Annotated in this window: 84 protein-coding genes and 1 pseudogene (2 of these 85 only partly in view); 42 read left to right on the plus strand and 43 right to left on the minus strand. The window is 41.7% G+C overall.

Features of this window, described 5'->3' with window-relative positions:
• The 6 genes from WA1_RS20795 to WA1_RS20820 form a co-directional block, all read right to left on the minus strand.
• On the minus strand, nt 1-311 hold the start of the coding sequence (locus WA1_RS20795; RefSeq protein WP_017747555.1) for a Coq4 family protein. It extends 352 nt beyond the left edge of the window; 311 of the gene's 663 nt are visible here — the first part of the coding sequence; its start codon is at nt 309-311; the stop codon falls past the left edge of the window.
• A 511-nt stretch (nt 312-822) separates the two neighbouring features.
• Nucleotides 823-5,553 (minus strand): non-ribosomal peptide synthetase, encoded by a 4,731-nt coding sequence (locus WA1_RS20800; protein WP_051077115.1) that lies wholly within the window; start codon nt 5,551-5,553, stop codon nt 823-825.
• Between the two features lie 136 nt (nt 5,554-5,689).
• Nucleotides 5,690-6,526 carry a class I SAM-dependent methyltransferase gene (locus WA1_RS20805; RefSeq protein ID WP_017747557.1) on the minus strand — a complete coding sequence of 279 codons (837 nt, stop codon included), beginning with the start codon at nt 6,524-6,526 and terminating at the stop codon, nt 5,690-5,692.
• 133 nt (nt 6,527-6,659) lie between these two features.
• Entirely contained in the window at nt 6,660-9,932 is a 3,273-nt protein-coding gene (locus WA1_RS20810) for a non-ribosomal peptide synthetase (protein ID WP_017747558.1), read from the minus strand.
• A gap of 86 nt (nt 9,933-10,018) precedes the next feature.
• Nucleotides 10,019-14,173 (minus strand): non-ribosomal peptide synthetase, encoded by a 4,155-nt coding sequence (locus tag WA1_RS20815; RefSeq protein WP_017747559.1) that lies wholly within the window; start codon nt 14,171-14,173, stop codon nt 10,019-10,021.
• 198 nt (nt 14,174-14,371) lie between these two features.
• Nucleotides 14,372-15,799 (minus strand): RNA-guided endonuclease InsQ/TnpB family protein, encoded by a 1,428-nt coding sequence (locus tag WA1_RS20820; protein ID WP_017747560.1) that lies wholly within the window; start codon nt 15,797-15,799, stop codon nt 14,372-14,374.
• Between the two features lie 68 nt (nt 15,800-15,867).
• Between WA1_RS20820 and WA1_RS20825 the strand changes: the two genes are divergently transcribed.
• A complete protein-coding gene (locus tag WA1_RS20825; protein ID WP_017747561.1) occupies nt 15,868-16,053 on the plus strand; it encodes a hypothetical protein in 186 nt (61 codons plus the stop codon).
• 231 nt (nt 16,054-16,284) lie between these two features.
• Here the strand turns inward: WA1_RS20825 and WA1_RS20830 are convergent, their stop codons facing one another.
• From WA1_RS20830 to crtH, 4 genes are all read right to left on the minus strand, one after another.
• A complete protein-coding gene (locus WA1_RS20830) occupies nt 16,285-18,867 on the minus strand; it encodes a CHAT domain-containing protein (RefSeq protein WP_148662732.1) in 2,583 nt (860 codons plus the stop codon).
• A gap of 198 nt (nt 18,868-19,065) precedes the next feature.
• On the minus strand, nt 19,066-19,452 hold the full coding sequence (locus WA1_RS20835) for a response regulator (protein WP_017747563.1): 387 nt from the start codon (nt 19,450-19,452) through the stop codon (nt 19,066-19,068).
• Between the two features lie 130 nt (nt 19,453-19,582).
• Nucleotides 19,583-20,311 carry a Crp/Fnr family transcriptional regulator gene (locus WA1_RS20840; protein ID WP_017747564.1) on the minus strand — a complete coding sequence of 243 codons (729 nt, stop codon included), beginning with the start codon at nt 20,309-20,311 and terminating at the stop codon, nt 19,583-19,585.
• Between the two features lie 703 nt (nt 20,312-21,014).
• Nucleotides 21,015-22,505 (minus strand): carotenoid isomerase, encoded by a 1,491-nt coding sequence (gene crtH / locus WA1_RS20845; RefSeq protein WP_017747565.1) that lies wholly within the window; start codon nt 22,503-22,505, stop codon nt 21,015-21,017.
• A 561-nt stretch (nt 22,506-23,066) separates the two neighbouring features.
• On the opposite strand from crtH, the gene upp reads away from it, so the two are divergent.
• The 4 genes from upp (at nt 23,067) to WA1_RS20865 (ending at nt 25,277) form a co-directional block, all read left to right on the plus strand.
• Nucleotides 23,067-23,717: a uracil phosphoribosyltransferase gene (gene upp, locus WA1_RS20850; RefSeq protein WP_017747566.1), complete on the plus strand. Its 651-nt coding sequence runs from the start codon at nt 23,067-23,069 to the stop codon at nt 23,715-23,717.
• Between the two features lie 223 nt (nt 23,718-23,940).
• Complete coding sequence (locus WA1_RS20855) at nt 23,941-24,465, plus strand: hypothetical protein (RefSeq protein ID WP_017747567.1); 525 nt, start codon at nt 23,941-23,943, stop codon at nt 24,463-24,465.
• A 49-nt stretch (nt 24,466-24,514) separates the two neighbouring features.
• Entirely contained in the window at nt 24,515-24,868 is a 354-nt protein-coding gene (locus tag WA1_RS20860; protein WP_017747568.1) for a ssl2009 family thylakoid membrane protein, read from the plus strand.
• Between the two features lie 136 nt (nt 24,869-25,004).
• On the plus strand, nt 25,005-25,277 hold the full coding sequence (locus WA1_RS20865; protein ID WP_017747569.1) for a YggT family protein: 273 nt from the start codon (nt 25,005-25,007) through the stop codon (nt 25,275-25,277).
• Nucleotides 25,278-25,505: 228 nt separating this feature from the next.
• On the opposite strand, the gene WA1_RS20870 is transcribed toward WA1_RS20865, so the two are convergent.
• On the minus strand, nt 25,506-25,940 hold the full coding sequence (locus WA1_RS20870) for a hypothetical protein (protein ID WP_017747570.1): 435 nt from the start codon (nt 25,938-25,940) through the stop codon (nt 25,506-25,508).
• Between the two features lie 167 nt (nt 25,941-26,107).
• Here WA1_RS20870 and WA1_RS20875 point away from each other — a divergent pair, with 167 nt between their 5' ends.
• A complete protein-coding gene (locus WA1_RS20875; protein ID WP_017747571.1) occupies nt 26,108-26,713 on the plus strand; it encodes a hypothetical protein in 606 nt (201 codons plus the stop codon).
• Between the two features lie 70 nt (nt 26,714-26,783).
• Here WA1_RS20875 and WA1_RS20880 read toward each other — a convergent pair whose 3' ends face one another.
• On the minus strand, nt 26,784-28,673 hold the full coding sequence (locus WA1_RS20880) for a DUF1565 domain-containing protein (protein ID WP_148662733.1): 1,890 nt from the start codon (nt 28,671-28,673) through the stop codon (nt 26,784-26,786).
• Nucleotides 28,674-28,928: 255 nt separating this feature from the next.
• Between WA1_RS20880 and WA1_RS20885 the strand changes: the two genes are divergently transcribed.
• Both WA1_RS20885 and thiS read left to right on the plus strand, forming a co-directional pair.
• On the plus strand, nt 28,929-30,050 hold the full coding sequence (locus WA1_RS20885; protein ID WP_017747573.1) for a thiamine phosphate synthase: 1,122 nt from the start codon (nt 28,929-28,931) through the stop codon (nt 30,048-30,050).
• A complete protein-coding gene (thiS, locus tag WA1_RS20890) occupies nt 30,043-30,255 on the plus strand; it encodes a sulfur carrier protein ThiS (RefSeq protein ID WP_026135121.1) in 213 nt (70 codons plus the stop codon). Before WA1_RS20885 ends, thiS begins: the two co-directional genes overlap by 8 nt.
• Before the next feature lie 24 nt (nt 30,256-30,279).
• Here thiS and WA1_RS20895 read toward each other — a convergent pair whose 3' ends face one another.
• On the minus strand, nt 30,280-31,494 hold the full coding sequence (locus WA1_RS20895; protein ID WP_017747575.1) for a glycosyltransferase family 4 protein: 1,215 nt from the start codon (nt 31,492-31,494) through the stop codon (nt 30,280-30,282).
• Nucleotides 31,495-32,274: 780 nt separating this feature from the next.
• Here WA1_RS20895 and WA1_RS20900 point away from each other — a divergent pair.
• The 4 genes from WA1_RS20900 (at nt 32,275) to WA1_RS20915 (ending at nt 37,197) form a co-directional block, all read left to right on the plus strand.
• A complete protein-coding gene (locus WA1_RS20900) occupies nt 32,275-33,243 on the plus strand; it encodes a DUF1517 domain-containing protein (RefSeq protein WP_017747576.1) in 969 nt (322 codons plus the stop codon).
• 197 nt (nt 33,244-33,440) lie between these two features.
• Nucleotides 33,441-34,649, plus strand: coding sequence for a lipase family protein (locus WA1_RS20905; RefSeq protein ID WP_017747577.1), 1,209 nt, complete (start codon nt 33,441-33,443; stop codon nt 34,647-34,649).
• On the plus strand, nt 34,646-35,848 hold the full coding sequence (locus WA1_RS20910; protein ID WP_017747578.1) for a caspase family protein: 1,203 nt from the start codon (nt 34,646-34,648) through the stop codon (nt 35,846-35,848). Before WA1_RS20905 ends, WA1_RS20910 begins: the two co-directional genes overlap by 4 nt.
• On the plus strand, nt 35,845-37,197 hold the full coding sequence (locus WA1_RS20915; RefSeq protein ID WP_017747579.1) for a hypothetical protein: 1,353 nt from the start codon (nt 35,845-35,847) through the stop codon (nt 37,195-37,197). Before WA1_RS20910 ends, WA1_RS20915 begins: the two co-directional genes overlap by 4 nt.
• A gap of 103 nt (nt 37,198-37,300) precedes the next feature.
• Here WA1_RS20915 and WA1_RS20920 read toward each other — a convergent pair whose 3' ends face one another.
• From WA1_RS20920 to WA1_RS20930, 3 genes are all read right to left on the minus strand, one after another.
• On the minus strand, nt 37,301-37,534 hold the full coding sequence (locus tag WA1_RS20920) for a hypothetical protein (protein ID WP_017747580.1): 234 nt from the start codon (nt 37,532-37,534) through the stop codon (nt 37,301-37,303).
• Between the two features lie 476 nt (nt 37,535-38,010).
• Nucleotides 38,011-39,141 carry a glycosyltransferase gene (locus tag WA1_RS60060; RefSeq protein WP_017747581.1) on the minus strand — a complete coding sequence of 377 codons (1,131 nt, stop codon included), beginning with the start codon at nt 39,139-39,141 and terminating at the stop codon, nt 38,011-38,013.
• A gap of 78 nt (nt 39,142-39,219) precedes the next feature.
• Complete coding sequence (locus WA1_RS20930) at nt 39,220-39,501, minus strand: hypothetical protein (protein ID WP_017747582.1); 282 nt, start codon at nt 39,499-39,501, stop codon at nt 39,220-39,222.
• A gap of 278 nt (nt 39,502-39,779) precedes the next feature.
• Between WA1_RS20930 and WA1_RS20935 the strand changes: the two genes are divergently transcribed.
• Complete coding sequence (locus WA1_RS20935; RefSeq protein ID WP_017747583.1) at nt 39,780-42,209, plus strand: tetratricopeptide repeat protein; 2,430 nt, start codon at nt 39,780-39,782, stop codon at nt 42,207-42,209.
• Nucleotides 42,210-42,225: 16 nt separating this feature from the next.
• On the opposite strand, the gene WA1_RS20940 is transcribed toward WA1_RS20935, so the two are convergent.
• From WA1_RS20940 to WA1_RS57120, 4 genes are all read right to left on the minus strand, one after another.
• Nucleotides 42,226-43,995, minus strand: a complete 1,770-nt coding sequence (locus tag WA1_RS20940) for a bifunctional serine/threonine-protein kinase/formylglycine-generating enzyme family protein (RefSeq protein WP_026135123.1) — start codon at nt 43,993-43,995, stop codon at nt 42,226-42,228.
• Between the two features lie 42 nt (nt 43,996-44,037).
• Nucleotides 44,038-44,193 (minus strand): hypothetical protein, encoded by a 156-nt coding sequence (locus WA1_RS57115; RefSeq protein WP_158516669.1) that lies wholly within the window; start codon nt 44,191-44,193, stop codon nt 44,038-44,040.
• Between the two features lie 10 nt (nt 44,194-44,203).
• Entirely contained in the window at nt 44,204-45,466 is a 1,263-nt protein-coding gene (locus WA1_RS20945) for a glycoside hydrolase family 10-like protein (RefSeq protein ID WP_272819437.1), read from the minus strand.
• A 93-nt stretch (nt 45,467-45,559) separates the two neighbouring features.
• Complete coding sequence (locus WA1_RS57120; RefSeq protein ID WP_158516670.1) at nt 45,560-45,724, minus strand: hypothetical protein; 165 nt, start codon at nt 45,722-45,724, stop codon at nt 45,560-45,562.
• Between the two features lie 79 nt (nt 45,725-45,803).
• On the opposite strand from WA1_RS57120, the gene WA1_RS20950 reads away from it, so the two are divergent.
• From WA1_RS20950 to WA1_RS20975, 7 genes are all read left to right on the plus strand, one after another.
• A complete protein-coding gene (locus WA1_RS20950) occupies nt 45,804-46,778 on the plus strand; it encodes an aldo/keto reductase (protein WP_017747586.1) in 975 nt (324 codons plus the stop codon).
• 210 nt (nt 46,779-46,988) lie between these two features.
• Nucleotides 46,989-47,303 (plus strand): RNA recognition motif domain-containing protein, encoded by a 315-nt coding sequence (locus WA1_RS20955; protein WP_017747587.1) that lies wholly within the window; start codon nt 46,989-46,991, stop codon nt 47,301-47,303.
• Nucleotides 47,304-47,415: 112 nt separating this feature from the next.
• Nucleotides 47,416-47,607 (plus strand): 30S ribosomal protein S21, encoded by a 192-nt coding sequence (rpsU, locus tag WA1_RS20960; protein ID WP_017747588.1) that lies wholly within the window; start codon nt 47,416-47,418, stop codon nt 47,605-47,607.
• 62 nt (nt 47,608-47,669) lie between these two features.
• Nucleotides 47,670-47,792: a hypothetical protein gene (locus WA1_RS60065; RefSeq protein ID WP_272819191.1), complete on the plus strand. Its 123-nt coding sequence runs from the start codon at nt 47,670-47,672 to the stop codon at nt 47,790-47,792.
• Between the two features lie 299 nt (nt 47,793-48,091).
• Entirely contained in the window at nt 48,092-49,621 is a 1,530-nt protein-coding gene (locus tag WA1_RS20965) for a phytoene desaturase family protein (protein ID WP_017747589.1), read from the plus strand.
• A gap of 83 nt (nt 49,622-49,704) precedes the next feature.
• The gene (locus tag WA1_RS20970) at nt 49,705-50,919 is read left to right on the plus strand and encodes an FAD-dependent oxidoreductase (protein WP_017747590.1); all 1,215 of its coding nucleotides are present in this window, start codon (nt 49,705-49,707) and stop codon (nt 50,917-50,919) included.
• 448 nt (nt 50,920-51,367) lie between these two features.
• Nucleotides 51,368-52,192 carry a M90 family metallopeptidase gene (locus WA1_RS20975; protein WP_017747591.1) on the plus strand — a complete coding sequence of 275 codons (825 nt, stop codon included), beginning with the start codon at nt 51,368-51,370 and terminating at the stop codon, nt 52,190-52,192.
• Here WA1_RS20975 and WA1_RS20980 read toward each other — a convergent pair.
• The 3 genes from WA1_RS20980 to WA1_RS20990 all read right to left on the minus strand — a co-directional run bounded on the left by WA1_RS20980 (nt 52,189) and on the right by WA1_RS20990 (nt 54,847).
• On the minus strand, nt 52,189-53,232 hold the full coding sequence (locus WA1_RS20980) for an alpha/beta hydrolase (protein ID WP_017747592.1): 1,044 nt from the start codon (nt 53,230-53,232) through the stop codon (nt 52,189-52,191). The two genes, WA1_RS20975 and WA1_RS20980, sit on opposite strands and share 4 nt — an antisense overlap.
• 128 nt (nt 53,233-53,360) lie before the next feature.
• Nucleotides 53,361-54,257, minus strand: a complete 897-nt coding sequence (locus tag WA1_RS20985; RefSeq protein WP_017747593.1) for a helix-turn-helix transcriptional regulator — start codon at nt 54,255-54,257, stop codon at nt 53,361-53,363.
• Between the two features lie 77 nt (nt 54,258-54,334).
• Nucleotides 54,335-54,847 carry a hypothetical protein gene (locus WA1_RS20990; protein ID WP_017747594.1) on the minus strand — a complete coding sequence of 171 codons (513 nt, stop codon included), beginning with the start codon at nt 54,845-54,847 and terminating at the stop codon, nt 54,335-54,337.
• A 151-nt stretch (nt 54,848-54,998) separates the two neighbouring features.
• Between WA1_RS20990 and WA1_RS20995 the strand changes: the two genes are divergently transcribed.
• Complete coding sequence (locus WA1_RS20995) at nt 54,999-56,708, plus strand: IS200/IS605 family accessory protein TnpB-related protein (RefSeq protein ID WP_017747595.1); 1,710 nt, start codon at nt 54,999-55,001, stop codon at nt 56,706-56,708.
• 138 nt (nt 56,709-56,846) lie between these two features.
• Here WA1_RS20995 and WA1_RS21000 read toward each other — a convergent pair whose 3' ends face one another.
• Together WA1_RS21000 and WA1_RS55165 are read right to left on the minus strand one after the other, a co-directional pair.
• Nucleotides 56,847-57,239 carry a lysozyme inhibitor LprI family protein gene (locus WA1_RS21000; RefSeq protein WP_017747596.1) on the minus strand — a complete coding sequence of 131 codons (393 nt, stop codon included), beginning with the start codon at nt 57,237-57,239 and terminating at the stop codon, nt 56,847-56,849.
• A gap of 83 nt (nt 57,240-57,322) precedes the next feature.
• Complete coding sequence (locus tag WA1_RS55165) at nt 57,323-57,568, minus strand: hypothetical protein (RefSeq protein ID WP_017747597.1); 246 nt, start codon at nt 57,566-57,568, stop codon at nt 57,323-57,325.
• Nucleotides 57,569-57,581: 13 nt separating this feature from the next.
• Here WA1_RS55165 and WA1_RS21005 point away from each other — a divergent pair, with 13 nt between their 5' ends.
• From WA1_RS21005 to WA1_RS21015, 3 genes are all read left to right on the plus strand, one after another.
• Nucleotides 57,582-58,007, plus strand: coding sequence for an element excision factor XisH family protein (locus WA1_RS21005; RefSeq protein ID WP_017747598.1), 426 nt, complete (start codon nt 57,582-57,584; stop codon nt 58,005-58,007).
• On the plus strand, nt 57,980-58,375 hold the full coding sequence (locus WA1_RS21010) for an element excision factor XisI family protein (RefSeq protein WP_017747599.1): 396 nt from the start codon (nt 57,980-57,982) through the stop codon (nt 58,373-58,375). Before WA1_RS21005 ends, WA1_RS21010 begins: the two co-directional genes overlap by 28 nt.
• Before the next feature lie 685 nt (nt 58,376-59,060).
• Nucleotides 59,061-59,597 (plus strand): hypothetical protein, encoded by a 537-nt coding sequence (locus WA1_RS21015; RefSeq protein WP_017747600.1) that lies wholly within the window; start codon nt 59,061-59,063, stop codon nt 59,595-59,597.
• Between the two features lie 41 nt (nt 59,598-59,638).
• Here WA1_RS21015 and WA1_RS61350 read toward each other — a convergent pair whose 3' ends face one another.
• The gene (locus tag WA1_RS61350) at nt 59,639-59,821 is read right to left on the minus strand and encodes a hypothetical protein (RefSeq protein WP_017747601.1); all 183 of its coding nucleotides are present in this window, start codon (nt 59,819-59,821) and stop codon (nt 59,639-59,641) included.
• A gap of 382 nt (nt 59,822-60,203) precedes the next feature.
• On the opposite strand from WA1_RS61350, the gene WA1_RS57125 reads away from it, so the two are divergent.
• Together WA1_RS57125 and WA1_RS21025 are read left to right on the plus strand one after the other, a co-directional pair.
• Nucleotides 60,204-60,350 (plus strand): hypothetical protein, encoded by a 147-nt coding sequence (locus WA1_RS57125; RefSeq protein ID WP_158516671.1) that lies wholly within the window; start codon nt 60,204-60,206, stop codon nt 60,348-60,350.
• Nucleotides 60,351-60,388: 38 nt separating this feature from the next.
• The gene (locus tag WA1_RS21025; protein WP_017747602.1) at nt 60,389-62,758 is read left to right on the plus strand and encodes an nSTAND1 domain-containing NTPase; all 2,370 of its coding nucleotides are present in this window, start codon (nt 60,389-60,391) and stop codon (nt 62,756-62,758) included.
• Here WA1_RS21025 and WA1_RS57130 read toward each other — a convergent pair.
• From WA1_RS57130 to WA1_RS21035, 3 genes are all read right to left on the minus strand, one after another.
• Nucleotides 62,703-62,918: a hypothetical protein gene (locus WA1_RS57130; RefSeq protein WP_158516672.1), complete on the minus strand. Its 216-nt coding sequence runs from the start codon at nt 62,916-62,918 to the stop codon at nt 62,703-62,705. The genes WA1_RS21025 and WA1_RS57130 overlap by 56 nt on opposite strands.
• 203 nt (nt 62,919-63,121) lie before the next feature.
• Entirely contained in the window at nt 63,122-63,976 is an 855-nt protein-coding gene (locus WA1_RS21030; protein WP_017747603.1) for a hypothetical protein, read from the minus strand.
• A gap of 154 nt (nt 63,977-64,130) precedes the next feature.
• Nucleotides 64,131-64,319: a hypothetical protein gene (locus tag WA1_RS21035; protein ID WP_017747604.1), complete on the minus strand. Its 189-nt coding sequence runs from the start codon at nt 64,317-64,319 to the stop codon at nt 64,131-64,133.
• A gap of 528 nt (nt 64,320-64,847) precedes the next feature.
• On the opposite strand from WA1_RS21035, the gene WA1_RS21040 reads away from it, so the two are divergent.
• Entirely contained in the window at nt 64,848-68,528 is a 3,681-nt protein-coding gene (locus WA1_RS21040; RefSeq protein ID WP_066612948.1) for a WD40 domain-containing protein, read from the plus strand.
• 264 nt (nt 68,529-68,792) lie between these two features.
• Here WA1_RS21040 and WA1_RS52995 read toward each other — a convergent pair whose 3' ends face one another.
• From WA1_RS52995 to WA1_RS21050, 3 genes are read right to left on the minus strand one after another with little or no spacing between them, the layout of a single operon-like run.
• The gene (locus WA1_RS52995; protein WP_081402912.1) at nt 68,793-69,089 is read right to left on the minus strand and encodes a DUF1016 N-terminal domain-containing protein; all 297 of its coding nucleotides are present in this window, start codon (nt 69,087-69,089) and stop codon (nt 68,793-68,795) included.
• 1 nt (nt 69,090) lies between these two features.
• Entirely contained in the window at nt 69,091-70,212 is a 1,122-nt protein-coding gene (locus WA1_RS21045) for a 3-oxoacyl-ACP synthase III family protein (protein ID WP_017747607.1), read from the minus strand.
• A 35-nt stretch (nt 70,213-70,247) separates the two neighbouring features.
• Entirely contained in the window at nt 70,248-72,113 is a 1,866-nt protein-coding gene (locus WA1_RS21050; RefSeq protein ID WP_017747608.1) for a ScyA-related TPP-binding enzyme, read from the minus strand.
• 834 nt (nt 72,114-72,947) lie between these two features.
• Here WA1_RS21050 and WA1_RS21055 point away from each other — a divergent pair.
• Together WA1_RS21055 and WA1_RS21060 are read left to right on the plus strand one after the other, a co-directional pair.
• Nucleotides 72,948-73,220, plus strand: coding sequence for a hypothetical protein (locus WA1_RS21055; protein WP_017747610.1), 273 nt, complete (start codon nt 72,948-72,950; stop codon nt 73,218-73,220).
• A gap of 164 nt (nt 73,221-73,384) precedes the next feature.
• On the plus strand, nt 73,385-74,137 hold the full coding sequence (locus WA1_RS21060) for a hypothetical protein (RefSeq protein ID WP_272819192.1): 753 nt from the start codon (nt 73,385-73,387) through the stop codon (nt 74,135-74,137).
• Nucleotides 74,138-74,252: 115 nt separating this feature from the next.
• Here WA1_RS21060 and WA1_RS21065 read toward each other — a convergent pair whose 3' ends face one another.
• A complete protein-coding gene (locus WA1_RS21065) occupies nt 74,253-78,920 on the minus strand; it encodes an nSTAND1 domain-containing NTPase (RefSeq protein WP_017747612.1) in 4,668 nt (1,555 codons plus the stop codon).
• Between the two features lie 314 nt (nt 78,921-79,234).
• Between WA1_RS21065 and WA1_RS21070 the strand changes: the two genes are divergently transcribed.
• Entirely contained in the window at nt 79,235-80,722 is a 1,488-nt protein-coding gene (locus tag WA1_RS21070; RefSeq protein ID WP_026135126.1) for a hypothetical protein, read from the plus strand.
• A gap of 68 nt (nt 80,723-80,790) precedes the next feature.
• Nucleotides 80,791-81,915, plus strand: a complete 1,125-nt coding sequence (locus WA1_RS21075; protein WP_017747614.1) for a DUF1822 family protein — start codon at nt 80,791-80,793, stop codon at nt 81,913-81,915.
• A 203-nt stretch (nt 81,916-82,118) separates the two neighbouring features.
• Here WA1_RS21075 and WA1_RS60070 read toward each other — a convergent pair.
• Nucleotides 82,119-82,226 (minus strand): annotated as a pseudogene (locus WA1_RS60070) (DUF2278 family protein); the annotation flags it as partial.
• 616 nt (nt 82,227-82,842) lie between these two features.
• On the opposite strand from WA1_RS60070, the gene WA1_RS21080 reads away from it, so the two are divergent.
• Nucleotides 82,843-83,472, plus strand: a complete 630-nt coding sequence (locus WA1_RS21080) for a zinc ribbon domain-containing protein (RefSeq protein WP_017747615.1) — start codon at nt 82,843-82,845, stop codon at nt 83,470-83,472.
• Nucleotides 83,473-83,523: 51 nt separating this feature from the next.
• Here the strand turns inward: WA1_RS21080 and WA1_RS21085 are convergent, their stop codons facing one another.
• A complete protein-coding gene (locus WA1_RS21085; protein ID WP_017747616.1) occupies nt 83,524-84,513 on the minus strand; it encodes a DUF2278 family protein in 990 nt (329 codons plus the stop codon).
• 277 nt (nt 84,514-84,790) lie between these two features.
• Between WA1_RS21085 and WA1_RS60075 the strand changes: the two genes are divergently transcribed.
• Complete coding sequence (locus WA1_RS60075) at nt 84,791-84,916, plus strand: hypothetical protein (protein WP_272819193.1); 126 nt, start codon at nt 84,791-84,793, stop codon at nt 84,914-84,916.
• A 63-nt stretch (nt 84,917-84,979) separates the two neighbouring features.
• Nucleotides 84,980-88,261 carry a DUF4114 domain-containing protein gene (locus WA1_RS21090; RefSeq protein WP_066612949.1) on the plus strand — a complete coding sequence of 1,094 codons (3,282 nt, stop codon included), beginning with the start codon at nt 84,980-84,982 and terminating at the stop codon, nt 88,259-88,261.
• Here the strand turns inward: WA1_RS21090 and WA1_RS21095 are convergent.
• The 5 genes from WA1_RS21095 to WA1_RS21115 form a co-directional block, all read right to left on the minus strand.
• Entirely contained in the window at nt 88,258-89,130 is an 873-nt protein-coding gene (locus tag WA1_RS21095; protein WP_017747618.1) for a DUF928 domain-containing protein, read from the minus strand. The two genes, WA1_RS21090 and WA1_RS21095, sit on opposite strands and share 4 nt — an antisense overlap.
• Before the next feature lie 434 nt (nt 89,131-89,564).
• A complete protein-coding gene (locus WA1_RS21100; protein WP_017747619.1) occupies nt 89,565-91,889 on the minus strand; it encodes a CHASE2 domain-containing protein in 2,325 nt (774 codons plus the stop codon).
• 20 nt (nt 91,890-91,909) lie between these two features.
• A complete protein-coding gene (locus tag WA1_RS21105; RefSeq protein WP_017747620.1) occupies nt 91,910-93,355 on the minus strand; it encodes a DUF1822 family protein in 1,446 nt (481 codons plus the stop codon).
• Nucleotides 93,356-93,364: 9 nt separating this feature from the next.
• Nucleotides 93,365-95,140, minus strand: a complete 1,776-nt coding sequence (locus tag WA1_RS21110; protein ID WP_017747621.1) for a helix-turn-helix domain-containing protein — start codon at nt 95,138-95,140, stop codon at nt 93,365-93,367.
• Nucleotides 95,141-95,301: 161 nt separating this feature from the next.
• Entirely contained in the window at nt 95,302-95,853 is a 552-nt protein-coding gene (locus WA1_RS21115; RefSeq protein WP_017747622.1) for a hypothetical protein, read from the minus strand.
• 805 nt (nt 95,854-96,658) lie between these two features.
• On the opposite strand from WA1_RS21115, the gene WA1_RS53000 reads away from it, so the two are divergent.
• The 8 genes from WA1_RS53000 (at nt 96,659) to WA1_RS21155 (ending at nt 112,062) form a co-directional block, all read left to right on the plus strand.
• Entirely contained in the window at nt 96,659-96,919 is a 261-nt protein-coding gene (locus tag WA1_RS53000) for a mersacidin/lichenicidin family type 2 lantibiotic (protein ID WP_017747623.1), read from the plus strand.
• Nucleotides 96,920-97,031: 112 nt separating this feature from the next.
• Complete coding sequence (locus tag WA1_RS21125) at nt 97,032-100,352, plus strand: type 2 lanthipeptide synthetase LanM family protein (RefSeq protein ID WP_017747624.1); 3,321 nt, start codon at nt 97,032-97,034, stop codon at nt 100,350-100,352.
• Nucleotides 100,353-100,387: 35 nt separating this feature from the next.
• Nucleotides 100,388-101,329 (plus strand): MsnO8 family LLM class oxidoreductase, encoded by a 942-nt coding sequence (locus WA1_RS21130; protein WP_017747625.1) that lies wholly within the window; start codon nt 100,388-100,390, stop codon nt 101,327-101,329.
• 27 nt (nt 101,330-101,356) lie between these two features.
• Nucleotides 101,357-103,582 carry a peptidase domain-containing ABC transporter gene (locus tag WA1_RS21135; RefSeq protein WP_017747626.1) on the plus strand — a complete coding sequence of 742 codons (2,226 nt, stop codon included), beginning with the start codon at nt 101,357-101,359 and terminating at the stop codon, nt 103,580-103,582.
• A 20-nt stretch (nt 103,583-103,602) separates the two neighbouring features.
• Entirely contained in the window at nt 103,603-105,111 is a 1,509-nt protein-coding gene (locus WA1_RS21140) for a beta-barrel domain-containing protein (RefSeq protein ID WP_026135127.1), read from the plus strand.
• Nucleotides 105,112-105,365: 254 nt separating this feature from the next.
• Complete coding sequence (locus WA1_RS21145) at nt 105,366-105,608, plus strand: hypothetical protein (protein WP_017747628.1); 243 nt, start codon at nt 105,366-105,368, stop codon at nt 105,606-105,608.
• A gap of 81 nt (nt 105,609-105,689) precedes the next feature.
• Nucleotides 105,690-109,403: a two-partner secretion domain-containing protein gene (locus WA1_RS21150; RefSeq protein ID WP_148662736.1), complete on the plus strand. Its 3,714-nt coding sequence runs from the start codon at nt 105,690-105,692 to the stop codon at nt 109,401-109,403.
• A 4-nt stretch (nt 109,404-109,407) separates the two neighbouring features.
• Nucleotides 109,408-112,062 carry a CHAT domain-containing protein gene (locus WA1_RS21155; RefSeq protein ID WP_017747630.1) on the plus strand — a complete coding sequence of 885 codons (2,655 nt, stop codon included), beginning with the start codon at nt 109,408-109,410 and terminating at the stop codon, nt 112,060-112,062.
• Nucleotides 112,063-112,296: 234 nt separating this feature from the next.
• Here the strand turns inward: WA1_RS21155 and speB are convergent, their stop codons facing one another.
• The 3 genes from speB to WA1_RS21170 all read right to left on the minus strand — a co-directional run.
• Nucleotides 112,297-113,337, minus strand: coding sequence for an agmatinase SpeB (gene speB / locus WA1_RS21160; RefSeq protein ID WP_017747631.1), 1,041 nt, complete (start codon nt 113,335-113,337; stop codon nt 112,297-112,299).
• 376 nt (nt 113,338-113,713) lie between these two features.
• Entirely contained in the window at nt 113,714-114,331 is a 618-nt protein-coding gene (locus WA1_RS21165) for a Uma2 family endonuclease (protein WP_026135128.1), read from the minus strand.
• A 76-nt stretch (nt 114,332-114,407) separates the two neighbouring features.
• Nucleotides 114,408-115,343, minus strand: partial view of a translocation/assembly module TamB domain-containing protein gene (locus WA1_RS21170; protein WP_017747633.1) — the 3' portion only. Its footprint extends 5,190 nt past the window's final position; the window shows 936 of its 6,126 coding nt (coding positions 5,191-6,126); the start codon falls outside the window, past its right edge; the stop codon is at nt 114,408-114,410.

Raw genomic sequence — 115,343 nt, forward strand, 5'->3', positions numbered from 1 at the left:
CCTGTAGATAAAGGTTTCAAATTGTTTTGGAGCATATGACTAGCATATGCATAACCTAATGTATCAGTTGGTAAACAATAAAGTTTTTGTAGATTAACATCACCCAATCTAGGACGCTCTTGAAATGCTTGTCGCCCTTGCGGTGTACTCTTGAGAAGTTCGACCATTTTTTGTAAGCTTTGCGGATCGTTAACGGCTTCTGCAAGTTGACCAATACGCTCAAAGTCACCATCAGGTGATCTTACTATATTTACAATGCTCTCAAGCGCTTTATTTTGCCATATTTGCTCTAGTTGGCTTGTAGAATACATTCTTAAAAACCTCTGTCAAATCATTATCTTTTAGTTTGACACGTTACAAAATGTTTGGCTAAACACAATCAAAGAACAGTGTGAATAAATTTTATCTTGAATTCCCAGAAAAAATCAATGTGCTGATAATAGAGAAGCGTATTTTCTTTTTATGTATGGAGTTATTATCTAAGATGACGCTGAGTTTATTAAAACCTTGCTTAACACAGTAAGACAGCTAAGTCAGCAAAGTAACTTGAGACATCTTCAGATGCGCGATTTTTCTTTCAATTTTAAATAAAGTTGATAATGTTTTATAACTACATTCATAGAACTTAAAATTCTTGGAAATTGTGATTCAATTCCTCATCTTGTTTCTCTGCGCTCTCTGTGCCTCTGCGGTTAAAAAATAATTTATTTAACCACTCCAGACGCAGAGTACACAGAGGTAAGAAGTGAGGGCAGTTATTAATTTCTTGAAGGATGGCTTGAGGTGGCTAATAGGCGTTGGATACGATTCTAACACGTGTTTTCATAAATCATTTGGGTTCTTCATTACTTGTAAGGAAGATAACTTAATCCGCCGACTTTCACGCGATAGTGGTACTAAAACTGGGGCTTGACTTTGAGCATTGCTTTCTTTAAAGCTTTCCACCACCTTCGATAATTCTGCAATTGTCGATGCTTCAAATACGCTACGCAAAGGTAACTCCACACATAAGGCGTCGCGCACTCTAGAGACAAGCTGAGTTGCCAGTAAGGAATGACCACCTAATTCAAAGAAATTGTCATAAATTCCCACGCGCTTAAGTCCCAAAACCTCAGCAAAAATTTTCACCAGCACTTGTTCAACAGGAGTCCGAGGGGCGATGTAATTTTCAAGTAATTGGGGCTTGATTCCATCATGAAATGCTCTTAAGGCGCGGCGATTGACTTTACCATTAGCTGTTAGAGGTAAAGACTCCAATACTACAAAAGCTAATGGCATCATGTACTCAGGCAGTTTTTGTGCTAGGTAAGTTTGTAACTGTGGCACTAATTTACGCGCTGCTTTGGCTTGCAAAGGATTATTGGCGTAAGATTGCCAGGGACGAGAGGGAGTTGTACTATGTGGAAAAATAGTTCTCTTACTTACTCCATCTTGCCGTATAAAAACCACATCATAATGTCCTTTAGTACTTGAATGTGACCAGGTAATATCAACCCTATAAGGTACATTCAGCGCATACAAATCTTCTGGATCTACTCCGAAATTTTCGAGTTCTTGCAAAGCTTTACGTATTTGACCTACAGTTTTAAAACTTTCTACGTCTGATAGCCATTCTGCTGTTTTCACTGCTGACATTACCCGCGCATTAGGTACATTGATAATGCTTAATATTTCTGGTTGATTCTCAATTAATAACTGACGCACTGCTGAGAATGTTAGTTTATCTTCAGACCAGTTCAGCACGGAAGAATTTCCAGTATTATTAACAGTTTCGGCACTAATATGAAGAATCACATTGTAACGAAACGCAGTTAGCTCATTATGATGTTTACCCCGCATCAATTGAATTTGTACATGATTAATCTGCGGAAAGCGTTGCTTTATTGCAGTAAAAAAAGCTGGGTCGATAACTAACTCTGTTTCTTGAAATATTTGCATTTGTACCCGTTGCTGCAACTCGAATCGGGTAAGAGAAGGTTCAGCTTGATACAATTGCACTGACGCATGGAAAGCTTGCAAGAGTGGCAAACTACGCACATCTCCTATGAAGATAAAGCCACCCGGAGCAGTTGACTCCACAGCACCTTCTAATACACGAATCAGATAATCAATAGTAGGAAAATATTGTACAACCGAGTTCAGAATGACTGCATCAAAAGCTGCTGTTTCTACTTTGTCGAAGTCAGTAGCCATTTGCTGATACAGCGTTACCTGCGGCATTTCTTGCTTTTGTAACTGCTGCTGAATGTAGTTAAGTGAAACTGGGGAAAAGTCTGTTCCCCAATATTTAGTGCAGTGAGGTGCAATTCTAAACAGAATTAAACCTGTTCCACAACCAATTTCTAACACTCGTTTGGGTTGCAAAGCCAAAATCTGCTCGACTTGGTTATCCACCCACTCATACATCTGCTCTGCTGGAATAGGCTGATTTGTGTAACTACTATTCCAGCCTACAATATTCAATTTTGGATCTGAATCAGCAGGTTGATTATAAGTTTCGTTATAGAGCATCTGCCATTGCAAAACTTGCTCATTCTGCAATTGTATATTCTCCTGCTCGCTGCTGTATTCGGTTTTTGGTACTACATAAGCTAATAGACGCTTTTCCCCTTTATCCTCACGAATTATGACTACAGTTTGCTGCACTGATGGATGCTGACTCAGTACCGCTTCAATTTCTCCCAACTCAATGCGGTAGCCGCGAATTTTTACCTGCTCGTCTAGGCGACCTAAAAATTCAATGTTGCCATCTACTTGATAGCGAACTAAATCACCTGTTTTATAAAGTCGCGCTTTTAGCTTATTAGTCAAAGAATGATAAATGAAGCATTCAGGAGTTAAGTCAGGACGGTTTAAATAACCTCGCGCTAATCCATCACCACTGATGTATAACTCTCCCGAAACGCCAATAGGTACTGGTTGTAAATGTTTATCTAATATGTAAACTTGTGTATTGGCGATCGCACGACCAATTGCGGGGGCTAAATTCTCTTTATTCTTAACAGAAATATGACCAGAAGTTGTAACAACCGTGTTCTCAGTTGGTCCGTAATTGTTAACTAATTGGAAAGGATGGTCAGCTAAAGGATATTGATTTAGTTTGTCTCCACCTGTGAGTAATATTCGTAAAGCTGCATTCTTAGGGAAATCTAATAAGAGAATTTTCTCTACTAAAGGAGTTGGTAGAAAGGAGATTGTTATCGCTTTTAATATTAGCCAATCTCGTAGCTGTTCAGGCATTTGCCTGATTTCATCATCTACAAAATAAATGCTTGCTCCAGCACTAAGATAAGGCCAAATTTCCCAACCGCAAGCGTCAAAGCCAACTCCTGAAATCTGGGTTGCTCGGTCAAGGGGTGAAACTGCAAATGCTTTTTGATGCCAAAAGACTAAATTTAACAATCCTCTATGTTCAATTTTAACCCCTTTAGGTTTTCCAGTTGAGCCAGAGGTATAAATCACATAAGCCAGGGTATCCACTTTAACTTGGCTGGGAAGATTATCTTCAAGCTCTTGAGTAATAATTTCCCAATCCTTATCTAAACAGATGACCTGTAAATTCTGGTTCTCCAGACCTTTCATCCATTTATCTTGAGTTAATAAAATTGAGACTTGAGCATCTTCAAGCATAAAGTTTAAACGTTCAGACGGGTAGCTTGGATCTAAAGGTAAATAAGCTCCGCCTGCTTTCATAATGCCCAACATCCCGATTACCATCTTAAAAGAGCGTTCTACACAAAGTCCTACTAAAACTTCGGTTTTAACTCCTAATTTTTTTAAATAATTTGCCAGTTTATTGCTACGTATATTTAACTCTTTGTAGCTGAGTTGCTCATCGCCAACTACTAACGCGTTCGCGGAGCGTGCGTTTAGCGCAGTCGCATCAGGATTCTGCTCTGCAACGCTCTCAAATAACTGATGGATACACTTATCTTGAGGATAATCTAACTGAGTATTGTTCCATCCAACTAATAAATCATGTAGCTCAGATTCGCTTAAAAGTGGTAATTGTGCAATTCGGTGTTCTGGATTTACAACTATACCTTCCAGTAATGTTTGGAAGTGTCCTAGCATCCTGGCGATCGTAGAATCATCAAATAAATCAGTGCTATAAATTACAAAACCACTAATTCCTTCTGAGCTATCTGCCCATAACCCATTTTGAGTATTTGGTTCCCACAAGTGGAACTCCAAATCAAAGCGCGTTGTCTCCGTTTCAAATGGTAGCGGACTTAAAGTTAAACTAGGTAACTCTAACGCAGTCATAGGCGCATTTTGAAGCGCAAAAACAACTTGAAAGAGCGGATTTTGATTCAAATTACGCTCTGGATGCAGTTCTTCTACCAGCTTTTCAAAAGGTAAATCTTGGTGAGCATAAGCTCCTAAAGCTACCTCTTTGACTCGACTCAATAATTCCCGAAAAGTTGGATTTCCACTGAGTTGGGTACGCAATACTAAGCTATTAACAAAAAAACCAATTAATCCCTCAATCTCACTCCGGTTGCGATTGGCAATAGGTGAACCAATAGCAATATCTTCTTGTTGTGTGTAGCGGTAAAGTAAAACTTGGAATGCTGCTAGTAGGGTTATAAACAAAGTTACCCCTTCTTGCTGTCCGAGAGCTAAAAGTGCTTTGCTCAAACTTTTTGATAATTGCAGAGGTTGCCTTGCACCTTGGTAACTTTGAGCAGCGAGTCTTGGTCTGTCGGTTGGTAGATTTAGCATAGAAATGCCGTCTAATTGCTTTTGCCAGTAACCGACTTGCTTTTCTAATACTTCCCCTTGCAACCATTGGCGTTGCCAGTATGCAAAGTCTGCATATTGGATTGCAAGTTTCGCAAGAGGAGAAGGTTGATTGCTGGCAAAGGCTGTGTAGAGTGTTGCTATCTCTTGAATCAGCACCCCAATAGACCAACCATCGGACACAATGTGGTGCATAGTCAGTAGCAGGATGTATTGTGTCTCATCCAACCACAGCAGTTTTACTTGCAGCAATAAATCAGTTGATAAATTGAAAGGACGTTGAGCTTCTTGGGTAGTGAGTCGTCGTGCTTGTATTTCTCGTTCGGCTTGTGGCAGTTGCCGTAAATCTATGACTGGTAAGGGTATTGTTAGCGTAGGATTAATTACCTGAACTGGTTGCCCTGACTGCACCACAACATTAGTACGTAAAGCTTCGTGTCGTTGCACAATTTCGTTAAAAGTTTTCTCTAGCGCGGCTTGATTGAGCGAACCTGTTAAATTTAGTGCTAGTGGAATGTTATAGAAAGGATTATTAGGGATTAATTGGTCAAGAAACCACAGCCGTTGTTGAGCAAAAGAGAGGGGAAGATTTCCTGACCGCGAAATAGGTACCAGAGGTCTAAAGCTGTGCTTACTAGCATGATGAGTTGCTTCTAAAAATTCAATAATTTCTGTTTTACGCTCTTGAATTTCTGCACGTAATTCTGCTGTAAGAGTTCCTTCAGGCGCGTTACAGCGAAACTTTTTATCAGAAATAAAAACTTGAATATCTAAGCTGCGAAGATAAGATAAAAACTCAACTGTATTCAAAATTACACCCCTTGGAGGTATTGACAAAAAGTACAAAGTTTTCACCTATCACTGATGAGCTAGGATGCAGATAGAATCAGCTTCATAGCCATTTGGAGTACCGGGTTGTTGTGCCGCGTTATCCGACCTCAACAGTTTAGCTGTCTTTGCGGGCAACATGAACAGCAGAAAGAAACTCCAGTTGTACGCTATCTCCAATTTTTTCTAGCTTCTCCCGCAAGGAGCTGCAAAGTAACTCTTTCGCTTGTGGCTCTAGTCTCCCAAAGGTACTCAAAAGCTTGAGGTAGTCATCAATGCTATAGGTGACTTCACACGCAGTTTGCTCGACAACCAACTCTTTAAAACAATTGGAGTCTAAAATCTCTTGTCCAAACCCCCTCAAAATCTCCGCTTGAATCTTTGCACCTTCATATCGAATAAGGGAGGGCGCATAAGCTTGATACACTTCCTCAATCACTTGGTAAACTTCGTATTTCGGTTCTGGGGTCAGATTCCATAGCAGGATAAGAAAACCGTTATTGCACATTGCCGCTGCTGCCTTGGTATATCTAATCTCTGGCGGTATCCAGTGAAAGGCATTGGCTCCTAGAACGGCATTGAACTGTTTTGCTTCTAGTTCCCACTCCTCAAATGAAGTATTGCAAATTGTAACTTTTGGATATTGATCGCAGTTGTGTTGTGCCAAATAACAAAAATCCTGGTTTGGCTCAAGACACGTCATTGAAAAACCAAATTGAGCAAAAGTCACCGTCGCATTTCCTGGACCACAACCAACCTCAAGAATCGATGCATCTGAGGAAAGTTGGGCTAAAGCGACAGACCGATCAATTAGTTCCTTTGGATAGTGCGGTCTTGCGTTGTAATAAACATCAGCAACGGGGGAATACCAAGTCTTTCGCAGTTCCAAATCTATAGAAGCTCTAGCATTTATTTCTTGTCTTCTGGCATTTATTTCTTGTCTAGAGTCTTGCATAAGCTAGTTTTGTCAGCGATGAAGTCCAATTTCATTTTAGAACCAGGAAGGGATCTGTCAAAATTTTTATTGATAATGATAATTAAGCAAAGAGCGACGCTTCAGATATAGCAACTAAACCTGTTGCAAGCCCTTAAAATTCCACGTCTTCTCGCTCCTGACTCGTAGTTCCAACTTTATCCACACCTTTTGCTGTCCAATACATTGTGTCAATACACCTAGCAAGTTGTTCTACAGTCGGTGCTTCAAACAAATTGCGTACAGGCAAATCTATTTGGAAGGTGTCACGGATACGGGAAGTTAGCTGAGTCGCTAGTAGAGAATGACCGCCCAATTCAAAGAAATTGTCGTGGACGCCTACTTGCTCTTTTCCCAAGACTTTAGCCCAAATTTCTGCAAGTAATTCTTCAACTTGCGATCGCGGTGCCACATAATCGTGATTATTGAAGGTAATTGTATCAGGCGTGGGTAAAGCACGGCGATCCACTTTGCCATTAGGTGTTAGAGGTAGAGATTCCAGGACTACGTAGGCTCTTGGCACCATGTATTCTGGTAACTTTTCTTTCAGAAATTGACGAAGTAAGGATGCAAAGCCTTGCACGTCTTGCGTCGGTATTTGTTCCTGGTTGGGAACAATATAAGCCACCAAGTACTTATCATCAGGTACGTCCTCAGCAACAATGACAACAGTTGCTGTGACTGCTAGATGTTGACTCAACACCGCTTCAATCTCTGACAACTCAATGCGGAAGCCGCGAATCTTGACTTGATTGTCAATACGACCTAAAAATTCAATATTGCCATCTGGTAAATAGCGAGCTAAATCACCCGTTTTATAAAGACGTGTTTTTGGCTTATTACTAAAAGGATGAGTAATAAAGTGTTCAGCAGTTAGTTCAGGGCGATTGAGATATTCTCGCGCCAGCCCCTCCCCACCCATATATAATTCGCCAGTAACACCAATAGGCATAGGTTGTAAATGGGTATCTAATATATAAATCTGGGTGTTTGTAATGGGGCGACCAATAGGAAAATATGTGGCTGATGGTAATTCTTCTACGCAGTAATAAGAAGAAAATGTGGTATTTTCCGTAGGGCCATAAACATGAATTAAATGCTTTGGCGCACCATATTGGAGAATCTTTGTAATCCATCTCGTATCAACAGTTTCGCCACCAAACAGTAAATATTTCAAGGTCGCAAAAGCTTGCGGAACATTTCTAGCAAACTGTTGAAACAAGGCGGTAGTCAAAAACAGAACGTTGATACTTTTTTCTCGTAGTTGTAATGCAAATTCGCGAGACGAAAGGGTTACATATTTACTAATTCCCACAAGTTGAGCACCGTTAAGTAGCGCTCCCCAAATCTCGAATGTCGCTGCATCAAAGGATGTGTTTGAGGCTTGGGCGACTTTATCAGATGGTTCTAATTTTATATAGTTAGTATTGCACACTAAACGATTGACAGCTTTATGAGGTACAGCTACTCCCTTGGGTTTTCCTGTAGAACCAGAGGTGTAAATAACATAGGCTAAATTATCAGTATTTAAATCGCTTTTGAGATTGTCTTCCTGTTCTTGGGTAATAATTTCCCAGTCTTTATCTATAGAAATAATTGGATTTGAGAAACCTTCAAAATGCTTGAGCAAGTTTTCTTGTGTCAGCAATAATGAAACTTGTGCATCTTCAAGCATAAAATTTAGGCGCTCTTGAGGATAGCTGGGGTCTAATGGAACATACGCTCCTCCTGCTTTAAGAATACCCAACAACCCGATTATCATTTCTATAGACTGTGAAATACAAATGCCGACTAAAACTTCTGAACATACTCCGATTTTTTGTAAGTGGTGTGCTAGTTTATTGCTGCGAGTATTCAACTCTTGATAAGTGAGTTGCTCGTTAGCAAAGCTTACTGCTATAGAATTAGGATACTGCTGTACCTTTTCCTCAAACAATTGATGGATACACTTATCTTGAGGATAATCTGCTTGGGTGTTATTCCATTCCACCAATACCTGATGTAGCTCCACTTCACTTAATAACGGTAAATTTGCAATTCGTTGTTCTGGATTTGCAACAATACCTGACAACAGAGTTTTAAAATGTTTCAGCATCCTGCTAATGGTAGCTCGCTCAAACAAATCTGTGTTGTAAACCATTACGCCACGCAGACCTTCAGAATACTCCCAATTTCCACCCCATAAGCTCCTAAAATCCTCAGAACACTTCCACAGATGCAGTTCCAAATCAAAACGCGTTTTTTTCAAGTCAATATTCATAAAGCTAGGTACTAATTCAGGCAGTTCTAGCGCTGACATTGGCGCATTCTGGAAACCAAACACCACTTGAAACAAAGGATGGTGGCTCAAGTTTCGCTCTGGATGCAGTTCTTCAACTAACTTTTCAAACGGCAAATCTTGGTGACTGTATGCTCCTAACGTTACCTCCCGTACTCTGCCTAGTAGTTCCCGAAAAGTGGGGTTTCCAGATAAGTTGCTACGCAGCACCAAACTATTGACAAAAAAACCAATTATTCCTTCTATTTCACTGCGGTTACGGTTAGCAATTGCTGAACCTAGCGCGATATCTTCTTGGTGTGTGTAGCGGTAAAGTAACGTTTGAAATGCTGCCACCAGTGTCATAAATAAGGTGACACCTTCTTGCTGTGACAGCTTTTCTAGTCCATCAATTAGCTTTTTCGGTAACTCTAGAAATTGTGTTGCTCCTTGATAGCTTTGTATAGCTGGTCTTAGTTTGTCAGTAGGCAGATGCAGTATGGAAATACCGTTTAATTGCTCCCGCCAGTAAGCTAAGTGGGTTTGGAGTACTTCTCCTTGCAGCCAGTCGCGCTGCCAGTGAGCAAAATCGGCGTACTGAAGAGGCAGTTCTAATAGGGGAGAAGGCTGGTTCTGTGCAAAAGCTGCGTACAGCGTTCCCAGTTCCCGAATCAGTAGCCCCATAGACCAATCATCGCAGATAATGTGGTGCATATTCAATAATAGAATATGTTCTGTCTCGGAAAGGACGAGGAGTATGACTCGCAGCAATGGCCCAGAGGATAAATCGAAGGGATGTTCTATTTCTGCGGTAACAATGCACTTTGCTTTAACCTCTTGTCGATCGGTTGGTAATTGCTGGAGGTTTAATACAGAAATAGGTATTGTTAAGCTGGGTGCTATCGTCTGTAGGGGTTGCCCATCCAATACTATAAAAGTGGTGCGTAAGGTTTCGTGGCGACGCACGATTTCGTTAAAAGTCTGTTCTAGTGCGGCTAACTTAAGCGAACCTGTCAAGCGAATTACTGTCAGCACATTGTAGATAGCATTGCCGGGGATCAACTGGTCGAGGAACCATAGTCGCTGTTGAGCAAAAGATGCGGGAAAGACGAAAACTTCTTTAGAAGACATAGTTGATCCTTATCTTACAGCCATTTTCAGGTAATAGACCATAGCCGTAGGGGCGCAAGGCATTGCGCCCCTACCAACGATGTGGTTCATTTAGGTGAAAACTGCTGTAAATTTTGTGCTTTCTCAATACAAGCTCTTAGCTGTACGGCGAGAACTTGGATATGGGGTTTTCTTAGCATAGTTAGGTGATTGCCAGGAATATGGTAAATTTCCGTTCCTCCCACAATTAGCCGATCCCAACCCATACTCGGATCTTCCTTGGCAATGCTAGACTGAACCTTTGTTCTAAAAAGATTAATTCGTTTAGGATAAGCTTGCGGAACGTAGTTGAGAACTGCTTGGCTATTGGCATAGAAAACTCGAAGCATTGGACGAATTGCTAACTCCCTTAAAAGTCTTAACTTGGATTCTTCAGGTATAACGTTAACTGTGGCATCCTCTTTGAGGATGAGGTGAGAGAAGAGATTTGTTGGGAGCCGCATAATTTTAATAAAATTAGTCAATCGAGAAGTTAAAGTGTTAATTCGATTCTTGACGATCGCGATAATTAGATAAAAATAATCGAAGAAAAAAGGCCATATATATCGCGCCACTGTAGTCAGCATAAACTTAAAATTGTTACCCAAAGAAGGTATATTGCCTGGAATTGGTGCTAAAGTGTCAAGCACAGCAAGTAGAGCCACTTCTTCCCCAGATCTTTGGAGTTGTTGAGCCATTTCAAAAGCAACCCAACTTCCAAAAGACCAACCTCCTAAAAAATAAGGACCTTTAGGCTGCACTCTACGCAATGCTTCAATGTAGTGGGTAGCCATATCCTCAATGTTAGTTAGGGGAGAAGTTTTTCCGTCAAGTCCAATGGGTTGTAGCCCATAAAATGGTTGATTGTTTCCCAAATGATGAGCTAATTCATAATAAGGAAAGACAACACCAAAAATTGGATGGACGCAGAAGAAAGCTGGACTTGAACCAGCAGGTTGAATTGGAACTAAGGGTGACCACGGGAGAGAATCTGCTTTTGAGGATAGAGAAGTTGATAAACTTTCAATTGTTGGATTTAAAAATAAGCTAGATAGCGGCAATTCGCGCTCAAACTGCTTATGTATTTGCTTCAGGAGGCTTACAGTTAACAGCGAATCTCCTCCCAAGTCGAAGAAGTTATCATGAATACCCACACGCTCAACATTAAGGACTTCAGCCCAAATTTTTGCCAAGATTGACTCGGTTGGAGTCCGAGGAGCGATAAATGCTTTATCTGTTGAGCGGCTAGCCGGACTGTCGAGTTCTCTTAGCGCCAAACGATCCACTTTACCACTAGCTGTTAGCGGCAGAGAATCCAGCACTATAAAAGCTTTTGGGAGCATATATTCTGGTAATTTTTCTTTTAAGAATTTACGGAGTAGAGACGCGAAATTTTGCGTCTTTACATTGGTAACAATATAAGCCACCAAGGACTTATCGCCAGATACATTTTCTTCAACAATTACTACTGCTTTTTGCACACTTTGATGCTGACTCAGCACTGTTTCAATTTCTGACAACTCAATGCGAAATCCACGAATTTTTACTTGATTATCGATGCGACCTAAAAATTCAATATTACCGTCCGCTCGATACCGAGCTAAATCACCCGTCTTGTAAAGTCGCGCTCCTTTTTTATCATGAAAAGGATTGGAAATAAATTTTTCAATCTTTAATTCTGGACGGTTAATATAGCCTTGTGCCAATCCGTCACCACCTATATATAATTCTCCAGAAATTCCAATTGGTAAAGGTTGTAAATGCTTATCTAATATATAAATTTGAGTATTAGCAATAGGGCGACCAATGGGCGGTTTTTCACTTATATGACTAATCTCTGCAACAGTTGACCAAACGGTTGTTTCAGTAGTCCCGTAAGCATTAAAAAACCGACGCTGAGAGTTCCACCAACGTTTTACAATATCATCAGTACAAGATTCACCTGCACAAATAATAGTTTGCAATACCGGAAGTGATTCTGTAGGTAGGATTGCTAACACTGCTGGCGGAAGGGTAACGTGAGTAATAGCTTTTTCGCGCAGTATTTGAAGCAAAGGTTGTCCGGGTAGAAGGGATTCTTTGTTTGCTAAATAAAGAGTTGCTCCTGTCTGCAGTGCCATGACAATCTCAAAAATTGAGGCATCGAAACTTAATGATGCGAATTGCAGAATGCGGTTACTCGGTTGCAAGTTGAAAACCTCAATCTGATCTGACGCTAAGTTGGACAATCCTCGATGCTGGAGCAAAACGCCTTTAGGCTTTCCTGTTGAGCCAGAAGTGTAGATAACATAAGCTAGGTTGTCAAGTGTGACGCCGCTGGTTGGGTTTTCTTGGCTGTGTTGTGTAATAGTTGCCCAATCTTCATCTATACAAATAATTGGAGTCGATAAGTCCTCAAAATGCTCGAGCAACTTTTCTTGTATCAGCAATACTGAAACTTGTGCATCTTCTAGCATGAACTTAAGACGCTCTTGAGGTAAGCTCGGATCTAAAGGCAGGTATGCTCCACCTGCTTTGAGAATGCCTAATAGTGCGACGATCATCTCTAGCGATCGCTCTACGGAAATGCCTACTAAAACGTCAGGGACTACCCCCCATTTTTGCAGGTGATGTGCAAGTTGGTTAGCGCGGATATTTAGTTCGCGATAGGTTAACTGCTGCTTATCAAAGACTACTGCGTTCGCATCGGGAGTTTCCTGCACCTGCGCTTCAAATAACTGATGAAAACACTTGTTTTGTGGGTAGTCTTTTTTAGTGTCATTCCAATCAATTAATAACTCAAGTCGTTCTTCTTCAGTCAGCAAAGATAAATCTGAAAGACGCTGTTCTGGATTGGCAACAATGCTTTCTAACAGCGTTTGGAAATGTCCCAGCATCCGGGTAATGGTCGTGTCATCAAATAAATCTGTGCTATAAATTATTTGTCCTTTCAAACTATCCAAGTCCTGCCACAGATGGAACTCTAAATCAAGCTTTGCAGTTTTGCTGTCGAACTCAAATAGCGAAAGCCTTAACCCAGGTAACTCTAGCGCTTCGATGGGAGTGTTTTGCAGGCTAAATACAACCTGAAAAAAAGGATGATAGCTCAAATCTCGCTCTGGATGCAGTTCCTCCACCAGCTTTTCAAAGGGCAAATCCTGATGAGCATAGGCTCCTAAAGTTACCTCTCGCACTCGATTCCACAATTCTCGAAACGTCGGGTTACCTGAGAAATCTATACGTAGCACCAAGCTATTGACAAAAAAACCAATTAATCCTTCTAGTTCGCTACGATTGCGATTGGCAATAGGTGAACCTACTGTAATATCCTCTTGCTGCGTGTAGCGATAAAGCAAGGTTTGAAATACTGCCAGCAGAATCATGAACAAGGTAACGCCTTCTTGGTAGCTCAGTGCCTCTAGCGCTTGAGTTAAGGAGTGTGGTAGCTCTAAAAATTGTTTTGCACCCCTGTAGGTAGGAACTGCTGATCTTAGTCTGTCGGTGGGGAGATTCAGCACCGAAATCCCGTCTAATTGCTTTTGCCAATAAGCTAACTGAGTTTGTAGGGGCGAGGTGCCGTTTGCTCCCACTCTTTGCAGCCACTCCCGTTGCCATTCTGCGAAATCTGCATATTGAATGGGTAATTCTGCTAGGGGGGTAGACATGGAGTCGCTTGTCGTCAGACATCGCTTATCCTCTGCGAAAGCTTTGTATAATACCCCCAGTTCTCTAATTAGCACTCCAATTGACCAGCCATCGGCAACAATGTGATGTAGATTTAGCAGCAGCAGATATTCTGCTTCATCCAGTTGTAGCAGCTTTACTCGCAGCAATGGTCCGGTGATGAGATTGAAAGGACGTTGAGCCTCTTGGGTTACGATTTGCTGCACTTGTGTGTCGCATTCTTGTCTCTGGAAATTGCGTAGGTCTATTAGGGGAAGAGGTATGGTTAAGCTGGGTGCTATCGCCTGCACTAGTTGCTGCTCTAGCAGAACAAACGTAGTGCGTAAGGTTTCGTGGCGACGTACAATTTCGTTGAATGTCTGCTTTAAGGCAGTGAAGTTGAGGGAACCTGTCAGGCGAAGTGCTGTTGACACGTTGTAAAATGGATTACCCGGTGCTAACTGGTCGAGAAACCACAATCGCTGCTGGGCGAAAGAAGTAGGAAAAACGAAAACCTCTGCTTCTTCAGAAAAATTAAGTTCTTCATCATCTGTGAGACTACTGAAAATATACTGGCTCATAAGTGAATGGCAAACAGTTATGTGTATTTTTCTCTATTCAGAGTCATAAAAGAGCGTTAATGTTAATGAGGCCTGACGGCGTTATTTCGTGCGCGAAGGTTTATTTACAGAGTGGGAGAGCGCTTACTAACATAGCAGATCATTTTCAAGTGTTCTCAGTATGAACCACCCCACCGCATGGCGGATGGGGTTTCTAGTTTACCGAGTCGGTTCAGTGACTCCTATAGTCGTGCAACAAGACAAGCTTGCTGCCGTACCTTTACATGATAGGAATTTTTTACCTATCCAAATATTGATTCTTTTGAGAATTTGACACACTCGAAAAGTAATTTTTGAAGTGTCAATTTTTGCCTTTCTTAGGATATTGCAAGCACCCTGAGCATCGGCGTTGACGACTGTTCCGCTTGCTGTTTTGTATTCACCACGCTTTGTTCTTCTACCGGAAGGCTTCTGTTCCTTCTGGGATTCGGTTTCTTTTCCGAATACGGGTAGCTCATCCCCATCAAAAAATGACATTTTTGAAGTGTATGATTCTTCTACAATTACGAATTCTATTCCAGATCTTTCACATAAATACTTGAGCGTATCACGTAATGCGGTAAACGGCACTTGTACAAAATTTTGATTATTAACACGCCCATTGTCTATTCCATTCTTTATCCCTTCATTCCAACCAAATACTATTTTGCCTATTCCTGATTCTAAACATTTATTGATTATTGTACGTGCAGATTTCTTGATAAAATCGCGGACTTGGTTATTCCTAGATTGAGTTGCTCTAGCTAAACTCCCACTCCAGAAATTCTCATCCTTACCCTTTTTTAGCTTAGATACAGTTTTATTATAAAACTGATTTATTGCTTTTAATGGTCGCCCATTTATGATAAATCCTTCTTTACCTGTGTTCGGAATACAAGTAATAAAGTTGTTTAACCCGATGTCAATTCCTAAAACACTTGACTTATCTAATTCAGTAATAATTTCTTTTTTCTTTCTACATACCCAATGTAGATAAATCTCTCTATGCTTTGATGTAATTACTAGCTCAACAAGGCGTTTGGGGTCAACGTCATCAGGAATCCTGAATTTCAATCTTTCATTTAAACTTGTTTCCATGACATCTTCTTTGTGCTGCTTCTTGAACAGAATGCCAGTAGAAACAGTAGCAAATATAATGCCATGCTCTTGTGATATATTTACTGATTGACTGGGATATGTCACTTCAAACATACCACCTTTTTGACGATAACCTGGTAATTTAGGCTTCTTTGTTCCCTCGCTAAAATACTTGTCCAAAAGCTGTTTGAATGATTTGAAATTCTCAGCCACCTTATGACACACAGACTGGGCTGCTTGAGAATGCAGCATTTTGTAATGGTAGTTTTCTTTGAAGTCGGTTTGTAAATCAATGGTCAAAGATTGAAAATTCAGAGTTTTGTGTACAAAAAATCCTTGTCTCAAATTGAAAGTCAAGGTGTTATATAAACTGTTGGCGTGTGACAATATGTCAGATACTACAGCAGATCCAAGACTTGATAGTTTTAAATGCTGTACAACCGTCGAGATATACGTATCTTTATTTTTATCCTGATCTAGCGCTTTTTGCTCTTTACTTTTGAATGACATATTTTCTTGCCTCCTTGTCTTTTATTGTATATCATATAGATAGACAATGCAAGTAGAAAATAAAGAAAATGTCAAATAAACATATGCTGACTTTTCGAGTTACCGAGCAAGAAAAGAAAATTCTAAATACGTACTGTGACTTGACAGGTAGAACTCAGGTTGATGTGTTTCGCGAGTTTGTTCGTTCGTTAGAAGACAAATTACAAAAACTAGAGGCAAACTCCTTCGGAGACGCTACGCGAACGAACCTCTAGTTTTTGTGCGCTATCCATCCCCACCGCATGGCGGATGGGGAATTCCGCGAATATGTTAAATATGTTTTAATATTCTCAATTCTATGGTTTTTATCTTTTTGACGAACCAACATCACCCACCGTAGGGGCGCAAGGCCTTGCGCCCCTACAAGTATGAAACGACCATTATTCGTTGATTCACATGATGGTCAATTTGGACAGTGCGTTATACAGTTGAAGTGTCTTCTAAAACTATAACCAATTGCCTACAAGTACAAAAGATCCCCAGAAGAAGGGATTTTTATCCTTAGCAAAAACTGCAAGTTGAGCACGTTGGAGTGCTTCTGCTTTATTCACCCCAGTTTTTAACTCTCGGTAAAACTCACTCATCAAATCAGCTGTTGATTCATCATTAACCGCCCACAATGTTGCTAGGGTACTGCGAGTACCCGCCCGGACTGCAACTCCAGCCAATCCTAGTGCTGCTTGCTTGTCTCCTTCAGCAGTTTTACAGGCACTAAGAACGAGTAACTCAATGGCATTTGACCGTTTGCGATCGCTAACTCTTAATAACTTATCAAATTCCTTGACCTGAAGTAACTTATCCCACATCAGAATAAAAGTCTTTTCTGGATCGGAACTAAACTCACCGTGAGTTGCTAGGTGAACTATTGTGTAAGGGTCGGTTTGCAGTTGATTTTGCAGATTATTTTCGGTAAATTGCTGATTGAGTAATTTCTCGCTCTTAGGAATCTCCAATTGAATTTCTTTTAACTCTCGTGGTACATTTTTAAGTTGGGGAAATTTGCGGTTTTCAATGGAATGTGCTTGCGTCACTCCTGCAGTTAAAGCATTCAACTTTACCTTTTGTAAGGGTTGGGGAGCAAGAAGTTGCAAACCAGGTGTTACGGCGAGCGCATACTTCTCTACCAAATATTTTTGCTGTTCTTGGTCGAAGAGAACTGCCATAGGAACGTTTCGCAACTCACCATCCAATACAAACACCAAAGTTTTAATACCATTCTTGCTTAATTCTGCTTCCGCTGGTCGAATTAACCAGTTATATACCTGTTGTGAGAGTCGTTTAACTTGAGCAGTTTGGGTAACATCTTGCAAATTTTTCCTAAGATTTTCTATAATATCATTGACTTTATCTCGATCAATAAAAGTGTTATAGTAGTGCAAGTCTTGATTGGGTAATTTCAGAATGACCTCTAAGCTATTGGGCAAAATAATTGGATAGATAACAGCTGCTTGTCGATCTTTTTGATCGACCACAGGGTCAAGTTCTTGCTTGGGTTCCAAACAAGCTGAGCGAAAGAAGTTGTCTAGTTCTGCAAGTTGTAAAGACTCCATCGCAAAACGCGCTTGTCGCAAATTATCCTGAGATGGGTTCCCCTGTCCCCTATTCCCTGTTTGCAGTAACAAAGTAACAAACTCCCGATAAACTGGTTCCACACTTTCCCGGAATGAAAACTGAATATCTGGATTGATAGCCACCAGATCGCGCCGCAAGGATTGAAGGGTTTTGAATGCTTGAGAATAAAATGCAATTGCTCCTGTAAGATCTCCTTGCTGTTTGCGTAGACGCCCCATTTGCCATTGCCACTGGTAAGCAATATCCCCTACATTTAGATCTTGAGCAATCAACAAAGCTTTCTCTGTCAGTTTTTGGGCATATAAAAACTGCTGATTTTGTTCGTATAACTCCCCAAAAGTCCCAAGAGCATAGGATTCAGAACGCCGATCTTGCAAGCTTTGTGCTTGTTGGACTGCTTCTGTTAAAACGCGGGCTGCTGTTTGGAAGACAGAGGAAGAAGACGCGGAGAGTTTTCCATTCGCCGTATCTCCATGTCCCCTCATCCCCGTGTCCTCTCCTCTACTCCCCAGTTTTATCAAATTTTGGGCAAAGTTAATTTTCACCTCAACAGCCCTTCGGCTTGTAGGTAAGTCAGCGATCGCAGATTGAATTTGAGATAACAATATGAGATGATTGAAAGATTGCTTAGTTGCGATCGATAAATTCAGTTGATTGAGATAAGCTTGAATGCGGGTAAGCGATTGAGAAGACAGACTTGCAGCTTGTTGGTAGTCGTTGAATGCTTTTTGAAATTTTTTCTGAGCACGAGCTGTGTTACCCAAACTGAATAAAATTTCACTCTCCATTTGAGTCAATTGTGACGCTTTTGCAAGTGCTAAACTTTGCTCCAACACCTGCTGAGATTCTTTCAAATCACCTACAACTTGTAGAACATTACCAAGACTCAATAATTGTGCAACTTTCACGGGGGAATTTGGTTGATTTTTAAGAGTTTGTGATACCTCAGTTAATAGTTTATTTGCCTGACGGTAATTTCCTAAAGCTTGTAAAGCTTGAGCGGAATTGATACGGTTGCGGGTGAATGCTGTGCTTTCTCCTATTTTCTGATAAATATGAGCAGCGTCTTGCCAAGTCATAAGTGCAGACTCTGTTTTGCCCTGTGCTAACTGCAACTGCCCTCGTACATCTAGAGTTTGTGCGAGAATTCTAGAATATTCTTGTGAATTTTGTAAATCTTGTAACAAATTTAAACTTTGTGCGATCGCGTCCTCTGCTTGATTCCACAAACTCAGTTGCTGATAAGCCAAGGAAAGATTACTTAACGTCATAGCCGCCTGCAAACTATCCCCATTAGCTTCAAAAACTGTAGAAGCTTCTTTCAAGACATCAGCTGCATGAGAAAACTCTCCGGCTTCGTAAAGTCTTTTACCCTGTTCCACTAAAGCCTGTGTCTTATCTTGGCTTTTTGTTACGTGCGGTGAATCAGCGATCGCCGCAGAAGTACTTTTCAACATTGGTGGTGCTATTACGCAAAAATAAGCAACTATTAGTGCTAGTAATAATCGAAACCAGTTTCTTTTCACCACGTTTTTGTATTTTTAAATACTAATTAAGATCCAAACAATAAATATTTTAATTTATAAAATATTTTAATTGACAAATTTCCATTGAGAAACTTGTCAATTATTTTCTCATAACCAGGTATATTTGTTTTATAGACTGGGGTGTAGAATAGCTTCCACTTGAGCGATTACTAGATCGATGTCAATAGGCTTTCGGATCAATCCATCAACCTTTACATCGCGATAGTTTTGAGAATAATCTTCACTAATACCTGTGACTAACAAAATAGGAAGAGATTGAAACTTATCTGATTGTCTGATACGTTGAGCAATTTCGTATCCATCCATTTCAGGCATCATCACATCTAGTATCAGCAGGTCAGTCGAGTCAGAGTCAGTTTCAATCTTAGTTAACACTGCCGCACCAGAATCAGCAATCTCAATCTCGCGCTCCTCTGCTTCTAGAATTGCTTGGAGAAGAAAAGAGTTATCAGCATTATCATCACATATCAATATCCGCTTAATAATCCTATCCATTAGTCCTATATAAACAGAATACTTTTCTGTCTCAGATTTACTAAATTTTCTTAGTAGTATAAACAAACTGAGTATAGGCGTCTGTACGGTTTCCGACACAAACAACTACTGAGAAAGAATTCATCTGAAATCACGCCCGCAACCCATTACCTAGCAACCGCTCGCACTCGGCTTTAACGAGATGATAACATTCACAGGAAGTCGCTTCCAAGTCTGACCGATTCAGGATAGTAATTCTGCCACGACTATAGTGGATTATTCCCGCCTTGCTGAGGGTGCCTGCAGCCACTGTGACGCCAGAGCGCCGTGTACCAAGCATTTGGGCGATAAATTCCTGAGTGAGAGCAAACGTGTTTGACGGCATACGGTCAGAGACTATCAACAGCCACCGGGCGAGTCGTTCTTCTATTGTATGGAGACGGTTGCAAACAGCTGTTTGCGAGACCTGGGTGAACAGTACTTGCGTATAACGTAACAGCAGACTTTGAAGTGAAGCACCTCGGTTGAACTCGGTTTTGAGATGTTCTGTCTCCATCCTCATGGCAGTGTTTGCAATCTGCACAAACGCGGTGGTAGTTGTGGTGTTACCGCCCCAAATTACGGGAAGACCCACCATGCCTTCATTGCCTACCACACCGACTTCGACCGTCGAGCCGTCTGACTGGGTGGAGACCAAAGAAACTATTGCCTGATGGGGAAAATAGACGTGTTTAATTGGTTCGCCAGACTCGTAGAGCACTTGCTTGAGTGAGAGCGTAACGAAATCCAGGTGAGGAATAAGGCGTTGGTATTCTGAAGCAGGTAGAGCGGCGAGTAGCCGATTTTCTATCGGCAAATTGAGATGGTTAGACACCAACATTGGGAGCCTCCTTGGCTTAACAGTGCTTAGAAAAGCAACTAATGGCACAAGGAGAGGAGGCAATAACTCAATCTCAATATGTCATCTAGTAAATCTTTTGGCAAAAAACGAGACTTTTAGTAGCTTATGTAGTATGTACAAAGGCTTGTAATGAACTTTATCTCTTGTTGTGTAAAATTTTTCGCAATACTCTTGCTGATTAACTTTCCTTTATTACAACTGTAAACCCTGTGATATCACCCAAAGCTATTGCGACCCTGACTAATAACAAAGGTTAAACTAAGAAAACCCCTGCAATAGTACACGGCAAGAGAGCAGGTGCAGGGGGATGGCTACTATTAACATTGGTTCCTTTATCTTTTCAGTTTCGCTTAGTGACAGTTGGTATTGTAAGACCTATAGGCAGATCTAACTATTAAGCTTTTGTGTGAGCATCGACACACTGCTAAGTGTTTATAGTCAATCAAAGTTCTCACAACCAATTCAACAATTGAAAGCTTACAGCAAATTTCAACTTGGTGAGGTACAAAAATTACCCCCCTCTGTCCCCCCGATGCCTTGGGGGGATGAAAGGGGGGTGTACCTCATTAGACTGAGAAAGGCTATAATGTCACATTCTCATTTCTCCCAACATCGTAGGTCGCATTGTCACTATTTTGTGACACCCGTCACCACTCACTGGTTACTGGTCACTGGTCACTGGTCACTGATTCAGCCCCAAATCAACAGCGATACGATGAGCACAAGCAAACCCAGAAAATGCCACTGCGTTTAAACCCTGACCGGGAAACGTACTATCTCCCACACAATAAAGCCCTGAAATTGATGTTCTGTTGAAAGGCATTCCCAACAACCCTCGCAACTTCTGTCGGGGGATTGGTCCATAAGTACCATCATCACGACCTAAAAAGCGACGATGGGTTTTAGGAGTCCCCACCTCTAAATAATCCAAACCTGCATTTAACCCTGGAAAAATCTTTTCCAAACGATTAATTATTCTCCAAGCCGCCTGTTCTTTGTTTGCGTCATACTCACTTGCTGATAAACCCAGCCAGTCATCAATCCAGGAAGGTGTAAAAGAGTGAATGATGTGATATCCAGAAGGTGCTAACTCTGGGTCAAGCAACGTTGGAATCGACACAAATACAGTTCCTTCTGTCGCTGTCATCTTTTCCCAGTTTTCTAGCAAAATGTGATGGCACTCTGTCCCTGAAGGCAAAACTTCCGCTTTTACTCCCATATGCAAATTTAGAAAACTAGGTGACTTCTGATAGCGTTGCTGCCATCTTTTTTCATTAGAAGGAATTTCTTGTTGATTTAGTAATTTCTCAAAGGTATCCCATCGTGTAGCGTTTGAGACAATTCGTTTAGCACGATACACTTGACCGTTAGTGAGTTGTACACCCACAGCTTGTTTATTTTCTATGAGAATTTTCGAGACCTTGGCTTGATATTGAATTTGTCCTCCTGCTTTAATCAACCCTTCTGCTAATTTTTGAGCAATTTGTCCTACCCCACCTTTAGGATAATTGACACCTCCGTAGTGTCTATCTGAAAAAACCATTCCAGCATTAATCATGGGTGTCATCTGAGCAGGTACTACTGACCAGCAATAGCACTCTATATCAAGAAATCTTAACAATTGGGGGTCTTTAATATAACGCTTTGCCACATCCCCAACATTTTGAGGTAGATATTTTGCTAAACCAAGACACGCCAAAGGCTTCTGAAAAAAACTGCGAAGTAAATACCGGGGTTCCTCCAATGACAGCAACTCCATACTATTGAGACAATGAAAGACTCGCCAACATTCATCATAAAATTGACGAATTCCTTTGCTCTCATGTGGAAAGTACGCAGTTAGATTTTGCAAAAATTCTTCATAAATGCGGTCAACTTTAATATCCAAACCTTCTGGTAAATGATAGTGAATTTGAACCGGATCGGGAATCACCTCTAAGTTAACATTGACAGATTGTAAGGCACGTGCAAGCAAGTTAGTCGTTCCTTTTTGCCCGAATCCAAATATCATAGATGCCCCAACATCAAATCGATAGCCCTCCCTCTCAAAATAACCAGCGCTACCCCCAGGGATTAAATATTGTTCCAGTAACAGCACTCTAGCACCCTTAACTGCTAATTGAGTTGCTGTTACTAAACCGCCTATTCCAGATCCAATAACTATGACATCCATATAATTGTTAGTGGTTAGTGGTTAGTGGTTAGTGGTAACTACTAACTAAATAACAAAAAAGAGGGACAAGCCAGACGAACCCTGACCAATCCCGTTTGCCGATCCTTAAAGAGAGGAGAACACTGAACAACAATATAACCTTGATTGAGAATTGCTGTCAACTACTAATGCAAAAATTTATCAACAAAAAACAAAGTAGTTGTCATAGTAGAAACCCTTCGTGCCACGCTATGTGCAAGGCACAGGCGTTCGCGTTCGCCATCAGGGCTGGACTCACTAGGTGAAAGCTTAAAGGCTGGAGTGCGATTTGGTTGTCAAATATGCTAAAATATTCATATCAGTACAAGATTTAAAAACCTACCCCCGGACTGGGGGAAAGTCTACGCCCGAAACAACCTTGAGGAGACATCAGCACCCCCTTGTGGGAAAAGTGTTGAGCCTGGGAACCTGAGCAATCAGGATATTAAGATAGCGATGTCTTAAGAATCTCTCAGCCTTGAGGCTGGAGATCGTCAAGATGTTTCGGTCGTTACTTATTAGAAAAAGCGGCTATTTCCGGCTATGACGCTACAATTGCGCGTATACGTTCCCCCTCATCCTCTGATAAAGCACTGGTTGGCAGTTGCTCGTGATGCTGGAACCCCCTCGGTGCTGTTTCGCAGTGCGATGACGGAGTTAGGACGGTGGCTGACTTATGAAGCAGCTCGAGAATGGTTGCCAACTCAAGAAACAACAGTGCAGTCTCCCTTAGATTCCTGTCCGGCAACTCTGATAGATCCAACAGTACCTGTGGCAGTAGTACCAATTCTACGAGCCGGACTGGGGTTACTGGAAGGGGCGCAAACAGTTCTGCCCCTAGCATCAATTTATCATTTAGGATTGGTGCGAGATGAAGAAACTTTACAACCTCTGTGTTACTTAAATAAGTTGCCAAAAAAATTTCAATCGCAAACGCGAGTGTTGGTTACCGATCCAATGCTCGCAACGGGTGGATCTATCATGGCGGCTATGGCAGAATTAACACAACGCGGTGTCGATCCAACTCAGGTTCGGATTATTAGCGTAGTTGCAGCTCCACCAGCTTTGCAAAAATTGAATGATGCTTATCCTGGCTTAATTGTTTACACGGCCACCATCGATCAAATGGTCAACGATCGCGGTTTCATTGTACCAGGTTTGGGAGATGCAGGCGATCGCATCTTTGGAACATAAGCTAGTATGCACGTAGGGGCAGTGACAAGTAACCAGTGACCAGTGCATAATAACTGTTTTGATGAAATCGTAATTATCTGCCAATACCTGTTAATATATCCTAATACTAACAGGTATGGGAGATGAATAAGGTATACAATCCGAGACTTGTTAACATACCTGTTAAAAGCAGTTAGTATCTTAAATATAAACAGATTTCAATTTAAGGAGGTGATACAACCTGGTGAAAAAGAAAAAACCTTTAATAGCAAGACTAACTACTATTAGTAAATCAAAAGTCAAGTCGGGTAAACCGGATTTTCAGCGCCGGGTTGGAATCGAAGCGAAATTACCTCAAATCTCAGAAGCTCTGCTGCTTGAAGACATGAGTTATTATTACGGCTCATATCAAAGAACAGCTTTAAATCTACTTCAATCCGGGAAGTCTGATTCAGAGGTCGAGAAGATTCTTCAATCACGTTTTGGGATTGCTTGGGCATGGGCTGATAGTATAGCAACATTAGCTAAGTCAACTTATGACCAGTTGCAAACAGCAAAGCAAAATCGAATTGAATTGTTGTCATCCGATCTTAAATCTGGCTGGAAGTATTTTCAAGAAGAAATAGAGAAACTCGAACAAAGTATTACTAAGTTTAACGGCAAGCCTCAACAGTACAAGCGGATCAATAAAAAGTTGTTAGGCTTGAAGTCTAAGGCTCTGAGGCTGAAACGCAAACAGAAAGAGTTAGATGCTCTTGGTAGCTATTGACAGGTTATTTGAAGGTGATAACTGTAAAGGAGAGTAAGGTGGTAAGGATATGAGTCAGCAAGATGGTTTTGCAAGTGGTTTTCTAACCGGAGCAATTGTTGGTAGCGTAGTAGGTGGGCTTGTGGGTGCGCTTGTTGCTTACAAACGAGAACCTGAAGAATTACCAGAAGAAGAGCGTCAGTTAAACTCTAGCGCAACAGAAGTTAAAAAAGCAGCGAAAAAGCGTCCTATCAAAGCTTCTGAAGAAGACAGCATGGAGATGGAGATGGCACGGCGATCTCTAGAAGATAAAATTGCTCAGCTCAATGCCACGATTGATGAAGTGCGTCAGCAATTGGGAAATGTGAATGGCAATGCCAATCAACCCATTAACGACCGTTCCCCTCAATACAGTGACCAGTGACCAGTGACCAGTGACCATGACAAATAAGATCTGGAAACTGAACGCGGATAATTGTAATTGCACGCGCTGAAATAAAAGATAAATTAGAATCAAGGATAACACCGCTTTTAACACTCAACAGGAAACTGACCCATCCATGAATCTACTGATCAGCACACTCTATCAATTCGTACAGATTTATAGTATCTTACTGATTATCAGAGTCCTCTTGTCATGGTTCCCTAACATCAGTTGGGGTAGCCAGCCATTTGCAGCCCTCAGCCAAATCACAGACCCTTACCTCAATCTCTTCCGTTCCATAATTCCCCCCTTGGGTGGAATGGACTTTTCTCCACTATTGGCTTTTCTACTGCTTAACGTTTTGAGTTCTTTGCTTATGTCTCTAACACGCTTTTCCATTGTCGGTTAAGTTTGGCAACTGCTTCCAGAGACATCTCAAAAAGCAATGTAGAGACTAGCCATGCTTAGTCTCTATTAAGAATTGTATACAATGCACAATTAATTTCTGGAGATGTTTATTTAGAGACGATTGCCAAAAAACCGTCTCTACTTTTTTGTAATTGGTCACTGGTCACTGGTCACTGGTCACTGGTCACTGGTCACTGGTCACTGGTCACTGGTCACTGGTCACTCCTCCCTACTTCCGAATTTGAGCGCTGAACCCTGCTGCCTTAAATTGCTTGAGCTTTAAAGGTAAGGGCTGATTCGCGGCTACAGAAATTCGCAATTCAAAATTACTGACACCAGGTGGAATTTCATCAATAGACCCAAGGCGCGTGCGGTTTTGCATTACTGGATCGTTGTTAACATCATAAATACGACCAAAAATATCCGCATCGTAGACGGTCTTGTTTGTGTCATTTCGAGCTTTGCCTGTGACAATAAAGCAGTTTGCTGCCATTGTCGTTCCACCACTTGTCACAGATCCTTGTGCTAGTTCTCCTGGACACTGTTGGTAGGAGAGATCGTATAGCTTAACCTGTGTCAGTGCTTCAGCGAAAGGGGTAAATGTCCATGACAGTACTGAAATGATACAAAAAACAAGAATAACTGTGAGCGATCGCAACAGCATAAAAGACACCGTGGATAAGGTAGAATCATAGGCTACATCTATCTCAGCTTACAAGAATTTCGCTCTAGAGGTATTGAAGACTTCTTTTTTAATTTTGTAATAATTATTAAATAAGTTCTCAGCAACTCGCTGAGGGTTCAATCAAGTCATCCATTACTGTACCACCTATGAGTCCAGATGAGATTCAAGTAGCCTTGCAAGCAGCGTTTTATCGTTGCGATGCAGCTAGCTGTCCTCTCACCGACACACAGAAGGAGATCCTACTACAAGTAGTAGAGAAAGTTAAGGGAAACTCTCAACTAGATGTGTCAGATGTGTTAAATCCGTTAGACGAACTTACACAAGAGGAGATACACGCACTGTTAGAATTTGTTAAGTCTCAAGAAGAACAAAACCTTTCGTGGAAAGCACAGCTACTGAACGATTGGCTGCTTGAAAATGACTCAGGTGCAGTACAGTTTATTCGCGATCGCTATGGCTTACAGTGGTTAAATCGCGTCGAAGATTGTCACTTTCAAAAGTATGTTTATGAGGATGCGCCAAAGCTAAGAGTTGGCGATCGCATTGAAGTGTGTAATGCTCTGTGGGAGTGGGTACAAGACGATGGCCCTTGCAGTCGTCAATGGTATAAGTGTACTATTATTCGGATTGATGAAACGAATGATAGTAGTGGTTCGTCAACAAATTGCATTATTCGCTTCAACACTGGAGAAGAATACGAAATTCAAGGAATCTATGAATGGAATCGTTATTATTGGCGGATTGGGGAATAGGGAATGGGGAGAGGGGAATAGGGAATAGATGGTATTTTCCTCCTACTCCCTACTCCCTACTCCCTTCCCCCTAATTTATCGGCTCAATAGCCGCTCTTAAACCATTGTTGTTAAATATTTTCACCATACTATCGGCGTTGTAACGAGTGCTGAAAATGCCCGCTTGCATAACATCACGACCTCGCCAGAGAGTCCGAAAAGCACCAGGTGCGAGAAACTTTACTAATTCTTGGTCTTTACCATTCTCTATCTCAACGATCACCCGGTAACGTAAATTGATTTGACCTTCTTGGGCTGGTGATGACGCAGCTGCGTTGTAAACTGTTGCTGAGGAGTTTCGAGCGGGTGCTTTTCGCCTACCGCGACTGTTGCCTATGGGAATATTGGTATTGGGAACTGGCAAAAGTGCTGACTCACCTACAGGGGATGCGTCTAAACCGGGCATTGACGTTGCTTGAGACCTTGCTCTTTGCACTGGTGCAGGTGCAAGTACGGTATTTGACACTTGGTAATCTGCTTGGGGTGCAGCAAACTCGATAGTATTGGGAGAAATTCGTGTATAATTTGATGGTGATGTCTCTGAAGAATTATTGACTGGTAGTTGAGTGGTTCTGCTTGGGAAAGATGCTGGTTGATGTATAATTGTTCTGGGTAAAGGTTGCCCTCGATATCCTGTCTTGAAAGGGGTTAGGGAGTAGGGGGTAGGGGGTAGAGAAGAGGGATTTTCATACTTGGTTGTGGGCGATTGCCGCCCATTGATGGCTGTCTGTACATTAGGCGCGAGTATCTCGGTACTTCTAGGTAAGGGTTGACGATTTACGGGAATTGTCGAAAGTGGGTAATTCCCCAAAGATCCTGCTCCCCTGCTTCCCTGCTCCTCTGTATAATTGGCTTCTCCTCCAAGCCCCCGCGTGCCTGCATCTGCGATCGCTACATTACCTGTAAAATCAACTTTACCAGCAATGCGGGTTTGATTTATTTTGTTACCAAAAGCTGGAAAAATTTCTTTGGCGGCACTAGCATTGATGTCGTAGCGAGTGTTGTTGCGAAACTCGTTACCTCCAGGTTCGGAGTTGCTTCCCAAGTTGGGGACTGCTAGAGCAAGAGCGACCAACCCGTCTTCTTTGCTACCCTGGATGAGATTATTTCGCAATACAGGGCGAGCCTTAGCTTGTACGACAACACCAACTCTATTGTACTGAACCTGGTTACCTACTATAACTGGCTGAGAGTTTTGAGCAATGTTAATGCCAAAACCCGTTTGTTGAAAAACGTTTTCTCGTACCTGGGGGCGGGAGGAACCAGAAATTGTGATTCCATTTGCTCCATTTTCATAAAAGAAATTATTCCGAATAACAGGCGCACTGTTGCCTGTGACAATAATCCCATCTTGGGTACTGCCAGTAAAAGTATTTTCTGCAATTAACGGATTACTATATTCAATCCACAAACCATAACCGCGTGGATTGGTATTGGTGAGTGTCACGCCAGTCAAGCCGGCTTGGTTTGCACCCACAATAGTGACGTTTTGTCCTCCAAAGGTACGGCTGAGGTAATTACCGCCTCCGGTAATTACAATACCACGACCTTTGTTGCGATTGTCCCCTTGAATTGACACATTTGGTTTGAGAACTAAAGGAAACTTTTCTCCTGTCTCAGCACTGTAGGTTCCTTTTGAGAGCATAATAACTGTATTGGAACCAGCAACTTGTAGTGCTTGAGTAATTGTTTTGAAAGGAGCGTTTTCACCCCCGTTTCCTACTTTGTCATCTCCGATACTTGGGTTGACAAAGAGTACATTTACCTGCGACATTGTTTGGACACCGAGTTGCCCTCCATTTCTAATTTCGGTGGGGGGGATCTGAGCCAGAGCAGCTTTTCGGGTTGCATCTAGCAACCCCATAAATGCTACTCCCATGCTAACGGTACACAATAAAATTGAAGAACGAAGCACTGACATTATTGATACATGAATGGAAGAATGTGGCTTGTGGCTCTTAGTGATTGACTTTGCTGGTAGGGCGTATGTCCAAAAAGGCTTGTTGATAATGTGGGGGCAATTCACTTTTACAAACTCCTTTGACTAACTAGCACTTTCTATACTTCTTTAGACGTAGTTATGACCATAATGTTACTCGTATGTTGACCAAATGGGGATTTTTGATACAAAGTAATTTAAGAAAGAACTTATTGAAATACAAAGAATATTACGAATATGAAAGAGGTTGGCTGTTACGATGAAAACACGAATGGGGTTGTTGTAATGGTCAAAGCCCACAACCAAAAAGAACATATTCAGCAGGTTGTTTACCGGATACTGGATGCCAATTTGGATCGAGCTCGCGAGGGCTTGCGTATCATTGAGGAATGGTGTCGCTTTGGCTTGAATAGCGCCCAACTGGTTGGGGAATGTAAAAAAGAGCGACAAGAATTGGCAAGTTGGCACACTGCTGAATTGCGGGCGGCGCGAAACACTCCTGACGACCCCGGAACGGCTCTGACTCACCCTCAAGAGGAAGAACGCACGGACATTAAGTCGTTGTTACAAGCAAATTTTTGCCGGGTGCAAGAAGCTTTGAGGGTCATAGAAGAGTACTCTAAGCTTTATAACCCCAATATGGGGAAAGCTTTTAAGCAGATGCGCTATCGTATTTATACCCTAGAAAGTGGTCTGATGGGATATCAGAGGCAGCAACTTTTATTGCGATCGCATCTGTATCTAGTCACCTCCCCAAGTGAAAAGTTATTGGAAACTGTGGAAGCTGCTCTCAAAGGAGGATTAACTCTAGTGCAGTACCGCGATAAAGTAGCCGATGATACTAAGCGTCTGGAGCAAGCTCAGAAATTGCGGCAGCTATGCAACTCCTACGGTGCTATTTTTATTATCAATGACCGAGTGGATTTGGCTTTGGCAGTCGATGCAGATGGAGTGCATCTCGGACAACAAGATTTACCTGTTGCTGTTGCTCGTCAATTACTCGGCCCTCACCGCTTGATAGGTCGTTCTACCACAAATTTACAAGAAATGCAAGCAGCTATTGCTGATAGTGCAGATTACATCGGTGTCGGACCAGTTTATGAAACTCCTACAAAGGAAGGCAAGCCAGCTGCTGGGTTAGAATATGTCAGCTATGCTGCTAAAAATTGTCCTATACCCTGGTTTGCTATAGGTGGGATCGATACAAGCAACATCAATGACGTTATCAATGCTGGAGCAAATCGTGTAGCTGTGGTACGCAGCCTCATAGAAGCGGAACAACCCACCTTGGTGACACAATTTTTTATCTCTCAGTTGACCAATCGTGTGAGACCAGAAAATGGTAAGCCCTATATCTGACTCAATTACACTTCAGGTGAATGGCGAAAACCGCAATTGCCTGTCTCAAACTGCTTTACCGGATTTACTCCAACAATTGGGGTTTAATCCTCGTTTGGTTGCAGTAGAATACAACGGTGAAATTTTACACCGCCAATTTTGGTCTGAGACGAGAATGAAAGAGGGAGATCGCATTGAGGTAGTTACCATAGTTGGTGGTGGCTAAGTTCACAAACTCGAGTAGTGAGACTCACCGAATGTAGAGCGATCGATGAAGGGTTTTCCGACCAGCCAATTGTTTCCCTTTGCGTCCCATTGCTTCGCGCAAGTTCCGATCCTGACAAAGACGCTTAAACCCTTGGAAAACTTCGTACCCGGAGTTGGGATCGACGAGAATGCCATTGTTCTCATGGTAAACGATATCTGACACGCTCCCCAAACGAGAGGCGATCGCGGGCTTACCAAAGTAAGCTGCTTCCAAGCAAGCCATGCTGCCACCACCAAAAGAGGATAACTTATTATTATCGCATAAACTCAGCATTGCGAATATATCGCAAGCTGCATAATAACTTGTTAATTCCCGGTCTGAGACATACCCAGCAAAATGAACCCGCCTCTGTACCCGCAAACGATGTGCCAAAGATTTCAGTTCAGACTCATAAGAACCTCGCCCGCACAAGATGTAGTAAACGTCAATCCCACAAGTTAACAAGAGTGTTAAGTTTTCAATAACGCGGTCAAAGCCTTTACGCTTCGTCAACTGTCCTACTGAAAGAATGACCACTGCTGTCTCTGGAATTTTATATCCAGACCGGAGGTGGGCGCGTAAATCTTCAACGCTATCTAGAGTTGTAACACCAAATTTTTCTCCTCTTACCGCAGGCTTGATGGCGTGGGTAGGTGTATGAAAATGGAAATGAGTCGTCAAGAAATCTTGCGTACAAGAACTACTACATACAATCCCTTGCACTCGGTTTAATGTAAGTTCAAACAGAGGGCGTAATATAGGGTGACGTGATAGACCAAGAACATCTTGACCATGTAGATAGATGAAACAGCGAACGGGGAGGAGGTAGCTTAAGAGCAACAGACAAAGAAAATGGTAGCCATGACCCCATTCAATATAGCGGTAGTGATAGCGAAAGTAGAGTTTAATGGCTAGTACAAATGACCAGACCATATTGAAGAGAGTTTGCACCCCTCTGCCCAAAAAACTACCACACCATAGGCGGGAAATAGGCCAGCGATATATGGGAAACCGTTGAGATTTATCAAACAAGCGATCCCCGGTGCAACTAGCTGTTAAAACAATCACTCGTTCTGGATCTTGCAGACAACGATTGTAAACATACTCTTCAATTCCTCCTTCTTGCGGCTGAAAGGAACGAGATATGACCAGGATGTCCGGGTAAGATGCAGCTTTGGCTCTACTAGTTGGGGCGCTTATTCGTGAAATATTTTCCATCAGGCATCTGAATAACTCAACATCAGGAAAGCTGAAAAACGAGATACTATTAATGAATTGAAAATATATTTCTAGCTTGACAGGTAACGTTTAGCTCAAACTAACCACTAGTCTAGTGGCTTCCTGAGAAAATTCTATTCCATCTAAAGGATTAGTTCGAGAATTCATACGTTTTCCCTTGACCTTCAGTTGATATCTGAGTGTTAGCTGCTGGATAATTGCTTTTTAGATTTAGCCCAAAAGACTTAGCCGTGAGTGTAAAATGCACAGCAAACGACTCAAGATTGAAATTACCCTGGTTGGCTATTGTTCTTAGAATATCTGAAATATCACTGAAATGTGATGCCAAAATGCCAAAAAGCTACCTTTCTTAATTATCTTTTGGTACAAAAATAAAGAAATTATTTTATTTTATTGACTAGGATTCCCGACTTCTTTGAGAAGTCGGGAATCTTGCATAGATACAACTGAAATTAAAGGGGGTTTTACGCACGTTCAATAAATATCTACAATCCCCACTCCCTACTCCCCATTGCCCCTTATCCCCAGAGGGGGCCCCACCTTCCCCACTCCCCACTCCCCACTCCATGTTGTTCGGTTATCAACTCCAGAAATCCCTCCACGGTTCGCTGTTGAGTTGAGAGGGAAGACAGTACATTGGAAATGTACCTTGTTATCGTTACTAACCCCTAAGAAGCTCAGGCTGACGTTACCCACAGACCTCATAATTGTAGGATTGGGAGAAAAAATAACCAATACTGTTTTTCAAGTGACTGGATTATGCATAAAAAACTACAACAAGCTATCAAACCCGTTTTAAAAACCCTGTTCCTCCTAAGTCTTGTGTTCGCATTAGCATTCGGTCAAGCTAATGGAGCGTTAGCCGCTAGTGGAGGTAGAATCGGAGGTGGTTCTTTCAGGGTACCTTCAAGCCGTCCTTACTCTTCTCCCCGAACTTATGCACCTCCCGGTGGAGGATACTATGCTCCTTACCCTGGTGGTGGTTTTGGCTTTCCTTTCCTGATTCCCTTTTTTGGATTTGGAGGTGGGATAGGAACTCTGTTCAGCGTGTTGATATTTATAGCGATCGCAAACTTTTTTGTCCAAACCTTCCGCCGCGTTGGAAGTGGTGAAACAGAAGTTGGTAGCAACCCAAATGTTTCCGTCACTCGTCTGCAAGTCGGTTTGTTAGCTAGCGCTCGTGGTTTGCAAAACGAACTCAACTACATTGCTGAAACTGCTGACACCAACTCTCCGGAAGGGAGAGCAGAAGTTTTACAAGAAGCAAGCCTCGCCCTCTTACGCCATCCAGAATACTGGATTTATGCTGGTACAGGTACGCAACAAGCACGTTTAAATGCTGCTGAGGCACAGTTTAATCGATTGTCAATAGCAGAACGTAGCAAATTTAGTGAAGAAACTTTAACTAACGTCAATAACCAGCTTAAAGGAGCAACACCTAAAGATGCTTTACCTGCTGCAGGGGGTGAACTCGATAATCCCACCAAGCTGATTACAGAAGGACCTGGGGAATATATTATCGTTACCTTACTAGCTGCAACACTGGGTAAATTCCAACTTCCAGAAGTTAACAGCGCCGATGATTTGCGTCAAGCTTTACGTGTCATGGGTAGCGTTCCCGGCGAGCAACTACTAGCAATGGAAGTGCTTTGGACTCCACAAGCTTCTGTCGATACCCTCACCTCTGATGACATCTTAGCTGAGTATCCAGATTTGAAACTGGTTTAGAGATTTTTTTGGTCTCAATATCGACTTCTTTTTAGGTGAGCAAATTGCTCACCTTTTTTATTTTGCCAGAGCCCTGACTTCTCCAAGGATACAGCTATGGAACGTGAAAAATACGTAAATTATTTTAATTTTTGCTTACTTTAGTCATTATAGCTCTATGATTTTATGAATACTTATGTTTCCCCTGAAAACTGGAAATGCCACTTGTTTTTGTACATGGTGTTAATGTTCGCTTTAACGATAGATATAACAGTGAGGTAAGGGCAAGAAATGCCCTGTTCAGAAAATTTGCTCTTCGCGCTATTTCACCAAATCCTCAAGAATCTGCAATCCTCAATCCCTTTTGGGGAAATTTAGGAGTTCAATTCCGTTGGGACTATGCTTGTTTGCCAAGAGAAGGTAGTGAGCTATTTGGTGAATCTGACGAAGATGTACTGGCATTGCTTGTTGGCGAAACTCTGGGTAAGGAAAACACTAATCCAGACACTGTTCTATTAGAGGTAGCGCGTATTTCGTTGATAGATGCCACTGATTTGCTATGGACTGCTGCTGCACAGAAAGTTACTACTGATATAGAGGCAGAATCTTTAAGTTCTTTGGCAGAGCACACTACTAATTACGTATACAGTAATCCAAAACCTGACTGGCTCAACAACATAAGCAATGACGATCGCTTCATAAGTGAGCTTGCCTTTCACGTAAAAAAATGGGCAGATCTCAATCGCGGTTATCCTGAACCAGAAGTATTTGGCATTGATGAAGCATGGGAACAGCTCGGTGAAGCTCGGCTCCGTGTTCAGAATGCTGTTAGTAGGCTGGCGAGCCACACACTTTTAAGCCTAGTACGTGAATCAGTTAACGAAATGGTAACTCGTTTTCTTGGGGATGCATTTGTTTACTTGAACAAACGAGGTACACTAGATGCTCCTGGTGAAATAGTGAGTGAAGTTATTGCTGCTTTGGTACAGGCACAACAGATACAAATGGAGAATCCCGACGATTCAAAGTTAATAGTCGTTGCTCATAGCATGGGTGGCAACATCATGTATGACATACTATCCTACTTTCTTCCAAAACTACATCCTGACTTAAATGTTGATGTTTTTGTAACTGTTGGATCTCAAGTTGGAGCATTTGAGGAGATGAAACTATTTAGAGCAAGTGACGAAACGCTACCTCAAAATTCAAGATTAGACCGCGTTAGCCCTTTAACCAATGTGGCTCACTGGCTAAACGTATTTGACAACAATGATGTATTTGCTTTTGCTGTTGAAAATATATTTGAGGGAACCAAAGATTTTCGCTATTCAACTGGTAAAGGACTTCTTATGGCTCACAGTAGTTACTTCACAATGTTAAGCTTCCATAAACGTCTTGCTGAACGACTGGGGAGTATTGTTTTGTGACTCTAATTTGGCAAAAACAACCAACAGACACAGGGCAGACTCATGTACTGATAATTGGAGTAGGATATTACAACCATTTACGAGGCGGAGATGGCTATAGGCAAGGTGTTATAGCTAGCCAAGGCATGAGACTTGAGCAGCTTACGTCCCCACCTATCTCAGCTCGAGCATTTGCTCAGTGGATCGTCGATAGCTTTGAAAATGAAGAAGTACCTCTAGGCTCTGTTGAGTTATTGCTATCTGATGTTAGAGGAAATACCAACTTTACAGTAGATAGGGAGAATGTTTCTATCGAAGCTGCCACCTTACCTAACATTGAAGCTGCATTTCGAGCGTGGTACAAGCGGTGCGATAGTCATTCAAATATAGCTATTTTTTATTTCTGTGGTCACGGCGTTAATATCCAACAGGAGTCAATACTGTTAGCTGAGGATTTTGGTGCAGACGAGCTCGCTCCTTATAGTAATGCCATGAATATAGACCAGATTTACCGAGGAATGCTACAGTGTAAAGCTAAAACCCAATGCTTCTTCATTGACGCTTGCAACAATGGCTCGGTAGAAGGACTTCGTCTAGAAAACGCTAACGCCAAATGCTTTGTTACCCCACAATTGATAACTCGAAACTCAGAAAGTAATCTTTCTTCAAGGCTGCTGTTCAAAGCTGCTGCACCAGGTAAATTCACAGGTGCCGATCGCCCAAGAGAAGTTAGTCGCTTTACCCAAGCACTAATTAAAAGCCTAAACGGAGTGAGTTGTGAAAAGAAAGATGGTCGATGGGTTGTGAGTATACCGGATCTTGTACATAGTGTCCAATGGTTAATGGAGCAAGCAAGTAGAAGGAACAACAGCTATCAACTACCATATGCTATTTCTGAAGGATGGGGTCAATTGATTGTTCGACAACGTCCTCCTCTGGTTCCTGTAACTCTTCGATTTGAACCACTTGAAGCTATGGCAGACGCAACCATGTTAGAACTTCAATCGTGGGGATCTCCTGCTTTACTGCCTATAAGACCTGAGTCTATCTTACAGGTAAATCAGCACAAGGAGTGGCAAATAGAAGAAGTTGAAGTCGGTAGGTTTTACCAACTAACCACGAGATTTTCATCAAGTCGATATAGAAATTTAGATACATTACTCTCTGTGATGCCTCGGTCTCATTCTCCAGATCCAATTCCCATAGAGATGAATTTATGAGCAGTATTTTACGCGTTCGTTTCCAAGAAAATATTAATGATAACTCAACAGACAGATATAACGATGTACCACTCTCAGTTGAGATAATCAACGAAGAATTTGAGATAGTCAGTCAAAGATTAGTATTTGGCACAGCCGACATTAATCTAGTACCAGGTTTATATGTTGTCAGGGCTTATCTCCCCTCCGGTGAAGTAGCGATCGCTAACACTTGTGTTGAGGAAGGAAAGTTACAAGAAGTTCGATTGAAACTCTCACCACCTTTTCAAGACTGGGCTTGGTGGTCTCACTTCCTTGGTGAAGCTATTCATACGGAAGGAGTACCTTCACTCTCTGCTTTTCCACAAACGTGGTTATGTCTGTGGCAATACAATACTTCAGCATCCCAAAGAGAAGAGCAATGGGTAGCGCTTTCACCCTCAGAATGGTTACAAAAGAAATATGAAAATGAAAATATTATAATCTGTGAAGTCAGCCAATTACCTGAAAAGCTACACTTTCTTCAACTAAGTAGTCCGATTGTTCCTTGTCGTTTTCTCGCTATTCCCCCAACTTACCAGGAAGTAGTACAAATTATTATAAGTCCATCATCAACGACCGATAAATGGAACAGTGGGTTAGTGAAGAGACTGGCTCTTGAGACCAAGGTACTAACTCTTAACAAAAAGGTTGAAGTTTTTTCTCACTATCTAAAGTCCAGTTTATTAAAGGCAGCTAGTATTTTGTCAGAAGAGGTTTTGCTTGATGCTGAGAGACTTTCGAGAAAAAAAATTGCCAATCCAATAAGTGCAGTCATTGGTGGTTACTATCTGTTACAGATAGGAGCTTATGAGCAAATGAGCGATTGGTTAGAAAATCTGGACTATAACTTTCCATGGTTACCTGACGGAGCGATAATTCATGCTTATCAGTTACTTGGTAAACCAAAGCGATCTGATAACGATCTAACTTTAGCTCGTGAACGACTTCTAGAGGCAACTCATCGAGGACTAGGAATTCCAATCTACAGACAAGGGCTTCGCCTTTTAATTGATGCGCTGGAAATGTTTGCAGGCGAAGCTCATGTGCAAGGGGAGTCAGATGAACTGGTTGAACAATCCCTTAAGCGCGTTCGTAACTATGCCGCTATAGTAGATTGGAATCAATATCTGACGACATTTTATAGTCAACAACTCATTGTGGAACCAAAAACCGGAACTACTTTTACTGAAATACAGGAGAACAAGCGCTACTACATTACTAACTTTATTACTCAAGAAAAACAAGCAAATAAAGTTGTCAAGAAAGAAGATATGAAAGAATTTCTCAAGAGAAGAAATTATGAGATAGAGATAATTGAAGTTGCCTGATTTCCGAGTTTTTATAAGGTAGTAACTTTGGATTAACGTTTATTTGTCACTATCTCCAGTCTTGCCTTTCCTAAAATTAAACTTAAGTAAACAAAAACCAAAATTATAACAGATTAACAATTTCTGCAAACATAGGTTCTCCCAATCGATTTGCAATTCCAACTTTCTTACCCTCTTTCTGGTAGTCTACTACCACTTCCATCAGAGCTATAGCTTTACGAAGTACGTCACTCTTAGAACCACCAATTATTTTTGATAAATCTTCTATAGTCTTATTAAGTTCAGGTGTGACGTCTAAACTCAGGCGAATTCTTTTTGCATTTTCAAAATCAGTCATTTTATTTTCTCCTATTTCCTCTTAAGTAAGAGTACTTTCTGCTAGGTAGTAGGTAAATAACCCTACTTAGGGTTTGCCGAATACAATCAGAAGGTAGGACAGATAAAGGTTTCAAGCATTTTTTTGCCAAACAAGTGCAAGTTTATAACATCTATAGTCTCAAAAACCTTGCATTTTCGTCGGCGAGCGCTGGGTAAATAGGGAAACTAAGGGACGAAAGTCCCATTTTATATACTGTGTGGCTTCTATATTCACCAGGCTCGACTTTTTCAGCAAGCCCTACTTAAACCCAAATCTTCTGCACCAATAGAATATTCTCCGCTAAGTCCTTCTTCTCCCGGTAAGTTCCTTCTAACTGATTGTCTTCAAATCTAAGCAAGAAATATAATCCAGAACGATTTTTCCTCACTCAAATTGTAGAAAATATGTACAATCGAGGTCAGTAGCTCTGGTAGAGCGATCAATAACAATATTGCTTAGATGAGACAAATGTGCTTAGCAACAGCCCTGTGTAGAGACGATCTGTTTGAAGCGTCTCTACATATCTGATAAATCTCGCTAACAGACTTTAACCAAAGATCATTGCGCTCAATCGTAATTTTTGATTGCTTAATTTTGAATATTTTTTTGTTGTCATTACCAGAGCTAATAGTTCCCAAAATTGGCAATCGGACGTCACTTGATGAAGAAGTCTGGAACTTTTCTTTCAGCCACTTGCTTAATATTGTTCCATAATCTTCTAAACTGTCTTTCCAGTTGGTTAAATTGTCTATTGCCAGTTTTCCATTACGGATTTGTCCCTCAATCCGGCAATTGCGTGCAAAATTAGTTAGTTTCTCCTCAAGCTTGGGAATTTGGCTATCTACTCCAGGTACGTCAACTAAACAAACATCTTCTAAATCATCACTTTTATAACAATAAGTTTTTGCTGATTGTCGAAATAAAGGTTTCTTCAACAAGTATTCTAAAATTGAAAGCAATCTGCCTTTAATCGATGAACCTGGTAGATAAGGATATTGTATGACTGGATCGCGAATTATATATTTGTCCAGTTCACTCTTACCTAAGTTGTTTCCATAGTTATCGGTATGTAAACTTGTCTCTACAACAATATCTTTTTTAGGTTTAGTTGAAGAAACAAGTAGATCTCTAGGTTCCAAGAAGAGGTAGTTGTCGCTATATTTCACGCTTCTACTTGCATTCTCAGAACGGGTAGAAATACTACCCCATTGGGCGTGTTGCCAATCTAAACCCTGACAGGTCACAACAACTTTTGCCGAGATAGCAACTCTTGGCAAACAAGTAAACAAAGAGGGACCGAGAGCGTGGAAGTGGATAATATCATATTTCTTAGCACTTGCAGCTACCGCTCCTGAAGCTGAAGTGATAAAAGCATCCACACCTCTCAAACTTAGACCCGGTACAGAAATGACTTGTACGCCTTTATAGTCATAGTGATCGCGCCACGAACAATCTGTATAAGAACGGGCAAATAGATCGACAGAATGTCCTTGTTTTACTATTCGAGGATAGAGTTCCGCACAGTAATGTTCGATTCCTCCTTGTTTAGGAGGTAAACCTTTGGCACCAATTACAGCAATTTTCATAAGAATTTCGTCTTTACCTGTAATCTGAAATGGTTTAATAGCAGTCAAATCAAGTCAAATGTTAAAAGTAGTAACTTTTCACACCCCCACAGCCAAACTCACTTTTTGCTCCCAACGACTTAACATATCGCTGGCTTTGCTTACCCTGCGAACATAGACTGCATAGAAGCCATGTCCTTCCGAATTCCAATTACGATTATGCTTTGGAATAAAGTGTTCCAAGTGCTCAATCCTCTCCTCAAGTCTTTGTATATAGGAATTTCCCATCCCTATACCTGCATTCCAATAAACGATCTCTAAATACTCGTGGAGATTGCGATAAATTTGCTGGCTTGTATTCAGGTTATAGATTGACGGCATACTCAACTCCTGAAGTACTCAAAGATACTGAGGAAAGGCTTGACAGCGCTTTTTAGAGGCAGAGTAAAGAAACAGTTTTACTTTTTTAATTCAGTAAAAACTGCTGAAAAATTACGTAAAAGTTACTTAATTGCTATATTCGCTGTCTATCATCACTTTTGTCAGTAGGATAAAGTAGGGAATTTAAAATCTATAAAAGTTGGAAAAAGTCGGTTAAAGTAGGATAAGAATTGAAGTAGCTTCAAAGTAAACCATAGTCGCCTGTTGGTTATAAAGAAGTGATTGCTGAAGAAGAACTGGTTTTTTTCGCAAACGCACTAGTTGTCACTGCGACAGCTATGCCTTTCAATGACCTCCAGATAGCTGTCTTGAGGGGAGCCTTAGCAGGTCAAACCTATGAAGAGATTGCTGTATCTTTGGAATACGCCGAGCAACATATTAAGGATATGGGCGCTGAGTTGTGGAAGCTCCTGTCTCAGATACTGAGACTAAAGGTTACTAAGAGTAATTGCCGGACATCTTTAGAAAGAGCATACACAGTAAGACAGGTTCAAGGAATTTCAAAAGTACCTTCGCTCGTAGACATAAATCAGCAGCCTAAGTTAGCTCCTACGTTTGTTGGACGCGAAGGAGCAATTGCCGACCTTAGCAGTTTAATAAGTCAAGGTGCAAAAGTTATTGTTATTCAAGCTAGCGGTGGAGTTGGCAAAACCACCTTAGCTCTCCAATACTTTAAAACTATGGGTTTTGATTTAGTTTTAGAGTTATGGGTTGCAAAGGAAACCCAGTATATTACTTCAGCCGAAGGAGTGATTGAGGAATGGCTGCGAAGAGACTTAAATGAGGAACCAGGACAGGAGGTTGGTATCATGCTAGGACGACTCCGGCAAAAGTTACGTAATTCTTCCTGTAAAGTTGGAATTTTAATTGATAATCTGGAAACTCTGCTAGATTTTGCTGGCAAGCTTATTGAGCCGCACCGTTCTTATGTAGAATTACTGCGAGTACTGTCCGATCCGTTCGTGCAATGTGTCACGTTAATTACAAGTAGAGAGCGTTTGCAGGAATCTGACGTTACAGTTCAACATTATCTATTAAAAAACCTAGATCTCTCAGCATGGCAGCAGTTTTTTGAGAGCCGCCAGATTCAAACAGATACACCTGCTTTAACTGCTCTACATAGAGCTTACGGTGGCAACGCTAAAGCAATGAAAATCCTTAGCAGCGCGATTCTGGATGATTTTTCAGGAAATTTAGAAGCGTACTGGCAGGCTAATCAAGGAGATTTGTTTATTGAACGAAATTTAGAAGATTTAGTCGTTAATCAATTTAATCGTCTGCAACAACTTGATGTGAATGCCTACAATTTGCTCTGCCGTATGGGATGTTATCGCTATCAAGATATTTCTGCTGTTGCAATTGAAGGATTGCTGTGTTTGTCGTGGGATGTTCCAGAAACGATTCGGAGACGAACAGCTAAAGCATTGCAAGATAAATCCCTTGTTAGTTTTGAAAATGGAAAATATTGGCTGCATCCAGTGATTCAGGCAGAAGCTCTCAATCGATTGAGACAGAGCGAGGACTGGGAAACAACCAATCGAAAAGCTGCCGAATTTTGGACAGAAAGCATAAAAACAATTGAAACAATAAATGATGCCAAGAAAGCACTTGAAGCTTACTTTCACTACATGGAAATTGAAAGTTTTGAACAGGCTGGTCAAGTTCTCATTAAAGAAAGAGTTAATAGTTGGAATATCAGTTTTAATTCAAGCATTTTAAAGGAATCTAGTTTATGTGGATCGTTTTGTAGACTTGGTCTATTTCTACAGATACATTCTGCAATAACTCAAGTCATTACCAAGATTAAGTCAGATTTTATTTTCTGTAAACTTTACAATACTTTAGGTGAAGTTAATTGGCGGTTAGGTAGTCTTAGAACGGCTATTGTTTACTATCAAAAATCAGGAGAGATAGCTAATCATCATAAATATGAGTATATCGTTGTAGACTCATATTATAATATAGGTCGCTGCTATGTAGAGCTAGGAGAACTTCAAGAAGCAGTAAAAATTTTTAAAGATGTTATTAAGATTTCTGAAAATACAAAATGGCATACACGAGCTGTTTGTGCTTCTTTCTACTTAGCATTTATCTATTCATACTTAGGTCATAACGAAATTGCTGCTAATATTGCTGATAAAGTTGAAAGAGAAATTCCCACTAATCTATTAGGTGTTAAAAGTACAGGCTATCGTCTGCTTTTTTTAGGATTAACATTCAAAAACTTGAAGAGATACGATCTGTCTTTAAATATGTTGCAATCAGCTTCATCATATGCTATTGAGGTTGATTTTCCTCAACTTTTAGGCAAGACTATTAATGGTTTGGCAGATCTGTACCGAGAAAAGCATGACTTTAAAGCGGCACTTGATTGTTCTTCAGAGGCGATTAAAATACTAGATAAATTAGGAGCTAAAGCCGACCTTGCTGAAGCTTATTTTCAACGAGGATTAACTTACCAAGAAATTGATGATTATGTGAAGGGTAACGAATACCTTTCAAGGGCAGTTCAACTTTTTGAGGAAATGGAAGCGCCTGAGCAAGTGAAAAAGATACTTCAAGCACTGAAAGCTTCAAGAAACTATACACTAGCAATTCTCCGCGTTACTCTGAAATTACAGATGTTTTGGTATCGTGACTCCATCTGAGCAACTTGACATAGATTTAGGAAGACAAAACTACGCGAAACCCACAATTGTCATATCCTCCTGGCACATTTTTACTACGATTTGCACTGCGACATTTTGCAGGATGATCGTACCAAGAACCACCTCGAAGCACCCAGCGATCGCTATCTCCACCCAATTCCCACACACTGCCATCATTTGGCGCACCAACATAATTATCGTGCCAAGGATCGGCGCACCATTCCCAAACTAAGCCATGCATATCATACAATCCAAATGCATTAGCAATATTAAAGCTACCTACTGGTGTTGTTTGCTCGCGATATTTACCAGTTGTTGACTTTTCAAAGATATGAATTCCTGCGTAAGTATAATCTCCATTATAATTAGCTAAATCAGTCGTTATTGTTTCGCCAAAATGGAAAGGTGTTGAAGTTTTGCCACGACAAGCATATTCCCATTCTGCCTCACTAGGTAAACGGTAATTGCGTTTAGTTGTTTGCAATAGTCTCGCACAAAATTCTTGTGCATCATACCATAAAATATTTTCCACAGGTCTATTTGCACCTTTAAAACCTGATGGATCTGGATTCAATTTTTTATTGACAGAAGGTAAACCTACAACAGCTTGCCATTGTGCTTGAGTTATGGGAAATTTACTCATGAAAAAAGGTTCTACCGTAACAAAATGCTGCGGATATTCATCATAAAAACCTTCATGTTCGGGCGATCCCATCATAAAACTACCACCAGGAATTTCCACCATTTCTAAAGTTGCTTCGTTACCCAAGTCTTGAACAAAAAAGTTAGCTTTATGGCGATCGCGACTAATTTCTTGACCTCGTGCATCTAGATTAACTACAGAAAATTCAAACGATTTTAATTCAATTTTCTGCTGACCATTCAAATGTTGTAAAACTTCTTCTGCTGATTGATACCTATCTTTAGCAAAATGTTGCAGTAACTTATCCAAAATTTGCTCTAACTCGTTGCTGATACTAACACCTTTTTCCTGTAAACGTTCCCGCCACAACCATTGAGCATTATAAGCATCATAGAGATTGTCAAAGAAATTTCCCGATGCATCTGCTGAGGGCAAACATTGAGTTAACAGACGCACGCAAGTTGCACCCAAAGCGTATAAATCGCTAGCTTCACAAACATATCCTTGTATTTGTTCTACAGGTGCATAACCGGGAGTATAAATAACCGTACCAGGTTTTAAAGTTGTTTGAGTCACTTGCTTAGCACCGCCAAAATCAATCAATACGAGTTTGCCATCACTTTTGCGGCGAATAATATTATCCGGTTTAATATCCCTATGGATAACATTACGTTCGTGGATAAATTGGAGAACTGGTAATAAATCCAATAAAAGCTCTCGAATATGACTTTCTTCAAAAGAATGTTGTCGAACTTCTTGTACAAGAGTTTGTCCCTCAATAAATTCCTGTACGAGATACAAACTTGTACTTTGTCCAAAGTAAGCAAGCAATCTCGGAATTTGAGAGTGATCTTCTCCAAGTTCATAAAGCCGCTTAGCTTCTTCCTTAAACAATTCTGCGGATTTAATACGTGCTGTTCCTTGGACTGGTGGAAAAAATTGCTTAATAACACAGGGTGCTTCCAGTCGATCGACATCTGCGGCTGCATATGTTCTGCCAAAACCCCCTTCTCCCAGTAATCTTTTCACATAGTATCGATGTCTCAGGAGGTTGCTAAAATGACTTTGTCCGCAGCTAGTGCAAAATTTGTTGCCATCAGAGTTAAAAGGATTCGAGCATTCAGGATTTTGGCAGATTAGCATAGCGAGCCTTTATTGGCATCTGGTATGAAGTTAGCCCCAGTACTATAGAGTGTAACTCACAGAGTCAGCGAATATATGTACATTTTCTTGTGGTACGGGCGTCCCCGCCCGTACATATAGGAGAGGGCGGGCGAGGACGCCCGTACCACAAGGTATGTATGGTCTATTCATCATCAGAATGCACTGGTCACTGGTCACTGGTCACTGGTCACTGATTACTGGTCACTGGTTCCGGGAAACCATTAATCTCGGTTGTACTAACAGAACGGACTTCAGCCCTAGCACGAAGTGCAGGATAAGGAAACAAGCTTTGAAGCCCAGCCAGCCTTTGTGCAGTAGGTTCAGGAGAATAGTTCCACAGGCTTTCCAAGTAAAAGAAGGCGACACCCAAACCGCGTTCTTGAACAGCCCGCACTTGAGCCTTAATTTGTTGAATGGGAACTGGATTATCCCCCACCCCTGCCATAATACCGACTCCAGTGGGAATCAATTGTTGTACTTCTTGCATTTCCGGGCGGGAAATCTTTTGGATAAAACTGTCCAGATTGGGGCGATAAACTTGCACAATCAGTTCATCTACAATATTCATCCGTACCCAAGTTAGCCAGTCTTGCAGGTGAAACTTGTATGCAAAGTCGTAGTAATTGGGGGAAACAGAAAAAATTGCGTTTGGTTTTCTCTCTTTTACAGCTAGATTGAGCTGTACCATAAATGACGTGATTTTATCCGCACGCCAGCGCAACCAAGATGGCTCTTGAGGATTACTAGGGGGATTGTTTTTAGTTTCTTGATTGTACAGTGAAACTGTGTATTTATCGTAGCCAAATTCCGAAGGCAAACTCATGTGATCGTCAAACTGAATGCCATCGACATCATATTGGGTCACGATTTCCAGTACAAGATCGCGGATAAATTGCTGTACTTGTGGATGAAAGGGATTGAGCCATGCAACCTCGCCAGCTGCACCGACTGAAGATTGACTGCCATCACGCTTTTGAGTTAGCCAATTTGGATGATTCAAGGCTAGTTCTGATGTTTCTGGAGCCATGAAACCAAACTCAAACCAGGGAATCACAAGCAAACCTTGACTGTGAGCTTGAGCAATCAAGTCCTTTAGTATATCACGTCCATCAGTCCCTTTCAAGACAAAAGGTTGAATACCCTCACGTTTTGCCACAGCGCTAGGATACATCACATACCCCGAATTCCATACAACAGGATAGATTGTGTTAAAGTTCAACTTCCGCAGTTGAGTCACTGCATCCTGTACTTTAGAACGATCTCTCATGACATTGAAATCATTGTTTGTCATCCAAACTCCACGAATTTCGTGACGTGGAAGTTGTGCCAATGTGGGAGTGAAGCTGTCTACTAACAGTACCGTAGTAAACGAAAGTGCAACAAGGAGGGGAAACAGAGATTTGAGTATTCGCCGCCAACCTTGAGTCATGAAACGTGATGTCAATTTCATAGCTTTGAAGAATGCTGTAACTAACCACACGCCCCAGCGCGTGCTTTCCTGATTCAACCCACCAATCTTATAGTTTACAAGCATTTGTGCTTATTAAAAAATCGAGCGATCGGTATTTGTTTGCTTAAGCTGACGCATTGATGTTGTTGCATGAGAAATTTGAAAAAGATGGAGCACGCTTGGGATGGTAGACACAGATATTGAATTATTTGTGCCAATTCTGGCTTTTCTCTCAAGAATAAATAGTGAATATGTCATATTATGGATGCTGATATTCTTAACTGGATGGTCTAACAATGAACTTTTGAAGAAGCTTCTGTAAAGGACAATGTATAAAATGAGTCATAAACTCTCCCTTCCAACAATGGGCTGTGGAACTTGGGCATGGGGTAACCGATTGCTCTGGGGATACAATGAAAGTATGGATAGCCAATTGCAAGCCGTCTTCGATCTTTGCGTGAGTCATAGTGTAACCTTATTTGATACAGGAGACTCTTACGGAACAGGGAGATTAAACGGGCGAAGCGAAAAACTCTTGGGAAGGTTTTCCAAAGAATATGTGGGTTCAAACAAAAACGGTATTTGCATTGCTACAAAACTGGCTGCTTATCCGTGGAGATTGACACGACAGTCAATGGTATCTGCTTGTAAGTCCTCAGCCCAACGTTTGGGAAGAAATGTAGATTTGGTACAAATGCATTGGTCTACGGCAAATTATGCTCCTTGGCAAGAAGGCGCACTTTTAGATGGTCTTGCCGATCTTTACGAACAAGGGCTTGTTAATGGAGTGGGTTTATCTAATTATGGACCCAAACGGCTCCAATGGGTGTATGAAAGGTTTGCAGAGCGAGGAGTGCCAATCTCAACTCTACAAGTTCAGTATTCGCTGTTGTCTACCTATCCGGTAACTCAACTGGAGTTGAAAGAGATATGTGACGAGCTTGGGATCGAATTGATTGCATACAGTCCTCTTGCTTTGGGCTTGTTGACAGGAAAGTATTCTGAAAAAGGACGTTTTCCCAACGGTATTCGTGGTTTGTTATTTAGGCAACTATTACCAGGAATTCGTCCACTGCTGGCGTGTTTGCGAGAGATAGCGGAAGCAAAAAACAAGACGATATCGCAAGTGGCAATCAACTGGTGTATAAGTAAAGGAACTATCCCGATTCCTGGAGCGAAATCTGTGGAGCAAGCAAGGGAGAATATTGGTGCTTTGGGTTGGCAGTTAGATGCTGGCGAGGTGGCTGAGTTGGATAATGCGGCGGTTGGTTCCAGTAAAAAAATGGTGCAGAATATTTTTCAGACTAAGTAAAATTAATATTACAAAAAAAATTGCTACTCAGTAGCCGTGTTTGTAAAGTGTGCTGGTAGGACTGAAGGCGCAAATTCGCAACCACGTAAATTTTATTTTTGTGTTATGCTTATCTCCTAGGATTACATTCGGTATGCAGTTTGTTTTTATCTATTGACAAGTGTTTCTCCGAATCTAACTCTCTATGTCATACGATTCAGGAGATGTTTTATGTCTATTTATGTTGGTAATTTATCCTATGAGGTTGGAGACAACGACCTCAAGCAGGTTTTTGCAGAATATGGAACGGTCAAGAGCGTTCAAGTGCCTACAGACCGGGAAACAGGTCGTCCACGGGGTTTCGCCTTTGTAGAAATGTCATCAGATGCAGAAGAAACAGCTGCAATTGAAGGTCTTGACGGTGCTGAATGGATGGGTCGTAGTTTAAAGGTAAATAAAGCTAAGCCAAAAGAAGATAGAGGTTCTTCATTTGGCGGTGGTGGTAGAAGAGGCAACAACGATGGGGGATACTCCAGACGTTACTAAGCTTTTGAATCTTTGAGTATGTTGGGCAGATTTGTTGTCTGCCTTTCTTGCTTAAGGTTAACTGGATTGTTTATATCCAGCTACCAACTCAGTTACTTTAGTAGGAGAGAGAATGACCCAAATCATTCCAGGTGAAAATGAAGGAATTGAGTCAGCCTTACGTCGATTTAAGCGAGAAGTGTCCAAGGCAGGGATTTTTTCAGATATCAAGAAACATCGTCATTTTGAAACACCATCTCAGAAACACAAGCGTAAAGCAGTTGCAAGACATAAGCAGCAGCGATACTCAAGGCGTTCCCGTTGAGTAGAAAACTAGCGCGATCGGGTTAATGGTCAATGGTTAGGTAAATAGCCCAAGGTTTTCCTATGGAACAAAGGGCAAAAAGAAAAGCTGGCACAAAGAGCGATAAGCCGGGTACGGCTTGCGCCAAAGCGATCGCGCTTCAATTCCTGAAAATGGATAGAAAAGGCGATCGCTCTTGCTTATAAATAAGTTTAGTTTTTCAAATGACATCAGCCATAAGCAGTAGATGGCTCAATCACTTAAGTAAAATTTTACAAAAATTACGGGAAATCTAAGTTTTTGGTATCCGTGGTAACAAAAAAAATAACAGATACTTCTTCCAAAAGACAGAAGAAATGTCTATTTATAGAATTTATCTTGGGGAAAAGACAGCAAATGAAGGCTGAAGTGTGAAGTATTAGGTAATTTTAGGAACATCAAGTTTCCAAAAATTACCCCGTTGTTCCTCACCTTGAGAAAGTGGGGTGTCCAAACGGAGGTTAAGATGAAAACGGATTACCTGATTGTAGGCAGTGGCTTGTCGGCATTGGTATTTGGGTCTTTAATGGCAAAATCCGGTAAGAAAGTTCAAATATTGGAAGCCCATGAATATCCAGGAGGTTTTGGCCACACGTTTACGATGGCAAAAAAATATAAGTTTAATGCCCAACTACATTATGTTTGGGATTGCGGTGAAGGGCATACTGTGAATCGGGTTTTGAAAAAACTGAACTTGGACAAAGAAGTGACGTTCGATCGCTACGATCCTAACGGTTTCGATCGCATGAGAATGCCCGACTATTCACTAGACATTCCCTCCGAATCTCAGGAGCTAATCCGACGGCTGTCCGATCTCTTTCCTCAAGATGCCGATCGGATTCGTAAATTTGTCCTTGAGGTGCAAAAAACCAGCGAAGGATTAAAGAAATTATCACCCCCAGTCATTCCTTCTAAATTATTCAAACATTTTGGTGAAGTGTCCTGTGCCATAATGTATCTGAACAGCACCCTTCAGGATGTTTTCGACAAGTTCAAACTGCCTAAAGAAGCGCAAACACTTTTAGCACTGCAATGGCCTGATTTTTTGCTACCCCCAGATCGACTCTCGTTTTACGCTTGGGTCATTTTGTTCACTGGATATCAACAAGGTGCTTTTTATCCCACACAGCATTTTGAGCATGTCATCAATTCATTAGTCAAGGTTATTGAGGAGAATGGAGGCAAAATTCTTTTCAATCAGGAAGTCACTCATTTTAGAATCGCAAACAAAACCATAACTGAAGTCCAGGCAATCGATCAAATCACGCATCAAAGCCGTGAATTTACTGGCGAAACAATTATCTGCAATATGGACCCTCAAAAAGCTGCCCGCATGATAGGAGTAGAAAACTTCTCCAGGACAGTACGCAAGAAGCTCAATTATGAGTATTCCCCCTCCAATTATATGGTCTACTGCGTTGTCAAGGATATCGATCTCCGAGACTATGGGTTTGGGAAATGGAATACCTTCCATACGGGTCATCGAGATTTGAATGAAGCATTTTATCAAATGTATGAAAAGCATGACTTTTCCAATCCCAGTTTTGCCATCACGACACCCACTTTAATGGCAGAAGCTGAGCGCGACTGTCCAGAAGGATGTCAAATTATCGAGTTCTTGACTGTTGCTAATTATGATTACTTTAAACAACTGCAAGAAACCAATAAAAAGGCTTATAGACATAAAAAAGAAGAAATCTTGAATTCCATTTTAGATGTTGTCGAAAAAAACTATATTCCAAATTTTAGAAAACATCTTGTCTTTAAAATCACAGGCAGTCCAACAACCAATGAGCGGTTTTGTTGGTGTCCAAAAGGAAATTCCTATGGTTCCAATCTCACGCCTCGCAATATGGGAATTGGTAGGCTAAATTACAAGACATCTTTAAAAAATTTCTACTTTTGTAATGCCTCATCCGGTTATCCAGGATTTGCCCCTACATTTTGGACTGGGGCAATCCTATATCAAACATTGTCGAGAGATTCAATTTTATAAAATATCTGTCAGCTTTCAGCATTCAGTTTTTTAACACAAAAATTTTGATTTCGCCAACAACGAACGGAGTTGGGTAATGAGATATGAAAATAGCGATTATTGGTGGCGGTGCAAGCGGTATGGTAACAGCATACCTGCTTGATAAAAAGGGTCACCACGTCACAGTTTTTGAAAAACAACCCATTTTGGGTGGGCATATTCGGACATTAAATAAAAACGTTAAACCCAATCAATCCGACTGCAATCAGTTTTTAGAAGGCGGTGTAATCGAATTTCCTTGTGTGTTTCACCACTTCCTGAATTTGATGAAAGAATTGGAAGTTGAGTTAGAACCTGTCAATGTTGGCTCAGCAATGCTGTTAAAAGATGGCCGTTATTTTCTTTCGGCTTTGATGATCCAAAAGAACTTCACAGGGCTTCGACGTGTCATTGAATATCTTAGGCTTAGGACTTTCTATGCCTCTTCTTTTGGATTATGGGTAAAGATGCGTTTTATCCAAATGCAGGATCTGTATAATCAGCCAATGTCTCAATATTTGAAACGCCAGTGCATCCAGAACTGGTGGCTGAAATTGCTGACCATGTATAGCTACTCAATGCCATTTAATCTAATCGACAATTTCCCGACAGAACTGGCGATTCCCTCCCTAAGAGATTATGTCTTTGTAAACTGGGTGAGGATTAAGGGAGGAGTGTATTCCTATATTGAAAAAATTCTGGAACGCTTCAAGGGTGAAATCTTGGTCAATGCCGAGATTAAAGAAATTTTCAGACAACCTGACTCCGTTAAAATTGGGCTATCGGGTGGTGTCAAGTATCTGTTCGACAAAGTTGTTTTTGCGACGCCTCCCGACCAGGTAATGCAGTTATTATCCGATCCAACAAATGAAGAAATTAGACGGTTTTCCGGATGGCAGAAAAACCAGGCAAAAACGGTTATACATACAGATACTTCAATGTATGCCAGACAAGGCATCAAACAATCTTCGGAATTTGATTTTTTCCAAACGGACAACGGATGGGGATATAACGCTTATCTCAACCAGCTTTGTGGAATATCATCGTCTCTTCAATACAGTCTGGCTTTTAATCTGGATGATTTGATTGCTAAAGACAAAATCCTTCATATTCAAGAACACCACACTCCCCTCTATACTGTCAAGTCCTTCAGATACAGAAATGAAGTTATCATCACCAATGGTGAGAACAATACTTACCATGCAGGAGCCTATCTTGCAGATGGATTGCATGAAGGAGCCATCACTTCCGCAATCCAGGTTGCTCAACTAATTGGTTAAAGATTTTTTTCTCCACGTCAGTCTTACAACCAACCCCAAGATGTGCAAAAGGAGTTTGCTCAACATCTGAGACGGGGAGCGCTATGTGGGTAAGTCCAATATCAGTTATCTAAAAGTTTCCATCTCACCACCTGAATCAGGGCTACTGAAAATTTTAGTAACTAAAGTTAATTTTTTTGTATAAAAACATACTTTTATAAAAATTCGTATAAAAACGAGAACGGACGTAAGCTGAAGTGTCAATACGGTTCGGTTAACGGTAATGGCGACCAGAGAAACCCGGTATCTCAAAGATACCGGGTTTCTGAGGTGCGTGCTTATCCAAACCGTATTGGCTGAAGTGTTACCAAAAATATCTATAGACGGCAATTTCTAGAAATATTAGGATGAATCAAATGCTATCCTCCATTTAAGAAATTAATCAAACATTGGAAAGTATTAAAAAGCAATGGTTCAAACAATTATTGTTCTTCTTTTGCTTGGTCTAATTCTCACGGGAATTTTAATTAGCCCCTTCCTAACCAAACAACGCAGAAACAGTATCAAACGTCGTCCTTTTCCTCCACTTTGGAACGCTATGATTGAGAATAATCTTCCCATGTACCTCCGCCTTTCTCCTCCCGAACGAAGACGGTTACAGGGACACATTCAAGTGTTCTTAGCAGAAAAACAATTTATTGGTTGTGGAGGGTTACAGGTAACGCAAGAAATGAAGATAGTTATTGCTGCGATCGCTTGCTTGCTTTTGTTGAACGATAGAGGAGAATACTTTTCCAAACTTCGTTCAATTCTAATTTATCCAAGTACTTATTTGGTGAATGAAACCAATGCAATTAGCGATTATGTTGTTGAAGAAAGGCGTGTGGCAAGATTGGGAGAATCGTGGAGTAGAGATCAAGTGGTAGTGTCTTGGGAACAGGTGAAGCAAGATACTAGCAACTGGAAAGATGGACATAACGTTGTTTTGCATGAATTTGCCCACCAGTTAGATCAAGAGGATGGTAAAGCAGAAGGCGTTCCTATTTTGCAACAAAAGTCAGATTATGCCATCTGGGCTAAAGTGATGGCAGCAGAATATCAACAACTTTGTCAAGATGTTCAGCAAGGGGTAAAGACTGTAATAGATAGCTATGGTGCAACGAATCCTGCAGAATTTTTTGCCGTAGCAACTGAAACCTTTTTTGAAAAACCTCAGCAATTATTGAATCAGCACCCAGCACTCTATGAGCTATTGAAACGCTACTATCACCTCAATCCCATGCAATGGATTTAGACACCCATTGTTTGTTTGAGCCATGCTGTTGCCTTACTTGCTGCTTCTTCCACAACCTCTGGTTGGTCGTAAAATGCGATATGATTTTTTGTGGTCATCCAGTGTAGATTTTTCTGCTTGGTTGGGATGCTGTTAAAGAAGCGACGCGCACCATCTGGAACTAAAGCTGTATCCGAGTGAATGACTAAAGTAGGAGCTTTAATATTGCGACCAGCGTTAATGGCATTAAATTGCAAGAAAGGCTCAAAGAACATCACTGCTGAACGATTTACCCAACCGGGCTGCGAACCACGGGAAGTCCCATAATAGTCATAAGCTTCCTGACCGGGCATTGCCACGTTTTGGTTTTTTGGGTCAACATTGGTCATGTAATCAATTTGACCAGTTTTTTCATACCTAATACGTGCTTCTCTTCCCATTTTGACACGTGCTTCATAGCGATCGCCGAGCCATTGACGCATCACTTGGGGGTCATGATAAAAACCTGCCACAGTCACAAGAGCATTAATCGATTTATCCATTGCAGCAGCTTTGGCGGAGTATCCACCACCCGAACAAACACCCAAGATACCTATGGCATCTTGCTTAACTTCAGGTAATGCTCGCAAAAATGTGACTGCATTAAGAATGTCCTGAACTTTCATTTCTGGGTTTTCAAACTGGCGGGGTACACCTGAACTTTCACCAAAGGTACGATGGTCGAAAGTTAGGGCAACAAATCCTTCCTCGGCTAATCGACGAGCATATACCGCAGGCACTTGTTCTTTTACACTTGACTGAGGGCCAACCACAACCACGGCTGGTCGCGCTCCTTGACGAATAGTTGTAGGAAGATAGAGATTACCTACCACCTTTGTACCCTGGCTGAGAAACTGAACTTTGCGGACAGTAATATTGTTTGTTGTAGCAGTTTCGGTAACAGTAGGCATGAGAGATTCTCCAATTTTTTGCCGTTCGGCATTGCTAATTTGGGGCAAAGTCAACAAACTCACAGAAGCCAGTGTAAGTGTTGTTAAGGCGAATTTTTTAACTGAAAGCATGGCTGTTTTTCCTAAAATTTTCTGGTTTTGATTTTTGGATTTATGGCTCAAGTCGGCTTTGTTGTTTACCGATAGCTAAATAATCCCAGGAGGCAGCCAAGAAAAAATTGGAAAATCTTGCTCAGTTTTTAAAGCGACTTAGCAAAAGCGCGTGGAGTCATGCCGAAAGCACGTTTAAAGACATTTGTAAAGTGTGCTTGGTCGAAAAAGCCAACGGCAACTGCAACATCTGACAGCGGCATTTGACCTGTTTTAATCAGTGCTTGTGCTCGTTCAAGTCGCAGGCGCAGGACAAACTGATGGGGTGCTATACCTGTTGTTTTTTTGAACAAGCGGGAAAAATGAAATTCAGAAACTTGGGCTGCATCTGCTAATGTGCTTAAGTTTAGCTCTGTCCCAAGTTGTGTTCGGGCTATTGCGATCGCATCACGCAGTTGAGTTGCAGACAATTTCCCTTTTGGGCTTAAGGGCTTTTTGGCTTTGCGGCTATGACTGTTTAATAAATGCAGTGTAAAAGCAAGTGATAGTGTTTCTGCGTAGAGAGGTTCGCCCGGAGTGGTCAGTTCGGAAGCTAGCGCCCTTGCATAGTTGTAAGCTAGTTCATCTCCGATACAGCGTCGTTCTGCAAAGGTATCAATAGCATCCGGAGTCCGGTCTTCAAGGATGGTTTCAATGAACGCAGGGTGGATGGCAATTGCAGCCACCGTCATTTCATCTTGCCAAAAGGGAGCATTTGTTTCACCGTTAGATTGCAAGCAAAATCCCCCAGGAGGGAGGATAGCTTCATGGGTTTGCCCACCTGTTCGCCACCCAAAACGCACCGAACTTCCCAAATTAATTATCAATCGATGACCTTCGATATAATGTTCTGGTAGTTCCATAGGGTTCAATCGCTGGACTTCGAGAGTCAGATGAGTACGCCATCCTGCTTGAACACTTGACAGAACCACAGATCGATCTGGTGCGGATGGAAAACGCTGCCCAGTTTTTGGATCGATTAAATTAATATTACTGTGCAACTGCATAGTGCAGGTTTGAATTTAGGTGATTTTTATATTTTTATATCGTACATATCAGCAGCCCGGTTTTGTATTAGGTAGTATTAATGTGTAAGCAACAATAGGTTTGTAAATGCTGAATATAAACTTGAAGGGGCTTCCATGGCAATAATGTTAGTTACTGTGGGCGGATTCAGTGGTTTTGTTGCTAGTTCAATAGCTTCTGCTGTAGCCCGTGCAAAGTTGTTACCATAAAGTCTGTAAGGTCTTGCTTGTTCTACATTGGCATTGGTAGCGATCGCACAACGCCGTTCCACTCCACGAATTAAGATCGGTGTGGGTTCTCCAGCCTCTACTGTCACTGGCTCGATACCTTCATCGAGCAATGCTTCTCGCACAGAACCAAGTGCAGGATGTTCAGCCACTTGCATCTCATCCTGTGCAAATAGAGGACTACTGTAGGCACAAAACAGGTCCAAATGAGCAAAATTCAGATACCACTCCACTTCGTTATTTTTCTCCTTTGATGGTTCGTATTCAAAGTAACCATATCGTTCCTCGAACTTAGTGCGATCGGCTATGACTAAGTAGCGGTTTTCTTGTTCAAAGCTCTCCAAAGTCTACCAAACCTGGCCAGAACTATTCGACAAGTTTGGGTAAAAGTACTATCCACTCCTTTCTAAAAATTCCCAAAAAGTTGAGAAAGTTTGCAGAAACTGTACAAGAGGTAATGTATAATCACAGCATAGATAATTTCAAGAAAAGGGGGTGATCGGCTTGCCCAAGGTAACAATACAAACGACAATCCCAGAAATAGAAGTTAATACCAAAGGGCTCGAATACTTAGACGAATACAATACCCTCTTTGGGCAAGCTATACGTAAGGGATTTTCATTAAGAAACCAAATTGGTCAGACCACAAAAAAGGAATCTTCGTTAGAGAAGCTGATCTGTAAAGAATTAGAAACAGAGTTCGGGTTGTCGAACTCTGAAGCGAAGAATGCCTACAACAAAGCCTCTTCTGTGTACAGTTCTCAGGCTGAATTAGTAGACACGTACATTGATGATAATTATCACCGGATCAAAGGGATTAGAAAGTCGATAGGTAAGCTGAAAGGGAAGATAAGAAAAGCCTCAGAGATGGGGTACACTCTCACTGTCAAGTCTCTGACAAGAAAGATTCACTTCAAGTCGCAGCATATTAATCAGCTACTTGCCAAAATAGAACGACTTAAAGAGTCCAAGGAATTAGGTAAGTTGACCGTGAATTTTGGTAGCAGCAAGCTATTCAAAGCTCAGTACAATCTGGAAGAAAACGGATATAGCTCCCATGAAGAATGGTTAGAAGATTGGCGTAAGACACGCAGTGGACGGTCGTTTTTTGTTGGTTCTAAAAACTTCCTTTCAGGGAATCAGCTAGTACGATATAACCCAGAATTAGAGACACTAACCATCACGGTTTCACCATGCCGACAAACCAAGTACGGGACTCACGTTGTCCTACATGAAATCAAGTTTCAACGAGAGTCACAATGGCTAACGGATGCAATCAAACCGACTGTCATCAAGTCAACTCGTAAGGGTTTAGATGGGGAGAAGAAAGAAACTGCTCGTCAGGGAAGTGAGCAACCTGTAACTTACGAGATAGTAGATAAAGACGGCAGGTTCTATGTCAATGCGACGGTGAATGTTCAACCAGCCAAAAAAGAATCTTCTCTTGCCAACGGCGCTTTAGGAGTAGACTTTAACCCGGGCAGCATTGACTGGACGGTCGTAGACAGACATGGGAATTTATTGCGTCACGGCTCCATTAAAATCAATGTACAGGATAAAAGGTCTAACCAGACGAAAGACGTAATCGGAAAAGCTGTCGCCCAGATCGTTAGAATTGCATCTAACCACGGCGTTCCCTTGTCAATTGAAAATTTGGATTTTGCCAAAAAGAAAGCATCCATGAAGGAAAAAGGTGCGAAGTATGCACGGATGCTTTCTAATATGGCTTACAGTCAATTCAACCAAATGATTGAGACTAGATGCTCAAGATTTGGTGTTGAGTTGATTTTGGTTGACCCCGCCTATACGTCGATTATTGGGGTCACAAAGTATCTGAAAATGTATGCCCTGAGTTCTGGATGTGCAGCCGCGTTGGTCATAGCACGTCGCGCTCAAGGCAGAGTTGAGAAAGTACCGAAATCCCTTCGTTCTTACTTTAGAAAGCCAGAGGATATGCTAAGGTCGGGCGCTTGGAGCAAGGTAGCCAAAAAAAGTAATACCATAGGCGGTTTTCATCGCAATAAGTTTTACTTTTTAGGTTCAAACAAAAAGGTTCCGACCAACTGTCGGATGCATGGCACGCTACGGCAAACAAGTACCTCTCGTTCGCGAAGGTATGGAATCGTGCAAGTCTTAATGGCTCCTCATATCCGTCAAAAACCCCGCGCTCTCGGTTTTCCTCCCCTTAAGCACATTAATGCTTAAGTTTGGACAGGTTTTGAATAGCGCTTGAAGAAGAAAGAATAACTGGGAGTGGCATTGTATGCCATCGTGAGAAAACTATTTCACCATTATGAATACCGCCCGGTGAACCAATCTCAATAAAAATTTCATAATTAGGAATTAACGGGAAGAGATATACTCCTTCAAATCTTTTGTACGTTGTTTAGTCAGGCGCTCAAGACAGCCGTTGCGGAAGATTTCATAACCCGTACCACCACGAGAACCATAGGTTTCAAAATTGCAGTTATTGTCACGAAACTTAATCCATTCTTGCTGTGCGGTAACAAGTAATCGCTTTTGCTCACCGTTTATGGTGGCGATCGCTTTCTGATACGCCAGATTCAGTTTTTGATCTGCTTTTTGATAAGACTGCTGAGAACAGTACTTCATTTCTGGAGTCGTTACTGCCTTAGCGCAATCAATTTTTGGTGTTTGTGCAAAAACTTCAGTGAAGTTGTTGGTGCTAGCAACACTAGCAGTCAAAACAAGAACGCTGATTAATCTTTTATCCATAAGTTTTTATTCATGCCAAAAAAGTCTATTTTGCTATTTATAACCAAGATGGCACTTAAGTGGCAATCAGAAATTTTATTGTATTAAATATTACATAAATTGATTTTAACATTCCAGTGTTTACCATCGCGCAGCAGCAGTGTCAAGTAGGAAGCAGTAAATTCAAAATATAGCTGTTGATTTTCAAATTCTTGCAAAGCAGCTTTGAAGTTGTGCTTTGTTAATTTAAATACAACTGTTATATGAGGCATGACGGCATCCGTAACGTTTTGGTTAGATCCTGCGAGCGCCCTGTAATTGAATATCATTAGATAAACAGAATTAAACATAAAAAGATACCTAATGGCAAAAGATAAACTCCATGATATTGTTGAAGCCGCCCTTGTTAAAGATGGGTGGATAAACATTAAGTCCATAACGCTTAATTACGAAGGCACGGATCTTAATGTAGATATAATTGCGGACAAACTCATTAGTGCTGAGAAAGAAAATCTTCAAATCGTCGTAGAAGTTAAAAGTTTTGGTAATCCAAGTGTGACTTACGACTTCCATCAAGCGCTTGGTCAATACCTACATTACCGCATGGCACTTGGATACCTGGGTATTAATCGTATTCCTTATCTGGCACTACCTGAAGTAATTTATACAAATTATTTAACCCAGCCCTTCTTTCAAGACAGTATCTCGCTCCATTGTGTTAACCTATTCACTATCGATACTCAACGCCTGGAGATTGTTCGATGGAACCCCAGCCTTCTACTTCCTTAACGCAACATATCCAACCTAACGAGATGGTTCCCATTGAAATCTGCCAACAAGCCATCATCGAAACCTTATTAGAATCGATTCCTGTAAACTTGATTCCGGACACCTTACAGGTTGTGTCCGTGTTCGATCGGCAAAGAGATCGATATCAACTTCTATGTCAGGGCTGGGTTAAGGAAGAAAAACGAGTTTTCTACCCAGTCATTCACATTGAAATCATTCATGGCAAAGTTTGGATTCAACACAATCAGAGCGATCTTGACATAGGAGAAGCGCTCTCAAATCATGGTATCCCAAAATCACAAATCGTCTTAGGATTGTATCCTCCTTCAATTAGACAGCTTAACCCAACCTATGCGGTTCAGCACTAATAAACATACATATGCATCTGCAGAATCACTCCTCTAACAGGATAAACAGCTAGAGGCTTTTTTTCTCTGCGCTCTCTGTGACTCTGCGGTTTAAAAGTAATTTATTTAACAGTTTAGACGCAGAGTACACAGAGTCAAGAGGTTAGGAAGCTATTAATTTCCTGAAGTTTTTACCCACTTTGACAGGGCTAGCGTAGCTCAACTTAGGTATCGCTTTTATCAAGTTTCGCTACACCCACCACTAAAGGTCTCAATGTGGCAAGATTTAACATGGCGGTAATTAACAGACTGATGCGGATGGGAGGATTCTTCCAGGCATAGCGTATTCCTTCTGCAAGTTCACCCAATAGCTGTTGAATTGAAGGAGCTGTTGATGAATTTTGTACATTCTTGGGTTGGCGGATAAAGTAGAGAAATTACCGTCTAGGCGGTGTACCAAACACAAGAGTGCTACACCTTCTAGATGGTTTTAAATCAAGAGACAATTCTCTGTCTTTAGGAGGTTTGTTCTGGAATGGCGATCAACGAACATAGCTACTCACTAGATCGCAACAGCTTTCCACCAAACAAACCGCGTGTTCTGCGTATAGAGATCGTTTAACAATAGAGTTAAGGAACCACACTCTCAACGCTCAACTGCTCTGACTACTGTCAGAAAAAACAACATAAATAGACCCCCGTACCCATGCTTATTTCTGCCGAAACTTACATTCCCTTTCCACGCCCGCTGGTTTATGCTACATATCGCGACAAGCTTGTCGAACTTGTACCCTACTTGCCAAATGTGCGACACGTTGAAGTCAAATCGCGTACTGAGAAGGGCGATCGCATTCACTTTGTCAATGAGTGGCATGGCGGTGGTGAGATTCCAGCTGTAGCGCGTGCCATACTTAGTGAGACAATGCTCTCGTGGACTGATATCGCTACCTGGAACGAGTCCGAGTTCACTGCTGAATGGCGTATCAAGACACACGCTTTCACAGAAGCAGTTCGATGTGCTGGCACTCACCGCTTTAAAGAAGCCGATCGCGGTACTCTAATTGAAACCCGTGGCGAGATTGTTATCGACACCAAGCAGATTAAGGGAGTACCCCATATGCTTACGGGGATGGTAGGGCATACAGTTGAAGATTTCCTCAGCAAAAATATCAAACCGAACATACTACAGATAAGCAGGGGTGTTCATCACTACCTGGAGCAGAGTCAAAAAGTTGACAGTTAGCCAGACATTATAGCGTATAACATTTTTCTATTTTCAAAACATCAATCGTGTTCCTGTGTCATCGCTAACAGTTCTAACAACCCCACTGTACCCACAAAAAAAGTATAAGTGCCATATTGTATTGGCACCTTTTTTCTTGAAGGTGCGTAAAAAGCTGCAATAATTCCTTCAATAAAATGGATCGTAACGGCAAAACGCTCAACCAAAAAAACGGTACTTAGCATATTTGGTAGCTGATTATTCGTGAGCCTTGCATAAAAATTACACAATTCCAATCCTATTGCACTGACTATGAGAACTATGGATATAACTTTTATAAGAGTAAAAACTTGGTTCCGTACAGACTTTAAATTCATTTGATTAAGTAAGTAGGCGGAAATAAACAAAACTATATTACGACATATAAATATGCTTGAAGCCCTTAACAATGACAAATGACAATCCTGACTACACTTTGTTCGCAGCCAGTCTTTTTGCTAGTTCAAAACTGTACTTGAGTCTAGGGACAAAGTATAGCAGATTGTTTTATAGTGTTGATACTTTACATCAAAGGTAACATTTGTATACTTTATATAATAAAGATTATCATTTGTTTTACGAACAAAAATGAGGTGTAAAAGAGTACAAATCCTTCCTAGTAGAGAACGTCAAGTCAGACTACTGATAAAACTGGAACCAAACGAACATCGCTCTGCTTGGCAGATGACAGTAGAGGAGGCTGGCAAAAAATCCCGTCTGGTAAGAAAAAAATAGGGATAGGGTAGGTGAACTAATCTAGGTGACGGTCTACTATGGAAATATGGGTAAATTTGGAATTTGGTGATGGTAACTTTGAGCGCGGGTTTAGTAACATCAATCTTAAGGTGACGTTAGTAAATGCACAGTGTAATCTCACACAACTAGAAGTGCAATTATCTCCAGATGAGGGAATTCCAGTTTTTTATCAACTTTGGAAAGAGCAATACTACTCGTTACTGAACCATTCTAGAGGCAAGTTTAAAAATAGCCAAGTCACTCATATATCCAAAACGGATTGTCATCATTCAGTTGAGCGTTTACGCCATCAACTTCATCAGTGGCTTCACCCTATTGAGTTAGAATTAAAGCAAGCACTGCCACAAAATCCCCAGCAAGAAATTCGTTTAGTTATACATACTGAGAAAATTGCATCACACACAACTAAGGACATCTTACATCGACTCCCTTGGCAAGAATGGGATTTTTTGGCTCAAAAGTTCTCTTGTGAAGCGGCTGTCTGTTTTCAATCTTGTATTGCCAGTCCTGCCGCATCTGAGAAATCATCAACTGCTGGTAAAATGAGAAGAGCTAGGATTCTCAGTATTTTTGGAGATAGTACAAATATTGACACCAGTGCAGATAAAGAATTGCTCCAAAAATTGCAGAAACGAGCAGCAGAACTCATCGTTCTTACTGAACCAAATCGTTCAGATTTTAACGCTCTTTGGGAAGAAGCTTGCGACATTCTGTTTTTTGCAGGTCATAGCGAAACTCAAGATGATGGTCAAAAAGGTGTCATCAATATTAATCCCAAAGATAGTTTAAGTTTAGAAGAAATCAAAAGAACCCTGAGAGCAGCAATTAACAAAGGTTTAAAATTAGCCATATTCAATTCTTGTAATGGTTTAGGTTTAGCAAGACAATTGGCAGACTTAAATCTTCCCTACATCATTGTCTGGCGTGAAGAAGTACCAGATAAATTAGCACAAAAATTTCTCGAATATTTTTTAAGCTCTTTTTCCCAAGGTGAATCTTTATTTAATTCCGTCCGACAAGCCAGAGATAAGCTCTCTGAACTTGCAGATGACAAAGATATTGCCAAGCAGCTACCGGGTGTTAGCTGGTTGCCAATTATCTGTCAAAATACAACTGAGCCTCCACCAAGTTGGCAAGATTTGGGAGGACTTTCTGGGGAACTTCCTGAATGTCCCTATCAGGGTTTATCTGCGTTTCGCCAGGAAAATGCAGATTTCTTTTTTGGTAGGGAAAAGTTTATTGATAAGTTAGTGGAAGCTGTTAACAGCAACCCGTTAGTAGCTGTCATTGGTGCTTCTGGGAGCGGAAAATCTTCTGTAGTGTTTGCAGGGTTGATTCCTCGCTTACAAGCGACTGGGGATGTAGAAATAATTAGTTTTCCTCCGGGGAAAAATCCGTTTGATGCTTTGGCTATAGTATTGAATAAATATTACCAATCTCTGGTACAAAGACAAACAAAAGCATCAGGAAAACAGAATAGCTCTTTAGCGGGACTAGAATCTGAGGTCAACTTACGATATGATGAAACAGTATTACATTATTGTATCGAAAATATTATTAGTTCCTCAGGATCTCGGCGTTTGGTATTAGTAGCAGACCAGTTTGAAGAACTTTACACTCTTGCTACTCAGGAAGAACGCCACAGTTTTTTAAAGTCATTGCTTTTAGCTGTAAGATATGCTCCAGCGTTTACACTGGTATTGACATTGCGTGCGGATTTTGTGGGAATTGTGCTTGACGATCGCTCCATAGGAAAGGCTTTGCAGCAATACTCCCCATTGTTACTGACTCCAATGGATTCTGAGGAATTGCGAGATGCGATTGAAAAACCAGCTTTAAAAATGAAGGTGGAACTGGAGGAGGGGTTAACAAGTAAACTCATTAATGATGTGGGCAATCACCCTGGTCGTTTACCAATGCTGGAGTTTGCCTTAACTCAACTCTGGTCGAAACAGAACAATTGGTATTTGACTCACAAGGCTTATGAAGAAATTGGCGGTTTAGAAAAAGCTTTAGCAAAACACGCTTCGTTCGTATTAAATCCGCTATCTGCGGTGGAGCAACAACAAGCCGAACGGGTATTTATTCAGTTAGTGCGTCCTGGGGAAGGAACGGAAGACACCAAACGTGTGGCAACTCGCGCTGAGGTGGGGGAAGAAAATTGGGATTTAGTCCAACGCTTGGCTGATGCACGTTTAGTGGTGACTGGGTGGGATGAAACTGAGGAAATAGAAACAGTAGAAATTGTTCATGAAGCATTAATTCGGGAATGGGGAACTCTGCGAAAGTGGATAACAACTAACCGTGAGTTTCGGATTTGGCAAGAAAGGTTCAAGCAAGATGTACGTGACTGGGAAAATAGTCATCAAAATCCACCATCAGTTTAATTCCGATTTTGCCTTGTTTCCAAGGTTGGGCATCAGGAGCAGTTAACAATAAATTTAGGACTATTGGTTTCTGCGATAAGGCTTGCGGGACGGAAAGCAAGATGATGCCTAGTAAAACAGCCAGAAATATTCCTAAACGATATTTACTTTTTTTTAACATTTTTTGCTGTTGTTTTTTTATTCAAACATCTTTATTTAAATATTTCTACATTACAATGAATTATTGATGGTTTTCCTTCAATCATACTATCAAATCAAAGATTTAATATTTTTCAATTGTGACCGTACAACTAGCCGCAATTCTCAATAAGAACAATTCATAAATTGCCCATATATTTGTTAAGGATGTTCCCGAACATGATATTACTTCTTCTTAGCATGAGGGTTAACACAATATAAGGAATAAGGGTCTTTGTAATTGTGATGAGTTGGTTTTATACGTTTTATTTCTTCATTTTTCGCTTTGCTTTCACAGTATGACTCTAATTTAATGTCTATCTTATATGTATTTCTTCCTTGAAAACCTTCATCTTCTCCTTGTTTGTCGATCTCGTAAGAGCATACCCATCGAAAGACTGGATAAACATCTTTTTTAGTGCTAAGAAGCTCTGGTCGTCCTGGTAAAATCTTATCCCCTTTTCCTTTGTTATAAATTCCTACTTTTATGGCATTTTCTTCCATTTGTTTAATAACTGTTTCATGCTTACATACTTGTTGCCAGTCAACTTTTTCTTCAAATTCCTTATTAATTTCATTAGTTAAGTCAGGAAATAAAGGGTTAAGCTCTATAGAAATTTCTTTAGAACCTAAGTTTGTTCTACCTTCTAGTATCGTGTACTTACAAGAGAATGGTAGCTGATTTATATTGCTATCATCCTTATTATCTATAATAGATGGTTTGCCTATAGATGCATTTGTATTTCCTTCGATATCTAGCCTATTTTGTATCAGTTTTTTATAATTTTCACAAACTTTTGTTTTGAAATCCTCGTTCAAATCCTGAGTATTTAAAGTCGCTGAATACCAATTTTTAATCAACAGTGCAATTGGTCCTAAAAATATCACAATACCGATTAAGTAGGGAAGAATCTGTAGGAAATTCGCAAGTCTATCATTAGTTATCACATCAAGAAAATCTTTGAATAATTTTTTGATTATATCAAAAGGATTATTGGGTGGAGTAGGAGAAGGGTTGGGTGGGGTAGCAGGGTTTGACATAAAAAACTCCAACTAATTAAAAAAATAACTATATTGAACCTTAAAGGTTGTCTTGAAAATAGTCTTGCCACTCGTCGATTATTCACATTATTCCACGCAATTATTAGCGCTCTACCACATTTTCACTATTTGGTAATAGATAGATGATGTAAAGCTACTTGATAATCAGCGTATGATAACGCTCCTCAACACGGTACAATAGTTCCCTGTTCTTCCAACTCCTAGCGACAAAATTGTGAAAGCCCTGCTTACTTGTATCTCCAATAATCGACTCAACAATGCCTTTGATTAAAAGTTGAATTGTTTCAGAAAAATTTGCTTCTTTGCGGTAAGTAGTATCCATATCAAATTCTATTAATGCTCTAAAGAACTACATCGGTATATAGATTTCGTTTTTTCAAATTATATAGATGCTGTTAGCTGGACTGGCAATGATTGACAACCTATCAATAAAAATCCTTATTTCTTTTCTTTCATGACAAAATCATGATTGTCTTTGACCGTCATCAAGAAGCGACTGATGAAATCTCTTGTATATTCAAGCTTGCTTGCTGACCATACGATTGGCACATCTATTTTTTGACGCTGTTCATTTATTAAAGTTCCTAATTTGCTTGAATGGTTTTGAGGCGCATTCTTCTTAATCCTTAATTAATAGGGTTTTGAGACGGAGTTGTCACCCCCTTAGCAATTTCAGCCAATCATCATTATTGATTTCTTGGTTTAAGTTTTTCACAAAACAGTAGTTTTACTGATTTCTCATACCTAGTGTAGATGATCGCCATAAATTATCAATACAGTAAAGTTACGGTAAAGTTACGATGAAGTTACTTCTATGGTAGAGTTGACATAGAAACTCATATAATAGCCTATGAACTTTGAGGAAGCGTTGGAAGTTGCTGATGAAGCCGTGTTCCTGAATGTAGGAAGAAGGTTGAGTCATGTAGAAATCACTATCCTCAAAGGCTCTTGGGAGAATCTAACCTACGAGAAAATCGCTTCTGAAGCCAGTTACTCGGTAGCATACGTAAAGCAACATGTGGGTCCCGATCTCTGGAAGTTGCTTACCGAAGCACTGGGCGAGAAAGTCAGTAAAAGCAACTTTCGCTCGGCTCTAGAGCGCCAATGGCGCAAATCTAAGAACGCAGAGGGAGTGGGGGGAACTCTAGAAAATTCCATCCAAAATTCAAACCCCCCTTTTTCCCCCCTTGCCAAGGGGGGATTAAAGGGGGGTGCTCCCCTTGCTAATGAGGAATTTCACAGGGGTGCAGACTGGGGAGAACAGATAGATGTCTCTATGTTCTACGGACGCACAGCAGAACTCAACATACTAGAACAATGGCTGATAAACGATCGCTGTCGATTGGTAGCACTATTGGGAATGGGGGGAATTGGAAAAACTTCTATTGCAGCCAAGCTAGCGCAACAAATTCAAGGATCGTTTGAGTACGTTATCTGGCGAAGTCTCCACAATTCCCCGCCACTTTTTGAAATCCTTGCTACCTTGATTCAATTTTTCTCCAACTTGGAGGTTTCAGAAAATGACTTACCAAAAAGCCTCAACAGTAGAATCTCGCTACTGATTGAGTATTTACTCAAACACCGCTGTCTTATAGTACTTGATAATACTGAAACCATTTTGCGGAGTGGCGATCGCGCAGGATTCTATCGAGAAGGCTATGAGGATTATGGATTACTCATCAAACGGGTGGGTCAAGAAATTCATCAAAGTTGCTTGATATTAACATCTCGAGAAAAACCCAAAGAGGTAGCATCACTTGAAGGACAAGCTCTCCCTGTTCGTTCATTACAACTGGGTGGTGTAGAGGCGGTAGCAGGACAAAAAATTTTGGAAGTTAAGGGGATCGGTGGCTCAAAGTCAGAATTGACAACATTAGTCGAGCATTATGCAGGTAACGTCTTAGCCTTAAAGATAGTTGCAACGACGATACTAGATCTTTTTAATGGTGATGTTTCTGAATTTCTCAGACAAGAGACAGCTGTCTTTGGTAGCATTCGCGAGCTTTTAGACCAGCAGTTTTCACGCTTATCAGATTTAGAAAAGGACATCATGTACTGGCTGGCAATTAATCGCGAGCCAATTTCATTATCACAGTTACGAGAAGATATCGTATTACCAATACCACTACCAAAATTACTGGATGCTCTAGAGTCTTTAGTACAGCGATCGCTACTCGAGAAGAATACACTGATGAAAAACCCAGTATCACTCTTCACACTTCAACCCGTGTTAATGGAGTATGTGACCAATCAATTGGTAGAGCAAGTTTGCCAAGAAATTGCAACGCAAAATATTACGCTTTTTAGAAGCCATGCTCTGATTAAGACGACTGCAAAAGATTATGTACGGCAAACTCAAATTCGCCTCATCCTTGAACCAGTGATTCACGGTCTACTAACGGATTTGAGAAGCAAAAAAGATATTGAAGAAAAGCTGACTCAAATTATAACCAAGCTGCAAGAAGAATCTCCTTTAGAACTAGGGTATACGGGGGGAAATGTTTTCAATCTACTCAAGCAACTGGAGACCGATCTAAGCGGCTATGATTTCTCGTACCTAAATATTTGGCAAGCAGATTTACGAAGTGTAGAATTGCACAATGTAAATCTTGCTCATGCCAATTTGACTAAGTTGGCTTTTGTTGAAAGTTGCGGAGCGATTTTATCAGTCACCTTTAGTCCTAATGGTACGCTTCTGGCTGCAGGAGATACAAATGGTGAGATTCACTTGTACCAAGTTGCAGATGGTCAACAATTGCTTATTTGCAAAGGACATAAAGGTTGGGTTTGGTCGGTTTGCTTCAGTCCTGATGGTAAGACGCTTGCTAGTGGAAGTGAAGACCAAACAATTAAGCTATGGGATACCAGCAACGGTTGCTGTCTGAGAAATTTAGCAGCTCATAGCGGTACAGTATTCTCAGTTGCCTTCAGCCCTGATGGTGATACCTTAGCAAGCGGTAGTGAAGATAACACGGTAAAGTTATGGAACGTAAGTACTGGTCAGGTTTATAAAAATCTCACAGGACACACCAACTGGGTATTCTCTGTCGTCTTTAGCCCGGATGGCTGTACTCTGGCAAGTGGTAGTCATGACTCCACTATCAAGCTGTGGGATACCCGTACTGGTCAACTCCTCAACACTCTACACGGTCACACAAAGCGAGTACAGTCAGTAGCTTACTCTCCGAAAAACAGTCACATCCTAGCAAGCGCCAGTGATGACCATACCGTAAAGTTGTGGGATACAAGTACTGGTGAATGCCTCAAAACTTTACAGGGACATAGTAGTGGGCTTTGGTCAATTGCCTTTAGTCCGGATGGTCGGGTATTAGCGAGTAGCAGTAATGACCAAACAGTCAGGCTTTGGGATTGTCGCACTAACCAATGCTTCCGCATATTGGCACAGCATAGTAATCGGGTATTGTCAGTTGCCTTTAGTCCTCAAGGTACTATACTTGCTAGCGGCACTTTCGACCAAGAAATAAAAATTTGGGAGGTAGAGAGTGGTCACTGTCTCAAGACCATACAAGGTTACGCCAATTGGGTATTTTCGGTAAGATTCAGTCCTCAAGGTACTACGCTCGCTAGCGGTACTAATGATGGCAAGGTGAGGTTATGGAACAGCAGTACAGGTCAATGTTTTAAAACTTTGAAGGGGCATAGTAATAAGGTATGGTCAATAACTTTCAGTCCAGATGAAAATATCCTTGCCAGTAGTAGTGATGACCAAACAGTGAAACTGTGGAATATCAGCACAGGTCGATGTTTCAAGACTTTGCAAGGTCACACTGGTGGAGTCCTAGCAGTTGCTTTTAGCCCTACGAGTCAGGTTCTTGCTAGTGGCGGTGAAGACCAAGCAGTCAAATTATGGGATATCAGCACGGGTAAATCCTTCAAAACTCTGCAAGGGCATTCTAACCGCATATTTACCGTCGCTTTCAGTGTAGACGATCGCATTCTAGCAAGTGGTAGTGATGACCATACAGTGAAATTATGGGATATCCACACAGGTCAATGTCTTAAAACTTTACAAGGGCACACCAATCGAATATATTCAATTGCATTTAGCCCTAATGGTTTCATTCTGGCAAGTGCCAGTGAAGATAAGACATTGAAACTATGGGATATCCGTACAGGTGAGTGCTTGAAAACTTTGCAAGGACACACGGGTTGGGTTCGGTCAGTTACCTTCAGTCCTGATTGTCAGGTATTAGCAAGTAGCAGTGATGACCACACAGTAAGACTGTGGTATGTGAGCACGGGTGAATGTCTCAAAATTTTGCAGGGACACACGGGTTGGGTTTGGTCAGTGACTTTCAGCCCAAAAGGTGATGCGATCGCTAGTGGTAGCCATGATGGCAGTATTAAACTTTGGGATGTCTTGACGGGTTATTGCGTCCAAACTCTTAAAGACAAAAGACCTTACGAGGGTATGAATATCACTGGCGTTACAGGTCTAAATGAGGCAACTGTTGAAACTCTGAAAGCTTTGGGAGCAGTTGAATCTTATCCTAGTGGTCCACCACATTGAATTTGAGAGGTGATTTAAAAAACCGCAAAGACGCAAAGAGCGCGAAGGAAGACAAGGAGAGAATAAGCCTAAGAATGGTTTGAACCAATTTGAAGCAGTCTTTAAGCGGACACGATATTATTAGACATCTCCAGAAATTAATTATGCATTACCCGAAAGTTTTGGTAGGGGCGCAAGGCATTGCGCCCTTACATCTTTTCCACCAGATGTCTATTCCATATCTTCAATTTCCACAGAAACTCCTTCCAACTCGCTTCCAACTGTTCAATAGTTGGTAATTCTGCTTGTAACTCTTTTGGCATTGTTTTTAATTTTGTCTAAAATGACGCAGTTATGAAACCAAGGAATTTGTGCAGCAACCAGCTGCACAAATTCTTCATCAGGGTAAGCCTCAGCAAAAGTTCGCATATACTTAAGATTACGTGCTGAAAAACCCGCTTTATCTGGAAAAGCAGCTTTTAAATCTTTGGCAAGACGTTCGATAACTTTTGCACCCCATCCTTGTTGTTGCTGTCGTGTTAAAAACTGTTGAAACCCTAAAAGCTTTGGGAGCGGTTGAATCTTATTCTAGCTTTGATGATTGAGATTCTTTGAGGGGAGGGCAAGGATAAGGACCCAATGCAACATCGCCCCAGCGCATGACAGTCGCACCAGCATTGGATACCGAGCCAATGGTATAGAGAAGAACCAAGTCGTTTTCGTGAATTTTGCCCAATTTTGCAGCGTGGTATAGATTACTAAGAGGCAGTACTGGTCCAATGTTTCCATACTGAGGATAAAGGTTGATTGTACGTTCCATCTCAATGCCTAATGCACGCGCACAAAGGCTTGCATACCAAGCTGTGGGTGTATTGAATGCAAAAAAGTTTATTTGATCTAAGGTCACACCCGCAGCAGCAACAGCACCTTCACAGCATGTCCGTATAGAAGGTACAGCCATGTTGCTGAGGACTTTGTTTGCGTTCTTCCCTGTCCTTAGGAAAATCCGCTCCTGACCCCAAGCATCTTGTGTAAGTTCGCTAAAGAAAGCACCACAAGTCTCGGCGGTATGAACAATTTTAGTGCCAAGAATTCCCTGGTTTGATTCTAGCGAACTGACGACAAAAGCTCCTGCACCATCGCCAGTAAACCAGGAGAGGGTATCAGTTTCCTCAATAAAGCGAGAATATGTACATGAGAGAACCACCAATACATTACGGTATTCTCCCGCCCGCACTAATGCACCGGCAGTTTGGAGTGCAACTATAGCATTTGAGCACATGGAATCTAGATTCCATGCAGCACCAGTCAGACCTAATTGAGCAGCAAGTGCGGCTGCATTACCAGGTACGATTTGCTCTGCAATTAGCGAAGCAACAATCATGAGGTCAATTTCGTGGGGAAAAAGCTGAGCGGCTTCAAGGGCATCTTTTGCCGCCTTATACTCTAGTGTCAGCGAAGATTCGTCTGAACCAAGTACTCTCCGTTCAATGGTACCACGAAAGGGGTCTTGAAGATAGGGCATCATTTCTTGGTCAAATTCGTTGCTGGGGGCTGAGCTAGCAAGCGAAAACAGCCTCGCTAAACTTTTTTGCTCAGCAGTAGCAATCATATCGGGGTATTTTTCTCTGTAGTAATCGTTTGTACGCTTGATGCAAGGCATGCTTAATGCAAGCGAGCGAATACCGACTGGCTGGTATACCATGATAAATCTCCTTTCAAGAATTTGTGAGAAATTTGTTAGGAATTTGTAGCGCCTTGGGAAATCAAACTTTGAATACGACCTCCGATGGGTGCTAGTTGAGTTGGATCGATAATGAAGTCAACAACAACCGGACTCTTTGAGTTCATCGCTTTCTCTAATGCTGCTTGTATCTCAGACTCTCTTTCAACACGGATACCCGTGGCTCCCAAACCACAAGCAATTTTGGCAAAATCCGCTTGGGCGATCGCTGTATCCATACCCTCGTAACCCTGCATATTCAAGCCTTGAGCGCACATATTGTAACGCCCGTCATTTAGTACAATCCAAACAGCAGGAATTTGGTAACTTACAGCTGTACTGACCTCATTGTTCATAAGCATCGCACCATCCCCAACAATCGTCACCGCTTTACCGTGATGGGCGATCGCAGCACCAACAACGCCTGTGGTCATATGACCCATAGATGAAAACCCTGTACTGACTCGAAAACGACCTGGTTGAGTAAATCGCAGTAGGTGAATTGCCCAAGCAAATGAGTTTCCTCCCTCAGCCATAACCACAGCATCGCTTCCCTCGACAATAATCTGTTGGATAGCATTCATCAGTACTTCCGGTCGCACCTGACTGTGTGAGCGTGGATTGATAACATGACGCTTGGGTTGCGATCGCGATCTGGTCTTTGACTGATTTTGCTCCTCGCTTAAGTGCTTTAGCAACTCCTTGACAAACAATCTTACATCAGACTGAATTGCAAAGGTCTCGGCAAATGGATATGCACTTCCAGGAACCTGTGGGTCGATGTCAATATGCACAAGACCTTGGGAAGGTATCATTGCAGGATTCCAAAAAGAGGTAAATTCACCAAGGCGTGTTCCCAAGACTAGCGTTCGTACAGGACGGTACTCTCGCATATATTCTAAAACCGACTTATGCCCAGCAAAGCCTGTAACGCCCACAAATTGAGGATGATTCTCAGGAAAAATCCCCTTGCCTCGTGGCGAACACATCACCATAGCTTTCGTTCTCTCAGCAAGTTGGCGAATTTCTGCTGCTGCAAAGCGAGCACCAAAGCCAACCCAAATGGCAAATGGTTCTTGTGATAACAAGTCTGCACATTTTGAAATGGTTTCTTCAGTGGCGATCGCAGAAGCAAAAAACAAACTGACCTGTGGTAAGGACGTATTGACTGAGCTTGTTTGAATATTGGTTGGGATACTTAAGTGGGCGACAAAGCCGCCTAATTGGGTTAAGCCTCTCGCTAGCCGTTGACAGATTTGTGGGAGTTCATCACCGGATTCAAGAGTAGCCGCGTAATGAAATAATGGTTCTTTTGTAAAGATACCCGTGCTAGGCATCGTATAAGTGCTGGTTTCTTGGAGAGACCATCGACCGCGCTGCGATGTTGAGGTGGAAGCAGAGAGAAAAATGACCTTCGCCCCTTCCCAACGAGCAGCAAATAGCCCAGTTAACGCATTCGTGATTCCCGGACCAGTGGTGGTGAATACTACGACGGGGCGATCGCTAACAAAGTATGCTTCAGTGGCTGCAAAAGCGGCTCCTACTTCATGACGAAAGTGAAAAACCCGAATTGAGCTATGTTGCAAAGCATGCCACAGTGGTACAATTGCTCCCCCCGATACACCAAATGCATATTGCACTCCCATGTTTTCCAGCATCTTGACTATTGCAAAGGCTACTGAGACAGATACAAAGTCCGATTGTAGATTTAGCTGGTTATTCGTAACAGGCGAGGGGGTTAAAGATGACTGAGTTGGAGTGAAAATATCAGACCCGGATTCATAATTTAGGACACTGTTCCGATCTGGTGTGAACTTCCTTTGAGTATGAAGTTTTTCCTTTTTCGCCTTACTTTTGTTGATAGGAAAAGATTTAGCGCTCATAAATTAAAAAAGTAAATAAGTGTGCTACCAGTACCCACTTTAATCATTGGGTATTACAAAGGTGTACCAAAAACTTGTGTCCAGTAGTGTGTGTAATTAAAGTTGCCCCTATCATTAGCGAAGAAGTAGTAACCAACCCCAATTTCCTTGTAATCTGGATTCAGGTTGAGTATTAGTGAGTTCTACAATGCGATAGATAAAGTTGCGATTCATGGTCAAAAACCTCTTAACGTTGAGAAATGATATGAGTGATTTAGTCAGTCATGGCGTTTGAAGACTAAGTAATTAAAAGAAAGAAGATTAGTATGAAAGAGTCTTCAAAAGAAATAAAACCCTCCGAACGCAAACCATTTTTAATTACTGTTCTGAAGAGTCACATTTATACATAGATTCAGGTTTTTTCAACCTATACACTCCCGGTTCAACCATTTTTTTATAAGTTAGGAAAAATAGAAAGAAATAATGCCAATTCTCTAAGAGGATGTTTTAAATTCCTCAACCTGCTGCTGGGAATTGCTCTACACTTTAAGGACGTGGGACTTTGGGCGATGATTTTAATCGATAATGTACAATGCCTGCAAGCCAGAATCAAGGCGTGCAGGCATCTAAAGTTGAGTTGAGATAATGTCGTCTCAAAAAGTGCTATGTTGAGCAAACTGGCGTGATGGGGTCATCGCTTGTGTCAAGATGTGAGTAAACTTCTATTTACCTTACGCAAGTGTATAGGTCGATTGGACTTGAACTTATTTACAAGTAGAAGCAAGAAAAACAAGCAATTAGCTTGGGTTCCTCCTTCTGCTCAAAAGAACATCACACCATCAAAAAAACATTTCTATGAGCATCAAACCTGATTTGCGACAAAGTTTCATGACTCAATTGCTGAAAACAACGTCATTCACACGAACAATCAGCAAATCTTTTGCTATCGGACTAGTGGTGTGTTCGGCTTTAAGTGTATCATTTTTATCATCTAAATCTAGCTACGCCTACAGCGCCTTTAAAAATAACGATTATTATATCGCACAAACAAAGCAAAACCCCACTCAGACCACGTTTAATGGCTATGGTGTTGGTAGTTCACTTTTTAATTCCGATAGCTTGACATAGAGTGCGATCGCTCTCACTAACATCAGGATTAGTTTTGAGATAATCGCGCACCTAATTGTCACCATATGCCATTACCTTATTCCGTTGTGCCAACCACTGCCAATTGTCGTTTCAGTGACATCTCTATGGCTACTTCAAATCAACCAATTGTTGCTAAAAAACTAATGACCAAAAGTATCTTTGCAAGTAAAACAATCTGGAGGACAGTTTTAGCAGGAGTAGTATATTTAGCTCCACTTACTGTACTCGAATTTGGGATGATGCAAGTCATTCCTTCTATGTTCAATCCGCTCCCAGCAGAGGCAAGCAATAGAAGTTACACAGATATGCTGAATGCACTGGGACGGAGGGAAACAGGACAACAAAATCCACGGTACGATAGGGAGGAGGACACAGGTTTGCGTTTTATTGGCAAGTACCAATTTGGAGAAGCGCTACTGATTGACCTTGGCTACTACCAAGCTAGGTGCGGTTCTTACTACGTTAAAGGTCAACCGGGTCCTACTCGAAATGAATGGAATGACACATGGACAGGAAAGCGCAATGTTCGTAGCCTAGAAGATTTAAAGAACTCCCGTAATGCCAGTAATGTTCATGTTCAAGAATATATAATTCGTGAAGCTTTTCACATGAATTATGATATTATCAATCAGGAGCTTGGCAAGCAAGGAAAATCCATAAGAAGCTACATCGGACAATCAATAAGTGGTAGTCAGCCAATCACCCTTTCTGGTCTTCTGGCAGGCGCACACTTAGTAGGACCTTGGGGCGTCAAAGATTTTCTGCTCAATGGTACAATCCACAAGGATGAAAATTTCACTACTGTTGTCAAATACATTGATGAGTTTCGCGGTTACAGCGTAACGGAACAAAACGTGAAGGGGTTCCCATACACACGCAAATATTGCACCCCATAAACGCCTCTAAATTTATTTGACAAAATAAATTACCTGCACTGCTAATCAGATATCGAGTTGTGCAGGCGGCTAAGGTTAGGTTAAGAAAATATCTTTCAAAAAGCGTTACCTCAAGCTACGGAGTCTCAATTCCATCACACAGACGGCGATCGCTGGAGTTGACATGGGGATTATTTTTCAGATAGTCGCTTACCCAATTGCAACCATCAACCAGTAGCTGATTTGACTCCAAGCTCAAATTCCACAGAATTAATTTTCCGGCGTTGTCACCTGAGGCAAGGTGAGTACCATCTGGGCTAAAATTAAGGCTCCAGACGGAATCATCGTGTCCAAGATAGGTTTTCAGTTCCTTTAGCTCAAGACTCCAGAGTTTAACAGTCTTATCCTTACTGGAAGTAGCAATTGTTTTGCCATCAGGGCTAAATCTGACACGAAAGACTCCAGCATTATGCCCTGCGATCCTTTTAATTAATTGACCTTCTCTTGTCCAAAGTTTAACAGTTTTATCCTCACTGGCAGTAGCAATCATCTTGCCATCAGGACTGAAACTGACACTATGAACTCCATCCAGATGCCCCTTAAGGATTGTGATGAGTTTACCTTCTGTTGTCCAAAGTTTGACAGTTTTGTCCCAACCTGCGGTGGCAATAGTTTTGCCATCAGGGCTAAAACTGACGCTATTCACCCCTTCCCCATCTTCATCTTCATTTTTTTTATGTGCCGTTAAGGTTTGGAGTGTAAAGCCATTCAAGTTACAGATTATAACAGTACCGTCGTGACTGGCAGTAGCAAAAGTTTTGCCATCCGGGGTAAAGCTCACTTGCCAGATCCATTTTTGATTGTGCGCCTTGAAAGCTTTGATTTTTTCTCCCAGACGATTCCAAAGTATCACATGACCATCAGCAGTAGCAGTAGCAATAATTTGTGCATTAGGGCTAAAATTAACGTGAGTAAACCATGTGTCATCGCTAGTGTCATCCAATTCAAGAGTTTTGATTAATTCACCATCGCGCCGCCAAAGTTTGACAGTTTTGTCCTGACTAGCAGTGGCATATTCGGAGCCATCAGGGCTAAAACTGATGCTATAAATCGCACCATTATGCACCTGTTGAATTTGATGTTTCTTCCCTTTGAATTGCCAAAGTTTGGCAGTGCCATCCTTGCTAGCAGTGGCGATGATTTTGCTGTCAGGGCTGAAACTGACGCTCCAGATCCAATCTTTATGTCCCTTCAAGGTTTGGAGTTGGGAACCTGATTCGCTCCAAATTTTGATGGTTTGGTCAGTACCGACGGTAGCCATTTTCTGACCATTAGGACTGAAGCTAACGCTAGTTGCTTCTTTATGAGCATTTAAGGTTCTGATTACCTTTCCCTCAATGCTCAAGAGTTTCACAGTTCCATCCCGACTAGCAGTAGCAATTTTTTGACCATCACGGCTGAAACTCACACTCCAAACCCAATCCTTATGTCCAGCAAAAGTTCGCAGTAATTGCCCATCTTGCCTCCAGAGTTTGACTGTGTAATCTTGACTGGCGGTGGCAAGAGTATGACCATCAGGACTGAAACTTAGGTTCAAAATCGACTTTTCATGTCCCTTGAAGGTTGTGATTAATTGACCATCAATTGTCCAAAGTTTGATATATCCCTTGGCGTCAGCACTAGCAATTGTCTTTCCGTCAGGGCTAAACCTCACACTATTAACCTTTGTATTATGCCCGGTGAAGGTAGTTATTAATTTACCGTCAGTTGTCCAAAGTTTAACAGTTTCGTCCCAACTAGCTGTGGCAATTACCCGATCTGTTGGGCTAAATCTGACGCTTCGTACTGAATCTTGATGTCCTGAAAGGGTTTTGATGTCTTTTCCATCCAGACTCCAGAGTTTAACGGTTTTGTCTTTACTGGCAGTGGTCATCATATTACCAAGCGGGCTAAAACTCACGTCTGTAACTTCATCTGTATGCTTTTCCAATCGATTGCGTTCTGTTACGTTATAAAGTGCCTCCTGTAATAAAATATTAACCTGCTTTTGGAGATCAGCTTTTTCCTGAGGTTGATGAAATGCCGGGAACAAAGGTGTTTTATTCAGTTTTTTAAATGCCTTCAAACTTTGTATGAGCGCCTCAAAATCTTGAGATGATGTTAAAAGTGCTTGGCTTGATACACTTATAGCTTTGATTTCGTTCAAACGTGCATTCTGCCATTGCCACCATGCTACAAGAGCGAGTATCAAAGTGACTACCAAACCACCAGTGAGTCCTGACATAATAAGTTGCTGGCTGCGTTTGTTTTGGCGTAGTTCCTGTTGCTGACGTGTAATGCTAGCGGTAATAAAATTCTGCTCAGATTGTGTGAGTTGTTCTCCCCGTTGCTTGTACCATTCTTGTGCTACAGCCAGCCGAGTTCCTTGCAATAATGCTTCTACTTGGTGCTTCTTATCCAGCCCCAGCCATTCTTGCACGTCTGGCTTTAATCTTTCTTGCCAAATGCGAAACTCACGGTTAGCTTTGATCCACTCCCGCAAGGTTCCCCATTCCCGAATCAATGCTTCATGGACAATTTCTACTGTTTCTATTTTCTCAGTTTCATCCCACCCAGTCACCACTAAACGTGCATCCGCCAAGCGTTTGACTAAACCCCAATTTTCTTCCCCCACCTCGTGGTGAGTGGCTACACGCCTAGTATCCTCTGTTCCTTCCCCTGGACGCACTAACTGAATAAATACCCTTTGTGCTTTTTCTTTATCCGTTTCAGATAACGGGTTCAATACATCATCTGCATAGTTAGCCAAAGCTTTCTCTAAACCACCAATTTCTTCATAAGCCTCATGGGTCAGATACCAATTCTTCTGTTTAGACCATAACTGTGTCAGAGCAAATTCAAGCATTGGTAAACGACCAAGTTGATTCCCAAGGTCATTAATTAATCTACTAGTTAACCCCGACTCTAACTCCACCTTCATTTTTGCTGCAGGCTTTTTGATCGCATCTCGTAATTCTTCGGAGTTCATCGGGGTCAGTAAAAATGGTGCATATCGCTGCAAAGCCTCACCAAAAGGTTGATAATCGAGCGCATTTCTCAGAAAATCCGCTCGTAGCGTTAGCACCAACGTAAACCTTCTCCCAAATTGTACAGCATACAACAACGCATCTAAAAAAGGTTGGCTCTCTGCTTCTGTTGCTAGAGTGTAAAGTTCTTCAAACTGGTCAGCCACCAAAACTAAACGCTGATATCCTAAAGAATTAACAATATTTTTAATATAATGGTATAAAATTGTATTATCTAACTCTAGGTCTTTCTTTAAATTGATTTCCATCGGAGAGCGAGCATTTTCTCCTACATCCTCTTGCTGCTGTCTTACCAAGGACTGACAAAGAGGATTCAACGCTGCAGCCAAAGCATCAAAAGGATTCTTCCCTGGACGAAAACTGACTATCTCTACATTAAGAGTAGCTTGTAAACGCGGAATTAACCCTGCAAACACCAAAGACGACTTCCCACTCCCGGAACCACCAATAACAGGAACGACGGGGTTGCTGTTGACTGCTTCCACAAGAGAAGCAATAAACTTCTCCCTACCAAAAAAGAAATCTGCATTTTCCTGACGAAACGCAGATAAACCCTGATAAGGACAATCAGGAAGTTCCCCAGACAGTCCTCCCAAATCTTCCCAACTTGGTGGAGGCTCTGTTGTGTTTTGACAGATAACTGGCAACCAACTGACTCCTGGTAGCTGCTTTGCAATATCTCGATCGTCTGCAAGTTCTTGCAACTTATCTCTTGCTTGTCGAACTGAATTAAATAAAGATTCACCTTGGGAAAAAGAATTTAAAAAATATTGGAGAAACTTTTGTGCTAATTTATCCGGTACTTCTTCGCGCCAGACAATGATGTAGGGAAGATTTAAAGAAGCTAATTGCCTTGCTAAACCCAGACCATCACAAGAATTGAAAATGGCTAATTTTAAACCTTTGTTAATTGCTGCTTTTAGTGTGTTTTTGATTTCTACCAAACTTAAACTATCATTGCGATTAATATTTATGACACCTGTTTGACCATCATTTTTAGTTTCGCTGTGACCAGCAAAAAACAAAATGTCGCAAGGTTCTTCCCAGAGGGCGTTAAAGTCTGAACGATTTGGTTCCGTAAGAACTATTAATTCTGCGGCTCGTTTCTTCAATTTTTCAAGCAATTCTTTATCTGGGCTGGTATCAATATTTGTACTATCTCCAAAAATACTAATAATCTTAGCTCTTCTAATTTTACCAGCAGTAAATGATTCTTCAGATGCAGTAGTATTTGCAACAGAAGAGTAAAAACAAACAGCCGCTTCATAGGAGAACTTTTGAGCAAAAAAATTCCATTCCTGCCAGGGTAGTCGATGTAAGATGTCCTTGGTTGCTAGGGATGCAATTTTCTCAGTGTGGATAACCAAACGAATTTCTGGCTGGGGATCTTGTGGCAATACTTGTTCTAATTTTAACTGAATAGAGCGAAGCCACTGATGAAGTTGATTGCGTAAATACACAGATGAATCATAACAATCTGTTTTGGATAGATTCGTGACTTGGTTATCTTTAAAACGACCTCTGGAATGGTTCAGTAACAAGTAGTATTGTTTTTTCCAACGTTCATAAAAACTTGGAATTTTCGCATCTGGAGGTAATTGCACTTCTAGTTGTGTGATGTTACGCTGTGCGTTTGCCACCGTCACCTTAAGATTGATATTACTAAACCCGTGCTCAAAGTTCCCATCATCAAACTCCAAGTTTACCCATATTTCCATAAACCACTACTACCCATCACCATTTTTATTTAATAGTTTCAAGCAAACGCAACTTATGCGGTTTTCAAGAAGAATTGCAACAAAACTTTAAGAATTTATTACGTCCTGCTAGGGAGACATAATTTTTAGTATATTTTTACTACCTGCGCTCATCGGTTTTTGCAACACAACAGCCAACAGCATCTGTATAAGTTCAAAAAACCGAAACATATATATATTATGTAGTTCTCCAGAACATTGATAAAAATGGTCTCTGGTGAATAGCTTCGCTGTTAATGTCACATTTGATGAGAAGCAAGGTAACTTTAAAAACTATGATGGCTCCGTCAAGATACTGGACAATGGAGATAATTGATTCTCCTATAGTACATAACAATCGGCTAAAAGGAGGCTACAAAGCCAGGTCAATCCTCCCTGCACAGGAGTTTTTTAGGATACATTTTCCCAAATTAGCCAATCAACCCACATTATCGACAGAAGAAAGCAGACACATTCAAGCTATTGTGTGGAAACTTTTTCACTCAGCTTCCAATATCCGCGATCGCGCCCTTGCTGGACTTTGTTTGAGATGCTACGTATCTCAGAAAATTCTCATCACCTGTAAAAAAATCCCTCACACCTGTCAACCTGAAGTTGGGAAGCCTTTCAGCTATATCGATCTGCTTCCATTCGTTTTAAATGATGATGGTAGAGAACTAGTAATTTTGGATAGTCAGACTCAACTTATCTTGAATCAAGATGACACAACTCGACCAATAGCTCAAGGAGGAGAATTTTTTAGCGTTGAAATTTTGCGAAGATTTAATCCAAACTTAAATTCTAGTGAAAGCTTAGATAATTGGATTTGGAGACTAACGCAACAAAATCAAAATTTAAAATCATTTTTATGGGAATTCGGAGTGCGGACTCCCAGTGACTGGGCGCTACTATGTAAACATATTCCCCGTTCCCTGGAACCGCGTCTTCAAAAAGGAGACCGTGAAATTGTAGAGGTCTTTCATGCAGTCTATCGTCGAGACAGACGTAACTCAGACAAAAAAGGACGTTGTTCTGAACCAACACCAACCCATCTGCAAGAAATGCGGGATTTATTGCACCAACAAAATATTATTGTCAGTTCTTCGAGAGAACTCATTTGTCATTTCAAAAGAATCGCAGAAATCTTACGACAGGATACCCTTTACAGGAGGACAGGTAGTCCTAAAACTATTCCTTTAGAGATATATGATAACTCAACTAATCATTATGCCCTCAATCTAGAATTAGACTATCATGACCCCGATATAGAGGAGATGGAAATAGACCAATTACAAGAGAATTGTCATGTCTTATTTGAACAGATTTTATATGAAGCAATAGTGGAAGTTATTGCCCAACACATTGAATATTTGGCAAAAAGTAAAGGATATAAAAATTTTGCTCAACGATTCTATGAAGGGTTACAACTTTACTACCAAGAGAATAAGACTTTAGGAGAAATTGGTAAATTGTGGGAGATCCCTTGGTCTAAAGTCAGACGTATCTTTATCTTAGAAGACCTTATGAGGAAGGTTCAATATCGAACAGAAGAAAAATTTCTTGACACAATTTTCAAAACATCTACAGTATTTCTATCCACCACAATTTCTAACGATCCAGAACGTCTAAAAAATGTTGCTGAATCAATTAGAGATTATGTATTGAAGAAAACATTTAACAATGCATATGCGGAAATCTTAAGCGGAAAAAAACAAGTAAAAAACAGCTTATTTGCTCAAATGATACGCCGCTACCTGAATAATTCCCTCAATCACGCAGCATGATTAAATTTTTTTATCAGAAAATGCCTACCTTTTTCATCAGAGTCTACTACTACTTGAGGAGTTAAGATATGGTTAACGGTTCTGTTTATTCACAAAACAGGAGATGGAAATTGCCACCAGAAGTTATTTACTTGGAAACAGAACATTTTGAGTCAGCTAAAGAAATTAGCGACCAAAACTTAAATGAAGCACACCAGTGGAAAATTTATTTAAATGCACTAGCGCTACTTGGTTTTGAAAAATGGCTGAGGGAACGAATTCCAGATATCAAAATTAATCGAGATAACTATTCGATATTTCAACCTGACAGTATCAGTGCGATCGCTGATCTTGGTTATCTCAGCTTGGGTGATTTTCACCTTTGCTTAATTACTGTAGATAACTTGATTAATGATTTTGTATCTGTACCAGAAGAAGCCATCACTTCACCAAAAACGGCTGCTCATTTTTATATATTGCTTGAAGTTTTAGAAGAGGAAGAACAATTAAGTATTCACGGCTTTTTGCGTTACGATAAACTCGTTAAATATTGCCAATCAATTAATTTGAACGCCAAGTCTGACAATTGTTATCAGCTACCGCTTTCTTGGTTTGATCCTGAAGTAAACAATCTATTGTTATACTCACGTTTCTTGTCTCCAACTGCTATTTCTTTACCATCAGTAGTTGAAGTCAATAATACAGAGATACAAAATCTTCCTCCGGCGACAAGCATTGCTACTAAAGCACTAGTCAACGTAACCAATTGGTGGCGTGAAGTTTTTGAAGAAGGTTGGCAATCTAGCAAAAACATTTGGAAGACAGTTGATAGTAACTATGCTTGGGGATATGTAAGAAGCCTATCACTAGCTGATTATTCTTCTGGAACTAAAAAATTAGATTTTGGACTACTGCTAAATGGTCAATCCGTAGCTTTAGTTGTCAATTTAAAAAGGGTAGAAAATAATGAATTCGATGTACTTGTACAAGTTATTCCTTGTTATGAGGAATATCGTGATGAACAATATCTACCGTCTGGTTTAAAGCTGAAAATTACTCTTAATCCCAACACCTCTAAGTCAGAAAGCCAGGAAGTTACTGCAAGGAAAACTGATAATATCATTCAGTTAGAATTTAGTGAAGCCCCAGGCAAACAATTTCAGATTGAAGTTAGTTTCAAAAATGCTGTGATTACTGAAGACTTTTTGTTGTAAATTTCATCACTGGTGTTTAGCTTAAAGCTGCCTCACTGAAAAGAGACAAAACTTTACACGGTTCCGATCGCTGCTAAGTTTGTGATTGGAGATGTATCGCTAACTTATAGACATAGGAGTGAAAAACAATGTAGAGACGGGCCATGACCCGTCTTTACAAAGGTTATACGCAATGCATAATTAATTTCCACGCCTATGTCTAATCAAAACATGATTGTCCTGCCTTGCTCTTGAGCATCTTTCTTCGTATAAGAAACACCATCAACCTTAATTCCTTGCGAATTCAGAAGCGTGATAATACCACCTTCATTGCCATTTTACTTGAAAGCAATAAATCGGAATAAATCGGCTTACAATGGGGTAAATTAGACACGCCAGAACAATGTAGTTGACACCAATTGAAGCACAAAAAAGATATGGCTATCACCCTAAAACATTGAGTCGGTGGTCGGATGAGGGACGCATTCAATATATATGGAAGATTTTATGAGCCGGACTGCATTGATGAGCGCTCCTTATAAGACTGACTACGTAAATCTGAAAAAAAATCATACAGACTGATTCAAATCAATCAGATAGAACGTGTAATAATGAAGAAGCGGAGGTGAAAAAAATGTCTAAGCGCAAACCCAAAAACGTAGCACTCGGCTAGCTTTAACTGTTAAAAGTAATAGAAAAATTACCGGACAAATTCGGGTCATATATAATCAGGAATTAGAACGGTTTGAGATTTATTTTTTGGTAAATTTTGGAGAATTATCTATTGACCCAAGGGCTGTTAAGACGGAAATTGGGATCGATAAAGGGTACACTGAGGCCTTTTATGATTCGCGAGGTCAAGTCCATGGTGAAGGATGAGGAGAACTGCTTACCCAAAAATCTAATCGCATCACCAAAAAAAATAGAAATCGCTTAAAACTGTTTGCTTTGTCGCAGAATTTAAAAAAGCATGACTCCGTTAAAGCTGCAAGAATTTTAGAACGGAATTTAACCAGAAAAACAGAGAATAAGCGTTATCGTCAAGACCAAGGTGCAATCGCCTCATTGATTGGTCGAGCTTCTAAATCTCTGTTTAGAGAAGGCTTGTTAAAGGTTTATGCAGAGGATTTGACTGAACCTATCAGGAATAAACGTCAGTCCAAAGCCATGTCTCGTAAATTAAATAGTTGGGTAAAAGGCTATCTACGAGACAGTTTGGAGAAATGGGCTAGTTGGAGCAATTCCACTATTTCAGAGGTCGCTGCTAGCTATACGTCGCAAGTAGACTCGGTGACGGGAACCCTTCTAGGGAAACGTCATGGGGACTGCTTTACCAGGTTTAATGGGGTCGTATTGCAGGCCGATCTAAATGCCGCGAAGAATATCCTTGTTCGCGGACAGGACAAGGAAATCCACCGCTACATGAAAGCGGCGGAAGTTCAAGCTGTATTATTGCGTCGTACCGCGCGATTCTTGCAGGGTTATGGTCAGAATTTACGGGATGCGGTTGAGTTGGGCTGGCTCGACTCTAAGCATACCAAAAGTCCTGCCTTCAAGAGTTTGGTCAGTGGGAGCTGACCAACATCTAGATAGACAGGTAGGAGGCAAGAACACCATTTGCCGTTTTGACTACCTCTCACTCAGATAACAATAAATTACACCGTTTTCTGCCGTTTTACGGCGTTTCATGAGTCTCCCTAGCTGAATATCCGTACCTGAAAGCCTCACCACACTAGTGTTCCCAGGCTCGAGAAAACCATCAAGTGGTAACTTTCGTTTTAATCGATCTGCAACTGACCAACCGTTCAAGTTAACTCTGCTAGAAGTGGTATTGAGTAAAGTCACAGTTTCTCTGCCAGAGTCAGCACCTAGGGGATTTACTAAAGCAGCAACAATCCGAACCTCTGCTCTAGTGACTGGCTCTGTCGGTAGGGTAGGTTCAGTTCCAACTCTAACATCTATTGGATCGCCAGTGCGATCGTCTGTATGGAACGACTGAGACTGAAATGCAAAGAACGCTGCTAACCATTGGTTCCGATCTTGAAAGTGAATGAACAAACCACCATCTTGAAAAACACCGTTATCCTGGCTGAACCGTCCGCCACTACCCTGATTCATATGAATGTTATGAACGCCTCGACCCGGTTGGAAACCAAAAATTTTGTCTGCTTTGTCTTCAGGTCCCCAAGGTTCTCCAAAAACGTACAAATCGACATTTTGATTGTTCAGCGATCGCTTAATAAATAAGTCGATAATGTCGTGTAAATCATCTTCTTGTCCTGGAGCATCGGCTGGTAGTGCTTTCATCTGATTGGGAGAGAAGAGGTTACCGCGAATGTAATCTAATGCAATACCCCCTGCTTTTCGCTCTGATTCCTTAATTTCGGTAAAGCCGGATTCTAAGTTAAGCAGTTGGCTAGTCAGTGGATGGTTAAAATTATCATTGACAAGATAGCGCAAATCGACAGGAGCTTGCACTGATTTCACATTAATAGCAAGACGGTATTCATCTCTACCATCTTTGGCAAGAACCTGAAAGTGCGGGCTTTTGTCGTCTTCCCTCTCCAACTTACTGTCTACAGCCTTACATTTTAGAATTCCGTAGCGTTTTAGCGACATATGCTCTCCATTGGTCAATTTAATGAACACTCTCAAAAATTGGTACTTTGGGTAAGACTTTCTCAACTCAAAATTGTACTAAATCAGTAAATACACGGTTTATAGTTCTAAGTAGACTCATGTTAATCTAAATACGTGTATGTCCGTTCTCGTGCATTTATCTCTTAAACACTCTGTTAATCTAACAGTAAATATCCAAAAATAATGATAATTATTTTAAAAAGTCAACATTTGCTTGAGTTGACACGATGTTGCGATCGGTGAGAACAAATACTTCATGACTATGTTTGAGTTAGCAACGATAGTAGTCAGTCATGTCGTTTGCAGAAAAATAGAGAAACGCGATCGCCTTCTAATTCTTGATAAAGTTCTACCACTCAGACACATTTTTATAGCTATTTAGTCCATATCCTTGGAAGTCATTTTGGGTGCTCTGCCATGACGTTACCTTACCCAAAAATGATTCATGGCTACTACTTCTTTGAATGTAACGGTTGATTGGAATGCTGTTGAAGGACAGACAAAAGATGAACATTTTGGAATAAATGTTTATAGGGCTGTTGCAGATGCTGGTAACTCAAAATATCGCAGCAACATGAGCCACATGAGTCCGGGAATAATCCGCTTTCATAATATGGATTATATAAAAGACTCTAGCAAAGACCACGGCTTAATTGATACTGAAAATAAAACATGGGACGTTCAAAAGGTCGTCAATACTATTCAAGCTTCCATTGATATGTTTGGTGCAGATCAGCCCCAACGTATGTTCAATATTCCTTCATGGCCAAGTTGGATGGATGCGAACAAGGATGGTTATTTAGATAGCGATCGCTTTGACGAGTATGCGAACTTATGTGCGGATTTAGTCAAGATTGTTAATAAAGATAATAACTTAGGCGTTCAATATTGGGAAATTACTAACGAAAAAGACATTGAGTACTTTAGTATCTTCCATACCAAAAGTGGTTGGGGTAAACTGATTGACCCGAATCAACCAGATCGCTTGGACGAATTAATAACTATTTATAACAAAGTTGCTGAAGCCATGAAGGCGGTCGATCCGAGCATTAAAGTAGGTGGACCAAGTATTGCTCGTCCCGACTTAACTCCTTTTTATGAACCATTTATCAAAGGAACAGCAGATAATCTGGACTTCTTTACCTATCACTATTACCCTACAGGGAGTGCTGCGACTCCAGACGATCAAGTCTTTAATGCTGCTAATTCTATTGGAAAATACACAAAAACTATTGTTGATACACTCAAGAAGATTAGCCCCAATCGAGATATTCCTGCGATGTTAGGCGAATATAACATCAGTTGGACTTGGGAAACTCATGACCCACGTATGACCAATAACAAAGGGGCGGTTTTTGATGCACTATCAATGATAGAAGCTATAGAGAACGGTGCTGCAGCATCACTCTCTTGGAATGAAAAAGACGGTAGTTACGGTAAAACAAGTTATAACGATACTTTACGTCCTGGTGGTGAACTTCTGCACTTGTTTAATGAATATTTAGTGGGAAATCGTATCTCTACAACCAGCGATAATAGTAGTATCACAACTTTTGCAGTTGATCGTCCAGGTTCTCATAAAGCCTACGTATTAATTAATTCCTCAAATAGTCCTCAAGAAGTTGCTGTCACATTCAATAATTGGAACTTAACAACATCTCATGTCAGCAAACATATTATTTCTGACTCTGGTTATAGTCAAGAACTGACTGCTTGGGATACGGTCAATAATAGTACCATTGTGCTCCCCGCCAACTCTGTTCTTCTCTTTGAAGATGACAGTCCTGAGGTGAGTGTACCGCCGACGTCCGAACCAAATCCCACACCGCCAAGCGATCCACCAGCAAACACTGACACTCCAGATGTCAGTTTACCCACCACTTCTGAACCAAATCCCACACCGCCAAGTGATCCACCAGCAAACACTGACACTCCAGATGTCAGTTTACCCACCACTTCTGAACCAAATCCCACACCGCCAAGCGATCCACCAGCAAACACTGACACTCCAGATGTCAGTTTACCCACCACTTCTGAACCCAATCCCACACCGCCAAGCGATACACCAGCAAACACTGACACTCCAGATGTCGGTTTACCCACCACTTCTGAACCAAATCCCACACCGCCAAGCGATACACCAGCAAACACTGACACTCCTGAGGTGAGTTTACCTCCGACAGGAGAACCCAATCCCACACCTCCAAGTGACACGCCAGCAAACACTGACACTCCAGATGTCGGTTTACCCACCACTTCTGAACCCAATCCCACACCGCCAAGCGATACACCAGCAAACACTGACACTCCAGTTGTAAATTTACCCACCACTTCTGAACCCAATCCCACACCGCCAAGCGATACACCAGCAAACACTGACACTCCAGATGTAGATTTACCCATCACTTCTGAACCCAATCCCACACCTCCAAGTGACACGCCAGCAAACACTGACAGTCCTGAGGTGAGTTTACCTCCGACAGGAGAACCCAATCCTACACCTCCAAGTGACACGCCAGCAAACACTGACACTCCAGATGTAGATTTACCCATCACTTCTGAACCCAATCCCACAATTCCAAGTGACACGCAAGGAAACACTGACAGTCCAGATGTAGGGTTACCCACCACTTCTGAACCCAATCCCACACCTCCAAGTGACACGCCAGCAAACACTGACAATCCAGATGTAGATTTACCCACCACTTCTGAACCCAATCCCACAATTCCAAGTGACACGCAAGGAAACACTGACAGTCCAGATGTAGGGTTACCCCCGACAGGAGAACCCAATCCCACAATTCCAAGTGACATTCAAGAGAATGCTCATAACTTAAGTAATTTGTCACCGGATATTTCCCCTACAATAAACTCTGGCAACCCTATATCTAGCCCTGAAAATATTAGTGCAATTGGCACACCCTACACTCAGACTTCAACGACTCTTCAGTCTTCTACTCCAACCAATCTAAGTTATGACAACCAGCCCGCTCGCTTTGATAATGTAGAGTTTTCATCAAAAGTGAAAGATTCAAGTACTAATATTGCTTCTTTATTATTAAGCAGTGGTAAGAGCGTTAGTCAGAGTCTTAAGTCAGCGATCGATACTCCGCGTAATATTTCCGGAAGCCAAGTCACGGATAAAACCACTATCGGCGAGCCAGAGATTGCGGCTGTGTTAAATACTTCAAATGACTCTCAAGCACCACTGCTTGACTTGCGTAAAACCGATCTAAATAAAGATGGTCAGATTGACAACAAAGTCTTTGTCAATTTCTATGATGTTACCAGCCATGCAGTCTACAACAATACTGTAGGATTCTACAAAATTGCTAATGTAGATGGAGCAGTTTTTGACTCTTTAACAGGCAAATTAATTCCTCCGGGTGAGAAAGGCTACGTTCAAATAGCGCTTGAACAAAGGGTATTGGAGGTAGAGCTAAATCGGAATACAGGCAAACTCATGACTCAACTTGAGGGTGGAGCATTATATGCTCCCTACCTGATTGCAAGTGGTACTGCACAAGAGTACCTTAGCAACATATCTGGTAATCCAACCAGCAATCAAACACCTCAGGCATTCTTCAGCTATGGAGTAGGGAACCCTGATAATATCAATCACGTCAAGTTACTTGGTAAAAATCAGTTGGGATTTGAGGATACAATTGGTGGAGGAGACAAAGACTACAATGATTTGATGTTCAAAGTAAAAGTGCAAAGCAATTAAGGTGAGGATGAGAGATTACAGCAAGGTACAATAGGTTTGTTCGCAAACTCTTCTAAGCCAGCATCTCTCAGCAATTTTTGCCAATCAGTGATGAAATTTTCTGCTTGTGGATGGCTACGGCGAAGTTGTGCTAATTGAGTTAAAGCATCGTACCAAATCCCGTTTTCGGCATACAAAATGACTTGGTTTCGCTCGACTGATTGCAGCTGCACTGCAAGAGTATTGTTAAATGTGGCTCGCTGAATCCACCCGTTGACATCGACTGATTGATTTTTACCATTGCAATTGATGTCGAGAGATAAATACCAATGATAGTTTTTGTCTGGCTCTAATTTAACTGTCGGTGGTAGATTGAGAGCGATCGCTCCTGGCGTTCCGGCGACAGTGAAAGTTCCTTGATAAATCTGCTGGTAATTTCTGGGTTCTCGGTCAGTTTCGTCCCATAATTCCAATTTACCCGTCTTGATATCTTTGGGAAGATAAGGAAGATAAAACCACAGAGTAGGAGAAGCGTTAACGGTTAATCCCCAAACATGGCTAATTGCTTGCTCTGATTCCACAGCAGGAACTAAAGCTAAAAGACGTTCATTGATTTCCAGGACTGAACATTTATGTCCATCACGAGTTCCGCCTCCTTTCCTATTTCCGGGCGCTCCTCTAGGTGACAGAGGCGGTCGATTAAACTTCACTTGGGAAGCAGTTGCGGTTTTAGACTGGGACTGCTTTTGAGAATTTTGGTTAACAGGGGGAGGGACTTCTGCAATGGTTTTTTGGCTGTCCGGAAAAGTACTGGTAGCAAAAGCAATAAGCGCTAAAGCCAATCCTAAAGCTAGTCCAGTTTGCCAACGATAAAACTTGCACCTAGCCACAATTCTCTCTCCCGATCTTCGTTATTCAGAGCTTATCCACTGCACTTAAAGACTACGCAGGCTCTATTTACCTAATTACAAGGAAATGTTTGCTAATTCCGAACATTACCCCCCTTAATCCCCCCTTATAAAGGGGGGAAACTAGATTTCCGATTCCCTCCCCTTACCAAGGACTGGGTTAGGGTGCAATACTTGTCGGTTAAGCCGTTTTTTCCTCCCCTGCACCCCCTGCAAGTTTCCCGCGACAATTTTCTCAGCCCTTGCAGTATTGGGTTAGGGTGGGGTAAAACAACGCTAAAACTTATTTTCAAAAGCGAGAGGGAGGAAAGACGTTAAAACTGGGGTTTGAAGCCCCTCTCCTTCAAGGAGAGGGGTTTGGGGTGAGGTTTGTGTTGGAAGCCCTTAAAATCTGCAAAGAAACAAAGAAAGTAAAATTAACGCGATAGTCCGCTAAAACGGTTGGTAATTCCCCAAGCGATCGCAAAAGCGAGGACTGAAGGAATCAGGGGCGCACAAATACCGATACTGAACAAGCCGAAGCAGAGGTTAGGAAGAATAGCGATTGCCACAGCCATCGCAATTCGGCGATATAATAGCGAGTGAAATCCCCAAACGCATAAACCCCCCGTAATTGCCCAACTCCAGATCCAGAGAACATCTAATTCTTGCGGCAAAAACCGCAGTAAGGAACGTTCTTCTTTGGCTACACTGAGCATTTGGCTCGCCATTTGGGCGTGAATGACGACACCAGGCATTTTCCGTCCAATTTCATTACTAAAGGGAGTAGAAAAGCGATCGCCAACTGATGGGGCTACGACGCCAATCAAAACCAACCGATCTTTCACCCATTGGGGTTGAAAATTATTTTGGAGAACTTCTGTGAGCGTTACTTCCCTAGCGACTTTTTGTGAAGACCGATAATTGAGCAGGACTTGGTGACCGCGAGGATCGATGTTGTGATAAAAACCAGTATGCTTTTCCAAAGGTTGGAAAACGGTAGAGCCAAGCTTCAAGTTGCCTTCAGATGTCGCTTCTGGTTGAATGCCTTCTGAAGATAGGTAACGAAAGGCTAATTCAGCACTGAAGGCATAAGAGGCTTGGCAAAGGGAGTCTCCTGGATTTAAATGAAACAAATAACGGCGGACTGTACCATCCGGCTCAACTGCTAAATCGCTAAACCCGACATTTTCTGTTGAGCTAGCAGGGGGAGATGCAACCCCAAATTTATTCCCACCCTTTGGTTCTGGTTGGCTGACTTCGCAAATTGTCACCAGGCGTGGGTTTTTCTGGATGTGGACGGCTAGCTCGCGGTATCCTGGTTCTACAGGAAAATCGCGGTAGATATCCAAGCCAATGGCTCTGGGTTGATGAACCTGAAGTTTTTCTATTGCTTGTAAAATCGCGCGATCGCTCAGGGGGTACTGACGCTGCTGTCGGATATCTTGTTCTGTTACTTTTACAACCAGTAGGCGCTCATCAATTCCACCATCGGGTTGCAGGCGCACGAGCTGGTCAAAAGCCCACAACTCCACAGGCTGGAGTCCCCCTAAAAACCGCACCGTCATGACTAAGCCTGTAGCGACCAAACTCCTGACCAAGATATTTGGCAAATGCTGCCATTCAAGCTGACGGCGGGAATTTCGCTTTGTCATCGATCGCAATTCCTTCCAAGTTGGCGGCACCTCAGAGGGATTTTGGTAAATCATTGGTAACCAGGTAGCTCCTGGTAAATCGGTAAATTCCTCTAGACGTTCTTGGGCACGACGCACCGCAATGTATAAAGCTTGTCCAGCAGCGTATTCTCTGAGAAATTCTTTGAGAAAAGATTGAGCAACTTTATCCGGAACTATCTCCTGCATGACAATGATAATGGGCACGTGTAAATCAGCTAACTGCTGCGCTAGTCCCAATCCTTCACAAGAATTAAAAATTGCGATTTTTAATCCTCGTTGAATCGCTTCCTTCAAAGCATGTTTAAATTGGTCAGTTTCAATACTTTCCCTGGCGCTGAGACTAATCCGACCTCTTTGTTCTCCCGTCTGGCTATGCCCAGCAAAAAAAAAGATATCCCAGCCCTTTGGATCTCGGAGTTGAGCAATTAAATCTCTAGCCTGAGGCTGATGACAAAAAACTGACTCCGCTCCGTTGAGATTCGCGATCGCCTTACGATCGGCTTCTAGATCCAGGTGTCGGTTATCTCCAAAAATTGCCAGAAGGCGAACGCGATCGCTTTGAGTTTGGTGCTTGGCAATCTCCCAAGATTCATACTCTACCGGACTATAGCTAACACCGACATTTGGGTAACGCGATAGCAAATCCCAAGTATGCCAAGGCAGTTTCCACAGGATTGGATCTTTGGCTTTAATGGCTAAGCGTATGGTGTCAGCCTGACTCGCTAGTTCTTTGTTTAACCTTTCTCTAATTTTTTGCCAGCCCAATTCCCCCGACGGTTGCAGCCATTGGTTTAGGTTAGCCTCCACTTGTCGCATTCGTTGCCAACAGTCGTCCGTAATCTCGCTAGTGGCGCGATTCGTCGGCAAGCTTTCCTCAATCTCCCAAACCTGATTGCGAGCGATCGCTGTGAGATTGCGAAAAGATTGTTGCCATAAAAGATACAAGCCTTCAATATCTGTGTTAGCTTTTAGCCTACCTTCAATTTCTCCCAAGGGAGAACCGCCATCCTCTCTGAGTTCTAGCGATACTTCAAACCCTTGGTGAAAGTTTCCCCTGCCAATTTTCAGAACTGCTACCCTACCCATCGCTGCTTTCTGGTTAATTTTTAAGCTAGAAAGTCCTCGCTCACACTTACCCCATCCAGCGTTACCCGCACTTGGAATTGGGTTCCCGATGGTGGACTAAAGCCTAGTTGCAAGAGTTTATCTTTCCCTTGACCTCTATCGTCGCTTCTTGTTTGGGCTTGCAAGCGAGTTTCGCCACCGGAAATCACGCTTAGTTGGAGATTTGGTGGTAGCTTGTGTTGTTGGTTGATTGGTTGCACTTGTAGCCGCACGCCAATTTTTTCTTCAGTTTTAGGTCTAATGGTGACAATTAATGCGACTTGGCAAGTTCCCAACTGCATCCCCAAGTCAATTAGCCTAGCTTTACTGACGCCTGCTTGGGGATGCTCAGGCGCAATTTTGCCTAAACTTAAGGCTGCTTCCCAACGGGTTTCTTCATCGTTAGCGGTGCGTAATAATTGAGTCAACGCCTCAACAACTTCCGGATGACCAATGCCAATTTGCCCTAAAACTCCGGCGGCTTGACATCGTTCTTTTTCAGGGCGATTAGATTGTAGCAGGCGAATTAATGGCGCGATCGCTTCGGAAGATACTGTCGGTTCCAACGTTTCTGTACCGCGAACTGCACTGAATTCTGGAGGTGTTAAAAGTGTTTCGACAGCTTGCCAACTTTTCTCGATCGTGCTTTCTGCTTTCTCTAACCATTGCCGCAAGTTCACAACTGTGAAACTTGCAGTTGCAGTGGAAGTTAAGCCTAAACGCTGGTTGTATAGCTGCTGTCGCCATTGTTCGTTTGTGAGTAATGCAGCCCACTGATCAAAGGGTACTGCCAGTCTAGGTAAGTAGATCCCTGGTTTACTGAGTTGCACTAATAACTCTTGAGCGACTTTTACAGATAACTGTAGTGGCGGTTCTTCAGCATGGGGATTGGTGTCTTGCTGGGGGACGAGTAGCATTTGTGTGAAGTCTTCAGCTAAGACTTCCTGGTTGATATAGTAAGTGCGATCGCTTTCATCATATATCCCCTGCTGCTTGAGTTTTTCATAGCTAGCGAATCCCCATACCCGCAGCCAAGATTGCTCTGATTCACCCAAATTAATTTGCACGGCAAGGTAATAATCCTTTCTCCAGCTAGGAATATCAACCCACTCGCAGGGAACAGCAAATTCTTCTAAATCGCTGGTTTCGTTGGGAATCAAAACCAATCGCATTCCTTCTAACTCAATTGGTGTACCGTTGACAAATTCCCAGAGAGAGTCCCAAGTGGTGTCAGAAATGCTACCTTGAACTTGGTTAGCTTCTTTTAACCAAGCCTCAAGCCAAGGTACAAAAGTTTTTAAGCAAAGATAATTGAGATAAGCTTGACAGCGAGCAGCTGCATTAGAATGAAGTTGGGATTGTTGCCAAGCTTCTTTTTGAAGCTCTTGTGATAAATTCAACCAGAGCTGGTTAGGATAAATAGTAGAAAGTTTTCGCAATTTCAACATTTTCTGTCCTTAATTCCTCTGGAGTTCTAGGTAGAGCACATCTTTTGACAGCCAATCCTCAACCACTTCGCCGACCTGTTGCCTTTCTGTTTCTAGGGAAAGACCAAAGCGGGTATTAATCCACCAAAGAAAACAACGCTGCAACTGCTGCTTCGCTAAAGCCAGGGTTTGGCAGGCATGAGAGCTAGTTTTGATATCTTGCTTTTGACCGTATCGCTGGCAAATAATTTTTCTTTGTAGCGATCCTAATTGCTCAAAAGACTTTAATAATTCCGATTGAATAAGATTTTGGTAATACTTTTTTAACCATAACTTGATATAGTTAGTTTGCCATTGGTTAAGTAAGTTTAAAAAAGTTTTTTCTAATTGATTTTGAGCTAAAAACAGTTTTTGTTCAACTTCCTCTTGGCTCATAGGTTGTTCTTGGCTCAGAGTCTGAGTTAGCTCAGTGAGACCCATTTGTTGACCGTAGCTAAGTTTGAGAATTTGCTGCGATCGCGTATCCAAATCTGCTAGTGCAGCAATTAATTGAGCTTCAATTGGATTAGCAGAGTTAAGATGGGAAAATTTTTCATTTAAAAATGTTTTGACATAAGCACTGGGATTGATTCGCTCACTCGTTAACTCCTGAAACTTTTCTAGCAATGGCGCTTCCACATTCTTTGAAATGTAGCGTGAAATGGTTCCCTGATGAACGCCAATCTTACTGGCAAACTGTTCCTGAGTTAAAAGTGCCAATCGGTGAGGATAGCACAGAGGCATAACAGCTTGACGGCATGATTTGGGAATTTGACTGCGGACATTGTCTAAGTTTTGCTCAATGAGTTCAATTTCTGCTCTTAAAATCAGGTCTATCTCTTGTAAAGATTCTGTTGGTTCTTCTTGCTCTAAAGCTTCCCAAGAATTGACGCTTCGATTGTCCGGTTGTTCTATGTTATTGGCATCGTAAGAAACTTCAATAATTTGGGAAGGTTGCTGTAAAGCGGCGATACAGATATTCATCCATTCTTGAATCATTGCAGGCGCTACTGCTGCACCAACAGCGACTTGCAAGGGAGCACCGGGTTGAAATCTCTGAGAATTGTAGTCCTTAGCGGTTTCTGCAAAATCTGAGAGTTCTGGATCTGGCCATTTCTCTCCTTCTCTTCTGTTAGGATGGTAGACTTGATTGTTTTTGTAAACAGGAACAAAATAGCGCCAAGCAAAAAGATACTGCGAAATTTCTGGTTCTCTTGAGCCAGAGTTTGTCAGCGCTTCTCTCAGTCGTTCTTCCGCCTTTTGCAGTTTTCTACGACTATTGATATCCACATCACACAGCAGATGCCATTTCGATTCCCAATGTATTTGCTGGCGCATCACATTTCGCAGCACCCCTACCATGTAGGTTTTGAAATTTGCTCTACTATCATTACTCGTCTTGTACTTATTGAGAGATTGCTGTAATTTCTCCCGGTTACAAAGGTATTCGTTAGTTAGAGCATACAAATGTTCCGCACGAGCCTCGTAAAAAGGCAAACGATACCAATTGCGCCAAATGAGATAACAGCGATCGCGATCGAAGTAAGCTAATAAGTGCCAGTGAGCCAGACGTTTTTCTATCTCAGGTTGGGAATCGTCATTGAGAATTTTTACAAAATAATCTGCATAATCGCTCTCATCCCACTCAGGATGCAACTGAACTAGCTTTTCCATCCGTTCCCGCAAGCGATTTTGAATTAATCGTTTGAACGGAGGATAACCGTTAGTTTCAGTAAAATCATACAATGTCCAGAATTGATCGCTCATTTGTAGAAATTGTTCGCTGATTTTATTTTCGCCAACCTACTGAATCAGCAGATGAAAACTGATTATCTTGTTGCAAAAATTTATTTCATTCTCAATAAACAAAGACTCGCTCAATTTAACTTGACAATACCCCTGAAGCGATAGGCGTTCACAATCATGACCTATAGTATTGGTGGGGAGGCAAAGTCGATCCCGCTAAATGCCGGGTCTTGCCCGGTGGTAGTTCGCCGCATAATAACTGTGAAAAAGTAAAGTCTGTCAAAGCCTACATTATGGTTGAGATCGACATATCGAATTGTATTACCTGTCATGTTGGATTCATTAGAACTCCATGTAGTTCCCACTCCGTGCAAGCCAGCGGAGTCGCGGTAGTGAAGGCGCGTCTCGATCTCAGCCCCAGTTCCCATACCGTCCGTATCCCGGTAATAGACCCGGTATGTTGAGATATCGTTGTCGTTTGTCATATCCGATATTGTGTGTCTGTTAATTGGAAGCGGACAGTAAAGGATAACCGTTCCAGTAGCAGATCCATTAAAAACATAAGCCCCGTTAGAGAGACCAACTGCTGCGTCTGCAACGTCATTTCGCGGACGGCAGGCGCTAGCGGGGATAGTAGTGGCTTCAACATCTCGGTCATTAGCTGAGGCAACACTAGAGACAACAAAGGACGTAGCAATTGCGGCACAAGCTATGAGGTATTTTGAGAGCGACATGAAAAATCCTTTTATCTGTTACTTAGTGGGGTTTAAACTCTTTCATTTGGTTATTGCGGTGGTGTTTTGTGATTTATGCACTTATTTTTGTGGATTCATGCGCTAATTCTGAGCTGACCGAGGCTCAGAGGCACATTGCCCTCAGAATAGAATTCTGGAGCTATACAAACGAAGTCCGCCTGCGCGGACTTTAATGAAGCCTGCGTAGACAGGCTTTGTTATTCGTAGTACTCTTACCTTGATGTAAAATCAATAAGGTCAAGTTGTACTAATTAAATATATTTTTGCGATCGCCTGTGGCTTTGATGGGAAAGCTGCGCGCGATCGCTTTGTACTTTGTTAATTCAACTATCAAACTGAATATCTCCTCACATTTGAGATAGAATTGCTATCTAAAAGCACTTTATGAAGTTTTATTGCTTTTAGAAATAATAGTTATGACCTAATACTAGCAAAGGTTTCAACTATTTTCTTAAGTGGAAGAACAGCTTTTACATGGGGACAAGTACATAAATCAAAAAAAACGGTCTCATTAACTCTGATGAAAGGGTTCAAAACCAAAGAAGTAAAGCAAGCGAGCTAAGTTCAATGTTGTGAACCACTTTGCTAAGACTTAATTCAGGCTTGAATATAAGCACCATTAATCTCTAAACAAGTCGTGGTTCAGACTGGAACTTAGTTTGTAATGAGTGCATATATTATCTCTATCAATTAGGGTTAATTACTGTCTCTTGACTTAATTTTACATTTGGAAAAAAGACTGCCTTTCAAAAAAAACACATCATTAAAATGAAGGAGAAAAACTATGTCAAATATTGACATTATTCGTGCGTGGAAAGATGAAGAATATCGCAATAGCCTGAGTGAAGAACAGCTTTCTCAGTTACCTGAAAATCCAGCAGGGATGGTTGAATTATCTGATAAAGAGATGGAAACTTTTATGGGCGGAGGAGATGTTCACATTGCTATGTCTTGCTGCGGTACCAAAGCTACGAATCAAAGCAAGAAGCTCCCAATTCAAGATTCTTCTATTTTAGCAGAAGTTTCTTCTCTTGAGAAAGGCTAAGCATAGCTGCCTAGTGTAGTGTCAAAAACAAAGGGTGGGTTCCTACTCACCCTTCTCTCCTACCAACAGTATCTTGTCCTCAAATTTCACCACTTATCAGGAATATAATGCTATGAGCAAGTTTTCTTTTCACAACTCTGTCTGGTATAATTCCATAACTTTAACTGAGCGTATTATCTCACTGCAAAATACTCAAAAAGAGACATATATAACTAACATTGATACAAAACTTGCTAAGAAAAAAATGCAGCAATGGAAATCCCAATTGCCTTTTACGAATGACTCTTTCTTTGCTCAACGTCTCACAATAGATAGAATCACTGAAGATGATTTTTTTAATATTCTTGGTGAGCCAATCGAGGGAGTTAAAAACCGTCTTCCAGATTTACCACATTGGCTCAAGCAACTGGCTCAAGCATTTTTTCATCCTACCCATTCCCAAGCCAAAATACTTCTTGCTCCAGAGAAGCTAGGAGAAGGAAAAGAAGCAGGTTTTTTGTATATTATTGAACCCTTGCTTAGTCAAGAAATTGACCGCCTAAAACAGGGAATTCAGGCAATGTGTCAAGCACATTCTGATTTGCCTTTTGAACCTAGTACTGTTGTATCCTTGCTATTTACTAGTTTACAAGAGCAATTGGTTAATATTTTAAGTCGCACCATGATTTTGGAACTTAATGTAGCTCGCCTGCAAGGACTACTACAAGGCAACATTCCTCAGGAGCGATTTCAGAGTTTCTTACAACGCCTACGCCAGCGTGAAATAGCAATCTCTTTCCTCCAAGAGTATCCCGTCCTTGCCCGTCAAGTAGTAATTAGCATTAATCATTGGGTCAATTTTAGTCTAGAATTTCTCCAGCATCTCTATAATGATTGGAATGTTATCTGTGCTAAATTTAGTCCAGAAACAGACCCAGGTGTATTGGTACAAATAGATAGTAGTATTGCTGACACTCATTGTGATGGACGTACCGTGATAATTGCTAAATTTAGCACTGGTTTTCAGGTAGTTTATAAACCCAGATCTTTAGCTACTGATGAGCATTTTCAACAACTTTTACTATGGATTAACCAACGAGGAAATCACCCACCATTTCGTACTTTAAAAATGCTCAATCGAGATAAATATGGATGGGTAGAATTTGTTGTAGCTCATAGCTGCACTACTCCAGAAGAAGTTCAGCACTTTTATCAACGTCAAGGTAGTTACTTAGCACTACTGTATGCCATAAAAGCTACTGACTTTCATATGGAAAACATAATTGCAGCCGGAGAACACCCTATTTTAGTTGACCTAGAATCCCTTTTCCATTCTCAAATTGAAGTTAATCATCTTAATAAGAAATCAGAACATCTTGTTGTCAAAACATTCAATTATTCTGTCTTAAGTGTTGGTATATTACCCCAACGTCTCTGGGAAAATAATGAGTCCAAGGGAGTTGAAATGAGTGGATTAGGAGGTGAAGAAGGTCAATTAACACCAAGTCGTGTTCAGTATTTGACAGGAATAGGAACAGATGAAATGCGCGTTGAGCTTAAACAAATGCCAATGTCAGGAAGTCACAACCGACCTACCCTTAATTCTGCTCCAGTAAATATATTGGACTATATAGACGCAATTACTGCTGGCTTTACTTCCATGTATCAGTTGTTGATACAGCATCGGCATGACTTACTATCAGAAAAAAGTCCTTTAGCCCGGTTTTGTGAAGATGAAGTAAGGTTTATCCCACGCTTTACTGAAGAATACAGTTTACTACTCAATGAAAGTTATCATCCTAATCTGTTACGAAACGCCTTAGATCGAGATCGTTTCTTCGATCTACTTTGGTTGGGAATTGAACATCAACCCCACCTAGCAAAGATAATTCATGCTGAGCGGGATGATTTATGGAAAGGTGATATTCCTAGATTCACAACTCGACCCAATTCGACAGATCTTTGGACTGGTTCTAATGAAAAAATTACCGACTTCTTTGATGAAACAGGGATGGATCTGGTACGTCGCAGTCTTCATAATTTAAATGATGCCGATTTGAGGCAACAATTGTGGTTTATCCGCGCCTCCTTTACTACATTTATAATCCATAAAGAGGAATCAAAATGGCAAGGATGGCCTATCCATCATTTGCCTGAACCAAAAAATGATTTTAGTCGCGAGCAATTGGTAGCCGCTGCACAAGCAGTTGGCGATCGCATAGAAGAGCTAGCACTGCAAGAGGACAATGATGTCTCTTGGATTGGCTTGAATTTCGATGAAAAGAGAAATTACTGGACTTTTACTCCGCTGGGAATAGAACTTTACAATGGTATGCCAGGAATAACCTTATTTTTAGCTTACCTTGGTACTATCACTCATCAGAAAAATTACACTGAATTGGCAAAATTGACATTAGCCAAGTTTCAACACCAAATAGATAGGAATAAATCGTCGTTCACTTCTATCGGTGGCTTTACTGGTTGGGGTGGAATCATTTACACCCTAACTCAGTTAGGAGTTTTATGGAATGAACCATCGTTGCTACTTGAGGCTGAATCAATAGTGCCTCTTCTCCCGGATCTTATTTCTCAAGATAAGTACTTTGATATTATTGGTGGTGCTGCCGGATGCCTTAGTAGTTTAATTAGTCTCTATCACTGCCGACCTTCTCAGCGTACACTTGATGTTGCAATTCAATGTGGCGTACATATTATTTCACATATCCAACCCATGAAGAAAGGCGTTGGATGGATACCAGGACTAAAAAGTCTGTCAGAGAAACCTCTACCAGGATTTAGTCATGGTGCAGCCGGGATAGCATTAGAATTACTAGAATTAGCATCTCTAACTGGAGAGAAGCGTTTTCACACAACAGCTCTTGCGGCTATTGAATATGAGCGTAGTTTGTTCTGCCGTCAATTTGGTACTTGGTGGGACATCAGCAATTTTAGTGACATGGTTCTAGCCAATAGCTATCCCTGCATGACTGCATGGTGCCATGGCGCACCTGGAGTTGGTCTCGCTCGGTTAAAATGTCTCCCATACCTTGATAATGCTGAAATTCGTGATGAAATTTACATTGCTCTCAAAAGTACACTAGAGCACGGTTTTGGTCTTAACCATTCTCTTTGCCATGGCGACCTAGGTAATCTTGAACTGCTTCTCCAAGCCAGTCTTATTCTAAAAGATCCACAGTGGAAAAATCAGGTTGACCGTCATGCCGCCATTATACTCTCAAGCATTGACAAGTATGGCTGGCTTTGCGGAGTGCCATTAGAAGTTGAAGTACCAGGACTAATGACTGGATTAGCTGGTATAGGTTATGAATTGCTGAGGCTAGCAGTACCAGAGCGTATTCCTTCAGTGCTAATGCTAGAGCCTCCAAGATTCAATAAAACCTCAGAAAAAACTCAGGAAATTTTTTCCCATAAATCAGCCATTGAAATGGTCTAATCCCACTACACCTTAGTTTGATAACGAGTCAATATATGAGCCATAAAATTAGTCTTGGCGTTCTCGATTTCTGCTCAGTTCCATATAAGAGAAACAGCAAATACGTACTTCATACAACTATAGAACTTGCGTGTCGAGTTGAAGCTTTTGGATATTCGCGCTATTGGCTAGCGGAGCATCATGGAGGTGCTGCTCATGCTAGTCCAGAAGTTTTAATTCCTCTTATTGCAGCACTCACTAAGAGGATTCGCATAGGATCGGCAGGAATTCTTCTCTACTTCTATAGTTCCTTAAAAATTGCCGAGAATTTTAAATTACTCGAAACCCTATTTTCGGAACGTATTGATCTAGGAATTTGCAGAGGTTATGCAGATCCATTGACTGCTCAAGCTCTTCTTGACGGGAGGACTCGGGAGCCGAATATCGAGCTTTATAAAGAGAAATTTGAACACCTGATACACTACTTGTGCGGAAGTTCAGAGGTGTCGGTGACACCTGTTGGTTCTGCTTCTCCGGCGGTTTGGGTTCTTGGTAGCGGTGGAAGTAGCGTGCCCTTAGCCGCACAAAATGGCGTTGCTTATAGCCATTCGCTCTTGCACATAGGATTCCAAGATAATCCCAGTATCCTCCAAGAGTACCGAGACATCTTCCAGCCAAAAGCGGGAAAAATTTCTACTCCTCAGTGCAATGTAGCAGTTGCAGGCATTTGCGCGGAAACTGAAGCTCAAGCACACCAATTACTCAAAAAACACACTAATGAGTTTATTGTACCGAGCATAGTAGGCAATCCCAGTCAATGTAAAGAGAAATTGCAGATGCTACAAGAGCGTTATGGCGTTGACGAAATCATATTCCTTGACCTTTGTCAGGAATTCGAGGATCGCTTACGTTCTTATGAATTGCTTGCTACTGAACTAAGATTAACGACTATTTCTGAGCAGCACGCCAAAATCGCAGAATTGCCTGCAAGTGCTTAAACAATAGTTTATGGATGACCCCAAACAATGAAATACCAACTTGTTCAACAGCACAGCGAGGAAGACTGCGGCGCTGCGTGTTTGGCTTCCATTACTAAACATTATGGTAAGACCTTTACCATTAACAGCATTCGGCAAACAACAGGAACTAGGCAACAAGGAACCACATTATTAGGCTTGAAGCGAGGAGCTGAAGCCCTTGGTTTTAATACTAGAGCAGTGAAAGTATCTCTGGACGCCGTCAATGAAAAAGCTATTCCCCTGCCAACTATCATTCACTGGAAAGGTTATCATTGGGTGGTTTTATACGGCAAGCGAGGCAATAAATATGTTGTTGCTGACCCTGCTGTAGGTATTCGCTATCTGGAAAAAAAGTTGCTCCTTGAAGCGTGGGCAGATGGGGTCATGCTGCTCCTCGAACCAGATCCAGTCCGCTTTTTTACCCAAGAAGATGAAAAAGAGAAAATTGGTGGTTTCGGACGATTCCTTAGGCGTGTTTGGCCATATCGCGCCATTCTTGCCCAAACTTTGTTGTTTAACTTGGTTCTAGGACTGCTCTCTCTTGCTTCTCCATTTTTGCTGCAAATCCTCACCGATGATGTGCTGGTTCGTGGAGATATGCAACTGCTCGCGAGTGTTGGCATTACAGTGATTATCATGCGTCTGGTCAGTAGTAGCCTCCGGCTAGCGCAATCAAATCTCGTCGCTCACTTTGCTCAACGTCTGCAACTCGGTCTAATTTTTGAATTTGGACGCCAAATCTTGCGTTTACCTTTAAGTTATTATGAATCTCGTCGCAGTGGCGAAATAGTGAGTCGCCTAGAAGATATTCAACAAATTAATCAGTTAATTTCTCAAGCCGTTGTTAGTTTGCCTAGCCAACTTTTTATCGCCTTAGTTTCCTTAGGTTTCATGCTGTTCTACAGTGTAAAACTCACAGTCGTAGCTGGTGCGAGCGCTCTTTTAATGACTCTCTCTACAATAGCTTTCTTACCCACCCTACAACAAAAAATTCGTAGTGTTTTGGTCTTGTCAGCCGAAAACCAAGGCGTTTTGGTTGAAACCTTTAAAGGTGCTATTACCCTCAAAACAACTGCTGCTGCTCCGCAATTCTGGGAAGAATTTCAAGGGAGATTTAGTCGCCTTGCTAACTTTACCTTCCGGACAATCCAAATTAGCATTGTTAACGGGATTTTTTCAAATTTAGTCTCTAGCATTGGTAGCATTGCCCTGCTTTGGTTCGGTAGTACCCTAGTCATTCATCAGGAATTAACTATTGGGATGTTACTGGCATTTAATAGCATGAATGCTAACTTTACCAGCTTTATTGAAACTACTATCGATTTTGTTGATGAATTCACCCGTGCCAAAACTGCTACCCAACGGCTCACAGAAGTTATTGAAGCTACTCCAGAAACTCTAGATAACAGCCAAAAGCCTTGGGTAAAAATTCCGGACAACACAGATATTATCTGTACAAATCTCAACTTTCATCATGCAGGGAGAGTTGATTTGTTGCAAGATTTTTCCCTAACTATTCCTGGCGGTAAGGTAATTGCTCTCATCGGCAAATCTGGGTGCGGTAAAAGTACTCTGGCTAAATTGATAGCAGGTTTATATCAACTTCAGTCTGGTAATATACGCTTCGGTATTTATAACCTGGAGGATCTTTCTTTAGACTGTCTGCGACAACAAGTAGTACTAGTTCCCCAAGACGCGCATTTTTGGAGTCGGTCGATTGTGGAAAATTTTCGTTTGGGTTCGCCTAATATTACCTTTGAGCAGATTGTGCAAGCTTGTCACATTGCTGGGGCTGATGAGTTTATCAGCAACCTTCCCGATAAGTATCAAACGGTCTTAGGGGAATTTGGGGCTAATCTTTCTGGTGGTCAAAAGCAAAGATTAGCGATCGCTAGATCCATTGTCAATAATCCACCAGTGTTGATTTTAGATGAATCTACTGGTGCTCTCGACCCAGTAAGTGAAGCCCAAGTTTTAAACCAGCTGCTAACTCACCGCCAAGGTCAAACCACAATTTTGATTAGCCATCGCCCCAAAGTCATCCAGCAAGCTGATTGGATTGTCATGGTGGAACAAGGGCAATTGAAAATTCAAGGTTCTCCAGAGACTCTGAGCCATCAAGCTGGCGAGCATTTAGATTTCCTCGACGGCGTTAATTTATCAGTCAATGGTTTCTCCAAAAAGCCCTCTAGCTTTCATCTCAATGGAAGTTCTTCAACCAGCATTTGCTAATCTCTACCCAAAAAACTGTCATGCTTAGCCACTTCAACGCAGATTCTCTACCCCTAGTTCAAAGTCATGAATTTCTCCCGCCGATTGGTAGTTGGGTAACACTAGGCAGTTTGGTACTCGTTGGTGGTGTGGGGGGAGCGATCGCACTGGCTTCTGTCATCGAATATAAAGTAACCGTTAAAGGACAAGCCAGCGTCCGCCCTACGGGAGAATTGCGGGTGGTACAAGCAGCAACAGAAGGTCAAATTACAAACGTCTTTGTGAAAGAAAATCAGGCGGTAAAAAAAGGAGATGTGCTAGCCACTATCGATGATTCGCGCTTGCAAACTAAAAAAAGCCAACTGCAAAGCAACATTCAGCAGGTACAAATGCAACTGCTGCAAATCGATGCTCAAATTAAGGCGCTGAATCGACAAATCCAAGCGGAAACAGAGCGCAAAAACCGGGCTGTTAGTTCTGCTCAAGCCGAACTCAATCGCGTCCAACGCAATTACCGAGACCGACAAATGACAGCGAAAACGGAAGTTGAAGAAGCCCAAGCAAACTTAAAAAAAGCAGAAAAAGAATGGTATCAAGCACAAGTGGAATTGCGATCGGCTCGTGCTAACCTACAATCAACAGAAGCAGCATTGAAAGCAGCCCAATCCAAACGCGATCGCTATCAAAAGGTAGTTCAAGAGGGAGCCTTGTCTTTAAATCAATTCGAGGAAGTGCAGTTAGAAGTTGCTCAACAACAGCAAGCCGTTGAAATACGACGTGCTACTGTGGAGGTGCAACAGCTTCTTATTGCCCAGCAACAACAAGCCGTAGCCGCAGTACGAGCAAAACTGCAACGCAATCAAGTATCTCTCAACCCCAGTGACGCGGAAGTTGCGATCGCTACAGAGGGTATTGCTCAAGAAAATGCTAGGGGTCAAGCCACTCTCGCCACCCTCAACCGAGAATGGGAAGCATTGTTTCAGCAGCGGATTCAAATTAAGAATCAACTCCAGCGCGACACCAGCGAACTGCAACAAATTGAAAGCGACCTCAGCCAAACCAAGATTACAGTGACAGAAGACGGGATCATCTCTCGATTAAACCTGCGTAACCCCGGTCAATCTGTACGTATGGGCGAGGAAATTGCTCAAATTGTCCCTAGCAACGCTCCCTTAGCAATCAAAGCCGCCGTTTCTCCTGAGGATATTAGTCAGTTGGAAAAGGGTCAAAAGGTACAAATGCGGGTTTCTGCATGTCCTTACCCCGACTATGGTACTCTTAAAGGCGTCGTCAGTCAAATTTCTAAAGATACCATTAAATCTCAAAGGAGTGAGGCTTTGCCCTCAGTTGCCAACATTTCTATCCCCTCATGGGATAGCAATGCTTCTTTCTACGAGGTGACGATACTCCCAGACAGCTTGTCCTTAGGTAGGGGAAATCATCAATGTACTATTCAACTGGGAATGGAAGGCAGAGCTGATATTATTTCCCGACGAGAGACAGTCTTAAAATATATGCTCAGAAAAGCCAGGTTGATTACAAATTTGTAAAGTTTTTTTTAGAAAATATTTAAAATTCCGTAGAAGTTTCAACCAAGTTGAAAACTTAAATGTCAGCACTTTCACTCTTTGTGGTTACTCCCTTTGGTGTTATGAGATTACCGATTTGCTTTTCCTCTTTCTTCGCCCTCTTTGCGTGAGTGCGGTTCATTTAAATAAGTAATCTTCGGGCGGAGAGGGAGTAATTACAGAGGCTAATTGTTGAGCGTTGAGCAAACTGCATTTGCTAGTAAGACACTAAAAAGATGAAAGACAAACAGAAACAAAGTTTAGAAGACCTCGATTTTCTCACTGAACTCACTCCTAGTGAACAAGAAGGAATTAATGGAGGTGGATCAGCCTTAAACATAACTTACGGGTCTAATCCCGTACCTAACGGTGGTTCTGCAACACCTTTTTCGCCGGTTGCATTTGATCCTATTGAATTGGAACCCGGACAGAATTGGTATCCAGATACACCACAACATCAAAACACCTTCACCATTTGATTTAACTTTCCCCATTAATTTTCCTTTGACAGATCCAGATTAGCGCAAAAGAGAAGTCTTATATTTTGGAGGATGGCAATCATGGGTCTAAGCGGGTCAAATTGTTGCTGGCAGTTGAGGGTAGCCAGCTTCGTAGCCGTATGTGCATTAGACGTTGCATCCGGGAATTTCGCCAAAGCTCAGATTGCCCCTGATTCCACTTTAGGTGCTGAGAGTTCTACACTAACGCCCAACGTTAGCATAGATGGTCTTCCTGCTGATGAAATTAATGGCGGGGCTATCAGAGGTACAAGTTTATTTCACAGTTTTCAACAATTCAATGTAGGCATTGGACAACGCGTCTTTTTCGCCAATCCCAGGGGAATTGAGAACATATTTAGTCGAGTGACTGGAACTAACCCCTCAGTTATTCTGGGAACATTGGGTGTCAACGGTGGAGCAAATCTGTTTTTACTTAACCCCAATGGTATTGTCTTTGGTCCTAATGCCAGACTAGACCTCCGTGGTTCTTTTTTGGCAAGTACTGCTAGGAGTATCAAATTTACTGATAGTCTAGAATTTAGCACTACTAATCCCTCTGCTCCTCCTTTGCTAACGCTCAATATGCCGATTGGTTTGCAATATGGAGAAAATCCAGGCAGAATTTTGGTACAGGGGCAAGGTAATGAACTGAAAGTCGATCAGGAGACTGGTGAGGTACTTGAGGTCAATCGAACTGGTAGTTTGGAGGTAGAACCCGGTCAAACTTTGGCTCTAGCTGGTGGTGAAGTCGTCCTGGAAGGCGGAAGTTTGAGCGCTGAATCGGGACGAGTTGAAGTTTGGAGTGTCCAGGGAGAGGGTTTAGTAGGTCTTACCTCAACGAATCCAGGCTGGGAATTGAGCGATCGCGGTATACAGAACTTCCAAGACATCCGCCTATCCCAAACTGCTGCTATTGATACTAGTGGTGTTGGAGGTGGCAATATTCAAATGCAAGGGCGACGAGTAGCGTTAGAAAATGGTTCGTTGGTTTTGTCCCTGACGCAGGGTGAGGGAAGCGGAGGAACTATCAGCATCAAAGGTTCCGAGTCTATCGAAGCTAGTGGAAGCGCCCCCAATGGCGAAGCAAGTCTCTTTTTAACGGAAACATTAGGTATCGGAAAAGCTGGTGATGTAAAAATTGACACAAAAAGCTTAATTCTCCAAAATGGGGCTCAAATATCATCTAGTACTTTTAATCAAGGTAGTAGCGGAAAGATTATTGTTAACGCCTCAGAGTTAGTTGAAGCAGCAGGTGTCACTCAAATTGAGAATTTTGCCAGTGGTTTATTTTCTGTTGCTCGTAAGAATACTGGTGAGGGTGGCAAAGTGGAGGTAACAACAAGAAGGCTATTACTCCGGGACGGAGCCCAGGTTAGCGCCACAACTTTTAGCGAAGGTAAGGGAGGAAACGTACTGGTGAAAGCTTCTGAGTCAGTGGAAGCGACTGGCGTTGCTCCAATTGGAGCCAGCGGCTTATTTGCTGTCAGTGAGAGTACTGGTGAGGGTGGTCAAGTAGAGATCGACACAGAGAAGCTAATACTCCAAAATGGGGCTCAGGTAAGCGCGACAGCTTTTAATAAAGGCAACGGGGGTGATGTGCTTGTTAATGCGAGGGAATCAGTGGACGTGATTGGCACTGCTCAAAATGGGAATTTTGGCAGTGGATTGGGAGCACAGACCCAAGGTACTGGAAACGGCGGCAGAGTGGAGATTAACACAAGAAAACTGCTTGTTCAAGATGGAGCACAGATAAGTGCTGCAACTTCTATTCAAGCTAGTGGGGATGGGGGAGATGTGCTTGTTAATGCAGAAGAGTCAGTGAAAGTGATTGGTATTGCTCAAAATGGCAGATTTCCAAGCAGCTTAGGAGCACAGACTCAAGGTACTGGAAACGGCGGGAGAGTAAAGATTAACACAAGAAAACTGCTCGTTCAAGATGGAGCACAGATAAGCGCTACAACTTTTAATCAAGGTCGTGGGGGCGATGTGCTTGTCAATGCGAGAGAGTCAGTAGAAGCGATTGGCATTTCTTACAATGGCAGATTTGGTAGCATCTTGGGAGCACGAACTAGTGGGACTGGAAACGCTGGTAGAGTAGAGATCGATACAGGGAAGCTGATACTCCGGGATGGGGCCCAGATAAGCTCCTCAACAACTCGCGAAGGTAGCGGTAATGGAGGCGATGTACTTGTCAACGCGAAGGAGTCAGTAGAAGCAATTGGCATTTCTCAAATTAGCAGGTTTGTCAGCGTCACCGGCTTGGTAGCACAGACTCATGGGGTTGGGGACGGCGGTACTGTAACAGTCAATACGGGAAGGCTAATTCTTCAAGATGGCGCACAAGTAAGCGCCATAACTTTTAATCGGGGTCGCGGGGGAAATATTATAGTCAATGCGAGAGAGTCACTAGAAGCAATTGGTTTTGGAAGCGGTTTGAGGGTGCAGACTCAAGGTGCTGGGGACGGTGGTACTGTGACTATCAATACAGGACGGTTTTTAGCTAGCAAAGGAGCACAAACTTTAGCTACTGTTTTTGATAACAGTGAAGGCAAGGGAGGAAATATTAACATTAGGGCTTCCAAAGTAGAATTAACTGGCACGTCCGATAATGGCGACCCCACAATTTTGTTTGCGAGTACTCGCGGTAAAGGCGACAGCGGCGAAGTCACAATTGACACTGCTCAATTAATCGTCCGAGAAGGAGCGCAAATAGGGGCTGGAACTTTTAGTAGCGGTCAAGGTGGTAATGTTTTTGTCAAAGCTTCTGATTTGGTTGAACTGGTTGGCATAGTTCCACAGGTTCCCAATCGACCTTTTTTTCGAGATTGGTCGGGTCAGCGGTTTCCTAGCGGTTTGTTTACTGGCTCTGAAAATATCGGTACTGCGGGAAATTTAAGGATTGAAACTGAAAACTTAACGCTTCGGGATGGAGCCACAATTGCTGTGAACAACCAGGGGAGAGGAGATGCAGGTAATTTAGAAGTGGTAGCTCGTAATGTTTTGCTGGACAATCAAGCTGTTCTCTCAGCGACAACAACATCAGGTCAGGGCGGAAATATTACGCTCAAAATCGATGACCTCTTGTTATTACGCCGCAACAGTAAAATCTCGACTAGCGCAGGTATCGATCGCGCTGGTGGTGATGGGGGCAATATCTCGATCGATAGTGACTTGATAGTTGCTATTCCTAATGAAAATAGCGATATCACCGCCAATGCTTTCCAGGGACGGGGAGGTAATATCAACATTAAAACTCAAGGTCTATTTGGTCTTGAGTTTCGCAATTTCCAGACTCCCCTGAGTGATATTACCGCTAGTTCTGAGTTTGGTATAGCCGGAGTTGTGGATATAGATATCTTGGATGTTGACCCGGCTCAAGCATTAACCGAATTACCAGCAGATATCGTTGATGTTTCTCGCTTGATTGGACAGGACTTCTGCCGCGTTGTCGGGCAGAATAGCGAATTTGTGGTTACGGGTCGTGGCGGTTTGCCTAGTTCTCCCAATGAAACGCTCAGGGCTAATGCTCCTTGGGAAGATTTACGCTTAGTCGAGGAGAGCGAACCAACAGCGTTCAAACTTCCGCCTGCAGCTAGGAGCGAGCAACCAAAAATGGAGGATAATCAACCAGAGACAATTGTGGAAGCTCAAGGTTGGATTAGCACACCGAATGGCAATGTGCTGCTGACGGCAAAACCTGCGACAGTGACATCTCAGGGACTTTGGTTGCATCCTCTAGACTGCCAACTGTGGAAGCAAACCAGTAGGAGTTGAAAAAATGAAGCTGCTGATTCGGTTCATAACGATCGCTCTCTTAGCGCTACTCTTAAGTTTAGGTATCCATACCCTAAACCCGGTCAGTGCTAAGCCAGTCGCGGCGGATCGGGAATTGACGTTGATGCAAGCAGGTAACCAACACTACGATGCCGGTCAGTTTTTGGAAGCGGCTCAGGTATGGCAACAAGCTGCACAGAAGTATGAAAAAATAGGTGATCGCACTCATCAAGCCCTAGCATTAAGCTTTGTCTCATTAGCTACGCAACAACTCGGTCAATGGCAACAAGCTCAAGCATCAATTGATACAAGTTTATCTCTACTGGACGAATCAGGTAAAGCAAGCACTCGCATCCGCGCTCAAGTATTGAATGCTCTTGCACGTCTGCAATTAGTGGGAGGTAAAGCAAAACTAGGACAAGACTCTGCTCAAGCGGCTCTCAAAACTTGGCAACAGGTGGAGACTCTCTACAGACAAGCGGGCGACTCTGTGGGGACGATTGGTAGCCAAATTAATCAAGCTCAAGCGCTGCAAACTTTAGGGCTTTACCGTCAAGCTAGGAAATTACTGGTACAAATTCGCCAAACTTTAGAACAATCCCCAGACTCTCGTTTGAAGATGACTGGTCTACGCACCTTAAGCGATCTCTTCCAACAAACAGGAGAGTTACAAGACTCGCAAAAGATGCTGACACAGGCTTTAGCAGTAGCCGAAAAATTAGAATTGCACCAAGAACAAAGCATCACTTTACTGAGTTTAGGAAATACAGCTCGCGCCCAAAAACAAACTGAGAAGGCTCTAGAATTTTATCAACAAGTAGAAACAGTTGCAGTTAATAAATTTCCCCTGATCGGGATGCAAGCACAACTCAATCGCTTGAGCTTACTCATCGAAACACGCCAGTGGGATCGAGCGCGGAGTTTGGGGTCACAAATTCGGGAACCGCTAGCGATTTTCCCTCCAGGTCGGTCTACTGTTAACGCTCAAGTCAACTTAGCGAAGAATCTGATTTGTCTGCAACTCCAACGCAGTACACCCCTGTGCTCTTTACTACCATACCAGGAAAATCAGCCCTCACAAACTAAAACTGTAAACGAGTCATCGAACTCAGTCATTATTGCTCTGTTGAATGTAGCGGTGCAACAAGCCGAACACCTGCAAGACAGACGCACCCAGTCTTACGCTTTGGGGAATCTGGGTCAGTTTTACGAACAGCAAGGCGAATGGCAAAAAGCCAAAGAATACACTATCAAAGCCCTCAGTCTCTCCCAGCAGATTCAGGCTGGTGATATTAGTTACCAATGGCAATGGCAGTTAGGACGACTACTGAAACAAAAGGAGATCGCAGGAGCGATCGCCGCTTACTCCCAAGCTGTTAAATCTCTGCAATCGCTCCGCAGCGATTTGGTGACTCTCAATCCTGATATTCAATTTGGCTTTCGAGAGGAGGTAGAACCAGTTTATCGAGAACTCGTTAATTTGCTCTTACAAGCCCAGACTCCCAGCCAAGAAAACCTCAAGCAAGCCCGTGAAGCCATTGAAGCACTTCAACTGGCTGAACTCGACAACTTCTTTCGCGATGCTTGCGCCCAAGCCAAGCCAGAACAGCTTGATAAGATTGTAGACAGCGCCGCTACCCCAACAGCGGTCTTTTACGGTATTGTTTTGCCAGACCGCTTGGAGTTCATTCTCAAGTTACCCAAACAATCTAACTTGCTCCATTACAGAACTCAAGTTTCTCAAGAAGAAGTCGAAAGTACCTTAAAACAATTGCAAGAGAAGCTAACCCAGCCTAAACCCTCGAAAGAACTACCTCAATTATCTCAGCAAGTCTATAATTGGTTGCTCCGCCAAGCTGAACCCGATCTCGCTAAAAACAGCATTAATACCTTGGTATTCGTGTTAGATTTTTCTTTGCAGAATATTCCCCTTGCTGTTCTTGATGATGGCAAACAATATTTAGTTCAGAAGTATGCTCTGGCGCTCAGTCCGGGTTTACAGCTAATAGAATCCCAGCCCTTGACACAGATTCAACTTAACGTCTTAACAGCAGGGGTAAGCGAAAGACGTACCGTTGCAGGTAGAACCTTTGATTCCCTCAACCAAGTTCCTCTTGAACTCGAGCAAATTCAGGCTGAAGTAGCAAGAAGCCAGAAACTTCTGAACTCTACATTAAACGCCGACAACTTAAGAAAGGCGGTTGAATCAGTTCCTTTCTCTGTGATTCACCTTGCTACCCACGGGAATTTCAGTTCTAACCCCGACGAAACCTTTGTTTTGCTGTGGGATCGCTTGCTAAAAGCTAAGAATTTTGATCGATTACTTGGAATTGGCGATCGCATAAATACACGAGCAATTGAATTATTGGCGCTGAGTGCTTGTGAAACCGCCACTGGCGACAAACGAGCCACATTAGGTTTAGCCGGAATCGCTGTCCGAGCCGGAGCACGCAGTACATTAGCGACACTTTGGCAAGTCAAAGATGAGTCTACAGCTGCATTTGCTATTCAATTTTATAAAGTTTTAAAAGATGACAAGTTAACAAAAGCTCAAGCACTGCGCCAAGCTCAACTGTATCTGATAGAGAAGCATCCTAACACTAATTATCGGCTACCTTATTACTGGGCACCCTTCGTTTTAGTGGGCAATTGGTTGTAGATTTGGGACAACAACGATAAATTGGCAAAATTGTCAACTTATCGTTATCAGTGCTGATTCTAAAAACGATTTAGAATCTGACGAGCCAATAATTGTCAAGCATTCGTAGGGGCGCAAGGCATTGCGCCCCTACAAATGCTGTGAAACACTCCGAAAAAGAAAAGTTTTTAGCCGTTCACAGTATATCAAACCAGCCATAACCTTACAAATGACAAATAACCAATGACAAATGACTTAACTCTGCTGTGATAAATCCATGAGATTTGATAGCTTATAAACTATACGCGCACCAACATTACCATCCCACTCTGCATCCCCAACTTCGCAGAGATCGAAGCCAATAATTTTTCTACCGCTATGAACTAATTCACGGAACAGAAAAAAAGCTTGCTCTAATTCCAATCCTCCAGGAACAGGAGTTCCCGTACTCGAACAGAGTTTTGGATCGAGACCATCAACATCAAAGCTAATGTATACTTGTTCGGGCAAATGACTGATGATTTCTCGGCATATCTCAACCCAAGCCATTCCAGAGTAGAGTTTTTGCTTGATAACTGGGTCATAATAAGCAACAATTCGACCGTTGGATTGGTCGATTGTTTGCACCTCATCATGACTGATATCGCGCAAAGCTACCTGCACTAACTTAGAAATTTGGGGCAATTTCATGGCATTAAACATGATGGATGCATGAGAAAACTCAAATCCCTCATAAGCATCGCGCAAATCTGCATGAGCATCAATGTGTAAAATGCCAAAGTTTGGATAGGAAAGTGCTAATGCTTGATAATAACCTAATGGTACGCTGTGATCGCCTCCGATCGCAGCCACTCGTTTGCCATTTTCTATTGCTTCCTTACTCTTTTCAAACAACCATTGATTGACCTGTTGGCAAGCTTGATTAATTTCTGTAAGTACTGGTGTTAAATCTGGTGTAGCTGTCAGAGGTTTACCTTGCTCTAGACGCTGGATAATTTCTGCGGCGCGATCGCGATAATAGGCGTTCTTCTCCAAGATATCCTGAGGTATTTCCACCATAAATATTCCCTGTTTCCATCCATCAGGATTGTCGAGATCGAACAAATCCAGTTGTGTTGAGGCATCAAGAACGCGCTGCGGTCCGTTAGCAGTACCCGCACCATAGGAAACGGTCACTTCCCACGGTACGCCAAAGACAATTAGTTTTGCCGATTCGTAATCAAATGGTAAACCAAGGAGGTTCCCATTAACTTGACCTACGCCACTGGGATTGTAGTCTTGGAGTTGATGACTCATGATTACACAAAACACTACTTGGTAGATACTCAAATATGGTAGCGCAGCTGTTGCAGCTACGAGGATAGAATGTCCTTAACGTAAGGAGGCAAACGGACGTGGATCTGCTGGTTCGAGAAGTGCAAATAATGTAGCGGCGTTAGCCACCTACCTTAACCAAGGCTTTCACGTTGTGGGAACGGCAAAAAAACAAGCCAAGCTCAATGGGAGGTATATGGACGAAATTATCATCGAACGATTTTTATAAAACGCTTCTTCCACAATTTTGGTAATTAGGAATTATGTTTATTGGATTTCCCCACCTACCTACTTATCAAACAGGAAATAGACCTGATTAATGAAGAAGAATTTCAGATTATTTATGGAAAATTTCCTTTTATTGACCAGCTTGAAAAATTTGTTCTGCGGTCAAATTTATCTCTGGAAAAGTTGGAGATATAATTTTATCGCTACCTCGAAATAAAGTGACTTGATATTCCCCATCAATCAATTGATAAAGTGAAAAAGTAGGTTGTTTGGGATTTCCAATAAACTTCCTAGCGCCTAATGCTGCATAGTCAGCAACCCAATATTCATGAATACCCATCTCCTCATAATCAGCAAGTTTTATATAGTAATCATCGCGCCAATTAGTACTAACAACCTCGACTAATAAAGGAATTGATGCACCAAAAGTAACAGTAGAAGATTTTTCCCAAAGAGGTTCTGAAGCTAAAGCAGCGTCATTTAGTATTAATACATCCGGGAAATAACCTGATTCTTTTTTAGGTGGTTTGACTATTGCTTGATTGGGAATAAAGTAGGGGAGATTCAATCGGTCAAACTCCACAGATAGCTTTTTTACCAAAAAACCTTTTACTTTTTCATGTTTGCCTGTAGGCTGCGACATTTCAACAATTTCTCCATTATGTAGTTCGTACCGTACCCCAGGGTTTTTTGGATTCCAATCAATAAATTCATCAAAAGTAACTATTTTTGTTAAGGCTTGCGTCATAATACCTTCATTCTTGTTTGGATTTACTTTTATTGTATGTGCAATATTCATCCTTCATCCTTGATACTTTATCCTTTCAAAATCGCTTTTGATATTCAACCACGGCGCGATTGTCATCAGAAAAGTTAGTTGTACCACGGAGACGAATCGAATCGTTAAGTCGGTAGTTAACACCCCATTGCACGGGGTCACCAGTTGTTAAAATCTTCAGCCCAGAAACAGAAATTCTACGGGTAATATCAACTCCTGCTTCTGCTGCTAACTCCAAGCTAGAACCGTTACGCCCTGCTTCTGGATTCTCCGAGAGAATCGTTGGGAAGATACGCAGTTCGCTTAACCCCACTGCAGTTCCCAGTTGGTTCAGAGGTCCCTGTAAATTATTCAATACTGCTGAACCAGCTATATTAATCAGCCCTAATGTACTATCACCGCCACGTCCTTGGGTATCAATAAATCCACCACCCAATAAAGCGACAATTTCTGTTTGGCTGCGTGCGGGAGAACTTACCAATTCAAGATTTTTATCAAGTTGACTTGCTAGTCCCTCTACCCTAGCTTCAACACGCACTGTCTCTAAAGACGCTAACCCTGTAGTACTTGCTTTATTCAAGTCAGTACCTTGAGTCGTATCAAGCACTTTGGCAAACAACTGAATATCTAAATTGGGGTCTCGTGGCTGATTCTCTCTAAAGATTGCCTTATGCGCGTAGCCACGCACAAGGTTAAACCGAGTTGTAAATAAATTGACGCTTCCTTCTTTGAGTTTAATCGTTCCTTCTGGAACTGGCTGACTCAACAAACCATTGACGTTAAGACTACCAGTCGCCCGAAAACTAAGAATAGGTTGGCGAGTAATTTTTACATTTTTGCCAAGATTTATCTGTAGGTTGTTTAACCTGGTTTCTGTACTTTCAACTTCAGGAGTTGTTTGTTTGTTTTGTTTGAGCCGCGTATCGTTGACACTATTTATTCCACCACCCATTCCAGGGGTTGTTGTACCTTCAGCAGCTTC

It is taken from the genome of Scytonema hofmannii PCC 7110 (assembly GCF_000346485.2).
Taxonomy (GTDB): domain Bacteria; phylum Cyanobacteriota; class Cyanobacteriia; order Cyanobacteriales; family Nostocaceae; genus Scytonema; species Scytonema hofmannii.

Excerpts from the sequence above, each read along its gene's own strand:
- WA1_RS21115 (WP_017747622.1), bottom strand. The coding sequence starts at position 95,853 with ATGTCGCTCTCAAAATACCTCATAGCTTGTGCCGCAATTGCTACGTCC.
- WA1_RS20820 (WP_017747560.1), bottom strand. The coding sequence starts at position 15,799 with ATGTCATTCAAAAGTAAAGAGCAAAAAGCGCTAGATCAGGATAAAAAT.
- speB (WP_017747631.1), bottom strand. The coding sequence starts at position 113,337 with ATGAGTCATCAACTCCAAGACTACAATCCCAGTGGCGTAGGTCAAGTT.
- WA1_RS57120 (WP_158516670.1), bottom strand. The coding sequence starts at position 45,724 with ATGACATATTCACTATTTATTCTTGAGAGAAAAGCCAGAATTGGCACA.
- WA1_RS20955 (WP_017747587.1), top strand. The coding sequence starts at position 46,989 with ATGTCTATTTATGTTGGTAATTTATCCTATGAGGTTGGAGACAACGAC.
- WA1_RS20880 (WP_148662733.1), bottom strand. The coding sequence starts at position 28,673 with ATGTCAGTGCTTCGTTCTTCAATTTTATTGTGTACCGTTAGCATGGGA.
- WA1_RS21060 (WP_272819192.1), top strand. The coding sequence starts at position 73,385 with ATGACCAAAAGTATCTTTGCAAGTAAAACAATCTGGAGGACAGTTTTA.
- WA1_RS21070 (WP_026135126.1), top strand. The coding sequence starts at position 79,235 with ATGATGGCTCCGTCAAGATACTGGACAATGGAGATAATTGATTCTCCT.
- WA1_RS20835 (WP_017747563.1), bottom strand. The coding sequence starts at position 19,452 with ATGGATAGGATTATTAAGCGGATATTGATATGTGATGATAATGCTGAT.
- WA1_RS21015 (WP_017747600.1), top strand. The coding sequence starts at position 59,061 with ATGCTTATTTCTGCCGAAACTTACATTCCCTTTCCACGCCCGCTGGTT.
- WA1_RS21065 (WP_017747612.1), bottom strand. The coding sequence starts at position 78,920 with ATGGAAATATGGGTAAACTTGGAGTTTGATGATGGGAACTTTGAGCAC.
- WA1_RS21110 (WP_017747621.1), bottom strand. The coding sequence starts at position 95,140 with ATGAGCGATCAATTCTGGACATTGTATGATTTTACTGAAACTAACGGT.
- WA1_RS20810 (WP_017747558.1), bottom strand. The coding sequence starts at position 9,932 with ATGTCTTCTAAAGAAGTTTTCGTCTTTCCCGCATCTTTTGCTCAACAG.
- WA1_RS21010 (WP_017747599.1), top strand. The coding sequence starts at position 57,980 with ATGGAACCCCAGCCTTCTACTTCCTTAACGCAACATATCCAACCTAAC.
- WA1_RS21155 (WP_017747630.1), top strand. The coding sequence starts at position 109,408 with ATGAAGCTGCTGATTCGGTTCATAACGATCGCTCTCTTAGCGCTACTC.
- WA1_RS20965 (WP_017747589.1), top strand. The coding sequence starts at position 48,092 with ATGAAAACGGATTACCTGATTGTAGGCAGTGGCTTGTCGGCATTGGTA.
- rpsU (WP_017747588.1), top strand. The coding sequence starts at position 47,416 with ATGACCCAAATCATTCCAGGTGAAAATGAAGGAATTGAGTCAGCCTTA.
- WA1_RS20915 (WP_017747579.1), top strand. The coding sequence starts at position 35,845 with ATGAGCAGTATTTTACGCGTTCGTTTCCAAGAAAATATTAATGATAAC.
- WA1_RS21055 (WP_017747610.1), top strand. The coding sequence starts at position 72,948 with ATGAGCATCAAACCTGATTTGCGACAAAGTTTCATGACTCAATTGCTG.
- WA1_RS20930 (WP_017747582.1), bottom strand. The coding sequence starts at position 39,501 with ATGCCGTCAATCTATAACCTGAATACAAGCCAGCAAATTTATCGCAAT.
- WA1_RS21040 (WP_066612948.1), top strand. The coding sequence starts at position 64,848 with ATGAACTTTGAGGAAGCGTTGGAAGTTGCTGATGAAGCCGTGTTCCTG.
- WA1_RS55165 (WP_017747597.1), bottom strand. The coding sequence starts at position 57,568 with ATGTTTAATTCTGTTTATCTAATGATATTCAATTACAGGGCGCTCGCA.
- WA1_RS20985 (WP_017747593.1), bottom strand. The coding sequence starts at position 54,257 with ATGCAGTTGCACAGTAATATTAATTTAATCGATCCAAAAACTGGGCAG.
- WA1_RS21145 (WP_017747628.1), top strand. The coding sequence starts at position 105,366 with ATGAAAGACAAACAGAAACAAAGTTTAGAAGACCTCGATTTTCTCACT.
- crtH (WP_017747565.1), bottom strand. The coding sequence starts at position 22,505 with ATGGATGTCATAGTTATTGGATCTGGAATAGGCGGTTTAGTAACAGCA.
- WA1_RS21105 (WP_017747620.1), bottom strand. The coding sequence starts at position 93,355 with ATGTTGAAATTGCGAAAACTTTCTACTATTTATCCTAACCAGCTCTGG.
- WA1_RS20950 (WP_017747586.1), top strand. The coding sequence starts at position 45,804 with ATGAGTCATAAACTCTCCCTTCCAACAATGGGCTGTGGAACTTGGGCA.
- WA1_RS20815 (WP_017747559.1), bottom strand. The coding sequence starts at position 14,173 with ATGAGCCAGTATATTTTCAGTAGTCTCACAGATGATGAAGAACTTAAT.
- WA1_RS21085 (WP_017747616.1), bottom strand. The coding sequence starts at position 84,513 with ATGTCGCTAAAACGCTACGGAATTCTAAAATGTAAGGCTGTAGACAGT.
- WA1_RS20830 (WP_148662732.1), bottom strand. The coding sequence starts at position 18,867 with ATGTTGAAAAGTACTTCTGCGGCGATCGCTGATTCACCGCACGTAACA.
- WA1_RS20920 (WP_017747580.1), bottom strand. The coding sequence starts at position 37,534 with ATGACTGATTTTGAAAATGCAAAAAGAATTCGCCTGAGTTTAGACGTC.
- WA1_RS21125 (WP_017747624.1), top strand. The coding sequence starts at position 97,032 with ATGAGCAAGTTTTCTTTTCACAACTCTGTCTGGTATAATTCCATAACT.
- WA1_RS20870 (WP_017747570.1), bottom strand. The coding sequence starts at position 25,940 with ATGCTGTTGCGATCGCTCACAGTTATTCTTGTTTTTTGTATCATTTCA.
- WA1_RS21050 (WP_017747608.1), bottom strand. The coding sequence starts at position 72,113 with ATGAGCGCTAAATCTTTTCCTATCAACAAAAGTAAGGCGAAAAAGGAA.
- WA1_RS20945 (WP_272819437.1), bottom strand. The coding sequence starts at position 45,466 with ATGAAATTGACATCACGTTTCATGACTCAAGGTTGGCGGCGAATACTC.
- WA1_RS21140 (WP_026135127.1), top strand. The coding sequence starts at position 103,603 with ATGCTTAGCCACTTCAACGCAGATTCTCTACCCCTAGTTCAAAGTCAT.
- WA1_RS21135 (WP_017747626.1), top strand. The coding sequence starts at position 101,357 with ATGAAATACCAACTTGTTCAACAGCACAGCGAGGAAGACTGCGGCGCT.
- WA1_RS21090 (WP_066612949.1), top strand. The coding sequence starts at position 84,980 with ATGGCTACTACTTCTTTGAATGTAACGGTTGATTGGAATGCTGTTGAA.
- WA1_RS21075 (WP_017747614.1), top strand. The coding sequence starts at position 80,791 with ATGGTTAACGGTTCTGTTTATTCACAAAACAGGAGATGGAAATTGCCA.
- WA1_RS57125 (WP_158516671.1), top strand. The coding sequence starts at position 60,204 with ATGAGGTGTAAAAGAGTACAAATCCTTCCTAGTAGAGAACGTCAAGTC.
- WA1_RS20905 (WP_017747577.1), top strand. The coding sequence starts at position 33,441 with ATGCCACTTGTTTTTGTACATGGTGTTAATGTTCGCTTTAACGATAGA.
- WA1_RS20975 (WP_017747591.1), top strand. The coding sequence starts at position 51,368 with ATGGTTCAAACAATTATTGTTCTTCTTTTGCTTGGTCTAATTCTCACG.
- WA1_RS60075 (WP_272819193.1), top strand. The coding sequence starts at position 84,791 with ATGACTATGTTTGAGTTAGCAACGATAGTAGTCAGTCATGTCGTTTGC.
- WA1_RS20825 (WP_017747561.1), top strand. The coding sequence starts at position 15,868 with ATGTCAAATAAACATATGCTGACTTTTCGAGTTACCGAGCAAGAAAAG.
- WA1_RS20885 (WP_017747573.1), top strand. The coding sequence starts at position 28,929 with ATGAAAGAGGTTGGCTGTTACGATGAAAACACGAATGGGGTTGTTGTA.
- WA1_RS21100 (WP_017747619.1), bottom strand. The coding sequence starts at position 91,889 with ATGGGTAGGGTAGCAGTTCTGAAAATTGGCAGGGGAAACTTTCACCAA.
- WA1_RS21045 (WP_017747607.1), bottom strand. The coding sequence starts at position 70,212 with ATGGTATACCAGCCAGTCGGTATTCGCTCGCTTGCATTAAGCATGCCT.
- WA1_RS20940 (WP_026135123.1), bottom strand. The coding sequence starts at position 43,995 with ATGCTAATCTGCCAAAATCCTGAATGCTCGAATCCTTTTAACTCTGAT.
- WA1_RS20900 (WP_017747576.1), top strand. The coding sequence starts at position 32,275 with ATGCATAAAAAACTACAACAAGCTATCAAACCCGTTTTAAAAACCCTG.
- WA1_RS21165 (WP_026135128.1), bottom strand. The coding sequence starts at position 114,331 with ATGACGCAAGCCTTAACAAAAATAGTTACTTTTGATGAATTTATTGAT.
- WA1_RS20840 (WP_017747564.1), bottom strand. The coding sequence starts at position 20,311 with ATGTTGGTGTCTAACCATCTCAATTTGCCGATAGAAAATCGGCTACTC.
- WA1_RS20980 (WP_017747592.1), bottom strand. The coding sequence starts at position 53,232 with ATGCTTTCAGTTAAAAAATTCGCCTTAACAACACTTACACTGGCTTCT.
- WA1_RS57130 (WP_158516672.1), bottom strand. The coding sequence starts at position 62,918 with ATGTTAAAAAAAAGTAAATATCGTTTAGGAATATTTCTGGCTGTTTTA.
- WA1_RS20895 (WP_017747575.1), bottom strand. The coding sequence starts at position 31,494 with ATGGAAAATATTTCACGAATAAGCGCCCCAACTAGTAGAGCCAAAGCT.
- WA1_RS53000 (WP_017747623.1), top strand. The coding sequence starts at position 96,659 with ATGTCAAATATTGACATTATTCGTGCGTGGAAAGATGAAGAATATCGC.
- WA1_RS21000 (WP_017747596.1), bottom strand. The coding sequence starts at position 57,239 with ATGGATAAAAGATTAATCAGCGTTCTTGTTTTGACTGCTAGTGTTGCT.
- WA1_RS21150 (WP_148662736.1), top strand. The coding sequence starts at position 105,690 with ATGGGTCTAAGCGGGTCAAATTGTTGCTGGCAGTTGAGGGTAGCCAGC.
- WA1_RS20805 (WP_017747557.1), bottom strand. The coding sequence starts at position 6,526 with ATGCAAGACTCTAGACAAGAAATAAATGCCAGAAGACAAGAAATAAAT.
- WA1_RS20865 (WP_017747569.1), top strand. The coding sequence starts at position 25,005 with ATGAATCTACTGATCAGCACACTCTATCAATTCGTACAGATTTATAGT.
- WA1_RS60065 (WP_272819191.1), top strand. The coding sequence starts at position 47,670 with ATGGAACAAAGGGCAAAAAGAAAAGCTGGCACAAAGAGCGATAAGCCG.
- WA1_RS21130 (WP_017747625.1), top strand. The coding sequence starts at position 100,388 with ATGAGCCATAAAATTAGTCTTGGCGTTCTCGATTTCTGCTCAGTTCCA.
- WA1_RS21030 (WP_017747603.1), bottom strand. The coding sequence starts at position 63,976 with ATGTCAAACCCTGCTACCCCACCCAACCCTTCTCCTACTCCACCCAAT.
- upp (WP_017747566.1), top strand. The coding sequence starts at position 23,067 with ATGACGCTACAATTGCGCGTATACGTTCCCCCTCATCCTCTGATAAAG.
- WA1_RS20970 (WP_017747590.1), top strand. The coding sequence starts at position 49,705 with ATGAAAATAGCGATTATTGGTGGCGGTGCAAGCGGTATGGTAACAGCA.
- WA1_RS21005 (WP_017747598.1), top strand. The coding sequence starts at position 57,582 with ATGGCAAAAGATAAACTCCATGATATTGTTGAAGCCGCCCTTGTTAAA.
- WA1_RS61350 (WP_017747601.1), bottom strand. The coding sequence starts at position 59,821 with ATGCTAAGTACCGTTTTTTTGGTTGAGCGTTTTGCCGTTACGATCCAT.
- WA1_RS20860 (WP_017747568.1), top strand. The coding sequence starts at position 24,515 with ATGAGTCAGCAAGATGGTTTTGCAAGTGGTTTTCTAACCGGAGCAATT.
- WA1_RS21035 (WP_017747604.1), bottom strand. The coding sequence starts at position 64,319 with ATGGATACTACTTACCGCAAAGAAGCAAATTTTTCTGAAACAATTCAA.
- WA1_RS21025 (WP_017747602.1), top strand. The coding sequence starts at position 60,389 with ATGGAAATATGGGTAAATTTGGAATTTGGTGATGGTAACTTTGAGCGC.
- WA1_RS60060 (WP_017747581.1), bottom strand. The coding sequence starts at position 39,141 with ATGAAAATTGCTGTAATTGGTGCCAAAGGTTTACCTCCTAAACAAGGA.
- WA1_RS20875 (WP_017747571.1), top strand. The coding sequence starts at position 26,108 with ATGAGTCCAGATGAGATTCAAGTAGCCTTGCAAGCAGCGTTTTATCGT.